The following is a 115,343-nucleotide window of genomic DNA, read 5'->3' on the forward strand; positions in this document are numbered from 1 at the left end:
AGGACCCGGGCGTGCGGTTCGTGCGCGGGGTGTACGCCGAGTTCAAGCGCCGCGGTTCGCCGACGGTGGTGATGGGCGCCTCGTTCCGCTCGACCGCGCAGATCGAGGCGCTGGCCGGCTGCGACCGCCTGACCATCTCGCCGGACCTGCTGGAAAAGCTCGACGCCGACCTGGGCGAGCTGCCGCGCAAGCTGGTGCCGGGCGCCGCCGAAGCGGTGGACGTCGCGCCGATCGACCAGGCGAAGTTCGACGCGGACATGGCCGCCGACCCGATGGCCACCGAGAAGCTGGCCACCGGCATCGACGCTTTCGCCAAGGACCTGCAGGCGCTGCGCGAGCGCATCGCCGCGCGGTTGGGCTGAGGCCGGCATGCGCACGCTGCGCAATCCGTTTCCGCTCCTGATCGCCACCGGCTTGTGCCTGCTGGCCAGCGCCTGCGCCATGCCCGCCGCGCGCCCCGCGGTGCCCGAGATCCGTCCGGGCGTCGCCCGTGGCTATCTGGAGACGGAGCAGCTGCCGGACAGCATCGCCCTGCTGCCGCCGCCGCCCGCGCCGGGCTCGGCCGCGTTCGCGCTGGACGAGCAGGTCAACCAGGCCCGTACCCTGCGCGGCACGCCGCGCTGGCAGCAGGCCATCGCCGACGCCAACCTGCAGTTCCCCGAGGCCGCGTCGATCTTCGCCTGCGCCATCGGCACCCGCATCGACGCAGCCGGCACGCCGCGCCTGTACGGCCTGCTGCGCCGCACCGGCACCGACGCGGCGGTGGTCAGCGACGCCGCCAAGCACCGCTACAACCGCACGCGGCCGTTCATGGTCAACGGCGAGCCTACCTGCACGCCGGACAAGGAGGCCGGGCTGGCGGAGAACGGCTCGTATCCGTCGGGCCACCCGTCCATCGGCTGGGCCTGGGCGCTGATCCTGGCCGAGCTGGCGCCGGACCGCAGCGACGCCATCCTCGCCCGTGGCCGCAGCTATGGCGAAAGCCGGCTGGTGTGCAACGTGCACTGGCACAGCGACGTGCTCTCCGGGCGGTTCATGGGATCGGCGGTGGTCGCACGCTTGCACGCCGACCCACAGTTCCGCCGCGACATGGACGCGGCGCGCGTGGAACTGGCCATGGCACGCCGGCGCGGCACCGCGCCAGTGGCCGGATGCGAGGCCACCGCGGCAGCTTTGGCGCAGCCGCTGCCAACCGCGGCTTACTGATCACTGCAGATTACGTTACCGGTCGCTCTCTCCCTCCCTCCGGTATCGCCACGACCGTGCCGCCATGGCACGGTCGTTTTTTTTCTCGCCCCCGCGCCGATGCCCGCGATCGTTGTGCGGAGTTCCGCATCAGGGCTCCGTGTTTCGTGCTATCGGCGGGCACGCCGCACTCAAGACCATGGCAGAGGCGCCATTGCGTCTTTTTCTGCCGTGGCATGCAACGCATGCGCGGCCGACACATTTCGGGGAGGGGATATGAGGATTTCACTGAAACGCAGCAGCATCGCCTGTGCCGTCACCGCGGCGTTGCTGCCATCGCTGGCGGTCGCGCAGGAAGCAATCGGCAGCACCACCACGTCGCTGGACAAGGTGGAAGTCACGGGTTCGCGCATCAAGCGCACCGAGATCGAGGGCATCGACCCGGTGCTGGTTGTCACCGCGCAGGATCTCGAGCACCAGGGATTCGCCAACGTCTACGACGCGCTGTCGAACCTGTCGATGAACACCGGCATCTTCGTCGGCGAGGAAAGCACCAACAATTTCAACGCCAACGCGCAGGCGCTGAACCTGCGCGGCTTCGGGCCAGGCTACACGCTGGTGCTGCTCAACGGCCGCCGCATCCCGGTGCTGCCCAAGCCGTCGGGGGGCGTGAGCGGCAACGTCACCAACCTGGCGATGATCCCGACCTCGGCGGTGGACCGTGTCGAGATCCTGACCAGCGGCGCGTCGGCCATCTACGGGTCGGACGCGGTGGCCGGCGTGGTCAACGTCATCCTCAAGGACCGGATCGAAGGCACCACCGTGTCCTGGCGGCACGGCGACACCGTGCATGGCGGTGGCCGCTCCGAGCGCGCCACGCTCACCACCGGCTTCGAGTTCGGCGACACCCGCGTCAGCGCCGGGCTGGAATGGGACAAGCGCTGGCCGATCCGCGGCAACCAGCGCAGCTGGTTCGCCTCGCCCGAGCGCTCGCCCGACCCCGCGTACCGTGAGCCGACCCAGGTGATGTCGTTCTGGGACCGCGACACCGGCTGGGACCTGCTGGACATCGGCAACCGCTGCGGCGCGCTGGGCTACGAGGCGGTGCGCCCGGGCTGGGCCGGCGACGGCAGCGAGAAGTACTGCGGCGACAACGATTTCGACAGCTACACCGTGCGCAACGGCCGCAAGCGCCTGTTCGGTTTCCTCAATCTCAGCCACCGCCTCGGCGACCACGAGCTGTATGCCACCGCGCTGTCGACCCGCTCGCGCGCCGACGCCGGTTTGTACCGCTATGGCTTCGCGGTGGACTACGAAGTGGTCGAGGACATGCAGGCGCCGGTGCCCGACGCGACGGCGTGGCGGCATGTCTACCGCACCTTCCGCAACTCCGAGTTCAGCGGCAGCAACCAGTCGTTCAAGGAAGACAACGACGTGCTGATCGCCGGCATCCGCGGCACCGTGGGTTCGCTGGACTACAGCCTCAACTACAACTATGGCCGCTACCGTTACCGCGACAGCGTGGACCGCTTCAATGACCAGGCCATGCTTTCGCTGCTGTTCGGGCAGCAGGGCCGCGACTGGTCGTTCCCCTGGGCCGGCAGCCGCTGGGTACGGGTCGGCAAGGACCGGCTCGACGGCAACCTGCTGCCCAACGGCGCGCTGGACTTCTTCGGCACGCTCACCCCGGAACAGTTCCGCGACGCGATGTACACCTCGGTCGGCGATGGCCGCTCCACCTCGCAGGCGTTCACCGCCGACCTGTCCGGCGCGCTGTTCGAACTGCCGGCCGGGCCGCTGGCGTTCGCCGCGGTGGCCGAGGCCAATCGCGACACCTACCGTTTCATCACCGACCAGCCCACCGTCGATGGCGAGATCTACGGCTGGAGCGGCATCCGCGGCCAGGGCAAGCGCAACCACTACGCATTGGGCACCGAGTTCTCGGTGCCGCTGCTGGCCGCCGGCTCCGGTTTCGGCCAGTGGGACGCCAAGCTGGCCGCGCGCTACGACTACTACGACGATGCGTCCGACGTCGGCGGTGCCTTCACCTGGCAGGCGGGCCTGAGCTGGCGGCCGTCGGACTGGCTGCTGCTGCGCGCCTCCCGCGCCACCTCGTTCCGCGCCCCGGACATGCACGTGATGTTCGCCGAGCGCAGTTCGTCCTATACCAGCGGCGTGGATTACCTCAGCTGCGTGAAGGGCGAGGGCCTGGCGCGCGGCGCGAGCTGGCAGGGCTGCGGCGAGAAGTACGGCACCGGGTCGATCCGCCAGTACTCCGAAGGCGACCCGGCACTGCGCGAGGAGAAGGGCTCCAGCGACACCATCGGGCTGGTGGCCCAGCTTGGCGCCAACCACTCCTTCAGCCTGGACTGGTACAGCGTCGAACTGAACGACCAGGTCGGGGTCATCGGTGCCGACGCCGTGCTGCGCTATGCCGCCGAATGCACGCTGGGTTACGACATCCAGGGCCGCGACGTGGACCCCGGCTCGCCCAAGTGCCAGACCATGCTGGCGCGCGTGCAGCGCGGTGGCCGCGGCGACGGCGTGCAGTCGGTCATCACCAGCCCGTTCAACACCGGCATGTACCGCCAGGACGGCGTGGACATGACCTGGAACTCGAGCCTGCCGACCGAGCGCTGGGGCCGCTTCTCGGCGCGCATCGGCTATACCCACATCCTCAAGACGCTCAGCCGCTACCTGCCCGAGGACGCAGTCGAGAACATCCGCGACCGACAGTGGAACAACGAATTCCGTACCCGCTCCAACATGACCGTGGGCTGGGACTACGGGCGCGTGTCCAGCTACGTGCACATCAACCGGCTCGGTTCCTCGCCGGTACGCTGGGCCGACGCGTATGAGCGCTTCAAGCCATGGACCACGGTGAACCTGTCGCTGGGCTACCGTGCCACCGAAGCGCTCTCCCTCAACCTGGCCGTGGTCAACGTGCTGGACAAGAAGCCCTGGCGCCATGCGTCGGAGAAATGGTGGCCGTACGCGGACATCAGCAAGTACAACCCGGCCGGCACCGAGTACTTCATGACCATCGAATACCGGCTCTGAACTTCCATCCGGGCATGCCCGGCACCACGGCCACCGTGACACGACAAGGTCACGGTGGCCGTTGCCGTTCAGGCAGGGCCACGGCGCGGCCTTCGGTGCAGATCATCGGGCTGCGCGGTGCCGGCCGGCGCCAGCGCGCGTCGCTGGTCAGATCCACGCCGGGCCGTCGTTCCCGCCGGACATCGGCATGCGTGCGCCCCGCGCGCCGCAGCGCACCTGCAGCCCGATGCTGTCGCCGCGCATCGCGTTGCGGCCCTGCTCGTGGCACAGCCGCCGCGGGAACGGCCCGCCGCCGGCGCCGCCATGTCCGCATTGCGGCTGCGCATGGCCGACAGGTGGTCCACGTCCTGCCGGCGCCACAGGGGGTTCAGCGCCACGCCGCCGCGGCTCCAGCGCGCGCCGCGCGGTCAACGCACCAATGCGCCGATGCGCCAATGCCGGCGCCCCTCCCGCGCAGGGACAGGGATTGCGGGCGCGTGCCGGTGGTGGCGACTGCCACCGCGGGAAAGCGCAATCGTATTCAGTCGCGGGCGTTCCAGTCCGGCGTCGGCCGCTTCAGCAGGTGGCGCACGAAGAAGTCGAACTTGCGGCGCTGGATGTAGTCGATGGGCTCCTGCGAGCGGCCCACGCCGTGGCCGGTGCCGGGCACGGTGAGCAGGTCGAAGTCCTTGCCGGCACGGATCAGCGCATCGGCCACCTGGTAGGTCGAGGCCGGGTCGACGTTCTCGTCCTGCTCGCCGACGATCAGCAGCAGCTGGCCGCGCAGCCGGTGCGCGTTGTCCACGCCCGAGGCGCGCGCGTAGCTGTCGTCCACCGGCCAGCCCATCCACTGCTCGTTCCAGCTGAGCTTGTCCATGCGGTTGTCATAGCAGCCGTTGTAGGCCACCGCCACGGTGTAGAAGTCCGGGTGGAATTCCAGCGCGTTGAGCGCGTTCTGGCCGCCCGCCGAGGCGCCGTAGATGCCCACGCCGCCGCTGATGTCGTAGGACGGGTCGCGCGCGGCCAGTGCCCGGTGCCAGGCGATGCGGTCGGCGAAGCCGGCATCGCCCAGGTTCTTCCAGGCCACGTCGTGGAAGGCCTTGGAGCGGTTCATCGTGCCCATGCCGTCGATCTGCACGACGATGAAGCCCAGGTCGGCCAGCGCCTGCGCGCCGATCAGGCGCTCGTTGCTGGACTGGCTGTCGAATGGCCAGAACTTCTTCTGCACGTGCGAATCGTGCGGGCCGGCGTAGATGCTCTCGATCACCGGATAGCGGCGCGACGGGTCGTAGTGCGTGGGCCGCACGACCAGTCCCCAGATCGGCGTCCGCCCGTCGCGTCCCGGCGCGCTGAAGGTTTCCGGCGGTCTGTAGCCGGCGGCGAACAGCGCGCCGGCGTCGCCGCGTTCGAGCGTGTCCAGCAGGCGCCCGTCGCGTGCATCACGCAACTCGGTGACGTTGGGCCGGTCCAGCCGCGAATACGTATCGACGTAGTGGTTCATGTCCGGCGACAGGCTCAGTTCGTGCCAGCCATCGCCCGGGGTCATGTGGCGCAGGTTGCCGCCGTCGAAGTCGACGCGGTAGAAGTGCTGCAGGTAGGGGTCGCCCGGCTCGCGGCCGTTGCCGGCGAACCAGATCTGGCCGCGCTGCTCGTCCACCTTGACGACCTGCCGCACCACCCACGGGCCGCGGGTGAGCTGGCGCAGGCGGCCGCTGCGGCCGTCCACCATGTACAGGTGGTTCCAGCCGTCGCGCTCGGACATCCACACGATGCGCTCACCGCGCCCGCCCACGTCGTGGAAGTCGGCACGGTGCCACCAGCTGTTGACGAAAGTGTCGCTGCGTTCTTCCACCACGCTGCGCGCGGCGCCGGTATGCGCGTCCACCTCGATCAGGCGCACGCGCTGGAAGCCGCGCTCGGTGTAGCGGAACGCCAGCGTGCGGCCATCGGCGCGGAACTGCGGCGCGCTGATCTCGTAGGGGTTGGGAAACAGCGTGGTCGGCACGTCGATGCGGCGGCCGCTGGCGACCTCGAAGATCACCGGGCGGTCGCTGTCCACCGCATCGCCTGGCTTGGGGTACAGCTGGGTGCGCACGCGCGGCTGCACCTGGTGGCGCGGCGCGGTTTCCACCCGCGTCACCCGGCGCGCGTCGCCGGGCCTTACCCGCAGCACCATGAAGCGGCTGGAGTCGGGCGACCAGGTGATGCTCTCCGGGTCGTAGAAATCGTTGTCGGTGCCGTCGCGCGCCAGCACCTTGCTGCTGCCATCGGTCAGCGTGCGCAGCAGCACGCTGCCGTCGCGCACGAAGGCCTCCATGCGCCCGTCGGGCGAGCGCCGCGGCGTAGCGTCGGCCGCCATCGAAAGATCGCGTACCACGCCCCAGGCGCGCGGCCGCGGCGCCGGGCCCGGTTCGCTCCAGCGCGCGCAGCGGTATTCGCCGCCCAGTTCGCAGCGCACCCAGCCGTCGTCCATCCAGGCGCGCAGCGCCTGGCCGTCCTTGTCCATCTCGTAGTCGGCGAACGGCAGGCGCCGGCCGTCCACCGCGCGGCCGAGCAGCGGCGCCAGCGCGGTGGCCAGCCGTGCCTGATCGAACGCGGCCTGTGCCTGCGCCTGCCCCAGCCGGCGCACCACGAATTCAAAACCGCCCGGCGTGGTGCGCCGGTAGCGGTAGCGCTCGCCGTCGATCCAGGTGGCCGGGCCGGCCAGGCCGGTGGTCAGGTACATCCACTGCTCGCGCAGCTGCAGCGAACGCCGGTAGGCGGCCTCATCCGGCGCGTCGGGCGCAGAGGCCTGCGCCGAGGGCGGCATGGCGGCGCAGGACAGTGCCAGCAGGCAGGCGAAGGCGTGGCGGCGAAGATCTGCGAAATGAAGCATGCGTCGTTTCCCTTGGTGTGCTGCGCTGTCCTTGTCGGGGGAAGGCGCCCTACCCCGCTACGCGCCCCGGTCCGCGCCCGCGGCGCGCACCCCCCGCGGTTCGCGTTGGGGAAGCGGCGCTCCCACCTGGCGTCAATCGGCGAACGGCTGGTCGATGGCCACCGACGGCGGCGTGAACCACTGCGCGCCGTCGGCGGTGACATGGAAGTGGTCTTCCAGGCGCACGCCGAACCGGCCCGGCACCACGATCATCGGTTCGTTGCTGCAGCACATGCCCGGTGCCAGCGGCAGGCGATTGCCGCGCACCAGGTACGGCGCCTCGTGGATCGCCAGCCCGCAGCCGTGGCCGGTGCGGTGCGGCAGGCCGGGCAGGCGGTAGTCCGGCCCGAGCCCGGCCGCTTCCAGCACGTCGCGCGCGGCCTGGTCCACCGCCTCGCAGGTCACGCCGGGACGCACCGCGTCGAACGCGGCCTGCTGCGCGGCGCGCTCCAGGTCCCAGATGCGCCGTTGCTCGGCATCGGCCTGGCCGAAGATCCAGGTGCGGGTGACGTCGGAGTTGTAGCCCTGCACGCTGCAGCCGGTGTCGATCAGCACTAGCTCGCCGCGGCGCAGGTGCTGCACGCCGGGAATGCCGTGCGGGAAGGCGGTGGCATGGCCGAACTGCACGATGCAGAAGGTCGAGCCGCCATCGGCGCCGAGCGCGCGATGGGCCTCGTCGATGAAGCGCACCAGTTCGTCGGTGCCGATGCCCTCGCGGGCGATGCCGGCGGCCAGCCGCTGCACCTGCAGGGTCATGTCGCAGGCCTGCTGCATCAGCGCCAGTTCGGCCGGGGACTTGCACATGCGGCAGCCGTCGATGATCGCCGCGGCCGAGGTGATGGCAGCCGCGCCGAGATGCGCGGCCAGGCCCACCTGCACGCGGTACGGCGCTTCCGGGTCCAGCGCCAGCGTGCGCGCGCCGCGCTCGGCCATGGCCTGGGCCACCCATGCATGCGGGTCCTCGTGTTCTTCCCACAGGCGCTTGCCGGCGGGGATGCGCAGCACCGCGTCCAGCGAGCCTTCCTCGAACACCGGGCAGACCATCAATGGCTCGCCTTGCAGGGTAAGCAGCATCGCCACCAGCCGCTCGCTGGCGCCCCACGGCACGCCGGCGAACCAGCGCAGCGAGGTGCCGGCGGTGACCAGCAGCGCGTCCACGCCCTGCGAGCGCATCAGCCCGCGCGCGCGTTCCAGCCGCTGCGCGTGCTCGGCGTCGCTGATGGGCGCGGCGCGGTGCGGCCACGGCGCCAGCTGCGCGCGCGCCTGTTCCAAGGTGAGGTGTCCGATCTGCGTGCTCATGGCGTGGCTCCGATATCCGTGGTGGTGCAGTGCTGGTCGATCCAGCGCGGCAGGCCACCCGGGTTGCGGTCGCGCAGTTCGGGCGGCAGCAGCGCATCGGGCACATTGTCGTATGCCTGCAGCGCGGTGAAACGCAGGATCGCCGCCGGCAGGCCGACCGCGGTGAAGCCGGGCTGGGTCGAAGCCGGGAACGGACCGCCGTGCTGCTGCGCCGGGCTGACCCGCACGCCGGTTGGCATGCGGTCGGCGATCAGCCGGCCCACGCGCGGCCGCAGCGTGGCGGCGAGCGGCTGCCACGCGGCATCGTCGCGGCCATCGGTGGCGCGGTACAGCGTGGCGGTGAGCTGGCCCTCCAGGGTCGCGGCGATGGCCTGCATCTGCGCGGCACCGGCCACGCGCACCAGCAGGCTGCACGGCCCGAAGGCCTCGGACTGGAAACGCCGTGGATCGGCGAGGAACTGCTCGGCGCGTACCGTCAACAGCGTGGGTGCATGGCGGAATCCGGCATCGCCCGCCTCGCCACCGCACAGCAGCCGCGCGCCCGCGTCGCGCAGCACGGCGATCGCCTGCCGCAGCGAGGCCAGCACGCCGTGCGACAGCAGCAGCAGCGGTGCGGTAGCGGCGAAGCGCGCCTGCACGTCGGCGACGAAGGCATCGCCGGCCGCGCCTTCCGGCACGATCACCAGCCCCGGGTTGGTACAGAACTGGCCGCTGCCAAGCAGGCACGAGCTACTGAACTCCTCGGCCAGTGCCGGCCCGCGCTCGGCCAGCGCACCGGGCAGCAGGAACACCGGATTGAGGCTGGACAACTCGCCGAAGAAAGGAATGCCAGCGGCGTCGGCGGCCTGCTTCAGGGCCAGGCCCGCCGTGCGGCTGCCGGTGAAGGCGACCGCGCCCAGCCGCGCGTCGCCGGCCAGCGCCAGGCCCAGCGCCGGCTCGACGTCGTACAGCAACTGCACCGTGGCCGGCGGCAGGCCGGCGGCCTCGGCGGCGCGCTGCGCGTGGCCGGCCAGGCACTGACTGGTGGCCGGATGCGCGGGATGCGCCTTGGCGATCACCGGATTGCGCGCGGCGATGGCCGCGGCGAAGTCGCCGCCGGACACGGCATTGAAGGCGAACGGAAAGTTGTTCGGCCCGAACACCAGCACCGGCTTGCCCAGTGGCGCGTGGTGCGCGCGCAGGCCGGCGGCGGTGTCGATCACCGGCTGCGTCCAGCTGCGGCCGCGGGCGGCGGCGGCGGCCTGGCGCAGCTGGTTGCAGGTGCGCGGCAGTTCGTTGCCGCGCAGCCGCGGCACGGCCGGCAGCCCGGTTTCCGCCTGCGCCAGCTGCACCAGCCTGTCGGCGTCGGCCTCCAGCGCAGCGGCGTAGGCGTCGAGAAAGGCGGCGATGCGTTCCGGGTCGGTGGCGGCCAGCACCGGCGCGGCGGCGCTGGCCGCGGCCAGCGCCTGTTCCACGTCGGCCGCGCCGCTGCGCGGGAATGCCGGCCCGATGGCCTGTCCGCTGGCCGGATCGAACGCGTGGAAGCTGCCGGTGCAGTCCCCCGCGCTCCGCCAGCGGCCGCCGATGAACACGGGCGCGAGCGTCTCCACTTCAGCGCTTCCGGGTGGCGATGGCGTGGTCGATCAGCGCCAGCGCCTGTTCGCGCTCCACGCCCTCCACCACCCGCCGCGGTCCGCGCACGCGCTCGCTGCCCAGGCCGACGCGGGCCTGCATCAGCTTGATCAACTGCACGAACTTGGGAACCGTATCCATGCGCAGCAGCGGCAGCGACCATTCGTACAGCTCGCGTGCGGCCGCGTAGCCGCCGCTGCGTGCCTGCTCGAACAGCCGCACCGCTTCTTCCGGGAAGGCGTTGACGGTGCCGGCGATCCAGCCTTCGGCGCCCATCGCGATACCCTCCACGATCAGATCGTCGACGCCGACCAGCAGCACCAGGCGGTCGCCGATCAGCTCGCGGATCGCGGCCAGGCGGCGCACGTCGCCGGAGGATTCCTTGACCGCCTGCACGTGCGGGAACTCGGCGGCGAACTGCGCGATCTGCGCCGGGCTGAAGTCGGTGCGGTAGGCGATGGGGTTGTTGTACAACAGCACCGGCAGGTCGGTGGCGGCGAGGATGGTGCGGATGTAGGTACCCATCTCGTGCGCGTCGCTGGAGTACACGTAGGGCGGCAGCACCATCACGCCGCCGGCGCCCGCGGCCTTGACCGCCTGCACCAGCGCCACGCCCTCGTCGGTGGACAGCGCGGCGATGCCGGCCACCACCGGCACGCGCCCTTCCACGGCCGCGACCAGGGTGCGCACGATGGCGATCTTCTCCTCGAAGCTGAGCGTGGCGCTCTCGCCCAGCGAGCCCAGCGGCACGATGCCGCTGCAGCCGGCGGCGAGCATGCGTTTGGCGTGCTCGGCCAGGAAGGCGTGGTCGACCGCGCCGCTGGCGGTGAAGGGCGTGGTGATGGCCGGCAGCACGCCGCGCCAGAAACCTGCATTGCTCATCTTTCTTTACCTTGTTCGGGTTCGTCGGAAGGAACATCGGCCAGTGCGGCCAGCGCGACCGGAGTCAGCGGCGGCCGCACGGCAGTGGGGGAGAACGAGGGCGAGGCCAGCCGCAGTTCGCGCAGCGCGGCACCGCAGACGCGGCCCTGGCAGGCGCCCATGCCGCAACGCGTGACCAGCCGCAGCTGGCGCGGATCGGCATGCGCGGCCACCGCGGACATCGATACGTCCTCGCAGCGGCAGGCCAGCGTGTCCGGCGTCGCCAGCGCGCGGGCGCGCGCATCGGGCGCGAAATGTTCGTGCAGCAATGCCGCATAAGCGCGCTCGCGGTCGCGGCGCGCGCGCAGCGCTTCGCCGCCGGATTCGTCGCCGAGCGCGAAGCAGGCCGCCATCGCGCCCTCGACGCGCGCGCAGGCGCGCCCGCCGACGCCCAGGGCCTCGCCGGCGGCGTGGATGTCGGCCTGGCTGCTGCGCAGGCGCGCATCGGCACGCACGGCCGGATGCACGGCCGCGCTGTCCAGCTCGCAGCCCAGCAGCCGTGCCAGTTCGACGTTCGGCACCAGCCCCCAGCCGACCGCCAACTGTTCGCATTCGATCCATTCGCGGCCGTGGCCGCGGTCCACCTCGACCGCACGCAGCCGGTCATCGCCCTGCGCGGCCAGCACCGTGCTGCCGGCGTGCCACGGCACGCCGGCCAGGCGCGCGCGCAGCTCCACCGCCTGCGCCAGCCGCGCCGGCCAGCGCCACAGCCGCCGCGCGAACGCATACAGCATGCTCCTGCGCGCCTGTTCGTGAATGCCGAGCACGCGCGCGCCATGGCGGCGCAGCGTCACTGCGGCCGCCAGCAGCAGCGGGCCGGTACCGGCCACCACAACGCGCTTGCCGGCCAGCGGCCAGCCCTGCTTGGCCAGCGCCTGCAGGCCGCCGGCACCGGTCACGCCGGGCAGCGTCCAGCCGGGGAACGGCAACATCAGTTCGCGCGCGCCGGTGGCGATCACCAGCTTGCGCCAGTGCAGCGCCACCGCACCGTCGGCATGGTCGGCGACCACGGCATGGTCGTCGGCCAGGACCACTTCATGCCCGGGCAGCCATTCGATGCCGGCAGCGCCGAGACGCTCGATCTGCGCGCGCGCCACCGCCGGCGCGCCGAAGCGCAGGTCGTGCCGCCAGACCTGGCCGCCGGCGCGCGGCTGCGCGTCCACCAGCCCGACCTTCGCCCCGCGCCGGGCGGCGGCATGCGCGGCGGCCAGGCCGGCCGGCCCCGCGCCCACCACCAGCAGATCGAAACGCCGCTGCTTCATGGCTGCGTCTCCACGCGCATGCCCGCGCGCGCCAGCACCATGCAGGCGCGCAGCTGGGCCATGCCGTCGATGCGGACCCGGCATTCGAAACACACGCCCATGCCGCACAGCGGCGCGCGCGGCTGGCCACTGGGCGAACGGCGGAAGATCGGCCCGCGATGCGCGACCGCGGCGGCCACGCTGGCGCCATCGGGCACTTCCACCGGCACGCCATCGACGCTCAGGATGATGCTGTTCATGTGTTGCCCCGCAGCGCGCGTTCCGGCAGGTACGGCGCCAGCGCCAGGGCCGGCGCGCGCCCGAGCAGGGCGTCGACCACCAGCCGCGCGCTGCCCGGCGCCGCGGTGATGCCCAGGCCCTCATGGCCCGCGGCCACCCACACGTCGCGGCGGCCCGGCACCGGGCCAAGATACGGCAGGCCATCAGCGGTGGCCGGGCGGAAGCCGCACCAGCTGCGCAGCGCGCGCACCTCGCGCAGCGCAGGCACGAAGCCGATGGCCCGCTGCAGCATGCGCCGCAGCAGCGGCAGCGAGATCTCCGTGCCGGTGGCGTCGTACTCGCGCGAGGAACCGATCAGCAGCTGGCCGTTGGGCCGCGGCTGCACGTTGAACGACACGCTGGCCGCGTCCGCAGCATGCGCGGCGGCGGCGTAGCCCATTTCGATCAGCTGGTGGCGCAGCAGCGGCCGATGGCGCTCGGTGATCACCAGCTGGCCCTTGCGCGGGCGCATCGGCAGTTCCGGCAGCAGTTCCGGCACGGCCACGCCGGTGGCCACCAGCACCGGCCCCCGCAACTCGCGGCCGTCGGCCAGGCGCACGCCGCCGTCGACCAGGCGTTCGGCGCGCGCGCCGATGAACAGCTGCGCGCCGGCGCCGCGAGCCTCCTCGATCAGGCGCCAGGCTACGCGCGGCGGGTACACCACCGCGTCGTCGGCCACGCGCATGCCGCCTTTCATGCCGGCGGCGAGCGCCGGTTCCAACGCCTGCACGCCGCGCGCGTCGAGTGCCTCCGCGCGTACCCCCGCAGCCGCCAACGCTTCCACGCGCGCGGCGACGCCTTCCAATTCCGCTTCCTCGCGCGCCACCCACAGCGTGCCGCAGCGCTGGTGTTCGCTCTCGGGCCACGATGCCCAGCGCTGCCACAGCCCCAGCGAGTACACGCACAGCGCCAGTTCGTGCGGGTCGCCATCCATCGCCACCAGGTGGCCCATCGCCGCGGCACTGGCGCCGCCGCCGATGGCGCCGCTTTCGACCACCGCCACGCGCAGCCCCGCGGCGACCGCGGCTTCGGCGCAGGCGGCACCGACGATGCCGGCGCCGATGACGATCAGATCGTGGCGGCTGATTCCGCTCACGGCGCCTGGCTGCCGATGCCCCAGGCGAACGGATCGGCATCATCGATCAGCAGGGTCGCGCGCGCGGTGATCCAGGCCTGGCCGATGATCCGCGGCAGGATGCCGCGCGCGCCCCGCCGGTACGACGCCTCGAACGCGCTGCCGAGGATGCCCTGCTGCACCCAGCTCGCGCCTTCGGCCAGCTTTCCGTCGGCGGCCAGGCAGGCCAGCTTGGCGCTGGTGCCGGTGCCGCAGGGCGAACGGTCGTAGGCCAGGCCCGGGCACAGCACGAAGTTGCGCGCGGCGCCGCTGCCGTCGGGCGCGGCCGCGTTGACCTCGACATGGTCGATGGCGCCATCGGCGCCGGTGATGCCGTCGCGCTCCAGCGCCAGGCGGATCGCTTCGGTATAGGCGGACAGCTCGCGCTGGTTGGCCAGGGTCAGCGCGCACGGCGCCTGCGTGGTGATGAAGAACCAGTTGCCGCCCCAGGCCACGTCGCCGCGCACCACGCCGTGGCCGGGCACGTCCACCGCCACATCGTGCAGGTGGCGCCAGCTCTCCACGTTGTCCACCGCCACGCGGCCATCGTCGAACAGTTCCACGCCGACCATGCCCACCGGTGTCTCGATGCGGTGCCGTCCGGGCTGGATACGGCCCAGCTCGGCCAGGGTGCGCACCACGCCGATGGTGCCGTGGCCGCACATGCCCAGGCAGCCGACGTTGTTGAAGAAGATCACCCCGGTGCACGCCGACGGATCTTCCGGTGGCAGCAGCAGCGCGCCCACCATGGTGTCCGAGCCGCGCGGCTCGCAGGCCAGCGCCGCGCGCCAATGGTCGAATTCCCTGGCCAGGCGCTCGCGGCGCTGGCGCAGGCTGCCGCCGCCGAGGTCGGGAAAGCCACCGAGCACGACCCGGGTGGGCTCGCCGGCGGTATGGGAATCGATGATGTCTATCCGGTGCATGCGGACATGCTCCCACCGCGGCCGCAGGGCCGAATAGCAGTGCATTCGGCGCCCTCATGCGGAATTCGGCACAACCCCATGAACGCCGCGCCACGGCGTGGAAGCATGCGCTAGCATCGGCCGCACGCCACGCCGACGACCGCCAACGCGAAGACGACGCCCATGGACGCCCAGCATTCCTCAAGCGAAGTACAGCACCTGTTCGATGCGCTGCCGGATACCGTGTTCTTCGTGAAGGACCGCGAGGGGCGCTACACGCACTGCAACCTCACCTTGGTGCAGCGGCTGGGCCGCAGGAAGCGCGGCGAGGTCATCGGCCGCTCGCCGCTGGAAGTGTTCCCAGCGCCGCTGGGCAACCGCTACCTGCTGCAGGACCGGCAGGTGCTGGCCGGCGATCCCATCGCCGACCGCCTGGAAGTGCACCTGTATCCGAACCGTCGCCCCGGCTGGTGCCTGACCGTCAAGCGGCCGCTGTTCCGCGATGGCGTGATCTGCGGGCTGATGGGCGTTTCCCGCGATCTCGGCCGGCCCAACAGCCGCCACTCGGCCTTCGCCCAGCTCGACCGGGTGGTGGCGCACATGCAGGAACATTTCGAATCCAATCTGCGCGCGCCGCAGCTGGCGGAGCTGGCCGGCATGTCGCTGGCACAGCTGGAACGGCATTTCCGCCACGTGTTCCAGCTCACCCCGCAGCAGTACCTGATCAAGCTGCGCATCGAGATGGCCATGCGCCTGCTGCGCGAGCCCGGCAGCATCGCCGGCATCGGCCAGCGCTGCGGCTTCAGCGACCAGAGCGCGTTCGCGCGCCAGTTCAAGGCCACCGTCGGCATGACGCCCAGCGAGTACCGCAACCTGGAGGACGTGTTCGACGGCGGCGAGGCGGCTGACGCGGTCGAGCCGCTGCGCGGGCGCGGCTAGCGCGGACCGCCGCTCAGGGCACGAACAGGAAGTAGTCGTGCGCGGCGCGCGCCAGCTGCGCGATGGCGGCGTCGCGGGCTTCGGTGGAGGCGCGCGAACGGATGAACACCGCGGCCACCACCTGGCCGCGGCCGTTCGGCAGCTCGATCACGCCGACGTCGTTGATCACATCGCCGACGGTGCCGGTCTTGTGCGCCACCGGCGTGCCGCTGGGCAGCATGCCGCGCAGGCGCGCGCTGCCGGTGCGGGTGTCGAGCATGATCTGCTGCAGCACCCGGGTCGATTGCGGCGACAGGACCTCGCCCTTCCAGGTGCGCTGCAGCAGCTGCGCCATGGCGCGGGCACTGCTGGTGTCGCGCGGGTCGGCGTTCCAGGCGTCCATGTTGGTTCGCCGCTGCGCCTCGCTGCGTTCGCTGCGCGACAGCTCGCCATAGGCGGCCGGGCCCAGCGGCTGCGCGTGCGAGGCGGCGTCGCCGTAGTAGTTGGCCAGCAGTTCCCAGATGTAGCGGTCCACGCGCAGGCCCTCGACGCCCAGCGCGCGCATGCGCTGCTGCACTGCCTCGGGGCCGCCGCCGGTGCGGACCAGGATGTCGGTGGCGTTGTTGTCGCTGACCGTGATCATCATGTGCAGCAGGTCGCGGATGGTGAGGGCCGAACCGGCGCTGAGATGGGTGTCCATCGGCCCGCCCATGTCGGGGTAGATGTCGTCAGGGCCCAGCAGTACCTGCTGCTGCAGGCCCAGCTTGCCCTCGTCGACCAGCTTGAGGATGTGCACGGCCACCGGCACCTTCATGGTGCTGGCCATCGGCAGCGGCTGGTCGGCGTTGAGATAGACCGCGCGACCACTTTGCAGATGCACCAGCGCCACGCCGACGTCGCCCGGCAGCTGCGCCGCCAGGCGCTCGGCCTCGGCCTGCAGCGCGAGCGGCTGCGGCGGCGCCTGCCGTGCCATGGCTACCGTCGGCAGGGCGCACAGGCTGCCCAGCAGCAGGGCAGAGGCCAGCAGGGACGCCTGCAGGCGCGGGGGCGGGGAACGACGGACGCGGACGGTCATGGAAGATCCTCTGGCATGGAACGGATGCGGGAGTGCGACCAGCATGGTAACGGCACGGCCGATCCGGGTGGCACCCCCGCAAACGGCGAAGGCCGCCCGTCGCCGGGCGGCCTTCGTCAGGGTTGCTGCCAGGCCGCGATCAGTGATCGGCGGCCCGGCTGGCGCCCACACCGGTCTCGGCACGCACCTGCTGCGCCGGGTATGCGGCGCGTTCGGCCTTGGCCCGCGCACTGTTGTCCAGCACCGAGAACAGCCAGATGCCGACGAAGGCGATGGTCATCGAGAACAGCGCCGGGCTGGTGTACGGGAACGGCGCGCTGCCGGCCGGGTTGCCGAGCGTGTCGACCCACACCGACGGCGACAGCAGGGTCAGCAGCAGCGACGAGGCCAGACCGAGGAAGCCACCGATCACCGCACCGCGGGTGGTGCAGTCCTTCCACAGCAGCGACAGGATCAGCACCGGGAAGTTGGCCGAGGCGGCGATGGCGAACGCCAGCGACACCATGAAGGCCACGTTCTGCTTCTCGAAGGCGATGCCCAGCAGTACCGCGACCACGCCCAGCACCAGGGTGGTGGCGCGCGACACGCGCAGTTCGGTGCCGGCCGGCGGCCTGCCCTTCATGATCACCGTGGCGTACAGGTCGTGCGACACCGCCGAGGCACCGGACAGCGTCAACCCGGCCACCACCGCCAGGATGGTGGCGAACGCGACCGCCGAGATGAAGCCCATGAACAGGTTGCCGCCCACCGCCTTGCCGACCAGCACCGCGGCCATGTTCGGCCCGCCCTGGATGGTGCCGGTGACCGGGTCGGCGTAGGCCGGGTTGGTCAGCACCAGGGCGATGGCGCCGAAGCCGATGATGAAGATCAGGATGTAGAAGTAGCCGATCCAGGTGGTGGCCCAGAACACCGACTTGCGCGCCTGCTTCGCATCGGGAACGGTGAAGAAGCGCATCAGGATGTGCGGCAGGCCGGCGGTGCCGAACATCAGCGCCATGCCGAAGGAAATGGCCGAGATCGGATCCTTGACGAACCCGCCCGGGCCCATGATCGACAGGCCGGCCGCGGCGGCCTCTTCCGCGCTCTTGCCGCCATTGGCCGCGATCTGGGTCTTGACCTGCACCGCGGTGGCGAACAGCTTCTCGAAGCTGAAGCCGAACTGCCACATCACCATCAGCGCCATGAAGGTCACCCCGGACAGCAGCAGGCAGGCCTTGATGATCTGCACCCAGGTGGTGGCGGTCATGCCGCCGAACAGCACGTAGACCATCATCAGCACGCCCACCAGCACCACCGCGATCCAGTAGTCCAGGCCGAACAGCAGCTTGATCAGCGCGCCGGCGCCGACCATCTGCGCGATCAGGTAGAACAGCACCACCACCAGCGTGCCGGAGGCGGCGAACAGCCGGATCGGCTTCTGCGCGAAGCGGTAGCCGGCGACGTCGGCGAAGGTGAAGCGGCCGAGGTTGCGCAGCCGTTCGGCCATCAGGAAGGTCAGGATCGGCCAGCCGACCAGGAAGCCGATGGCGTAGATCAGGCCGTCGTAGCCGTTGGCCATCACCGCCGCGGTGATGCCCAGGAACGAGGCCGCCGACATGTAGTCGCCGGCGATCGCCAGGCCGTTCTGGAAGCCGGTGATGCCGCCGCCGGCGGTGTAGAAATCGGACGCCGAGCGGGTGCGCGCGGCGGCCCACTTGGTGATGCCCAGGGTCGCCAGCACGAACGCGGCGAACATCACGATCGCCGTCCAGTTGGTGGGCTGGCGCACGGTCTGGCCGATGTCGCCACCGGCCGCCAGGGCCGCGCCACTGGCGGCCAGCAGGGCGATGAGCGCGGCCGGGCGCAGGAACGGACGGGTCATTGCGCGTCCTCCACGATCTGCTGGGTCAACTGGTCGAACTCCTTGTTGGCGCGGCGTACGTAGAAGCCGGTGATGAGGATGGTGAACACCATCAGCCCCAACGCGATCGGGATGCCGATGGTGGTGATGCGGCCCGCACCCAGCGGGGTGGCGAGGAACGCCTTGTCGAAGGCGATCAGGCCGATGTAGCCGTAGTAGGCCAGCAGCATCAGCACGGTGAGGATCCAGCCCAGGCGATTGCGCGACTGTCGCAGCCGCCGGTAGGCCGGGTGGGAGGCGATCCGCTCAACACGGGGATCGACGGAAGCATTCATCGGGATTCTCCAGATTTCGGGAATACGGGCCCCGGCGTGCGCTGCGCGCCGGTGCGGGCATGAGTGCTCCCCGTGGGGGTAGGGAGAAGGGGACTGCGTTTACCGCGGTGGCAGCGGCGCCGTGGCGACGCCGCTGCCGGGACTCAGAAGCTGTACTTGGTGGTGAACTGCACGCGGCTGATGTCGCCCTTGCGGCCGTTCTCGATCTCGCGCACGCCGTACATCAGCTCGGCGCCGATATCGACCTTGGGCATGGGCGTGTAGAACACGTTGCCGCGGATCGACTGCACGCTCTTGGTCACCAGCGCGCCGGTGATCGAGGCATCGTTGTCGTAGTCGCTGCGCGCGTAGATCAGGTTGGTGCGCAGCTTCGGGGTGAAGGCGTGGCGCCAGCCGACGTAGCCGGCGATCACCCCGGTCGGGTCGAGTTCGTCGCGCACCGCGTCCCAGGCGCTGTCGCCGGTGATGCCCAGGCCGATGTAGCGGGCGATGCCCTGGCCGCCGGTGAGCTGGTAGTGCAGCGAATCGCTGCCGCCCATCACCCATTTGCCGCCCACGGTCAGGCCGCCGCCGGTGGCGGTGGCGTGGGCGCCGGTGGCCTGGTTGTCCACCTTCAGCTGGCGCAGCAGGCCGGCCACGCCGAAGGTGCCCCAGTCGCCCTTCCAGCCGTAGCGCACGGTCAGGTCGGGCAGCGAGCCGCGGTCGGAGCTGGTGGCGCCGACCAGCGTGGTTTCCGGGTTCTCCAGCGCGGCGCTGAAGCCGCCCCGGGTGTAGCGCACCTGTGCCTGGCGCACGAAGATCACGCCGTCGGTCGGGCCGACGAAGTCCACCGCCTCGGGAATGGAGGCCGCGTCCATGAAGTTGGACCAGGTCTGGCCGGCCAGCCAGTTGTTCCAGTACATGTAGGCATGGCGCAGGGTGACGCCGTAGGTGTTGGTCGCGGTCTGGTTGCCCAGCGCGTTGCCGAAGAAGTCCATCTCCACCAGCGCGCCGGCCTTGTCGCCGTTCTCGGCGACGTGGTCCACGCCCAGGTTGAAGCGCGAGAACTTGGCGTGGGCGTTGTAGTCCACGCCCGAGGCCTTGCCCGAACCGCCGGCGCCATGCACCGGGGTCTGCCCCGGCAGGTACAGCGAACGGCCGGTGGCGTCGTCGGCAAGCTGGCCGTCGCCGGTGCGGGTGGCCAGGAAGTCGGCCTTGATGAAGCCGCCGAACTTGAAGGTGGTGCCCGGCGTGGCGCCCGGGGTGATGCTGGTCACCTGGATCGGCTGCTTGCCGGCCGGCACCGCGGGCCTGGCCGGCGCGGCGGCGGCCGCCGCCTGTTCGGCGCGCACCTGCTGCACATCGCCCTGGGCCTGGGCGATCGCGCCCTGCTGTTGCTGCTGGGTGGAGAGCAGCAGCTGCACCTGGCGCTCGAGTTCGGCGACGCGCGCTTCCAGCGCCTTCTCCTTCGCCGTGCCGGCCAGGGCCATGCCCGGCGCCAGCAGCGCCACGAACAACGCGGCGGCAAGTGGCCGGCGCACCATCGTCGTGGCGGGGAACGCGCGGTCCGCGCGTTTCAACACGTGTCTGTTCATCAGGTCTGCCTCTCTCCGGCTGGCGTTGACGGCCGCGTCGGTCGCACGGTCCACGGCAGGGTGCGCGGCGTTCACCGCGGGCGGCTATTCGCCATTAGTCGAAAGCGCGCGGGTATTCGACCATCGTCTAAGCCGGGGGGCAGCGCGCGACTGGGGTGATGCGGCACACTTGGGAGGTCGCGGCCGCGTCGCAGATGCGGCTCCCCCATTGGTTACAAGTGCAAAGGTGAGGGTATTGCCATGGCTGATCTCTATCCCGTCGATCCCGCGTTCGCCGCCCGGGCGCGGATCGACAAGACCACGTACCAGCAGCAGTACCGCGAATCGGTGGAAAACCCCGATGCGTTCTGGGCCAGGGCCGCCGAGCGCCTGGACTGGTTCACCAAGCCCACCCGGATCAAGAACGTCAGCTACCAGCTGGATGATTTCCGCATCAAGTGGTTCGAGGACGGCGAGCTCAACGTCAGCGTGAACTGCCTGGACCGCCAGCTGGCCACCCGCGGCGACAAGACCGCGCTTCTGTTCGAGCCGGACAGCCCGGACATGCCGGCGCAGAAGGTCACCTACCGCGAGCTGCACGAACGCGTGTGCAGGCTCGGCAACGCGCTGCGCAACCTCGGCGTCGGCAAGGGCGACCGCGTCACCATCTACCTGCCGATGATCGTCGACGCCGCGGTGGCGATGCTGGCCTGCGCGCGCATCGGCGCGATCCACTCGGTGGTGTTCGGCGGCTTCGCCGCCAATTCCATCGCCGACCGCGTCGGCGACTGCGGCAGCAAGCTGATCATCACCGCCGACGAAGGCCTGCGCGGCGGCCGCAAGGTGCCGCTGAAGGCCAACGTCGACGCGGCGCTGAAGCTGCCCGGCACCCACACCGTGGAAACCGTGCTGGTGGTGCGCCATACCGGTGCGGCGGTGGACATGCAGGCGCCGCGCGACCGCTGGTTCCATGACGTGGTGGACACCCAACCGGCGCAGTGCGAGCCGGAACGCATGAACGCCGAGGACCCGCTGTTCATCCTCTACACCTCCGGTTCCACCGGCAAGCCGAAGGGCGTGCTGCATACCAGCGGCGGTTACCTGCTGTTCGCCGCCTACACCCACGAGGCGGTGTTCGACCTGCGCGAGGACGACGTCTACTGGTGCACCGCCGACGTCGGCTGGGTCACCGGCCACAGCTACATCGTCTACGGCCCGCTGGCCAACGGCGCCACCTCGGTGATGTTCGAGGGCGTGCCGAACTACCCCGACACCTCGCGCTTCTGGCAGGTGATCGACAAGCACCAGGTCACGATCTTCTACACCGCGCCCACCGCGATCCGCGCGCTGATGCGCGACGGCGAGGCGCCGGTCAAGCGCACCTCGCGCAAGAGCCTGCGCCTGCTCGGCAGCGTCGGCGAGCCGATCAACCCCGAAGCCTGGCGCTGGTACCACGACGTGGTGGGCGACGCGCGCTGCCCGATCGTGGACACCTGGTGGCAGACCGAGACCGGCGGCATCCTGATTGCGCCGCTGCCCGGCGCGGTGGACCTCAAGCCCGGCTCGGCGACCCTGCCGTTCTTCGGCGTGCAGCCGGCGCTGGTCAACGCCGACGGCGAGATCCAGGAAGGCGCCACCGAAGGCAACCTGATCATCCGCGACTCGTGGCCGGGGCAGATGCGCACCGTCTACGGCGACCACCAGCGCTTCATCGACACCTATTTCCGCACCTACCCGGGCAGCTACTTCACCGGCGATGGCTGCCGCCGCGACGAGGACGGCTATTACTGGATCACCGGCCGCGTCGACGACGTGATCAACGTCTCCGGCCACCGCATCGGCACCGCCGAAGTGGAAAGCGCGCTGGTCAGCCACCCGAAGGTGGCCGAGGCCGCGGTGGTCGGCTTCCCGCACGACATCAAGGGCCAGGGCATCTACGCCTACGTCACCCTGGTGGCCGGCGAGGCGCAGACCGACGAGCTGCTCAAGGAACTGGTGGCGTGGGTGCGCAAGGAGATCGGCCCGATCGCCGCACCGGACCACCTGCAGTGGGCGCCGGGGCTGCCCAAGACCCGCTCGGGCAAGATCATGCGCCGCATCCTGCGCAAGATCGCCGAAAATGCACCGGACCAGCTCGGCGACACCTCGACCCTGGCCGACCCCTCGGTGGTGGCGTCGCTGGTGGAAGAGCGCAAGGTTCGGTGAAGCCAGGAGATGAGTGAAGAGGAGTGAGGAGTGAGAGAAAGCAACAGTGGTTTGATTGCCCGCTTCTCACTCCGCCCTTTTCCCAACCTCTCCCCGCAAGCAGACCGGCTTTTGTTTTTGCCTTCTCTCACTCCTCACTCCTCTTCAGCCACTCCTGCTCCAATGCCTACCCTGCTGATCGCCGATGACCACCCGCTGTTCCGCGAAGCGCTGCGCGGCGCGGTGCAGCGGGTCATTCCCGGGGTGCAGCTGCTGGAGGCCGACAGCGTCGAGGCGCTGTATGCGCTGGCCGAGCAGCATCCCGATGCCGATCTGGTGCTGATGGACCTGAACATGCCCGGCGCGCAGGGGTTCAACGCGCTGGTGCACCTGCGCTCGCTGCACCCGCAGTTACCGATCGTGGTGGTGTCCGCGCGCGAGGAACCGACGGTGATGCGCCGCGCGCTCGACCATGGCGCGTTCGGCTTCATCCCCAAGTCGGCCGATTCGGACACCATCGGCCATGCCCTGGGCACCATCCTCGACGGCGAGCGCTGGGCACCGGCCGAGGCGCACAACGTGCCGCCCACCGACCACGAGGAACGCGAGGTCGGCCAGCGCCTGCGCGAACTCACCCCGCAGCAGTTCCGGGTGCTGCAGATGCTCGGCGCCGGGCGCCTCAACAAGCAGATCGCCTACGACCTGAACGTGTCCGAGGCCACGATCAAGGCGCACGTCACCGCGATCCTGCGCAAGCTCGGCGTCACCAACCGCACCCAGGCGGTGCTGATGGCCGGCAAGCTGGCCATCGACGACGACAGCATCGTGCTGCCGCCGGAAGAAGACTGAGCCACGCCATGCCGGGGCGGCACGCCGCCGCCCCGCCGTCGCGTCCACGGTCAGGCCGCCGGCGAAAGCCGCGGCGCGGCGGCGCCGTCCACCACGAAGGTTTCCGCCGCCGCCGCCAGCTCCTGCGCCTGCTCGTGCATGGCCAGCGCCGCCTGCGAGGACGCGCGGGCGACGTTGCCGCTCTGGCGGGTGCCGTCGCCGATGCGCCGCAGCAGCCGCTCGACGTCGTCCACCGCGCTGACCTGGCGCGCCGACGCCGCGTCGATGCGCGCCATCGCCACCACCACCTGCTGCACGCGGCCGCCGATGTCCTGCATCGCCTCGCCGCTGCTGTCGACCAGATGGGCGCCGGCCTCGACCTGCTGCAGCGAGGCATCCACCAGCGCGCGGATCTGCTGCGACGCCGCGGCCGAGCGCTGCGCCAGCTGCCGCACTTCGCCGGCGACCACCGCGAAGCCGCGGCCATGGCTGCCGGCGCGCGCGGCTTCCACCGCCGCGTTGAGGGCCAGCAGGTTGGTCTGGAACGACAGGCTGTCGACCGTGGCGACGATCTCGCGGATATGGCGCGAGGACGCGCGCAGCCGCTCCATGCCGGCCACCGCGGCGGTGGTGGCCTCGCGCCCGCGTTCGGCGGCCACGCTCGCGGCTTCGGAGATCTCGGCGCTGTGGCGCGCGCTGTCGGCGTTCTCGCGCGCCTCCCCGGCCACCGAGCGTACGCGCTGCAGCGCGTCGTGCACGTCGTCGACCTGCTGCTGGACCTGCGCGGACAGTTCGCGGGTGCCGCTGGCCATGTCGGCCACCGCCGACTGCACGCTGCCGGCCGACTGCTGGATGCTGGAGACAATGGCCCCGACCTGGCGCATCGCCACCTCCAGCCCCTGCCGCAGCCGCGCGTAGATGCCGTCGCCATCGTCGCGCATGCGCGCGCTCAGGTCGCCACGGGCGAAGTGGCCGATCACCCGCGTGGCATCGCCGACCTGGGTCTGCACGCTGTCCAGCAGCGCGTTGATGCGCCCGGCCAGCTCGCGCACGAAGCCCTGCTTGTCGGCCAGTTCGATGCGCCCTTGCAGGTCGCCGGCCGCGGCCGCGGCCACGACCGCCGCGACTTCGTGGGCGATTACCCGCTCCAGGCGCCGGTCCTGCCATTCCATCACCAGCCCCAGCACCCGCGCCTGTTCCAGCACCGGGCTGGCGCGCAGCAGGAAGCCGGTGTTGCCCAGCTCGACTTCGGCATCGACCGTAGCGCCCTCCCCGCGGGCCCGCGCCAGCACCGCGGCCACCTCGGTGCCGAGTGCAGCCACGTCTGCGCCGGTATCCACCGCGGCATCGACGCCCGCCTCGGCGAAGGTCTGGCGCAGGGCATCGTTGGCGTACACCACGCGTCCGTCGCCATCGGTGACCAGTACCGCGGCACGCGCCACGTCCAGCGCCTGGCGCACGCGCTGGTTGGCCAGCGCGGCCACGCGCTCGCTGGCGATGCGTTCGCGCAGGCTGGCCTGCATCTGCATCAGCGCGGTGGCGAGGCGGCCGATCTCGTCATGCCGGTTGCGCACCACCAGGGTGCCGTCCAGGTGGTCGTCGGCGATCGCCCCGGCGAACGCCGCGGCCGCGGCCAGCGGCCGGTCGATGGCACGCAGCAGCAGCACCAGCAGGGTCACCAGCAGCGCGCCGACGATCAGCACGGTGGCGGCGAAGGCGGCGTTCATCCAGTTGCGCGCGGCGGCCTGCCCGGCCTGCTGCGTCTGCAGCGCGCTGCGCTGGTCGCGCTGCAGGCGCAGGATCACCGGGTCCACCTGCGCGGCATAGTCGTCCAGCGCCTGGGTCTCGCTGTCCACGCCGAAGCGCGCCGCCGCATAGGACAGGAACGCCCCCTGGTAGCGCTGCATCGCCTCGCGCACCTGCGCGCGCACCGGCTCGGGCATGCGCGCGCGCTGCAGCAGCAGTTCGAACGGCATCGCTTCGGCGCCCAGTTCGTCGGCGTACTTCTGGTCGCGGCGCAGGATGAAGTCCTTCTCGTGGCGGCGCATGCTCAGCATCGACACCTGCAGCTCCGGTTCGCGGTATTCGCCGATCAGGTTCTCCACGGTGTGCACCGCGGCGCGCAGTTCGCCCTGCATGCCGCTGTCGGCATCGTGGCCGAGCTCGCCGATGCGCTCGTCCAGCAGCCGCGCCGATTCCAGGTAGGCCTGCAGCGCGGTGGCCAGCCCGGGCGGCCACGGTTCGGCGCCAGGCACCGGCGCCAATGCCTGGCCCAGCTGCGCACGCGCCTTGCCGAACGCCTGCCCGGCGGTGGTCGAGAACGACATGGCATACTCGGCCTGCGCGCGCCGCGCTTCGGCGAAGGCACGCGCCAGGTTCTCCAGCCGCGCCGCGTCCTGCTGGTAGCGTTGCAGGCGCTGGTCGGCGGCACGGGTGCCGGCGCTGAGCCAGGCATAGGCCGAACCGATCACGGCCAGGCCGACCACCAGGGCCAACAGGCTCAACCGCAGCTTCTGGGCGATTCCAAGCGGGAACTTCATTGCACGACTCCGGGCGTGGGGACGCCTCTGGATCGGCCGCTGCCGCGCTTTCTTTAGGACGTCCGGCGAACGCAGGCGCGCCGCGGGCGGCGCGCGGCGCAATGAGGCCAGCGCCTGATGACAGGCGCATGTCAGCGGCCGCAGGCGAGGGCCGCGGGCGCCACGGCGGCGTGCTAGAATCCGCGCTCCCTTGGGGAGTAGCCTGCTTCCAGCGTCTGGAAGCGCACGCGTCAACACACTCGACCATTGCGTCGTGGCGCGTGCGACCGGTTCCACGGTTGGCGAGACCAACGGCATGCGAGCGCAACGTCAGGTCGGGCGCGCCGCGTGCCGTCCGTGTCCGCCCGGCCAGGAAAACCCGATGTCCCCACTTTCCATCCTCCTGATCGGCTTCGCCATGTCCACCGACGCCTTCGCCGCCGCGATCGGCAAGGGGGCGGCGATGCGCCGGCCGCGCCTGCCCGACGCACTGCGCGCCGGCCTGATCTTCGGCGTGATCGAAGCCATCACCCCGCTGCTGGGCTGGTTGCTGGGCCGCGCCACCTCGCAGTACGTGGAAGCGTTCGACCACTGGATCGCCTTCGTCCTGCTCGGCGCGCTGGGCGTGCACATGATCGTGGCCGGGCTGCGCCCGGATGCCGAGGAGGAAACCCAGGACGCCGGCGACAACCGCCACCACCGCTTCTGGACGCTGGCCGCCACCGGCCTGGCCACCAGCATCGACGCGGCCGCGGTCGGCGTGAGCCTGGCCTTCCTGGACGTGCATATCGGCGTGGTGGCACTGGTCATCGGCCTGTGCACGCTGGTCATGGTGACCCTGGGCATCATGCTCGGGCGCGTGCTCGGCGCGCTGGTCGGCAAGCGCGCCGAGATCGTCGGCGGCGTGATCCTGATCGTCATCGGCGCCAGCATCCTGTACGAACACCTGCACGGCGCGGCCTGACACGCAGGTTCGGGGCTCGCCCCGCACGGCTTTCCCGGTGAAGCCCCATGCGCGGCAAGCAGCGCATCTACGCCGAGCGGCCGGCAATCACCGGTTCGCCCGGCGCCGACGAGGTTCTACCGCCGGGCAACGAGGAACCCCGTAGGTGCGGGGCTCGCCCCGCACGGGCTTTCCCGGTGAGACCCCATGCGCGGCAAGCGGCGCATCTACGCAAGCGGCACGGCCGGCAATCACCGGTGCGTCCGGCGCCGACGAGGTTCTACCGCCGGGCAACGACGAAGCTCCACGTAGGTGCGGGGCTCGCCCCGTACGGGCTTTCCCGGTGAGGCCCCATGCGCGGCAAGCGGCGCATCTACGCAAGCGGCACGGCCGGCAATCACCGGTGCGCCCGGCGCCGACGAGGTTCTACCGCCGGGCAGCGAGGAGCCACGTAGGTGCGGGGCTCGCCCCGCACGGGGTTTCCCGGTGAGACCCCATGCGCGGCAAGCGGCGCATCTACGCGGAGCGGTGCGGCCGGCAATCGCCGGCGCAACCGGCTTCCACGAGGCCCTACCGCCAGGCGGTCAGGAAGGCGCGCAGCGAGGCCGGCTTCACCGGCTTGGTCAACACCCGGTAGCCGCGCTCGCGCGCCATCCGCTTCAACTCGTCGCGGCCGTCGGCGGTGAGCAGCGCGCCGGGCAGCGGCCGGCCGGCGGCGGCGCGCAGTGCGACCAGCGCGTCGAGCCCGTCCATGCGGTCGTGCAGGTGGTAGTCCACCAGCATCACGTCGGGGTGCTCGGCGATCTTCCGCAGCGCGATGTCCACGGTGCTGGCGGCGATCACTTCCACCTTCCAGCGGCCGAGCAGCGCGCGCATGCCGTCGAGGATTTCCTGGTCGTTGTCCACGCACAGCACACGCAGGCCGGCCAGCGCCTCGTCGCCGCCGAAGCCCGGCATGGCGCGCGGCGGCGGCGCCACCGCCGGGGTCGGTACCCGCGGCAGGGTGATGGAGAACATGCTGCCGCGGCCGGGCTGGCTGCGCGCATCCAGGCCATGGCCCAGCAGGCGCGAAATGCGCTGGCAGATCGACAGGCCCAGGCCCAGCCCCTGCTCGCCCCAGTCAAACGGCTGCTGGTAGCGGTGGAACTCGTTGAAGATCTGCTGCATGTGGTGCTCGGGAATGCCCGGGCCGGTATCCCACACCTGCAGTTCGACCTGGCCACCGCGCACCCGCAGCGCCAGCACGATGCGCCCGCTGCGGGTGTAGCGCAGCGCGTTGGCCATGAAGTTCTGCAGCACCCGGCGCAGCAGCCGGCGGTCGCTGCGCACCCACGCCGGGCGCGCGAACACATGCAGCCGCAGCCCGCGCCCGGCCGCCACCGGGGTGTACTGCGCGGCCAGCTCGCGCACCAGCACCGCGGCATCGAAATCGCTGAGGGTCGGGCGCAGCCCGCCGGCATCCAGCCGCGACACGTCGAGCAGGCCGTCGAGCAGCTCCTCGGCCGCGCGCAGCGAGGCGTCCACGCGCTCGGCGAGATGGCGTTGTTCGTCGTTCTCGTGCAGGCCGTCGCGCAGCGCCGAGGCGAACAGTCGCGCGGCGTTCAGTGGCTGCAGCACGTCGTGGCTGATCGCGGCCAGGAAGCGGGTCTTGGACTGCTGCGCCGCCTCGGCCGCCTGCGAACGCTCGGCCACGCGCTGCTCCAGGGTCTCGTTGGCCTCCAGCAGCGCCTGCTCGGCGCGCTTGAAGTCGCTGATGTCGTTGTAGCTGGTGACGTAGCCGCCGCCGGGCAGGGCCTGGCCGCGCAGTTCGATCACCTTGCCGTCGGCGCCGGTGCGCTCGAACACGTGCGGCGTGCCGGCGCGCATGTGGCCGATGCGGCGGTTGATCTGCACCTCGATGTCGCCTTCGCCCAGTTCGCCGCGCTCGGCGTTGTAGCGGATCAGGTCGGCGACCGGGCGGCCCACGTAGAGCATGCCGTCGGGGTAGCCGAACATCTGCTGGTAGCGGCGGTTCCACGCAGTCAGGCGCATGTCCGGATCGACCACGCTGACCCCGGCGCTGATGTTCTCCAGGGTGGTCGACAGGATCTCGCGGTTGAAGCGCAGCTCCTGCCCGGCCTCGTCCAGCACCGCGACCACTTCGCCCAGGTCCATGCCCGAGCCGCGCAGCAGGCTGGTCAGCAGCAGGCGCGCGGAGGCGGCGCCGATCGACGCGGCCAGCAGGCGTTCGGTGAACTGCACCCAGGCGCGGTCGGCGGCGGCGGCCGGCTGGAACTCGCGCTGCAGCGCCTGCGCCTGCTCGACGAAGGCGCGCCGCGCGCGCACGTCGCCGACCACCCGCGTGGCCAGCGCCAGCAGGTCGCGCACCTTGACGTGCGCCGGCCAGTCGCCGGCCACCGCCGGGCGCCGCGCATACGGCTCCAGGAACGGCGCCACGCGCAGCCGTTCGGCCACCCCGGGGCGCCAGCGCATCGACACCAGCAGCATGGTCGCGGCATTGAGCAGCAGCGACCAGAAGGTGCCATGGGTCAGCGGGTCCCAGCCGCGCAGGCCGAACAGCTGTTCCGGGCGCAGCCAGTCGATGCCGAACGGGCCGTGCTCGACCAGCGCCACGTCGAGCCAGCCACCGTGGCTGAGCGCCGGCAGCAGCAGCGTGTAGACCCACAGCGCGAAGCCCACCGCCATGCCGGCGCCGACGCCGCGGCGGCTGGCGCCGCGCCAGTACAGCCCGCCGATCAGGCCCGGCGCGAACTGCGCCACCGCGGCGAAGGCCATCAGCCCGTAAGTGGCGAGCATGGTGTCGTTGTTGCTGCCGCGGTAATAGCCGTACGCCACCAGCGCCAGCAGCAGGATCGCCAGGCGGCGGATCCACAGCACCCGCGAGGCGACGTCGGCGGCCTCGCGGTGGTCGCCGCTGCGGCGCAGCAGCAGCGGCATCACCAGGTCGTTGCTGATCATCGTCGCCAGCGCGATCGAGGACACGATCACCATGCCGGTGGCTGCCGAGAAGCCACCGACATAGGCCACCAGCGCCAGCGCGGTGTTGCCGGTGCTCATCGGCAGCGCCAGCACCAGCGCGTCGTCGACCACCCCGCCGCTGCCGAGCAGCGCGTTGCCGGCCACCGCGATCGGCACGATCATCAGCGAGATCAGCACCAGGTAGCCGCCGAACAGCCAGCGCGCGCGGCGCACGTCGCCGACGTCGCCGCACTCCACCACCGCCACGTGGAACTGGCGTGGCAGGCAGATCAACGCCAGGAAGCTGAGCAGGGTCTGCGAGACGAAACCGACCGGCGGCGTGCCTTCGAACAGGGTCCGCGCCGAGGCCACCACCGCGGTGCCGCGGTCGGACAGCCAGACGTAGGCGAACACCCCGACCGCCACCATCGCCAGCAGCTTGATCATCGACTCCAGCGCGATGGCCAGCATCATGCCGTGGTGGTGTTCGGTGGCGTCCACCTGGCGGGTGCCGAACAGGGTGGCGAACAGTGCCATCAGCAGCGCCACGTACAGCGCCGGGTCGGTGAGCGCGCCGCCACCGCCGCTGTCGCCGGTGAGCACCTGCAGGCTCATCGCCACCGCCTTGTACTGCAGCGCCAGGTACGGCACCACGCCGATCAGCGCGATCACCGCCACCAGCGCGGCCAGGCGCCGCGAACGGCCATAGCGGGAGGAAATGAAATCGGCGATGGAGACCACGTTCTCGCTGCGCGCGATCAGCGCCAGCCGCTCGATGATGCGCCAGCCGAACAGCAGCAGCAGCAGCGGCCCCAGGTAGATCGGCAGGTAGCCGATGCCATAGCGCACCGCGGTGCCGACCGCGCCGTAGAAGGTCCACGACGAGCAGTACACCGCCAGTGCCAGGCTGTAGACCACCGGCCGCAGCCATGGCCGGTCCGGATACATGGGCCGATGGTCGCCCCACCACGCCACGCCGAACAGCAGCGCGGCATAGCCGAGCGAGACCAGCAGCAGGATCCAGCTTGAGACCAAGGACGAGTTTCCGGACGGGCCGTGCCGCAGTGTAGCCGCTGCCAGGCCTGCGCCGCGGTGGCCACCCGGCGCCGGTCAGCAGGGCAGCGCTTCGCCGCCCCCGGCCGCGGGCACCGGCCCGGCGGGCAGCGGCCGCGCCGGCAGGTACAGGTGGAACCGGGTGCCTTCGCCCGGGGCACTGTCCACTTCGATGCGGCCGTCGGCCGCGGCGACCAGGTTGCCCGCCACCGCCAGGCCCAGGCCGGTGCCCTGGCCGCTGGGCTTGGTGGTGAAGAACGGCTCCATGCAGCGCTGCCGCACTTCCTCGCTCATGCCATGGCCGCTGTCGCTCACCTCGATGCGCAGTTCGTTGCCCGGCTCCGGGCAGCACAGCGCCAGCCGGAAGGTGCCGCCGTCGGGCATCGCCTGCTGGGCATTGGCGGCCAGGCTCAACAGCACCAGTTCCAGCTGCGCCGGATCGAAATGGATCTGGCACTGCACTTGGCCGACGTCCAGTTCGAACACCGTGCGCGCGTCGAACAACTGGCGCAGCATCGGCTCCATCGTGACGATGGTCGGGGCCGCGTCCAGCAGCTGCGGCCGGGCCACGTCCTGGCGGCTGAAGTCCAGCAGCCGGCGGGTCACCGCGCCGGCGCGCCGCGCCGCCGACTCCACGCCCTGCAGCGCCGCCTTCAGCTCGGCCGGATCGTCGCTGCGGCGGCCCTTGCCGGCGTAGCCCATGATCAGCGCCAGCAGATGGTTGAAATCATGCGCCACGCCGCTGGCCAGCCGGCCCACGTTCTCGATCTTCAGCGCATGCACCAGCTGCTCGCGCGAGCGTTCCTTTTCCTGCATCTCCAGCTGCAGCGCGTCGCGCTTGCGCGCCAGGTCGGCGCCGCGGCGCTGGGCGATGCGCAGGTTGTGGCGCAGCGCGGACAGCGACTGGTCCAGGACGAACGCGACCGCCACCGTGCCGAAGCCGGACAGCGCCAGGTCGCGCAGCACCAGCTCCACGCGCGAGGGCAGGTAGAAGCCGGCGGCCGCGTCCTGCCACGCACCCAGCGCCAGCAGCGCGCCCAGCCAGGTGGTCGCCAGCCACAGCGCGCGACGCCCCAGCAGCGCACCGGCCAGCAGTACCGGCAGCAGCTGCAGCAGTTGCCCGTGCATCTGCGCGCGCAGGCCCCAGTAACCGTAGGCCACCGAGGTCAGCACCAGGTTGAGCACCACGAAGGCCATTGCCGACAGGTGCAGGCGCCGGCGCCGCAGCAGTTCCAGCGAAACCAGGCAGGTGAGCATGCCGGCCACGCCCAGCACCCGCGGCAGTGCGCCGGCCGCCGGTCCCTCCCACAGCAGGAGCAGCAACTGGTAGCCGGCCACGGCCAGCAGCAGGCGCAGCAGCATGGCCATGGCGCGTGCCTCGGTGGCGTCGACCACCGCCGGCGCGCGCGGCGCGTCGCTGGCACGCGTGCGCCGGGATGACTCGGCCGGATCCCCGGGCCGGGTAGTGCGGGAAAGCATCGGGCGGAATCCCCGGCGCGGCGGGCGGCCACGCGGCAAATGGATGGGTCGCCGCCATATTACGGGCCCGCCGGCGGCAATGGGCTGGCGCGGCGCGGACGCGGCGCCAGATGGCCACCCGGCGGCGCCCGGCATGCGGGCAGTACGGCTATATTACCGGCGTCCGTCGCGCGATCTGCCGCGCCGCCAGCCGGCCGGACGCTCCCCCGCCTGGAACCACCGGACGCCATGCCCCGACCGCTTCGTGCCACCCGATTCCGCCGCCTGATGCCATGGGCGGTGCTGGCGACGGTCGTGGCCGGCCCCGCAGGCGCCCAGACCGCGGAAGCCGATGCACGGCTGATGGACCAGGTGGCACGCTGCCACGCGACGGTGCACGGCGCCCCGCGCGAGGCGCTGGCAATCGCCACCCGGCTGCTGGCCACGCCGGCGCTGCCCGTGGTGGTCGAAATCGGCGCCGAAGGGTGCCGCGGCTTCGCCAGCCAACTGCTGGGCCAGGGCGACGCCAGCCTGGAATCGGCCGCGCGCCTGCAGGCACTGCTGCGGACACCGGGGCTACCGGCCTTCGAACGCGGCCGTGCGCTGCAGATGGCCGCCACCCTGCTGCAGCGCAATGGCCAGACCACGGAAGGCCTGCAGCTGCTCGAATCGATGCTCGAGCGCGGCATCGCCGAGGGCGACGTGGGCAGCCAGATCACCGCGCTGACCGGCATCGCCCTGATCCGCGGCGAGCAGATGGACGACCCCGAAGGCGCGCTGCACTACCTGCAGCAGGCGCTGGCGCTGTCCGACCACCTGCGCCGGCCGCCGCTGGCGCAGGACGTGATGCTGCACTACAACCATGGCTACACGCTGCTGCGGCTCAAGCGCCATGACGAGGCGGAGCGGGCGTTCGCCCGCGCCGAATCCATCGCCGGGCGCGTGTCCAGCCAGGACGTGATGCTGCACCGGATCCGCGGCCACCGGGCCGAAATCCAGCATGCCCGCGGCCGCCTGGAGGCGGCCAGGGCGCAGTTCCTCGCGATCCTGCCGTGGCAGGCGAAGAACGACCCGCTCGGGCAGATCGTCACCCTGCAGCGGCTGGCACGGATCGCGCTCGAGCAGCAGCAGCCGCGGCAGGCGCGGGAGCTGGGCGAACAGGCGCTGGCGCTGGCCGAAACCGGCAAGTTCCCCGAAGCAACCCGCGACAGCCTGGACATTCTGGCCGAAACCAGCGTGGCACTCGGCGATACCGCCGAGGCGCGCGACTACCTGCGCCAGGCCAGGCAGATCGACCAGGCACGGATGAAGGGCGACGACCTCAACCGGCTGGCGAGGCTGCAGGCCACCGCCGAGAAGGCGCTGGACCCGGCCCGCATCAACGCCGTCCAGGAAGCCAGCCGCGACCGCCTGCTGCGCAATGCCGCACTGGCGGCGGTGCTGATCCTGCTGCTGGGCGGCGGCGCCCTGTACCTGCGCATGCGCCGCCAGCAGCGGCAGCTGCGCAGGCTCGGCACCATCGACGCGCTCACCGGGCTGCCGAACCGGCGCGAGGCGCAGCGCCTGCTGGACGCCGCCATGTCAGCGCGCACCGGCGAGTTGCGCAGCGCCGTGCTGTTGCTGGAAATCGACGGCTTCAAGGCGCTCAACGACCTGCACGGCCATGCCGCCGGCGACCTGCTGCTGCGCGCGGTGGCCGAGGAACTGGTCCGCGGCAGCGACCAGCACGACCACGTGGCGCGCTGGGGCGGGGCCACGTTCGTGGTGATCCGCGCCAACACGTCGCAGGCCGCGGCGTTCGCACTGGCCGCGCACCTGTGCCGCCGCATCGAACGGCTGCAGGTGGATGTCGCCCCGGGCCAGTGCCTGACCCCCAGCCTGTCCGCCGGCGTGGCCCCGCATCCGCTGTTCCCGGGGGCCACCGCGAACCAGACCGACACCCTGCGCGCGGTCAGCCGGGCGCTGCAGGTGGCGCGCCGCAGCGGCGTCGGCACCTGGGCCGGGTTGTGGGGCCTGGCCGACGGTCGCACGGTCGACCTCTACAGCATCCTGCGCGATCCCGAGCACGCGCTGGCGCAGGGCTGGATCGCGATCGGCGGCGGCCAGCCGATGTCGTGGGCGCCACCGCGCGAGGTCGCCGCCGCGCCGGCGCGCGACGAAAACCGCGGCCCCAACCGGATGTCCCATCTGCCCTGAACCCGGTATCCGCCGGCCACGCGCACCCGGCAACCGATGCAGACCGCGACCTTTCACCTGGCGCGTGCGCTCACCGGGCCAGTTCGAAGCGCACTTCGACCCGGCGGTTGGGCAGCAGGCATTCCAGCAGCGCGGCACGCGGCGTGACGCCGTCGCACTGCTGCACCTGCTGGGTATCGCCGCGGTATTCGTAGCGGATCGCATCCGGGTCGATGCCGCGGCCGATCAGCAGCTCGCGCACCGTCTGCGCGCGCCGCTGCGACAGGCCCTGGTTGTAGTCGAAGCCCCTGCCCTGCATGCGGTCGGCGTGCCCGACCAGGGTGACCCCGGCCAGTTCGCGCTTCTCACCGGCGAGGGTGGCCAGCGCGCGGTCGATGCTCTCCAGCGAGTAGCCGCGGATGTCCTTGCGGCCGTCGCGGTCGAACTCGAACAGCACGTTGGCGATCAGCGGGCCCGGCGTGGCCGCCGGCGCGGCGGCCGGCGCCACGCCGCACTGGCGCGCCAGCGCCTCGGCATCGTTCACCAGGTCCTCGGCGATCTGGATGTACGGCTTGGAGTGGCGCCATTGCTGCTGGTTGAACTCGTTGCCGGCGTGCACCAGCTCGACCTCGCCGCAGGCCACGGCCTGCTGTGCGCAGCTGAAGCCCGGGGTGCCGTGGATCGCCTTCAGGCGCTGCCACAGGTCGTCGCGCAGGTACCGGGCGTTGTTGACCAGGGGCGTGTCGGTGGGAAGCGGCGCGACGCCGTTCTCCATGGCCACGATCAGCTTCTCCGACTCGGTCAGCGCGTCCTGCGGGAACGCGCTGCGGTCGTTGCGGGTGTATTCGTGGAACGACACGTCCAGCCAGCACTGCGCCTTGGCCATGCCGTAGTCGCGCACCGGGCGACCGGCGTCGTTGAGCGCCTGGATGCGGCCCTGGGTGGCTTCGTAGCCCTGCAGGTCGGCATGGATGGCTTCGTCGGTGATGCGCTTTTCCTGCGGGTTGAGCCGGGTCTGCTGGGCACCGGCGCTGCCGGCCACGATGGACAGGAGGGCGGCGGACAGCAGCGCGCGGGACAGGGTGGAACGGGTATGCGGAGATTTCATCGGGTCGTCCTCAGCGGGCCGGGTCGCGGTAGCGCACCGGGTCACGGCGGAAAAGGTCTTCATCGAACTTGAAGCGCAGGCGCAGGAACGCGCCCTGCTGGGTGTACTCGTAGCCGTTGAGGTCGCGGTCGCCCTCGAAGCCGGTCCAGTTGTAACCGGCCGACAGCCACAGGTTCTGCCGCAGCAGGCGGCCCACTTCCACGCCATAGGCGTACTGGTTGCTGCCGGATTGGCCACGGAAGGTGGAGCCAAGCACGCCGATGTCCCAGTTCTCGGTAATGTCGTAGACGATGCGGCCGGACAGCAGCAGCGCACGGAAGCTGCTGTCGACGCGGGCGCCGTCACCCAGGGCGAACTGGTCGCGCTGCCACTTGCCGGCCACGCGCCCGGTGAGCCACCACGGCCGCGACGGATGCCAGTCGGCATGCGAGGAGACGATGTGGGCGCGGGTGCGCACGTCCTGGCTGGTGCCATTGACCGCCTGGCCGTCGAGCAGGGTCAGCCCGCTTTCGTCGCGCTCGAGCTTGTACTCGTAGCGCATCAGCGCGTTGACCCGGTTGCGGTCGGTGTCGCGGTAGGCCAGGCCCAGCTGGAAGCGGTCCTGCAGGACGTCGCCGCGTTCCTTGTAGTTGGTCGCCAGCAGGTAGTTGCGGCCCAGCAGGGTCCAGTCGCGGCTGAGCTTGCGCGCCAGCATGAACTGCAGCAGCGTGGTGTCGAACGCCTCGTTGGCCTCGGTGTGCGCCACGTCCTCGGAGATGCGGTGCTCCACGCGCACCGCGCCGCGCCACAGCGGGTTGGCGCTGTAGTCCAGCGCCAGCGCCAGGCCGGTGCTGTCGCCGGTGTCGCCGGCGATCACGTTGACCCGCTCGGCCGAACTGCTCAGGCGCAGGCCCTGGCGGATGTCCCAGTTGTTGCGGATGCCCGACGCGGCCTGCACGTCGCGGCCGCTGATCGCATCACGCAGCCGGTACTCGCTGAACGCCTGCGTGTCGCGCAGGTAGCTGCTGTCCACGCCGAACACCAGCGCATCGGCCTGGCGGTCGGTGGTAGTGATGCCATAGGCACTGGTCAGGCCGGTCTGCTTCTCATAGCGGCCATACAGGCGGCTGCGCTCGAACACCTGGTAATCGACGCCGGCGGCGACGCGGTGGCGGTCCTCGCCGCTGACGCTCTGTTCGACCTCGGCGCCACCGCTGAATTTGTCGCTGAAGCGGTAGCCCAGGCCGACCCGGGCACTGTCCGATTCCAGCTTCGTGCCGACCGGCAGGTCACTGGTGATCGGGCTGCCCGAGGACGAGCCGTTGATGACCATCAGCCCGGTGGCCGGGTCCAGCGCCTGCTGGCCATAGCCCAGTGCGCCACCGCCGGCACCGGTGGCGAAACCGCCGGTCAGGCCGCCGGCCTGGCCGAACGGCGCGCCCATCGACCACGGCGAGGTCACCCCGATGGTCTCGCGGATGCTGCGCAGGCCGACGTCCAGGGTCAGCCGTTCGGTGGCGCCCACGCGCACGCCGGCGCCGCCGGCATCGCGCTTGCCGCCATCGGGATTGCGGTCCTCGCTGCGCAGGCCTTCGACATACAGCTCCAGGCGCGGTCCGACCGCGTAGCCCAGCCACGCGTTGTACTCGCCGCGGCCGCCATACAGCGGCGACGCCGGGTTGTTGAACGCCGGGTCGGTGCGGGCGGCGAACAGGCGCGCATCGAACCTGTCGCCGTCATGCGCGAACTCCACGCGCCAGGCATCGCCTTCGACCTCGCCGACCACGTCCTTCAGGCCCTGCGAGGTGATCTGGTTGAGCGAACTGGTGTTGACCTCGCTGCGGGTGCGCGCGAACTCGGCCACCAGCATCGTGTTCTCGCCGAAGCGGTAGGCGGCGTTGGCGCTGCCCAGGCGGAACTCGGCGTACGGGTTGCGGTCTTCCACCGCCGAGGCGCCCACTTCCAGCCGGTCGGTCAGTTTGAACTGGCCGTCGGCGCCGAACACCCAGAACTTCTCGGTCTGCTGGTCCAGCTCGTAGGTGATGCGCAGCGACACCGGGTTGAGGTCGCTGTCGAAGGACGGCATGAACTGGTTGAGCAGGATGCGCCCGGAGAACGGCTCGAAGCTGTAGTCGACGAGCCTGGCCAAGGGGCGGACCGAGACGATGCGGGTGGGCTGGTCGCGGTCGCGCACGATCACTTCCACCCGCTCGCTGCCTTCCAGCACCGCGTTGTTGCGCAGCGCGTACGGGCCACTGCCCTGGCTGCGGAACTCCTCGATGACCTGGCGCAGCGAGTCCTCGATGGCGAACACGTTGCCGCGCGCGCGCGCGCTTTCGAAATGCCAGCCCAGGCCGGTGGCGGTGCGGTTGTAGGTGCCCAGGCTGCGCTGCGGGATCGGCCCGCTGCCGCCGATGCCGGTACTCGTGGCCAGCGTGTCGCCGGTCTGGAAATCGCCGTACAGCAGGTAGCTGCGCTTGTTGTCGATGCGCACGTACAGGCGCTCGGCCGAGCGCGCGTCGAAGCCGCGCAGCGACGCATCGCCATACACCGGGTAGAACTCTTCGGGCTGGATGTCGCGCAGCAGGCGGCCGCGCACGTCCTTGTCCGAGTCGTAGGCGGCGGTGAGCAGGTACTCGCCCTTGATCCGGCCCTTGACGAAGAACGCGGTGCGCGCGGCGGCGTTGGCCTTGCCGTTGTTGAACTGCTTCTCCCAGCGGCGGATGTCGCGGTCGAAGGCGTCGTGGTGCTGCACCGGCGAGATCAGCCCGGCGTTGGATTTGTTGCGGAAGTTGACGATGCCTTCGATCAGGCCGGTGGCCAGCAGCTCGCGCATTTCCGGCAGGAAGCCGATCACGCCCTCGGCGGCCTGGCCGCCGGCGGTGATGCGCAGCACCACGTCCTGCGGCTCGTGCGGGGCCAGCAGGTCGAACTCGGCCACGCCGTCGCGCACCACCAGCTGCACGCCGGGGGTGACCTTGTCGGCATCGGCGGCGCCGGGGCCGAACTCGTCGGTGCGCGAGCCCGGCAGGCGGATGCGGCCGCCACTGTGCTCGATGGTGGCGTAGGCGGTACCGGACAGCGGCCTGCCCTGCCCGTCGAGCAGCTGCACGCGCACATGCACCGGCGTCTGCCCGTCGGCGGGCACGCCGTCACGATCGACCTCGACGCGGACCCGATCCACGCCGCCGTTGCGGCTGTAGTCCAGCGCGCCCGGACGGGCGGCGACCACTTCCGGCGCCGCGTCCACGCTCGCCGGCGAGCGCGGGTACAGGGTCGAGGCATCGCCCAGCACCGGGGTGAAACGGGTGCTGCTGCCCACGTTCTGGGCCAGGGCCGGGGTTGCGGCCGTGGCCAGCGCGCAGGCCAGCAGGCTCAGGCGCGGCATCGCGCGCACGCAACGGCGGCTCATGGCTGCACCTCCTGCGAAGCCGATGCGGCGGGCGGGTTGGGTCTGGGTTCCACGATCGGTCTCTGGTTGGTCGAATCCGTGGCCTGCTGCGGCGCACGGACGGGTTTGCTTTCGAAACGCAGCGGCGACTGGCCCGGCTCGCTCTCCGGTGCGCGCACTTCGCCCTGGGTACGGCGCGCCTTGACCTGCTCCAGCAGCGGGTTGGCGCAGCTGCCCTCGATGAAGTCGGCGCGGTGCAGCTCACCGTTCTTCAGGTCCAGGAACAGGCTGTCGGCGTCGCCCAGGTTGCGGTTGCTGCTGGTGGTCAGGCGTGCGCCGACCGGCAGGGTCGACGGATCGACCTTCAGCGTGTGGCTGTTCGGCGGCAGCCCGCAGTAGCTGTACTTGCCCTCCGAGTCGGAGACCAGCCAGGTGCCGTCGGAGAAGTACAGGCGCACCCCGGGGATGCCCAGTTCTTCCTGGTCCTGCACGTGGTTGTTGTTGCAGTCCACGAACACCTTGCCCAGCACGCAGGCCTCGTCGGTGAACACGCCGCCGGTGACGCGCACGCGGTACTGGGCGTGGTTGGACGGGGTCGAGCCCGGCAGCGGGTTCAGGCCCACCGGGTCGATGCAGCCGCCGGCAATGGAGCAGCCGTGCGCCTGCGCGCGGTTGATGCCGTCGCCCTGCAGCGCGCCCACGCCGATGCGCGCGCGGTAGGTCAGCAGCAGCTGGCCGCCGGCGGCGATCGGGCCCAGGTCGAAGCCCAGGCGCGGCCCCGGCCTGCCCAGCGGTTCGTCCAGCACGCGGCCGTCGACGCGGGCGCTGCCGTCGAGGTAGGTGAAGCCGCGCGGCGGCACGTCGACGATGTTCACCGTGCGCGCGGCGCTGCCGGACACGTGGCGCACCTCGATGGTGTACTGCACGGTGTCGCCGATCTCGGCCATGGCGCGGTCGCCGCGCTTGCTGATCACCAGCTGCGTGTCTTCCGGCGCGTCCTGCACCTCGTTCGGCACCCGGCACAGGTTCTGGCTGATCTGCGGGTCACACAGGTCGAGCTGGCCGGGGGTTTCCTCGAACTGCTTCCACTGCTCGTCGGAGGGCTTGCGCTGCGGATCCTCGCCGCCGCCGGACACGATCACCGCATTGTTCACGGTGCCCTGGCCCACGGCTTGCGGCAGCACGTCCACCGGCACCTTGATCGCGCCCGGATGGGTCGCGCCGGCGGCCAGTTCACGCGCGCTGGCGCAGGCGAAGCGGCGCTCGCCCACGCTGCCGGTACAGGCCCAGCCGTCACCGGCGGGCAGGCCCGACAGCACGATGCCGGCCGGCAGGTGTTCGCTGACCACGTACTCGGCGTCGGTGGCGCGCTCGCCGATGTTGCGCACCCGGATCAGGTAGCTGGCCGGCTGGCCAACGGTGAACACGGCGCTGTCGGCGGCCTTGCTGACCACCACGTCCGGCCACGCCTTCACCAGTTCGCTCGGCAGGCGGCAGGCGTTGTGCACCACCTCGGCCTCGCACACCGGCAGGATGCCGACGTCGCCGTCTTCCAGCGCCTGCGCTTCTTCCGGCGTCGGGCGGCGCGATTCCGGCTCGCCGCCGCCGGCGACCAGCACCGCATTGTTGACGGTGCCGGCGCTGGCATCGGCGCCCACCCGCACCGGCGCGCTGAGGGTCGCGGCCGAGGTCTGCCCGGCGGCCAGCACGGTGCTGCTGCGGCAGCTGAAGCGGGTGTCGCCGGCGCTGCCGGTGCAGCTCCAGCCGTCGCCCGTCGGGACAGCGGCCAGGGTCACGCCCTGCGGCAGGCGGTCGACCACCTCGTACTCGCCGCTGGTCGCGGCCAGGCCGGCATTGCGCACCACGAGGCGGTAGCTCGCGGCGCTGCCGGTGACCAGGGTCGCCGGCTCCACCGACTTGCTGACCCGCAGGTCGGGCACGTCGGTGTTGAGCTCGCCGAAGTTGTTGGACTGCGAGTGGATGCCCGGCTCCAGCGTCAGCCAGCTGATCACCGAGACCGGCTCGCTCTTCGGGGTGCCGTCGCCACCGGTGGTTCCCGGCACCGTCTGCCCGCTCTGCGTCTGCGGCGGCTGGTTGGGCTGGGTCAGCTTGTAGCGGCCCGGGCGCAGGTCGGGGAAGTGGTAGCGGCCGTCACCGTCGGTGACCGCGGTCACGCGGACCGGGTTGCCGAGGTCGTCCACGCCTTCCAGCACGATCTCCTGGCCGGGGATGCCGGTTTCACCGGCGTCGACGCGCCCGTTGTCGTTGTCGTCGTACCAGACCTGGCCGGCGATGGATGCCGGCGGGATCTCGCCGAAGTTGTTGGCCACCGAGTTCTCGTTGGCGCCCAGCACGATGCCGCTGATCGCCGACGGCGTGGTCGCCACCGCGGTGGCGTCGCCGCCATGGCTGCCGGCGCGGGTACGGCCATTGAAGGTGCCGGCCGGCTGTTCCGGCTCGGTCACGGTGTAGGTGCCCGGCGCCAGCCCGTCGAACAGGTAGTCGCCGTTCGCGTCGGTCTGCACCTCGGCCACCACCGGCATGCCCTGGGCGTCGGTGCCGGTCAGGCGCACGGTGACGCCGGCAATGCCGGTCTCGCCGACGGAGATGACGCCATCGTTGTTGCGGTCCAGCCACACCCGCCCGGCGATCGAGCCGCTCATCGGGATCTCGCCGAAGTTGTTCTGCACCGCGTGCTGGTTCTCGCCCAGCACGATGTTGCCGATCGCCGACGGCGTGGTGGCCTTGCCGGTCGCGGTGGCGCCGGCCAGCGGCACGCCGCCGATGTTGCCCGCCACGGTCTTGCCATTGAGCGTCAGCGGCGGCTGGTTCGGCTCGGTGAGCGCATAGGTGCCCGCCGGCAGGTCGGCGAACAGGTAGCTGCCGTCGGTGCCGGTGGTGGTGGTCCGGGTGATCGCGTTGCCGTTGACGTCGGTACCGGTCAGCTCGACCGTGACTCCGGCGATGCCCTGCTCGCCCACGTCGATGACGCCATTGTCGTTGCCGTCCAGCCATACCCGGCCGGCGACGGTGCTGCGGGTCGGGATCTCGGCGAACAGGTTCTCCAGCGACTTCTGGCCCGGGGCCACGGTGATGGCGGCGATCTGCGACGGGGTGGTGTTCACCCCGGTCGCGGTGCCGGTGGTGATGCCGCCGACGGTGCCGGCGGTGGTGATGCCGTTGGCGGTGCCGGCCGGCTGGTTCGGCTGGTGCAGGGTGTAGGTGCCCGGCAGCAGCTGGGTGAACGAGAACGTGCCGTCGTTGGCGGTGGTCGTGGTGGCGACCACGGTACCGCCGGCATCGCGCAGCTCGATGGTCTGGCCACCGATGCCGCCGTCGCTGCCGTTCTGCACGCCGTCGTTGTCGTAATCCATGAACACGCGGCCGTGGATCTCGGCGCCTTCCTGCTCGCCGAAGTCGTAGTTCTCGCCGTTGCCGGTGAGCCGGATGCCGCTGATGCGGTCGGTGGTGGGCGCGTCGCCGGCCACGCCGGTCTGCGCGCTGCCGGCGCTGCAGCCGGCGCCACCGCAGGTGCCGGGCTTGACCGCGCTGGGGCGGTTGAGATGGCCGGCCGGCAGTACTTCGCGCACGGCATAGGTCCTGGCCGGGTCCAGGCCCACGAACTTGTAGAAGCCGTTGGCATCGGTCAGCGCGGTGCCGGTCGGGCCGCCGACGGGCACGTAGTCGCCGCCGACCAGCTCCAGCAGTTCCAGGGTGGCGCCGGCGATGGGCTCGTCGGTACCCGGGTCGCGCACGTCGTTGACGTTCTTGTCCAGGAACACGTGGCCGGACAGCGTGTACAGCGTGACTTCGGGGAAGTCGAACTGCACGCCCTGGCCGCCGCTGCCCAGCACCACGCCGCTGATGACGCCACCGCTGGCGACGATGCCGGCGCTGCCCTTGTCGGTCACGCCGGTGCTGGCGCCATTGCGCACGCTGCGCGCGCTGTTGGGCTGCGGCATGCCGTTGTTGTAGCCGCCGGACACGGTGCTCTGGTCCTGGCTGAGGGTGTAACCGGCGGCGTCGGACGGCGCCAGGCCGTTGAACGCATAGTCGCCGTTGGCGTCGGTGGTGACGGTCACGTCGATCGCGTTGCCGTACACGTCGGTGCCGGTCAGTCGCACGCTGACATTGGCCAGGCCGGTGTCGCCGGCGTCGGTGTCGCCGTTGTTGTTCTGGTCCAGGAATACGCGGCCGGCGATGCTGGCGTTGCGCACCTGCACCGGGCCGTCCTGCTCGTTGTTGTTGGGGTTGCTGTCCTTGGCCAGGTCCTCGTTGGCCGCGTCCTTGCCCGGCTGCACGGCCGCGTGATTGTCCACGTCGGTCAGCCACGGCCCGGCGTACACGCCCGCCTTGGGACGCGCATGCAGGGTCAGGGTGTAGCCGCTGCCCGCCGGGAAGTTGCCGTTGACGTGGCAGGTCACCTGCTGCACCGGGGTCGCGCTGGTGACGCTGGCCACGCCGTTGGAGACGTAGCAGACGTCGGCCGCGTCCGGCGCCGGCGGGCCGGGCTGCACGGCCAAGGTGCCGCCGGCCGCGGCCAGCGTGGCGCCGCCGGTGGCGCTGCCCACGCCCGGGGCGGTGCCGGGAATCCACTCGAAGCCGGACGGCAGCGTATCCACCACGCGCATCTGGGTGGAGGTGGAAATGCCGTTGTTGCGCAGCACGATCTGCCACGGCACGGCCTGGCCGACGTCGGCCGGCGAGACCATGGCGGTCTTGCTCACCACTTCCAGGTCGGTGCTCGGGAACAGCACGTTGTTGATCGCGGCCAGGTTGTTGCCGGCCTGCAGCGGATCGGCGGTGCACTTGCCGGAGGATTCGTAGCTGTTGGTCTCGTCCGCACAGACGTGCACGGCATTGCCGAAGATCACCGGCGCGGTGGACACGCCGGTGGGCCGGAACACCAGCTCGAAGTTGACTTCCTCGTTCACGTCCAGGGTGCCGAACGTACACACCGTCGCGGCGTTCGGCGCCGCCTGGGTGCAGGCAACGGTCTTGCTGGCCAGACTGTAGCCGGCGCTTGCTGCGCCCGCGTTCAGGTTCTGCGGCGTGCCCTGCAGCGCCAGGGTGAACCCGGACGGCACGGTCAGGGTGTCGGTCATTTCGATGTTTTCGGCGATCGACGGGCCGGCGTTGCGGATGCTGAAGCGGTAGCGCAGGTCATCGCCGGCGCGGAACTCGCTCTGCCCGGCCGGGAACACCGGCACCTTGCCCTGCTGCAGGTCGAACGACGGCACGGTGACGTCGAACACGGCCGAGGCGGTGTTGTTCGCCAGCGCGTTGGCGTCACCGCAGCTGCTCGAGTTCGCCGCGCCATCGGCGCGGTATTCGCACATGTTGTCCAGGTGGACCTGGGCGGTGTTGGTGACGTTCTCGTACAGCTTGTCGCCCAGCGCACCGGTGTAGCTCGGCGGCTTCTTGACGCGCGCGCGCACGGTGACCGTCTGCACCTCATGGCGGGAGATGGTCGTGACGTTGACGCAGGAGATGGAACCGCTGGCCAGGTTGCTGGCCGCGCAGCTCATCTTGGCCACGTCGGCCGGCTTGACTTCCAGCACCTCGAAGGCCGGGGTGGACAACGTCGCCGCGCCGGTGAACAGGCTGTCGGTGATGCGGAAATTGCCGGCGGCGATGTGGTCCTGGCCCTGGTTGCGGGCGACCAGGGTGAACAGCACGGTCTCGCCCACCGATGCCATCGGGTTGTTGCCGCCGCTGGCCGGGATGCTGGTCGTCACCGTCTTGCTGGCCATGGCCACGTCGGCCCGCGGCAGCACCCGCACCCGCGCGGTATCGCTCATCACGTTGCCGCCGGACAGGTCCTTCAGGAACGCATTGGGCGAATCCAGCGTGGCGGTGTTGTCCAGCTGGCCGGTGGGCGCACCCAACGGGCGCGACAGCGTGGCGGTGACCACGATGGTGGCGCCGGCCGGCACGTTGTTGAAACTGCAGACCTGCTCGGTGGTATTGCCGGATTCAATGGTACTGCCGCCCTGGCCGTACGAGTTCGGATTGCCGGGGATACTGGCGAGGCAGCTGTGCGTCGCGCCCGCGGCCTGGCTCAGGTCGTAGTTGAAGCTGATGTTCGGCGTGACATAGGTCGGTGCCGCGGCGGCGGCACGCATCAGGCCGCGATAGATGTCCTTCACCTGCAGGGTCGGGATCGTCGCCTGCGCTGCGGCGGTGGTGATGGTCATCCGCCAGTGCATGTCGTTGTCGGCGGCGGCCAGGGTCGGCGCGTCGGCGACGTCGTCGTGCCAGGTGGTGCCGTCCACCGAGGATTCCTTGCGGATGCCCACCCGCACGTCTTCCAGGGTGGTGCCGATACCGTTGGCGGACTGGCAGTCCTGGCCGTTGGTGCCGTTCTCGGCGATGCCGCCGGTCGCGCCGGCCTCGTCGGGGTCGGCCGGCTGCGGGCCGTTGCCCGCGTTCAGCCCCAGCAGGCGCAGCACCTCGCTGCCGGTGCAGGCGATGTTGGTCAGCGTCACCGGGTTCGGCCCCAGGGTCGCGGCGTCGGCGATGGTGTGGGCGAAGCTGAAGGAACGCGCCTGGCCGACGCTCATGGTGCCGGGGCCGGGCAGCTCGCACGAAACCTGCGTCGTCTGCGCGGGGTTGGCGCCATCGGCGCGCGGCGAAGCCGGGGTGACGGTGCACACCCAGCCGTTGGTGGCGGTGACCGAGGCATTGGTGATTTCGCGCGGATCCAGCCAGTCCACCACGCGCAGCGGCTGCGACGGGCTCCAGCTGACCGTTTCCGGACCCCGGTTGGTGACGGTCAGGGTGGTGTTGATGGTCTGTCCCGGCGCCACCTTGGCCGGCTTGTTCTTGGTCAGCCCCAGGTCGGCCGCCGACGGCGCCATCCAGTAACGGACGGTGGCGCTGTTGTTGTTCGGCTGGCCGTCGTCCTGGCCGGGCGGCAGGGTCAGCACGGCGGGCAGGTACTCGCCGGTGCGGCGCACGTTGTCCAGGGTCACCGGGATCACGAACGGTGCGGACTGCCCCACGTTCAACGTGCCCGCGGTGCAGCTGACCTTGGTGCCGTTCCAGGTCCCGGTCTGGGTCCCGCCGCTCACCGGCGGGCCGATGGTCAGGCTGCTGGCCGGCGTGGATGTACAACCGGCGGGCAGCGTGCCGAGGGTGAAGCCGGCCGGAACGATGGTCTCCACCACGGCACCGGCGGCCGACACCATGGGCCCGTTGTTGGTCACACCCAGGGTGATGGTCTGGTTGCTCAGGCCCGCCGAGGGCGAGGCCGAGCTGTTGCTGAGCGTGGTGGCGATGGTCGCCACCAGGTCGGTGGCCGGCTCGGTGTTGTAGTTGAGGCTGGCGCTGTTGTTGCCCGCGGCCAGGTCGATGTAGAGCGTATTGGCGGAGCTGATCGAGGCCGTGTTGACGAAGCTGCCGTAGCTGCGGGTGGTGCCACTGACATCGATCCAGCTGCTGTTGAGCTGCGCGGCGCTGATCGCCGAGCCGCCGGCGGTATAGGTACAGGTCAGTACGCGGCTGCTGTTGGCCGTGGCCACCGCGGTGCACGCCGGCGTCAGCGGACCGCCGAAGGTGATTCCCGTGACCACGAAACCGGTGGCCGCGCTGCCGGGCAGGTTGTCGGTGATGACGATGCTGCCGCCCACCGGCACGTTGTTGCCGCCGGCGGCGATGTTCGGCGTCAGCCGGAAGGTGCTGTTGCCACCGGTCAGCGGGCTGCCGCTCGCCGGCACGGTCATGGCCTTGCCGACGGTGAGGTCGCCGGCGTTGCGCACGTTGCCGGAGAACGCGGCGGACGGGCCCGAGGTGCCGGTGGCGGTCAGGTTGAAGCCACCGGCGGTCACGCCACGCACCGGGAAGCTCACCGTGCCGCTGCTGCCGGCGGTGGTCGAACACACCATGTTCGGCGCGGTGTAGGTGCAGCCGGCCGGGGGCGCGGGCGGGTTGGCGCCGAGCTGGGCGGGGATGACGACGGTGACGGTGTCGCCGCCCGCGCTGGTACGCGTCCAGTCGACGGTGACGTTCACGTCCTGGCCGATGCCGATGTCCGCGGCCGTGGTCACCTGGGTCGCGGTAACGGCGGCGTTGGCCGCCGGCGCCATGAAGCCGACCGCGGCCAACAGGCCGGCGAGCTTCATCGCGCGGACGGCAGATCCATTTGCGTGCGCGCGCAAAGACGTCGCGCGAGCGGCCTGTTCGTGAGATTGGTACACGGGTGTTCCCCTGCGTCTGCAGCTGTTGCGCCCCACCCGGCTGACGACGTGCCGGGCCTTGCGTGTTGTCGGTGCCTGCCATTGCGGGCAGGCGCGGGACACCCGGTCAGGGCATCCGGGCGGCATTCTCTGCAGCGGGCGCAGCCAAGGCAGTAGCAGTTCCTGACGCTCGCTCACACTCGCTCTCAGCGGCGCCGCGCAGCGTCATGCAGCGGGAGCCGGGGATCACGAATGCGTGGGCACCCACAGGTATCCCTGGCCGCGCAGTGCGCGCACCGGCAGGGCCAGGCCGGTGGCGTCGCGGACGCGCGCGCGCAGGCGGTGCAGCAGCACTTCCAGGCGGTGCGGATCGAAATCCCGGGGCGTGGGCGTCAGTGCGGCGATCAGCCGCTCGCGGCCGACCGGCGTGCCGGGGCTGGCGATCAGTGCGTGCAGCAGCGCGCGCTCGGCGCTGGACAGGGCCACGGCGTGGCCGCCGGGCGACCCCAGTTCCCAGCCACCTGCCCGCAGGCTCCAGCCATCGCCTGGAGGCGGCGCGGGCTCCGGCGCCGGGCAGGGCGATGCAGCGGTGCGCGCGGCCATGCGCCGGGCCAGGCTGTGCAATGCCGCCACCAGCACCGGCAGCTCCAGTGGCTTGGGCAGGTAGACATCGGCGCCCACGGACAGCCCATGGGCCATGTCGGCGGCGGCGCCACGCCCGGTCACCAGCACGATGCCCATGTCGCCGGTGCGGCGCAGGTGGCGGGTCGCGCTGAATCCATCCTCGCCCGGCAGCATGACGTCGAGCACGACGATGTCGCACGCGTCCACCGCCAGCTCGCGGTACAGGGCTTCGACACTGCCCAGGCCACGCACCGCCGCGCCCTGCCGCGCGAGTTCGTCGACCACCAGCGCGCACCACTCCGGATCATCCTGCACCACCCGGATGCGGATGCCCTGCAGCGGGCGCGGCGCGGTTGGCGGCGGCCCTTCCTGTGTCGTTTCCAATGCCGCTCCCCATGCACACCGGCCACGCGATGCGCGGCTCCGGCGTCGGGGTGGGATTCTCGGCAGCAGCCGGCGCAGCGGCAGTATCAGAGAATCTCCGTCGCTCTCCGGCGTTCACCCACAGCGGCAGCTGGAAAGCGGAACCGGAGTCAGGCGGCGGGTTCGGACGCCAGCAGGTAGCCGACGCCGCGCAGCGCGCGTACCGGCAGCATGGCGCCGGTAGCGTTGCGTACCCGGGTGCGCAGGCGGTGCACCAGTACCTCGAGCCGGTGCGGGTCGAAATCCCAGGGCTGGTCGGTCACCGCGGCGATCAGCCGCTCGCGTTCGACCGCCTCGCCGTGGGCGGCGAACAGTTCGCGCAGGAAGCCGCGTTCGGCCACGGTCAGGGTGAGTACCTTGCCGTTGGGGGCCTGCAGATCCCATCCGTCCGAGCGCAGGCTCCACGCGGCGACGGTTTCGCCGGCGGCGGCCAGCGCCGGCGCGGACTGCGACATGCGCCGGTGCAGGCTGTGCAGCGCGGCCACCAGCACCGGCAGTTCCAGCGGCTTGGGCAGGTAGACATCGGCGCCCACGGACAGCCCGTGGGCCATGTCGGCGGTGCCGCTGCGGCCGGTGACCAGCACGATGCCCATGCCATCCATCCGCCGCAGGTGGCCGGTGGCGCTCAAGCCATCCTCGCCGGGCAGGCCGACGTCCAGCACCAGGATGTCGCAGCGGTCCACCGCCAGTTCGCGGTAGAGCGCCTCGACGCTGTCGATGCCGCGCACCTCGGCGCCGTGGTACTCGAGCTCGTCGACCACCATGCCGCGCCACTCGGGGTCGTCTTCGACGACCCAGATCCGTATGCCATCCAGCCTGGCGCCGGCCTCGGCCGCCGCCAGTTCACGATCCACCTGCATCAGTGCTTCCCCACGACCTGTCCCGCCCTGTTCGCCCGGCCATTCTAGGCCAGCGGTGTCCCACTACGGCCCGGCCGCGCTGGCCGGACGGGGCGGCGCCAAGGCCCGGCCGGCATCCGGCCGGGCCCGGCGTCGCGCAGGCACCTACTCCCGCGGCAGGCCCATCTCGGCCAGCAGCGCCGGCGCCGGGTAGACCTTGGCCAGCAGCCAGCGCAGGTAGCGCATGTCCACGTGCACGGCACGCTTGTAGCGCGGGTCGAACCACCAGCTGGCGCTGACCGACTCCCAGTTGGAATCGAAGTTCAGGCCGATCAGCTCGCCCCGCGCATTGAGCACCGGCGAACCGGAGTTGCCGCCGGTGGTGTCCAGGTTGGTCAGGAAGTTGACCGTCTGGGTCTTCAGCGCCGGATCGGCGGTGCTGCCGAAATCACCCTTGGCGATGGCCGCCAGCAGTGGCCTGGGTGCGTCGAACGGCACCGCGTTGGTGTTCTTTTCGACGATGCCGGCCACGGTCGTCACCGGCGAGTAGCTGACCGCGTCGCGCGGATGCAGCGCCTCGACCTTGCCGTAGCTGATGCGCAGCGTGCTGTTGGCGTCCGGGTACACGGCGCGGCCCTGGCTGGCGCGCCAGGCGAACAGCGCCTGCATGTAGGACGGGCGCAGGCGCAGCTGTTCGCCCTCGCGTTGCTTGCTTTCGCGCTCGGCGTCCAGCTGCGCCGCCACCAGGGTGGCGGCCGCCGCCAGCAGCGGGTCGGCCTCGAGTGCGCCGCCCTTGCGCGCCGCCTCGAAGCGCGACAGCCGCTGCGCCTCGTCGCCCAGCCGGGTATCGGCGTACAGGGTGTCCAGCGCCTTGCGCAGCTGTTCCGGGGTGCGCCCGAACAACGCGTCGTAGCGGGCATCGCGGCGGGCGTCCGGCAACTGCTGGTAACGGGTGAGCAGCGCGGTGAGCAGCGCCTTCTCCACGGCCGGGTCGTAGCGGCGCTGCACCTGCCTGAGCACGCCTTCGATCAGCGCCTGGTCGCGCTGCTGGTAACCGCTCTCACGCGCGGCGTCGGGCTTGGCCGATTCGATGCGCAGGCGCTCCAGCAGCATGGCCGAGCGCAGCAGCTGGGTCTGGCTGGACATCAGCGTCACCAGGAAGTCGCCGGCGCCGGCGTCGCGCTCGGCGGCCAGCGAGGCGGACAACGCATCGATGTCGGCCTTGTAGCGGGCGTCGGTCGCGGCCAGCATCGCCTGCTCGTCCTGTGCGCGCTGGGCCTTGGCATCGCTGCGCAGCAGGCCCTCCAGCTCGCCGGCGGCACGCTTGCGGTTGTTCTTCAGCGACTGCAGCTGCGAGGCGTAGCGGGTGCGCGCATCGGCGTTGCCCTTGCCCTGCGCCTCGATCACGTCGATCAGCTGCTGGAACACCTCCACGCGGCGCGGCAGCACGGTGTCGATCTGGTTGGCGAACTCGGCGGCGGTGCGCAGCCGGTAGGTGGTGCCCGGGTAACCGGCCAGCATCGCGTAGTCGCCTTCCCTGGGGCCGTCCAGCGATATCTTCAGGTGTGCCGGCGGGTGGTACGGCACATTGTCCTTGCTGTAGGGCGCCGGCTTGCCGTCCTTGCCGACGTAGGCGCGCAGCAGGGTGAAGTCGCCGGTGTGGCGCGGCCACATGAAGTTGTCGATCTCGTCGCCGTAATTGCCGATCGCGCGCGGCGGTGCGTAGACCAGGCGGATGTCGGTCAGCTCCAGCTGGCGGATGCGGTAGAAATCGCTGCCGTAGTACATGTTGGCCACCGAGCAGCGCACCCCGCCCTCGGCCTCGCAGTCGGCGACGATGCGCTTGCGCGCGTTCTCCACCGCGTCGTAGTAGGCGCGGCCGGTCTTGCCGCGCGCCTCCTGCAGCACCTCGTCGGTGACCTTGTCGAAGCCCACCGTCACCAGCACCCGGTAGTCCGGGTTGGCGGCCCGCTCGTCATCGCGACTCTGGGCGATGAAGCCGTCGTTGATGGTGTCGTGCTCCTTGCTGGCGTTGTACTGGATCACCCCGTAGGCAACGTGGTGGTTGGTCAGCAGCAGGCCATCGCCGGAGACGAACGCGCCGGTGCCGCCGCCCACCCGCACCACCGCGCTCAGCGGCGGTGCGGTGACGTCGGCCAGCGTCGACGGGTCACCCTTGAAACCGGCCTCCTTCAACGTCTTCGCCAGTGCCGGCAACTGGGTGGGCATCCACATGCCCTCGTTGGCGTTGGCGGCGGCAGCCAGGCTCATGCCCAGCGCCAGGGCGGCGGCAAGCGGTGTGCGCTTCATCGGAACTCCAGCAGGTACAGAACAGGCGGCGACAGTAGCCGGGCCCCGGTGGGCGGGCAACCGCCAACGGTCACGATGCCGCTATCCTGCGCACATGCGCATCTTCCCCGCTTCCCTCGCGCTGGCGTGCGCGCTGCTCGGTGCATGTTCCGGCGATGTGCCGGCGCCCACGGCGCCGGCCGCCGGCCCGGCCCTGCGGCTGCACGCCGAACCGTGGCCGTTGCCGGCCGATGCGAGCGCCGCGCAGCCGGACCTGGTGGCCGCACCCGACGGCAGCCTGCTGCTGTCGTGGCTGGCGCCGGACGCGCGCGGCCACCAGCTGCGCTACGCGCGCTTTTCCGCTGGCCGCTGGCAGCCTGCGCGGCAGATCGCACGCGGCGACGACTGGTTCGTGAACTGGGCCGACACCCCGCACCTGCGCGCCAGTGCCGATGGCGCGCTGTGGGCGCAATGGCTGCGCCGGTCCGCCGGCAACCCGCATGCCTACGACGTGCTGCTGGCGCGCTCAGCCGATGGCCGGCAGTGGTCGGCACCGGTCACCGTGCACGATGACCGGACGGCCACCGAGCACGGCTTCGTCTCGTTGTGGCCCGAAGGCGCCGATGGCATGGGCATCGCCTGGCTGGATGGACGTCGCACCGCAGGCACCGGGCACGGCAACGGCCACGGTCAAGGCCATGGCCAAGGCGCGATGACCCTGCGCAGTGCGCGCTTCGATGCCCGGCTGCGCAAGCACGACGAGCAGGAGCTGGACGCGATGACCTGCGACTGTTGCCAGACCGGCGCCCACGCCGGCGCCAGCGGCATCCTGCTGGTGTATCGCGGTCGCGACACCGGCGAGGTCCGCGACATCCACCTGCGCCGCCGCGTCGCCGGCGGCTGGCAGCCGTCACGGCGGGTGCATGCCGACGACTGGGTCATGCCGGCGTGCCCGGTGAACGGCCCCGCGGTCACCGCTTACGGGGACGAGGCCTGGGTGGCGTGGTACACCGCGCCGCAGGGCGAACCGCTGCTGCGCCTGGCCCACAGCGGCGACGGCGGCGCCACTTTCGGCGCGCCGTGGGTGCCGGACCGCGGCACCGCGGTGCAGGGACGGGTGCAGGTAGCAGCCGACGCCGATGGCCTGTGGCTGGCGTGGCTGCGCGAGGATGCGCGCGGGCAATCGCTGTGGCTTGCCCGCTACAGCCCCTCGCTGGAGCGCGAGCTCGGCCGCCTGCGGGTTGCGCTCCTGCAGGGCCGCGGGCGCGGCACCGGCTTCCCGCGCCTGCTCGCCGACCGCGGCAGCGCGCGCCTGGTATGGACCGACGTGGTCGCCGGCAGACCGGTGCTGCGCGGGGCGGTCGTCTCCCCCGTCGCCGCCACGTCCGCGCCGTGAACCGGGCGGCGCGGCGGCGTGGTGTTGCCCGCCGCGCATGCGCCTGGCCATGCCGCGCCCGGTCGATGGACCGGTAGCCCGGGAGACCGCGGACACGGTACGCGGGCCCGGCTACTTCTCCTTGCGCCAGTTCACCGAGCCGCGGTTCTCCACCGTGCTCGATTCGACCTCGATGTCGAAGCCGCGGCGCAGCAGGTACTTGAGGGTCAGCACCGAGCCGCTGCCGATCAGCGATACGCCATAGCCGATGTACAGCTTGGGGGTGATGAACTTGCCCACGCCGATCACCGCGCCACCCAGCGCGCGCGACTGGCTGACCCCGGCGTCGTCCAGGCCGAGCCGGGCGCCGACCTGCGCGGCGAGCAGGCCGCTGCCGGCCGACAGCGCCGCGGAAGCGGCATTGACCTGCTGCGCCTGGTCGCTGCTGGCCATGCTCAGGCTGCGGCCGAGTACCAGGTAGGACAGTGCCTCGGACTGCGACATCGCCGGATCGGACCACACGTCCACGCGCGGCTGCTGCGCGCGGCCGGTGACGACGATGCCGGCGGTGACCTCGCCGATGCCGCGCTGGGCGCGGATGTTGATGCGCGGGTCGGAGACGATGCCGTGGTTCCACAGCAGCTGGCCCTGGGTGATGGTCAGGTCCTGGCCGTAGGCCTTGTAGCGGCCGCTGACTTCCAGCCCGCCGTTGGCGGTCATCTCGCGGCCGGGGCGGGCGCGCACCTGCATCTTGCCGGTGAGCGCGCCCTTCAGGCCGAAGCCGCTCATCTTCACCTTGTCGCCGAGGCTGACCGCCAGGTCCATGTCCAGCGGCGAGGCACGCGATTCCTCCGGATCGACCGGGTCGAGCACCACCACGTCCTCGGACACCGAAGTGCCACGGTCCAGGCGCTCCAGGTCGATCGCCGCCTCGGGCACGTGCACGCTGCCGCGCAGCTCCATGGCGGTGCCGGCCAGGGTGAAATCGAGGTCGGGGTTGGCGACCACGCGCAGTTCGCTGGTGTTGGACACCAGCACCCTGTCGCCACCGATGTGCAGCTGCAGCGGCTGCGCGTCACCGAACCAGGACAGGCCGCCCTGCACCTTCAGCGCGCCTTCGCCGCCGGTCTTCACCTCCGCGGCGATGCGCGCCGAGCCATCCGGCTGCGCGGTGAAGCTGCCCTTGCCTTCGCTCAGGGCCAGGCCCAGCGCCGGGAACTCGCCGCTGAAATCGCTGAGCCTGGCCTCGCCGCCAAGCGAGGGCTGGGCACGCGTGCCGCGCAGGCTGACATGGCCTTCGACCAGGCCCTTGGGCCGTACCAGGTCGGGCGAGAACAGCTCCATCCAGTACAGCCGCGACATGTTCAGGTACAGCTCGCCGTTGAGCGCGGCGTTCGGCTCCCAGCCGGTCCGCACCTTGGCATCGACGAAGCCGTCGCCCTGGAAACCGACGCCGAGGTAGCCGTTGATGCCGCCGGGCTGCATGTCCACGTTGATGGAGAAGTGGTCGTAGCGCACCAGTTCGCCGCGGGCGTTGTCGCCCAGGCGGATGCCGCCTTCGGCCGAGGCGACCTTGAAGCTGCCTTCCCAGGCCTTGCCGCGCGGGCGCAGCTGGCCATCGAGGGTGACCTCGCCGCGCAGGTAGATGCGCCGGCCCGCGTTCGGCGGCAGCCACGGCTGCACCAGCGCCAGCGGCAATGCATCGCCACGCAGGTGGACGCCTTCGCGCGGCCAGTTGGCGCCCACGCACAGCGCGCCGCCGGTGTCCGAACCCAGGCAGGTATCGCCCAGGGCGATGTTGCCGCCCTGCACGCTGAAGGCCGCGGCCTGGCGCAACTGCCAGGGTGCGCCCTTGGCCGGGGCCACCCGCAGCGCCGCCAGTTCGCCGCGCCATGCCGGCCCGGCCTGGCGCACGCTGCCGCCCAGGGCGAGTGCCGCCAGGTCGTTGCGGACATCGGCGTCGAGCCGCAGGTTCTGCACGCTGCCGCGCGCATCCAGGCGCACGCTGTCCAGCAGCAGGCCCGCCTCCACCGCGCTGCCCTGCACCTGCAGTGCACCGTTGTCGCCCTTCCATGGCAGGTGGCCGGTGATGCTGACGTGGCCGGCCTTCCAGTCGTCCCAGCGCAGCCCGTCGCCGCGCAGGTCGGCGGTGACGTCCGGCTGGGCCGGCGTGCCCCGCAGCTGCAGGGTCCCGGCCAGGCTGCCGCTGGCGCCGGGCAGCAGGTCGGACAGGTGCAGCGGCTGCAGCCGCGCATCCACGGCGAGGCGCTCGCCCACCTTGCCCTTGGCCTCGATGCGGCTGTCGCCCATCACCAGCCGCACCTCGCCTTCGCCCTGGGTGCCCTGCAGGGCCAGCCGGGCACGCGCGTCGACGCTGCGGCCACGCAGCCGGCCCTTGAGCTGCGGCACGTCCAGGGTGGCCTCGAACCGCATGTCCGCGGCGCCGGCCGGCGACGGCAGCTGCTTGCCGCGCGAGGCCAGCGTGCCGGACAGCTTGCCTTCCCACCCGGGCACGAAATAGCCGGGGTCGAAGCTGGCCAGGCGCGCATCCACGTCCCACGACAGCGCCGGCTGCCAGGCCGCCGAACCGGTCAGGCCGAGCGAGCCGCCGGGCGTGGTCGCCTCGAGCTTCTCGATGCGCGCCTGCTGGTCGCTGCCGCGCAGGTCGAAGTCGAGGCGGGCGTCCTGGTTCTCGCGCGCCACCTCGGCCTTGCCGATCGCCGCCCAGTTCTTCAGGGTGCCAGCCACGCCCAGGCGCGCCTCCTTCAGGTGCATCGGCACCGGCGTGATGCCGGGCGCCGACGGATCGGGCGCGGGGGTCCAGGTCAGCTGGCTGGCGACCACCGCGAAGCGGAAGCCGGGGTTCTGCGTGTCGCTGAAGTCGGCGCTGCCCTGCAGGCGCAGCTCGCCACCGAAGGCCTCGGCCACCAACGGCGAGACGGTCAACACCTGGTTGTCGATGACGATGCTGGACGGCGCCAGCACCAGTTCCTGGTCGCCCTGGCGCACGCGGCCCTGCAGCCGCGCGCTGCCGCCACGCCCGCGCGCGTTGAAATCCAGCGCCAGTGGCACGGGCGCCTGCGCCAGATACTGCGCCGGCACCAGCTGGCCCAGGTCCAGTTCCTCGCTGCGCGCGGCCACGCTCCACACCGGGTCGTCGCGGCCGTCCAGCACCAGGCTGGCATGCAGCGGCCGCGGGGCGTAACCGGCCAGCGCCACCTCCATGTGCGCCAGGTCGCCGCGCGCGACCAGCCCCAACCGCGCCCGCGGCTGGCCCGGCCGCGCCGGCATCAGCGCGCGCACGGTGAGATCGGTGCGGTAGTCCTGGCGCGGCAGGTAGTGGCCGTCGATGCGGAAATCGCCCAGGTTGCCGTCCACCCGCAGGCCGATGGCGCGGAACTCGCCGTCGGCCGCTTCCAGGCCACCGCGGAGGCGGATGATGTCGATCGGCGGCGCATCCTGCTGGACGATGCGCAGGCCATCGATCTCGATGGTGTCGGCCTGCAACGCCAGCGGCAGGGTGATGGCCGGCAGCACGTCCGGCCAGCGCGGCAGCTCGAACGGCTTCTCCTCCGGCGGCCCCAGTTCCAGCTGCGCGTCGGTGATGCGCAGCAGGTCCAGGCGCAGCTTGCGCCCCAGCAGCGGGCGGATGTCCGGGTCCAGGTAGGCCTGGGCGGCGCTGAAGTGGATGTCCTGGTAGCGGAAGTCCAGGTCGTGCAGCACCAGCGGCCCGGCCAGCGGGCCTTCGACCTTGCTCCAGGTCAGCGACGAATCGGCCGGCAGCCGCGCCACCACCTGCGCCAGCAGCACGTCGCGGCCGGCCACGGTCTGCAGCAGCCAGTACAGCGCCAGCGACGCCAGCACCACCAGCACGCCGATGCCGATGCCGCTGCGGATCGCCAGCGTGCGCATCCGCGCGCGGCGCCGCGCGCGCAGTTCGGCGATGCGCGCCTCGCGTTCCTCGGGGGTGATGTCGGCAGGCGCGGCGGACGCGGGACGGCGGCTCACAGGTCGGCTCCGATGTTCAGGTACAGCTGGAACTGCGAGTCGGGGTGGTTCAGGCCATGGGCGATGTCGATGCGCACCGGCCCGACCGGCGATTTCCAGCGCACGCCAAGGCCCACGCCGGTATGCAGGTCGATGGTGTTGTCGAAGGCGCTGCCGGTATCGACGAACACCGCCGCGCCCCACGGACCGCCACCGAAGTAATGCTCGTACTCGGCCGAGCCGACCACCAGGTGCTTGGCGCCGAGCGCGTACTTGTCCGGGGCGGGCGTGCGCGGCCCCACTTCACGCCATGCGTAGCCGCGGATCGAACGGTCGCCACCGGCGAAGTAGCGCAGGCTCGGCGGCATCGCCACCAGGTCGCTGGTCCAGGTGGTGCCGGCCTGGCCGCGCAGGATCAGGCGGTCGCTGTCGCCCAGCGGCACATACCAACGCAGCGTGGCATCGGCCTGGATGAAGCTGGTATCCGAACCGGCGCCCTCGATGCCGCCGCGCAGGGTGGCGTTGCCGCTGAAGCCGTGGCGCGGGAACGCCTTGTCGTCCACGTCCACGTAGTCGGCGGTCAACTGCGGGTACACCAGCGTCGAGTACTGGTAGACCGCGTCGGTGAACTGGTCGCCGGAGCTGTAGCGCCAGCGCTCGCGCAGTGCGTTGACCGAGGCGATGGCGGTCCAGTACTCGTTGATCTCGCCGCTGCGGCTGCCGATCAGCTTGAAATTGCGCATGTCGATGTAGCGGGTCTGCTCGTCGTAGGCGCTGACCGCGAAGGTGTACCAGCCGTCGAGCCAGCGGAACGCGGGTATCCGGTAGCTGGTGACCAGGCTCTTGCGCTTCTGCGCGTAGTCCAGCTGCGTATTGAGCTTGTGCCCGCGGCTGTTGACGTAGCGCCGCTCCACCCCGCCGCGCACACCCGGGCCGCTCTCGCTGCCGTAGCTGAGGCCGGCGGTGTAGATGGTGCGCTTGGCCAGGGTCAGGTTCACGTCCACCGGCACCTCGCCGTCGCCATAGGCGTCTTCCGGGCGCGGCTGGATGTCGATCGTGCTGAAGTAGTCCAGCTTGGTCAGCGATTCGCGCAGCCGGTCGAGCTTGCCCTCGTGCCAGTAGCTGCCCTGCTCCCAGTACACCAGCGGGTCGAACAGGCCGGGGCGGAAGTAGTCCTGGTTGAAGGTGATCCGGCCCATGTTGTAGCGGCGGCCGCTGTCCCAGCTCAGGAAGATGTCGGCCGCGTTCTGCGCGCGGGTGATCTCGACCTTGCGCTGGGTGAAGTCCGAGTCGAAGTAGCCGCGCTCGGACAGGCGCCGGGTGATGACCACCTTGCTTGCCTCGTAGGTACTGTGGTCGAACGGCTCGCCCTCGCGCGGCTGGAAGTCCTCCAGGTCCCGCTGCAGGTAGCGGTCGCGCGCGGCCGGGCCGGTGATGACCACCTCCGACTGCCGTACCCGCACCGGCTCGCCCTTGTCGACCTCGATCACCACCCGCACGGTGTCGCCCTCGCGCGGGGCGTCCACGGTGATGGTCGGGTTGTAGTAGTCGAACGGCTCCAGCGCCTGCCGGGTCTGCCGCTCGGCCTGCGACAGCAGGTATTCCAGGCGCGACTCGCCCTGCACCTTGCCGATGGTGTCGTACAGCGACAGCGACACCTCGATGTTCTCGATGATCGCCGCGTCGTCGCCCTTGTCCAGCCCCTTGATCTGGACCTTCTCGATCGTGCCGCGGGCATGGGCGGAGAAGGCTGCCAGCAGGGCAACGGCAAGGAGGGGACGAGTGATTCGGGCAGGCAGCATCGCGGCAGCATACCGGGCCGAACGTGACCGGAGAATCACGGCACAGAAGATGAAGGGCGAGCAGACACGCCACCACGGCTTCGCGCGCGGAAGGCGTGCCGGGTCGCGTCCTGATCTCGACGAAGCGCAACGATGCGACATGCAGGGAGTCAGTGTCCCGTCCCCCATTCCGACCGGGTACGCCCATGACCGGTCGTGGCCATGAAGACAGACGCCGGCCCTGCATGCCTTTCTGCCCGGCCAGGACGGGACCGTTGCGACGATACCTTGCTCCATTCCTTTCACGACCCACGTCTTACGGAATTGCGTTGTCGCGGGGCAGCGGCTGGCGGCTGCGGACGATCCGCCGGGTCCCAATAATCACAGTTACTATCCGCTGGAGCGGTTCTGACGGGTTACCGCTTCGATCAATGCCGCCGCATGCCGCCGAGCCTCGATGATCATCGCCTCCCCGACCAGATCGCCGCTGTAACCGATCACGTTGCGCTGTTTGCGCAGTGCGTCGAGCTGGATGACCACCCTCTTGACCAGGCCCAGGGTCAACGGCAGGGCCTGGATCCTCGTCTGATGATGGCCGGGCTTGCTGGTCAGGGTGCAATAGCCGCTGGACCGCAGGGCAGCCTTGGCCGCCTGCATGATGGCGCGATGGGCGATGTCGAAACGGCTTTCGTGGCTCAGGCCAGGCGTGCCGGCGTCCCGCAGCGCGCGTTGCGCCGCCTCCAGCAGGCGCTGCCGTCACCCGGTTGCGCCGCGACCTGCTCCAACTGGCCGATCCTGACCCGCTATCCAAGTTCCTCCTCGCCTCCTATCAGGAACAGCTTGGGCCTGGCCATCACGTCGCGGTAGAACGCGCCATCGCCCGTGGCAAGTTTCCGCCATTCCGTCGCTGAATACAGCTTCGGGTTGATCTCCCGACCCAGGGTTTCCTGCGCTGGATACAGCGCCGAGACCACTTCGGCGTACCCCGATCCCCGCCGATCAACAGCACGTCCACATCACTGCCTGGGCGGGTCTTGCCGCTGGCGCTGGAGCCGAACACGAAAGCTGCGCGGACCTGCCCCGCCAGCGGCGCAAGCGCCTGCGCCAGCCCCTCGGCCAGCCCGTAGTCTTGCGCAGGATGGAGGCCAGTTCCTCAAACACCTCGGGGTATTGGCGGCGTAGAGCACCTGGCTACCCTGCGGACTGCGGGTCAGCAGACCCGCTTCCACCAGTTTGGAAAGTTCGCGGGCCAGAGTTCCGGGTGTAGTGGCGGTCAGGCGGGCGATTTCGCGCACGTGATAGCTGTTCTCCGGATGCAGCAACAGCAGGCCCAATACGCCGCGTCGGCATCCAGGAAACAGGATGTTGGCCAGTGCCGAGTTCATCGAACCAAGTGTTGCCTTATTGGCATCGATTGCAGCCTTTCAGGCCACACCAGCAAGACCCTTCCCCCGCCGTGCGGGGGAAGGGTGCGGTCTCAGCCGGACAGGTGCTCGATCGCCGCGACGCTGCCCAGGCGGTCGCCCAGGGTGCGCAGCAGCGCCAGGCGGTTGCCACGCAGCGCCGGGTCCTCGGCGTTGACCATGACCCCGTCGAAGAACGCATCGACCTGCGGCCGCAGCCGCGCCAGCCGGCCCAGCACGCTGACGTAGTCCTTCTGCGCAAGCGCCGCGCCGGTGTCGTCGATTGCGGCGGCCACCGCCTCGGCCAGTTCGCTCTCGGCCGGCTCGCGCAGCAGCGCCGGGTCGATCGTGCCGGGGATGTCGCCCTCGGCCTTGCGCAGGATGTTGCGGATGCGCTTGTTGGCCGCGGCCAGCGCCTCGGCTTCCGGCAGCTGGGCGAAGGTGCCGATGGCGTCGATGCGGCGGTCGAAGTCGTACAGCGAGGCCGGCTTCAGCTCGGCCACGGCGTTGAAGTGCGTGGCCGGCACGCCCCTGTCGGCGTAGTAGCCGCGCAGGCGGTCGAGGATGAAGTCGTAGAGCTCATCTAGCCTTTCGGGCGCAACAACACCAGGATCCAGCTTGTCTTCTTCATCCCAATCTTGATATTGGACATCCATCGGATTCTGTAGATGAGCCAGCAGTACGGTCCGTTCTAGCTCATTCATCTGGCCAATTTTTGCCAGTTTCTCCCGTCGTTGAACAACAAGCTGACACCTTCCGGCGCCCCAGAACGCTTTCACCAGCAGCGCCGGCAGGTCCAGGTCGAAGCCCGACTCGATGATCGTGCGCGCCAGGCCCAGCGCATTGCGGCGCAGCGCGAACGGGTCCTTGTTGCCGGTCGGCTTCAGCCCCGCGGCGAAGCCACCGGCCAGGGTGTCCAGGCGCTCGGCGATCGCCAGCACCTTGCCCAGCGGCGAGGCGGCGATGTCGTCGGCGGCGAAGCGCGGCTGGTAGGCCTCGTCGATGGCCAGTGCGACCGCGGGCGATTCGCCACCGGCCACGGCGTAGTGGCGGCCGGCGATGCCCTGCAGTTCCGGGAACTCGCCCACCATGCGCGACTGCAGGTCGTTCTTGGCCAGCTCGGCGGCACGCCTGGCCTGCACCGGGTCGGCGCCCACCTGCGGCGCGATCACCTGCGCCAGCGCGCCGACCCGCTGCACCTTGTCGGCCACCGTGCCCAGCTTGGCCTGGTAGGTGACGCTCTTCAGGCCTTCGCCCATCGCCGCCAGGCCCTGCTTGAGGTCCTCGTCGAAGAAGAACTTGGCGTCGGAGAAGCGCGGGCGGATCACCCGCTCGTAGCCCTTGGCCACCTCGGCCACGTCCTTCGATTCGATGTTGGCGATGCCGATGAACTTCTCGGTCAGCCTGCCGGCGGCATCCAGCACCGGGAAGAACTTCTGGTTGATCTCCATCGTTTCGATCAGCGCTTCCTGCGGCACCGCCAGGAACTCGCGCTCGAAGCTGCACAGCACCGCCGACGGCCATTCGACCAGGTTGACCACCTGCTCCAGGTTGTCGTCGGTGATGCGCGCCACGCCGCCGGCCTGCGCCGCGGCGGCGTTGACCTCGTGCACGATGCGCTCGCGGCGCGCGTCGGCGTCGACCAGCACGCAGGCCGCCTTCAGCGATTCGATGTAATCGGACGGGTGGCTCAGCCACACCTGCTTGTCGGCCATGAAGCGGTGGCCGCGGCTGAAGCGGTCGGACTTCAGGCCGAGCAGCTCGGCGTCGACCACGTCGTTGCCGTGCAGCAGCACCAGCCAGTGCACCGGGCGGGCGAAGGCGTATTCGTGCGCGCCCCAGCGCATCGGCTTGGGGATCGGCATCGCGGCGATGGCCTCGCGCACGATCTCCGGCAGCAGCGTGGCGGTCTTCGCGCCCGGCGTCACCGAGCGCAGCACGAAGCGCTCGCCCTTGGCGTCGGTGGTGCGCTCCAGCGCGGTCCAGTCGATGCCGGCCTTGGCGGCGAAGCCCTGCAGCGCCTTGGTCGGTTCGCCATTGGCGTCCAGCGCGATGTTCAGGTACGGGCCGAACACTTCCGAGTGCTGCTCGGGCTGTTCGGTTTCCACGCCCGGCAGCAGCACCGCCAGGCGGCGCGGGGTGGACAGCGGCTTGGCGTCGTCGCGCTCGAAGGCGATGCCGCGCCGGGCCAGCCCGTCGATCACGCCGTCGAAGAACGCCTGCGCCAGGCCCGGCAGCGCCTTGACCGGCAGCTCCTCCACGCCCAGTTCGATCAGCAGCGGCTGCATGCTCATGCCTGCACCTCCTTGGCCGCCACCGCTTCCAGGCGCTTGGCCTCGTACAGTTTGGCCACCGCCTGGGCCAGCGCGCGCACGCGCAGGATGTAGCGCTGGCGTTCGGTCACCGAGATGGCGCGGCGCGCGTCCAGCAGGTTGAACGAATGGCTGGCCTTGCACACCTGTTCATAGGCCGGCAGCGGCAGCCCGGCCTCGACCAGCTTCTGCGCTTCCTGCTCGCAGGCGTCGAAGCGGTGGAACATTTCGGCCACGTCGGCATGCTCGAAATTGTAGGTGCTCTGCTCCACCTCGTTCTGGTGGTAGACGTCGCCGTAGCTGACCGGGGTGCCATCCGGACCGTAGGTCCACACCAGGTCGTAGACGTTGTCGCAGTTCTGCAGGTACATGCACAGCCGCTCCAGGCCGTAGGTGATCTCGCCCAGCACCGGCTTGCACTCCAGGCCGCCGGCCTGCTGGAAGTAGGTGAACTGGGTGACCTCCATGCCGTTGAGCCACACTTCCCAGCCCAGGCCCCAGGCGCCGAGGGTCGGCGATTCCCAGTTGTCCTCGACGAAGCGCAGGTCGTGCACCAGCGGGTCGATGCCCAGCGCCTTGAGCGAATCCAGGTACAGCTGCTGGATGTTGTCCGGGCTCGGCTTCATCGCCACCTGGTACTGGTAATAGCGCTGCAGGCGGTTGGGGTTCTCGCCGTAGCGGCCGTCGGTGGGGCGGCGGCTGGGCTGCACGTAGGCGGCGTTCCAGCTTTCCGGGCCGATCGAGCGCAGGAAGGTGGCCGGGTGGAAGGTGCCGGCACCCACTTCCAGGTCCAGCGGCTGGATCAGCACGCAGCCCTGCTTCGCCCAGTAGTCGTTGAGGGTCTGGATCAGGCCCTGGAAAGTGATGGGAACGGTGGGAGTCGCGGACATGCTGCCTGGGCCGTACGGATGGGTGCGCTAGTATAGCGAGCGACCGCGCGGCGGCCGCGCCAGCAAGGAGTTTCAGGTGGAACACACGGCCGCATCGAGCGTCCCGACCCCGCCATCCCCGGTGGCCATCGCCCCCGGCCGGCTGCAGTTCGCCAACATCGCCGCGGCGGTGCTGGGCGACGGCCTGGTGGCCGCGCACGACCAGGAGCGCATCCGCTTCTCCGCGCAGGGCGCGCGCAACGCCAGCGAGGTGCACCCGCTGGTGCTGCTGGCCAACCTCAAGCTGGCCGCCGCGCCCCCGGCTTCCGGCGAACTCGGGCTGGAGCGGCTGACCGAGTGGCTGGCCGGCCGCACCGGGGTCCGCTACCTGCGCATCGACCCGACCCGGGTGGACGTGGCCAACGCCACCGCCGTGGTCTCGCACGCCTATGCCCGGCGCCACCGGATCCTGCCGCTGGCGATGGACGCCGAACGGGTGCTGGTGGCCACCAGCGAGCCGATGGCGCGCGACTGGATACCCGACCTGCAGCACCTGACCCGGCGCCGGATCGAGATCGTGCTGGTCAACCCGCTGGACCTGCACCGCTACTCGATGGAGTTCTTCGGCGTCACCCGCTCGGTGCGCAGTGCCCGCAGCGACGCGCGCGGCGACGGCAGCAGCCTGCCCAGCTTCGAGCAGCTGGTGGAACTGGGCCGCGCCGGCGACGTCAACGCCGACGACCACCACGTGGTCAGCATCGTCGACTGGCTGCTGCAGTACGCCTACGAGCAGCGCGCCAGCGACATCCACCTGGAACCGCGCCGCGACATGGGCCGGGTGCGGTTCCGCATCGACGGCGTGCTGCACAAGGTGTTCGAGCTGCCGCCGGCGGTGATGACCGCCGTGGTCAGCCGCATCAAGGTGCTCGGGCGCATGGACCTGGCCGAGCGCCGGCGCCCGCAGGACGGCCGCATCAAGACCCGCTCCCCGGGCGGGCGCGAGGTCGAGATGCGCCTGTCGACCATGCCCACCGCGTTCGGCGAGAAGTGCGTGATGCGCATCTTCGACCCGGACGCGGCGTTCAAGAGCATCGAGCAGCTGGGCTTCAGCCCGGAGGAGGCCGCCGGCTGGAACGAACTGGTCGCGCGCCCGCACGGCATCGTGCTGGTCACCGGCCCCACCGGCTCGGGCAAGACCACCACCCTGTACTCCACGCTCAAGCGGCTGGCCACGCCGGACGTCAACGTGTGCACGGTGGAGGACCCGATCGAGATGATCGCGCCCGAGTTCAACCAGATGCAGGTGCAGACCAACATCGACCTGGACTTCGCCAGCGGCGTGCGCACCCTGCTGCGCCAGGACCCGGACATCATCATGATCGGCGAGATCCGCGACCTGGAGACCGCGCAGATGGCGGTGCAGGCCTCGCTGACCGGCCACCTGGTGCTGTCCACCCTGCACACCAACGACGCCCCCTCGGCCATCACCCGCCTGCTCGACCTGGGCGTACCGCACTACCTGATCGCCTCCACCGTCAACGGTGTGCTGGCGCAGCGGCTGGTGCGCACGCTGTGCCCGCACTGCAAGCGCGCCGACGTGCTCGACGACGAGGACTGGGCGCCGCTGCGTGATGGCAATGAGGCATTACCTGATGCCATCCACGCCTGTGCGCCGGTGGGTTGCCTGGAGTGCCGGCGCACCGGCTACCTGGGCCGGATCGGCCTGTATGAGCTGCTGCCACTGGGCCCGCGGCTGCGTTCGCTGATCCGCGCGGACATGGACCTGGCCGGTTTCAGCCACGCCGCACGCGCCGAGGGGCTGCGCACGCTGCGCCGGACCGGGCTTGAAAAGGTGGCGCAGGGGCTGACTACAATCGAGGAAGTCCTGTCGGTCCTGCCCCCAGCGGAATGAAACCCCCGCCGTTCCTCATCATCGAAACCGGGCAGCCGTTCCCGAGCTTGCGCCGTTACGGCCGTTTCCCGCACTGGATCCGCGTCGCCGCGGGCCTGGAACAGGCCGAGACCGTGGTGGTCAACGTCGAACAGGGTCAACGCCTGCCCGCGCGCCAGGGTTTCGCCGCCACCATCGTCACCGGCTCGGCCGCGTTCGTCACCGACCGCGCCGAGTGGAGCGAGCGCAGCGCCGACTGGCTGCGCGACGCCGCCCACGCCGGGATGCCGCTGCTGGGCATCTGCTACGGCCACCAGCTGCTGGCGCATGCGCTCGGCGGGCAGGTGGACTACAACCCGGCCGGGCGCGAATCGGGCACCATCCGCCTGGAACTGGACCCGGCCGCCGCCGCCGACCCGCTGTTCGCCGGCCTGCCCCCCAGCTTCCCGGCCCAGGCCACCCACCTGCAGACCGTGCTCCAGGCGCCGGCCGGCGCCACCGTGCTGGCGCGTTCGGCGCAGGACGGCTGCCACGCCTTCCGCTGGGGCGAGCACGCCTGGGGCCTGCAGTTCCACCCGGAATTCGCCACCCACCACATGCGCGGCTACGTGCGCGCCCGCGCCGACTGCATTGCCCGCCACGGCGGCTGCGCGCGCGCCGTGGCGCGCCAGGTCAGCGCCGCGCCGCAGGCACGCCAGCTGCTGCGCCGTTTCGTGCGCCACGCCCGCGCGGTGTGATGCCCGCGCCGGCGCGCGCACCGGCTCCGCGCCGCTGGCGGAATGCGGGGTTCCGCGGCGCGACTCGCCCGTCAGCCGGGTTCGGGCGATAATCCGCCCACGCCGGCGTGGTGCCGGCGCTCCCCCTTTTCGGAACTGCAATGGGCGATATTCGCAAGGTGCCGGCCTCCGCCGGCGCGGAATGGCTGCTGGCCGGCTTCGGCCTGCTCAGGCGCGCGCCGCTGGCGCTGGGTTCGCTGGGCATCCTCTGGGGCGTGGGCGCTTCGCTGGTGCTGTCGCTGTCGCTGCTGGTGCCGGCGCTGGGCACCCTGGTGCAGTTCCTGCTGCTGCTGGCCGGGCCGCTGTTCATGGGCGGCCTGCTGTGGGCCGTGCGCGAAGTGGACCAGAACCGGCCGGCGCGGCCGGCGCACCTGCTCGAGGGCGTGCGCGAAGGCCGCGCCCCGCACCTGCTGGTGGCGCTGCTGCCGCAGCTGGTGGCCGCGCTGCTGCTGGGCACGCTGCTGCTGGTGCTGGTCGGCAGCGACGGCCTGCAGCGGCTGTCGGAGGTGATGCTGCGGATCAACGAACTGAGCCAGTCCGGCGCGCAGCCGGACCCGGCGCAGATCGAGGCGCTGGTGGCGACGCTGCCGGCCGGGCGCATCCTGCTGTGGCTGCTGCTGATGCTGGCCACCTTCGCCGCACTGACCCTGGCGCTGTTCGTGATGCCGCCGCAGGTGATGTTCCAGCGCATCGGCGGCTGGCACGCGCTGCGCCGCAGCCTGCGCTCGAGCCTGCGCAACCTGCCGGCGATGTTGGTGTTCTTCGTGCTGGCCTTCGTCGCCATCTTCGCGATCTATTTCGCGGTGATGATCCTGGCGATCATCGTCGGCCTGGTGGCCGGCCAGACCGTGGCCATGGCGTTGGCGCAGCTGCTGCTGATGGCCGTGCTGATGCCGGTGTTCGCCGGCGCGGTGTACGCGGCCTGGAAGCAGATGCTCGGCCCGTCCGCGGACAAGACGGCAGCGGCGCCGGACATGCACGTCATCGAAGCCTGAGCCGCGCCACGGTGGCGGAGCGGTACGCAACCGCGCCGGCCAGGCTGTCGTGCCTGGCGATCATCGTCGGCCTGGTGGCCGGCCAGACCGTGGCCATGGCGTTGGCACAGTGGCCGTGCTGATGCCGGTTGTTCGCCGGCGCGGCGTATGCGGCCTGGAAACAGATGCTCGGCCCGGCCGCGGCCAGGACGGCAGCGGCGCCGGACATGCACGTCATCAAAGCCTGAGCCGCGCCACGGCGGCGGTGCGGTACGCAACCGCGCCGGCCAGGCGGTGGCATGGCGTCGTGCGCGGCCGCGCGCCTGCCTATGGTTCGGAAACCGGCTGCTTGCGCGGTTGCAGCCAGCGCGCGGCGTGGATGCCCAGCTCGTAGAGCACGCACATCGGGATGGCCAGCATCAGCTGCGAAACCACGTCCGGCGGGGTCAGCACCGCGGCCAGCACGAAAATGCCGACGATGGCGTAGCCGCGCCCCTCGCGCAGCTGCTGCGGCGTGACCCAGCCCAGCAGCACCAGGATCACCATCGCCACCGGCAGCTCAAAGCTCGCACCGAAAGCGAAGAAGATCGCCAGCACGAAATCCAAATACGCATTGGCGTCCGGGGTGATGGCGATCACCTCCGGGCGGAAGGTGGTCAGGAAATGGAACACCGCCGGCAGCACCAGGAAATAGGCGAACGCGCAGCCGATGTAGAACAGCGCCACCGCCGAGGCGAGCAGCGGCACCGCCAGGCGCTTCTCGCGCGCATACAGGCCCGGCGCGACGAATGCCCAGGCCTGGTACAGCAGCCACGGCACGGCAATGAACACGGCGGTGAAGAAGGTCAGCTTGAGCGGCGCGAAGAACGCCCCGGCCGGATTGGTGGCGATCATCGACTGCCCGGCCGGCAGCTGCGACACCAGCGGCGTGGCCAGGTGGTTGTAGAGCGTGCGCGCGAACGGCAACAGCGCCAGCAGCACCACGCCCAGCCCCAGCAGCCCGCGCACCAGGCGCGCGCGCAGTTCCACCAGGTGCTCGATCAGCGGGCTTTCGTTGAAGTTCTCGCTCATGGGGCGCGCTCCGGCGGCAGCGCTGCGCCCGTCGTTCCGGTCATGTCCGCTGCCGGGGTCTGCACGGCGTCAGGCGCCGGCAGCGCCTGCGCCGCCGGGTCCGCGGCTGCATCGGCGGCGGGCGGCGCGGGCGCGGCAACGGCATCGACTTCATCGCGCAGCGCATCGACGTCGCCGCGCAGCCGGGTGGCACCCTCGTGCAGGTCGCGCTCGGCCTGCTGCACCGACTGGCGCACGCTGCGCAGGTTGCGCTGCAGCTCCTCTGCCTGCAGTTCGCGCTCGAGCTCCTGCTTGACCGAATCCCACTGGTTGCGCGCACGGCGCACCCACAACCCGGCAAAGCGCGCCGCCTTGGGCAGCCGTTCGGGGCCCAGAACCACCAGCGCCACCACCGCGATCAGCAGCAGTTCGCTGAAGCCGATATCGAACACGCGGGGAACCTTCGGTTCAGCGCGTCTCGCGGTCGCGCTCGGCCTGCGTATCGCGGCTGGATTCGCGCTCGCGCGATTCGTCGTTCAGGCGCGCTGGCGGGGTGTCGTCATCGCGCATGCCCTTCTTGAATTCCTTGACCGCGCTGCCCAGATCCTTGGCGCCGCTCGTCAGCCGCTTGGTGCCGAACACCAGCACGACGATGACCAGCACGATCAACCAATGCCAGATGCTGAAACTGCCCATGATCCGCTCGCGTTATTCGGTGTGGAGGCCAGTGAGCATAGCGCACCCGGCCCCGCCGGACGCCCGTGCCGAAGGTCAGTTGCCGCCGTCCAGCGATTCGGTGCGGATTTCGCCTTCGGACACCGGCTGGAAACCCTGCTGCGGCGCGGGCTCGGCGGTGGCCGGCTGCAGCGGCTGGGTGGTCGCCTCGCTGCCCTGCTGCGGGGCGTTGCCGGACACGGCGACCGGCTGGGTGCGCGGCGCCGACGACGCCACCGGCGCGGCGGTGCCCTGGGTACCGCGCTTCTCGCGCGCGGCGTAGGTGGACTCCTCCAGGCGGTCGCGGAAGGCGACCACGTCGGCCGAAGGCGCCGCATTCAGGCGCCCCTCCAGGATCATCCGCGGGGTGGTGCCCTGGCCGTAGGCGTCGAGGTTGGCGGCATCGTCGATGGACAGCACCGCGCCATCCAGCGCCACCCCGGCGAACAGCCCGCGGGCGCGCGACCACGACCAGATCTCGGCCTTGAGCTGGCCATCGGTGGCGGCGGCGGCGCTGCGGCCGACCGGGCCGGCGGCCACGCCGGCGTCGGCGCCCAGGGTGAACTTGCCGTTGACGATGTTGTCCAGGCTGCGGTTGTTGCGGAACACCAGGATCACGTCGGAGGACTGCACCCCGGCCTGGAAGCCGATGCTGCCACCGGTGAGCTTGACGAACACCGGGTTGGACCAGCTGCCATCGGGGTTCTTGACCGACATCAGGCCATGCCCGCGGCGGCCGCCGAGGACCAGCCCGGCCTTGATCGTGTCGGGGATGACGATGATCGCGCGGCCCTCGTCGAGCAGCTTGTCGGGAATGGCCTGCTCCGGGATCTCCTGGATCTCGCCGAGCACGCGCACGGCGTTGCGGGCGCGCTGGTCCTCCTGCGGCCCGGCCAGGGCGGTGGCGGACAACAGGCTCGCGGACAACAGCAGGGCGATGTACGGCAGGCGGCGCATGGCGGACTCCACAGGTCGATGCACGGAAAGATACGGCAAGGTGTCGAGATTGGAAGCGGGGCGATGAACGGGCGAGGAATGGACGAGGGCGAGTGAAGAGAAGTGAGGAGTGAGAAAAGGCAGAGCAGGAGCGATTCCCGCCTGCACGGCGGATGACGACTCTACCTTTTGTCATGGATGACAGCCTTGGTTTTGGGCTTTGCCGTTGCTTCTCTCTCACTCCTGCCTCCCCACTCCCCTTCCCCTACTCTGCCCTCTCGTCCCTCTCCACTCGTTCCCGGCTTTCAGCCACAATGCGCGCATGTCCGACGCACCCACCACCGCGCTGCTCGCGGTCAACCTAGGCACGCCCGAGACACCCACCGCCCCGGCGGTACGTCGCTACCTGGCCGAGTTCCTCGGCGACCGGCGCGTGGTCTCGATTCCCCCCCTGCTGTGGAAGCCGCTGCTGTATGGATTGATCCTGCCGCTGCGCGGCGGCCGCTCGGCGCACAAGTACGCACAGGTGTGGATGGCGGAGGGCTCGCCGCTGGCGGTGCATACCCGCCGCCTGGTGGCCAACATCGCCCGCGAACTGCCGCACTGGCAGGTACGCGAGGCCATGCGCTACGGCCAGCCGGCGCTGCAGCCGGCGCTGGACGCGCTGGCCGCGGCCGGTGCCACGCGCATCGTGGTGCTGCCGCTGTACCCGCAGTATTCGACCACCACCACGGCCTCGGTCGAGGACAAGGTGCAGGAGTGGCAGGCCCGCCACCGCGACGTACAGGTCCACACCATCCGCGACTATGCCGACGACCCGCAATGGGTGGCGGCGGTGGCCGCCTCGATCCGCGACTACTGGCAGGCGCACGGCCGCGGCGACCGCCTGGTGTTCTCCTTCCATGGCATCCCGCAGCGGCTGGCGGACGCTGGCGACCCGTATCCGCAGCGCTGCGAAGCCAGCGCGCGGGCGATCGCCGCGGCGCTGGAACTGGGCGACGGCGACTGGCAGCTGGCCTACCAGTCGCGCTTCGGCCGCGAGCGCTGGCTGCAGCCCTATGCCGAACCCACGCTGTGGGCGCTGGCCGAGGGCGGCGCGCGGACGCTGGACGTGGTCTGCCCGGGCTTCGCCACCGACTGTCTGGAAACGCTGGAGGAAGTGGCGATGGGTTTCACCGCCACCGTCGCCGAGCGCGGCGCCACCATGCGCTACATCCCCTGCCTGAACGACGCTCCCGCACATGCCCGCGCGCTGGCCGCGCTGGCCGTCGCCCAAGGCGCATGACCACGCCGTTCGAACTGGACGCCGGCGGCCTGCGCGTGGCCGGGCTCCGCGCCGGCACCCGCGGCGGCACGCCGGTGCTGGCACTGCACGGCTGGCTCGACAACGCCGCCAGCTTCGTCCCGCTGGCGGCGCGGCTGCCGGCGCTGGACTGGGCGCTGGTGGACCTGCCCGGCCACGGCCTGAGCGACCCTCTGCCTGCCGACGCGGCGTACACCACGCCGCAGGCGATCGTGCAGGTACTGGCGATCATGGACGCGCTGGGCTGGGAGCGCTGCGTGCTGCTGGGCCACTCGATGGGTGCGGCGATCGCCAGCCTGGTGGCGGCGGTGGCGCCACGGCGGACGCAGGCGCTGGTCGCCATCGAGGCGCTGGGCGGCCTTGCCGCACCCGCCTCGCAGACCGTCGAACGCCTGCGCGCGCACGTGGCGGCACTGGCCGCGTTCAGCGACAAGCAGTTGCGCGTGTTTGCCGATATCGCCGCGCCGGTGCGCGCGCGCATGCTGGCCAACCAGCTGGACGAGGCCTCGGCGCGGCTGCTGGTTGAACGCGGCGTGCGCCCGGTCGCCGGGGGCTGGAGCTGGCGCAGCGACCCGCGGCTGATGCTGCCCACCGCGGTGCGCATGACAGAAGAGCAGGTGCGCGACGTGCTGGGCGCGATCCAATGCCCGGCGCAGGTGATCTATGCCACGCCGGCGCAACCCTACTTTCCCGAGCCCGAGCGCAGCCAGCGCGCGGCGTTGCTGGCGCATGGCCGCCTGCACACGCTGCCCGGGCACCACCACCTGCACATGGACCAGCCCGAAGCGGTGGCGGTGGTGATCCGCGATTTCCTCGGGACGATTCCCGGCGGCTGAGGCCGCGGCGACCGCGCGCGGATGCGCGCCAGGCGGCTGCGTCAGGCGCCGCGCAGCAACTGCCGCAGGGTCGCCTTGAGCCGGCGGCCTTCCTCGCGCAGGTAGTCGCGTTCGTGCCGCCAGTGCGGGAAACGCGCCTCCACCTCGGCCCAGAAGGCCGGCGAATGGTTGGCCTGCAGCAGGTGGCACAGCTCGTGGACCAGCACGTACTCGAACGCCGCCGGCCGCGCCAGCGCCAGCGCCAGGTCCAGCGCCATCGAACCGTCCGGCGCCAGCGAGCCCCACTGCGAGGACATCACCTTCAGCCGCACCCGCGCGGGCGCGCGTGGCAGCCCCGGCAGGTAAGCGGGCAGCCAGTGCCCGACATCGGCGCGCATCCGCGCCTCGTAGAACTCGCGCAGCACGCGCCGCAGCGAAGCGTCGCCGGCCCGCGCCGGCAGCTGGATGCAGGCGCCTCCGGCATCCACCTCGATCCGGGTGAAACGGCCTTCCTGCCAGCGCACCGGCAGCAACGACCCGCGCAGCGGCAGCACGCCGGGTTCGCGCAATGCCAGCGGCGGCGCCAGCAGGCCCTCGCCATCGAACCGCGCCAGCTGCTGCTGCAGCCACTGCCGGTTGGCCTGCAGGAAGCGCTCGCCGGACGCCAGGCTGGCGCGCAGCGGCAGGGTCAGCCGCGCGCCGCGTTCATCGACGCTGAGCTTGAGCCGCCGCGCACGCGGGTCGCGCACGCGCAGCACGTCGATCTCGGCATCGTCCAGGCGCAGCCGCACGGTGTCGCGCTGGATGACGGGCGCGGCGACGGAGGCCAGGCGGCGGAACAGGGTGGTCATTGCTCCAGCATAGTCCCTGGGCGGCCGCCGGGACGGTCGGCGGATCGCCTGTTCAGCTGTCGGCCTTGCTCAGCTTGAACGCCTGCTCCAGCAGCAGGAACAGGCGCCGGATCTCGCCGCTCTGCAGTGCGAACCGGGCGTCGAGTTCGGCGCGGCGGCCTTCCTCGTCGATGTGTTCGAGCTGGTCCAGGGCGCCGTCGAGGAACTTGAGCTTGCGCACGATCAGGTCGTCGCCGAGCACGAAGGACAGGTTGTCCTCGAACACCAGCGCCAGCTTGGTGACCTGCTTGCCGGCGTCCAGGTGCTTGTCGATCTCGTCGCAGCGCAGTTCCTGGTGCTGGCACTTGACCACCGCGCCGCCCTCGACCGGGTCCTTCATCTCGCACTCTTCGCCCAGGCTCAGGCCGTCGGGCAGGGGCTCGCCGGCGATCCACGCGGTCAGGATCGCGCGCGGCGCGACCTCGGCGTTCAGCGGCATCGCCGGGAAACTGCCGAGCATGCCGCGGATGTCGCTCATCACGTTCTCGCCGGTCTTGCGGCTGGAGCTGTCCACCGCGACGTAACCGTGCTGCAGGTCGAGGAAGGCGTCGGTGCGCGAGCTCTTGACGAAGGCGCGCGGCAGCAGCTCGTGCAGCAGGTCATCCTTGAGCCGCTTGCGCTCGCGGCCGCCGGGCTTGCGCCCTTCCTTCTCCTCGATCTCCTCCAGCTTCCGCGCCAGCAGGTCGTTGACCACCGCGCCGGGCAGGATCTTCTCCTCGCCGCCGACGGTGAGCCACAGCGCATCGCCGATGCGGTGCGAGAACTGCTCCTTCTCTTCGCGCCCGAACGGCGAGATGAAGCCGCGCGAACTCATTTCCAGCGCACCGACCGGCTTGAGCGCGACGTGCGGCAGCAGGGTGTCGACCTCGGAGAAATCAACCGAGGTGGGAAAGCGGAACAGGGTGAGATTCTTGAAGAACATGGATGTCCTGCGAAATGCGTGATCGGCGGAAGGAATCCTCCCGCCCGGAAAAAGCGCCGCGACGCGGCGCATGAATCATGACGGCCGCGCCGCCTCAGTCCTCTTCCTGCGGAAGCGCGGCCTGCTTGTCGCCGCCGGCCAGCCATGCGTGCGCATCGGGCAGCGGCGCGTCGTCGCGGCGGCCCAGCGCCATGAAATCGAACAGGTTGGGATCGGCCATCTGCGAGGGGCGGATGTCGCCCAGCGCGCGTGCGATCTGCTCGATGCGGCCGGGGTGGTCCTTCTCCCACTGCTGCATCATCAGCCCGACCTGCTTGCGCTGCAGGTTCTCCTGGCTGCCGCACAGGTTGCACGGGATGATCGGGAACCGGCGCGCCGCCGCGTAATCGATGATGTCGCTCTCGCGCACGTAGGCCAGCGGGCGGATCACCACATGCTTGCCGTCGTCGCTGCGCAGCTTGGGCGGCATGCCGGAGATCTTGGCGTGGTGGAACAGGTTCATGAAGAACGTGGCCACCATGTCGTCGCGGTGGTGGCCCAGCGCGATCTTGGTGAAACCGTTGGCCTCGGCGTAGCTGTACAGCGAGCCGCGTCGCATGCGCGAGCACAGCGAACACATGGTCTTGCCTTCCGGGATCACCCGGCTGACCACCGAATAGGTGTCCTGCTCGATGATGTGGTACGGCACGCCGATGCCGGCCAGGTACTCCGGCAGCACGTGCTCGGGGAATCCCGGCTGCTTCTGGTCCAGGTTCACCGCGACCAGCTCGAACGGCACCGGCGCCTTCTTCTGCAGCTGCAGCAGGATGTCCAGCAGGGTGTAGCTGTCCTTGCCGCCTGACAGGCAGACCATGACCTTGTCGCCGGCCTCGATCATGCCGAAGTCGGCGATGGCCTGGCCGACCTGGCGGCGCAGGCGCTTGCCGAGCTTGTGGTGTTCGCGTTCGGCCACGCGTGGATCGCGGGCGCGCGGGGCGGGATCGGGAAGGGGAATGACGGCACTCATCGCATGCATTCTACCGGCTGGCCCACCGCTCCACAGCGGCGGGTGACACGGGCTGGCACAAAAGCGTCATGGCGACGTCACGCCGCGCTGACAGCATCCCGGGCTCCCCCGTCCAGCCCCTGGGTCCATCGTGCTCGATAACCGTCTTGCTTCCGCTGTCTGCCGTGCGCTGCTGCTGTCCTCCGCCCTTGCTCCGGCTTCCGTGCTCGCCCAGGAGGCCGCCAGCGCCTCCCGCTCCTCCGCCAAGGACCTGGATACGGTGATCGTCACCGGCCGCAGCGGCACCGGCGTGCGCACCAAGGCCGAGACCAGCTACTCGATCACCAACATCGAGGAAGAGCAGCTGCGCATGCAGGCACCGACCAGCGTGACCGAAGCGCTCAAGTCGGTGCCCGGGTTCTGGGTGGAAGCCTCCGGCGGCGAGGCCAGCGGCAACATCCGCGCGCGCGGCATCCCGGTCGACGGCTTCGGCTCGGTCACCCTGCTGGAAGACGGCATCCCGGTGGTGCATGACCCGGCGCTGGGCTACCTCAACGGCGACCAGGCGTTCCGCCTGGACGAGACCATCGAACGCATCGAGGTGGTCCGCGGCGGCCCGGCGTCGGTGATGTATTCCAACGCGCCGGCCGGTGCGATCAACTTCATCCCGCGCCAGGTCGGCGAGGACGCCAGCGGCGTGTTCAAGTACACCGCCGGCGACAGCGGCCTGAACCGCCTGGACTTCGCCTACGGCAGCCCGCTGGCCAATGGCTGGAAGCTGTTGCTGGGAGGCTTCTACCGGGTCGAGGACGGCGTGCGCGACCCGGGCTTCAACAGCAACGACGGCGGCCAGTTCCGGCTGAACCTGGCCCGGGAATTCGAGGGCGGGCGCTTCAGCATCGACGCCAAGCGCATGGATGACCGCGTTGCCCTGTACCTGGGCATCCCGATGTACACCAACGGCAACGGCGACATCCGCGCGGTGCCCGGCTTCGATGGCAACCATGGCACGCTGGCCGGCCCGGAAACGCGCTACCTGTCGATGAAGACCGCCGATGGCCGCGGCTGGGACTTCGACAACAGCGAAGGCACCCATGTGAAACGCGACCAGCTCACGTTCAAGCTGGAGACCGCACTGGGCGGCGACTGGGAACTGGCGCAATCGGCGCGCTTCAGCCGCACTGACACCATCCGCAACGGCGTGTTCCCCAACTCGCTGACGCCGGCGGCCACGTTCCTCGCCGGGCAGAAACAGCTGCTGGCGTCGGTGCCGGGCGCCACCGCGCTGGGCCTGCGCTACGTGAATGGAAGCGGCGGCTTCGACACCGCCAGCCAGAATGGCAACGGCCTGCTGGTGGTCGGCGGCCTGCGCGGGCTGGACATCCCGGTGCGCGAGTTCGTCAGCGACACGCGGCTGATGCGCAGCTTCGCGCTCGGTGGCCAGCAGCACGACCTCACCGTGGGCTACTACCTGGCCTCCACCCGCGAGGACTACACCCGCTATTCGTCCTCGGTGCTGATGGATGCGGCCAACAACGCCCGCCTGCTCGACCTGGTCGCGCTGGATGCCAACGGCAACGTGGTGCGCACGCTCAGCGACAACGGCGTGTGGCGCTACGGCTACGAGTGGAACAACGCCTCCGGCGAACAGAAGACCCAGGCCTTCTATGTCAGCGACGAGTGGCAGGTGAACGACAGGCTGCGCATCGACAGCGGCCTGCGCTGGGAGAAGGCCAGCAGCAGCGGCTGGAACGAGGTGCGCCGCAGCGTCAACGGCGGCACCCTGGCGACCTCGCAGATGCTCACCGGCTCGGGCCTGTACGTGAACCACGACCTGGCGTCACACGACCTGGGCTGGTCGGTCGGCGCCAACTGGCAGTTCAACGACGGCATGGGCGTGTTCGGCCGCTGGACCTCGGCGTTCCGCCTGCCCAGCCTGGGCAACTACCTCACCCGCAACGACAACTGCGACCCGACCTCGGCGGCGACCGTCGCCGCCTGCGCAGCGGCCAACGGCAAGGCAGCCGACACCCAGACGATGGACCTGGCCGAAGTCGGCTTCAAGTTCGCCAACCCGCTGTTCAGCGCCTACGCCACGGCGTTCTACACCAAGTACGACAACGTCGGCTTCAGCAACTACCGCTTCAACCCGGACACCGGCGTGTCCACCCGCGAAGCCGGCTATGCCAGCACCCGCACGTTCGGCCTGGAACTGGAGACGGCGTGGTATCCCAGCGACTGGTTCGACCTGCGCGTCAACGCCACCTGGCAGGATGCGCAGTACCGCGACCTGCGCTACAGCGAACTGGTCAATGGCGCGCCGGTGCTGCGCGATTTCGTCGGCAACCAGCTGATCCGGGTACCGGAGCTGGGCGCGCGCGTGGTCGCCGGCCTCAACCTGCTCGACCAGCGCCTGCGCCTGCAGGCCGCCGCCGAGCACCAGGGCGAGCGCTACGTGGACACCGCCAACTCGGTGCGGCTGCCGTCCTACCGGCTGCTCAACCTCAGCGCGCGTTACGAGCTGACCGACCGCGTGTCGATGTACGGCTACATCGACAACGTCAGCAACTCGCTGGGCCTGACCGAGGGCAATCCGCGCGCCGGCGAGCTGGCCAGCAGCGACGCGGGTGCCAGCGCCTTCATCGCGCGGCCACTGCTGGGCCGCAACTACCGCCTGGCCCTGATGTACCGGTTCTGATGCGCGCCCTGTCCGCGATGATGCTGGCGGCACTTGCCGCCAGCCCCGGCGCCCACGCCGCGCAGACCCTGCAACTGCAGGGCACGCTCAGCGGCAAGGACCATCAACGTTACCTGGAGCTGCCGTTCGGCGTGCCCGAGGGCACCGGCAGGGTGGACATCACCCTGCATCATGACGGCGCCGGCGAGCGCACCGTCATCGACCTCGGGCTGCTGGACGCACAGGGCTTCCGCGGCTGGAGCGGCGGTTCGCGGCGCGCGGTCACGGTTTCCCGCTACGACGCCACGGGTGGCTACCTGCCCGGCGCATTGCCGGCAGGCCAGTGGAAGGTGCTGCTCGGCATTCCCAACATCCGTGCCACGGCACGCACGCCCTACACCGTCAGCGTGACGCTGTGGGACGAGGGCGAAGTGCAGGCCGGCAGGGACCGCGTGCCGCAGGTGCTGCGCGAGGAACCGGCCTGGTACCGCGGCGACCTGCACATGCACAGCACCCACAGCGACGGCAGCTGCGCCAGCCAGCAGGGCAACAAGGTGCCCTGCCCGCTGTTCCTGAGCCTGCAGGCGGCGGCGCGGCAGGGCCTGGATTTCGTCGCGGTCACCGAGCACAACACGGCTTCGCACCTGGAGGAGCTCGCCCGCCACCAGCCATGGTTCGACCGCCTGCTGCTGATTCCGGGCATGGAGGTCACCACCTTCCAGGGCCACGCCAACGTGTTCGGCGTCAACGGGCCGCTGCCGTTCCGGCTCGGCGACACCCTGCCCGACTGGAACCCGCTGCTGCGCCAGGTCAACGACAGCGGTGCGCTGCTGTCGATCAACCACCCGGCGCTGGCCTCGGGCGAGGCGTGCATGGGCTGCGGCTGGACCCCCGCCAGACCGGTGGACATGGACGCGGTCGCCGCGGTGGAGGTGGTCAATGCCAGCCAGGCCGATGGCCCGCGCGCGGGCGTCGGCTTCTGGGAGCAACAGCTGCAGCAGGGCCGGCGCATGACCGCCATCGGCGGCAGCGACAGCCATGATCCGGGCGCGGCCGATGGCCCCTCGCCGATCGGCCGGCCCGCCACCCTGGTGCATGCGCCGGCGCTGTCGCGCGACGCGATCCTCGCCGCGCTGAGGCAGGGGCGGGTGGTGGTGGACGTGCGCAACGTCGCCGGCAGCCGGTTGGACCTGTGGCTGCGTGGCGCGGACGGCCAGCGCACCGGGATGGGCCAGCAACGGGACCTGGCCGCCGGACAGTGGGCCACCGTGCACGCCGAGCTGGACTATCCCCGCCCGCTGCGCGTCGAGTTCGTCATCGACGGCCAGCGCCACCCCGCCACGGTGGAAACCGGCGCGGACGGCAGCCAGCGGGCCAGCCTGCGCTGGCGCTCGGATGGCAAGCGGCACTGGTTGCGCGTGGATGCGCGCGATGCCGACGGCAGCCTGTTGATGCTGGGCAATCCGGTGTACGTGAACTGGCCCCGCTGACCGGCTAAGCTGGCGGCATGTCCGAGCTGCCGTCCCTCGCCGAGATCAGCCAGCGCATCGCCGAACTGCGGGCCGAGCACCGCAGCCTGGACGAACGCATCGGCAGGCTCGCCGCCAACCCGGATGACGAACTGGACGCGAAGCGGCTGAAGAAGCGCAGGCTGCAGCTCAAGGACTGCATCGCCCGCCTGGAAAGCATGCTGATTCCCGACGAGCCGGCCTGAACCGCAGCGCCGCCACGCCCGCCACTCAGGCCGCGTGGCGGGCGATGACCCGGTTCGCTTCCAGCAGCGATGCACCGCGTTGCCGGCGGTAGGCCCGGATCGCGGCGACCCTGTTCCCGCTGCGCAGCAGCGCCTTCACCGCGTCCGACGGGTCGGGCAAGGCGGAAACATCACGCGGCGCGCGCAGGGCGTGCAGCGCGGCGAACACGCTGGCGATCGCCACCCCCCCAAAAAAATCCGATGGCCGCATTGCCGTCTCCTTTCGTTGTCCGGTGCAGGGGAGTCCTCAGCCCGCCGCCGGTTCCTCCGGCTTCACCGCCTCCGGGCTCACCCGCTCGATGGTGTGGCGCAGTTCGCGGCCGAGGATGAACTTGGCGTCCTTGGCCCAGGCGTCCAGGCGCTCGTCGAACAGCAGCTTGCTGTTCTCGTCCGGCCACACCAGGCGCAGCTCGCGCATCTTCTGGATGAAGCCGCGGAACAGGGTCTTGTCGAAGAACTCCGGCGCGGCCGGGGCGTAGAGCAGGCTCAGGCGCTGCGCGGCCTGCTGGCACAGGCTCTCCAGTTCGGCCGCGCCGAGCACCCCGGGGCCGTTCTTCACCAGCACCGAGATGGCGATGTAATAGCGCTCGAACGCCTGCTGCAGCGAATGGCCGATGGCGCGCAGGCGGAATACTTCATCGGTCTGGCCGGTGCTGCGCGCGAGCATGCCGCCCTCGTCCTCGCCCACCTGCTGCAGCAGGCCTTCGCGCACGAACACGTTGATGGTCTGCTCGATGCGCGCGGCGAATTCGTCCTCGGTCCACGGCAGGAACAGCTCCTGCTGCAGGAACGGGTACAGCCCGCGGCCCAGCCGCAGCAGGCCGGCGCGGCTCATGCGGCGGTTGTTCTGGAAACAGCAGGCCACCCACGAGGACGCGGTGAACAGGTGCAGCACGTTGTTGCGGAAATAGCTCAGCAGCACCGCGGTATCGCCGCTGACGCTGAGCACGTCGCCCAGCGGGTGCTTGACCCGGGTGAGCACGTTGATCTCCTCGGCGTGGGCGATGATGCGCTCGGGCGAATGCGGGGTGACCGTCACCCGGTCCGAATAAGGCAGCTCCACCAGCAGCTTCTTGCACAGCTCGATCTGCGCGATCAGGTCGGCCTCGCCCATGGCGTGCTTGGGCGTGGACAGCAGCGCCAGCGCCAGCAGGTTGATCGGGTTGACGTCGGCGGCACCGTTGATGCGCACCTGGATCTGCTCGGCCAGGGTATCGACCGTGCTCGACAGCCACGACGGCTTCTCGTCCTCGGACACCGGCTGGCCATCCCATTCCGGCGCCTTCTCGGCCAGCACGTCGTTCAGCGCGATCGGCTCACCGAAGTTGACCACCACCTGGCCGTAATTCTGTTTGAGCACCTTGGGGATGCCCCACAGCAGCGCCCAGATCGACTCCTTTTCCTTCGGCCGCCCGGACAGCTCGTCCAGGTAGCTGTTGCCCTCCATCAGCTTCTCGTAGCCGATGTAGATGGGCTGGAACAGCACCGGCTTGCGCGGCTGCCGCAGGAACGCGCGCAGGGTCATCGAGATCATGCCGCCCTTGGGCTGCAGCAGGCGCCCGGTACGCGAGCGCCCGCCCTCGACGAAGTACTCGATCGAATAGCCACCGGCCACCAGCTGCGCCACGTATTCGCTCAGCACCGCCGAGTACAGCGCGTTGCCGCGGATGCTGCGGCGGATGAAGAACGCGCCGCCCTTGCGCAGCAGCGTGCCGACCACCGGCAGGTTGAGGTTGATGCCGGCCACGATGTGCGGCGGCACGATGCCGCGGTCGTACAGCAGGTAGCTCAGCAGCAGGTAGTCCATGTGGCTGCGGTGGCTGGGCACGTAGATCACTTCGTGCCCGGGCGCGGCTTCCTTGAACTTGTCCAGGTGGTGGACCAGCACGCCGGCGTAGATGCGGTTCCAGACGTGGGTCAGCATGAAACTGGCCGAGCGCACCACCGGGCTGGAATAGTCGGCGGCGATCTCCCAGGCATAGCCCTGCGCTTTCTTCCAGGCATCGGCCGGCCGGGAGTTGTCGCGCTTGGCCTGGGCGGCGATGGCCTCGCGCACCGGCTCGGCTTCCAGCACCTTGTCCACCAGCAGGCGGCGGGTGGACAGGTCCGGGCCGATGATCGATTCACGGATGCGGCGGAAGTGCGCGCGCAGCACGCGCTGCAGCTTGCGCACGGTGCGTTCGGGCTCCAGCCCCTCTTCCACGGTCTCGCGCAGCGAAATCGGCGCGGCGAAGCGCACGATGCTGTCGCGGCCGTTGAGCAGCACCGCCAGCAGGCGGCGGAAGCGGCCGACCAGCGCCCAGTTTTCCGAGAACAGCACCGCGAACCAGCCGCTCTGCTTGTCCGGCGCGCGGCCGACGAAGATCGACACCGGCACCAGCTGCACGTCCAGCGCCGGGTTGGCGCGGTGCGCCTGCAGCAGCCGCGCCAGCGAGTCGGAATGGGTGCGGGCGCCGCGCTGCTCGGGGATCAGCGCGTTGTTGCTGGAGCGCCGCGACAGCGCGACATAGGCGCGCTTGCGCCCGGTCGGGTCGCCGGCCAGCGGCACCAGCGGCGACGGCAGCCCGGCGTCGCGGCAGGCCTTGTCCAGGATCAGCGCGTTGGACAGGCCGTAGTCCTCCAGCACGTAGACCACCGGCTGCGCCGGGTCGTGCTGCAGTTGCTCGGGCTCGATCTTCAGGCCGAGCCACGGCTCGATCAGGCGGCCCAGCAGGCGCGCCCACAGCGGACGCCGGCCCGGGCGTACGGGCGGTCGGCCGGCCGTGGCCGGCAGGGGGGAGGCGGCCGCGGCGCTGGTGTCGCCCGGCGGCAGGAGTTCGCCCTGGTCGGGCCTTGGATTCTGTTTCGACATCGGCGACATTATGGCGTAGCTGCCGCCGCCCGGCTGTTCCCGGCGTGGGCATCCGCGTCGGCGGCGGTGCCGGCCCCGGGGGACACGGTGTCCGCCGGTGGCGGCGCGGCGGCACGCGCGGCCGCCAGTACCGCGTCCACTTCGGCCAGGGTGCGGGCCAGGTACCAGTGGCCCTCCCGGCGCTGCAGCGCCACCTGCAGGTCGATGTCATGGCCGGCCAGCGGGTACTGCACGTGGACCACGGCATGGTCGCCGTCCTGGCTGGCCAGGCCGGTACGCATCTGCGCGACGCTGTCGTCCAGCGACAACCCGTAACTGGCCAGCACCTGTTTGCTGGCCGCGGCGAACGGTGACAGCCGCTGCAGGCTGCCGGTCATGCCCGCCGCCTGCAGCGCGGCGTCGCTGTCCAGGCCGGTGGCGCGCGCGGCGGTGGTCAGGGTGGCGATGGTGGAGCGGGCCAGCTTGGGATCGGACAGCGGCGCGGCCTGGGCCCAGGCGCTGAGTGCCTTGACCAGCTGCACGTAGTGGGCGCGTTCGTCGTCGCTGTAGTCGCCCTGGTGGCTGATGTACTGCTCGCCGAACAGGCCCAGCGAGTGCGCGGCCTGGCGCACGCCGGCGGCCTGCCCGGCGATCTGCGCCTTGAACGCGCGCTGCAGCCGGGTTTCGGCATCGGCGGCCGACAGCGTGGCCAGCAGCGCCGGCAGTTTGTCGTGCAGGGGCAACTGGTCCAGCGGCCAGCGGCTGTGGCCCTGGGCCCAGGCCGCCTCCAGCTCCGCGTACTGCGCCGGCGGCACCGCCGCGCGGGCATAGCCGGCCAGGTCGTTGTCGTGCAGGTGCTGGACCAGCTGGCGCACGGCCGCTGCCGGCTCGGTGGCCGCACCCGGCAAGGGCTCGGGCGTGCGCCGGCACCCGGCGGCGAGGACCGCCACGGCGCACAGGGAGAGCAGGACCAGACGCGAACGGCTGCGAGATGAACGGCGTGGCATGGCGTCGTTGGTCCTCCCCCGGGGCCGTCGCATCTTGCGGCCTGTACGGTGACAGCGGCAAGCGCGGACGCGAAACCGGCGCCGCCCGGGTTGCAGGCAAAAAAAAGAGGCCGCCCCGTTGCCGGTGGCGAACCTCCTCAAGCCGGCGGAGCCGGGGACATGTGACACATCACCGGCAGGGCCGGGACGGGGCACAGCCTACGCGCCCGCTTCAGTTAATGCAACACTTCATAAATAAATGCCTAAGTCATTGATTTTCAATTAAAGAAATCCGAAATCTCGCGCTGCATGGCCTGGGCTGCGGCGCGCGGATCCGGCGCCAGCCGGATCGGCCGGCCGACGACGATGGCGTCGGCGCCATCGGCGAACGCCTGGTCCACGCCGACGGTGCGCTGCTGGTCGTCACCCACCGGGCCGCCGGGACGGATGCCCGGGCAGACGATGGAGAAACCACGGCCGGTGGCGGCGCGGATCGGCGCGGCCTCCTGGCCGGAGGCGATCACGCCGTCGATGCCGGCGCGCTGCGCGGCCAGCGCGCGTTCGACCACCACGTCCACCGGTTCGCGGTCGATGCCCATCTGCGCCAGGTCAGGGCGTCCCATCGAGGTCAGCACGGTCACCGCCAGCAGGCGCATGTCCGAGGTGTTGGCCGCGACGGCGGCCTGCATCATCGCCGGATGCCAGCCGTGGATCGTGCAGTAGCTCACCGGCCACTGCGACAGCCGCCGGATGACGCCGGCGACGGTGGCCGGGATATCGAAGAACTTCAGGTCCACGAACACGCGCTTGTCGCGCCTGGCCAGTTCGTCCAGCACGGCGAAGTACTCGCCCGAAGCCAGCAGTTCCATGCCGATCTTGTAGAACGACACCGCATCGCCCAGCCGCTCGACCCAGTCGATGGCCTCGGCGCGCCCAGGCACGTCCAGCGCGAAGATCAGGCGCTCGTCGGTGCGCAGCGGCAGCGGCCCGCGGCTCATTGGGCCAGCTCCAGCGCGGCGCGCTTGGCGGCGCGGCGCTCGGCTTCGGGCAACGACCAGGCATTGTTGAACTGCGCCGGCTCCCAGCCGCCATAGGTGGGATTGGACAGCATCCACCAGCGCTGCCCGAACCAGCCCTGGTGGGCCTGCAGCAGCGCATCGCGGCCGGCCTGGGTGTTGACCCCGATCGCGGCGAAGTCGCTGAGCTGGTCGCCGAACTGCATCAGCACCCGGTACTGCCGCGCCACCAGCTGACGGCGGCAGGCCTTCTCGCTGCCTTCCTGCTCGCAGCCGGGCACGTACTTGTCCAGGCCCAGGTAGACGTCGTCGCCGGCCACCGGGAAGCCCAGCCGGCGCAGGTTGGCCAGGGTGACGTCCTTCATGTGCTCGGTGCGGTTGGTGACGTAGATCATGGTCACGCCCTTGGCCACCGCGGCCTGCGCGAACTCGACCGCGCCCGGCACCGCGCCGGCCTTGCCTTCGGACACCCAGGCGTCCCAGCTGACGTCGTCGTAGCTGCCGCCGTTGCGCACCAGCCGCGCCTGGTAGGGCGAGTTGTCCAGCACGGTTTCGTCCACGTCCACCACCACCGCCGGCTTCAGCCCGGGCGACTGCTGGCTGCCGCCTTCCTGCGGCAGCAGCGCGGTCCAGGACGGGTCGGCGAGCGCGCGGTCCAGCTGCGCGGCGGCGGCGCGCCAGGTCTGCAGGGCGTTGGCGCGGTATTCCTGCGAGCGCTGCACCCACAGCACCGCGTTCAGGTTGTCATTGGGGCCGTCATTGGCGGCCGCCAGCGGCGCCGGGACGGCGGGCTCGCCGTGGACCAGGGGCCGGGACGTGCTGCACGCGGCCAGCGACAGCAGCGCACCGGCGAGCAGGAGGGAGTGGCGGATTCGGGACATGGGCACGGCTACCGGACAGAACGAAAACCCGGCAAGTTTACCGGCTCGCCACCCGCCCGGCGTCGGCGACGCGCCCTCGGCTATGCTTGCGCCCCCTCGCGCGACCGGATGCCGACACGATGACCGACACCCCTGCCCCCTTGCCCGTACCCGTGCTCGACGCCGCGCAGATGCGCGTGCTCGGCTGCCTGGTCGAGAAGGAAGCGACCACGCCCGAGACCTACCCGCTGACGGTCAACGCCGCGCAGACCGCCGCCAACCAGAAGACCGCGCGCGACCCGGTGATGAACCTGGATGCGGGTACCGTGCAGCACGCCCTGCGCCAGCTGGAAGCGATGGGTCTGGCGCGCCAGCATTTCTCCGCGCGCGCCGAACGCTATGAACACCTGCTTGGCGGCAAGCTGGACCTGCCACGGCAGCAGGTCGCGCTGCTGGGCCTGCTGTTGCTGCGCGGCCCGCAGACCGCCGGCGAGCTGGCCACGCGCAGCGAGCGGATGGCCAAGTTCGCCGACGCCGAGGACCTGCGCCACCAGCTCGGGCGCCTGATCCAGCGGGGGCTGGCGGTGCAGCTGCCACGCGCGGCCGGCCAGCGCGAGGACCGCTACATGCACCTGCTCGGCGGCCCGGTGGACGTGGACGCGCTGGCGGCGCAGTTCCGCGCACCCGCGGGCGCGGCCGCGGACAACGGCGCGCTGGAAGACCGCGTGGCGCAGCTCGAAGCCACCGTGGCGGCGCTGCAGGAACAGCTGGCGCAGCTGCAGTCCCGGCTGGACGATTGAACCAAGGTAGCTGCGGGGCTTGCTCCGCAGGCGGCATCACCGTGAACACCCCGCCAGCGGCCAAGGCCCACCGCCGCGCCGCGATGCATGGCGCGGCCATGCCTCCGGCAGGCGCGCCCCGCCGCCCGGCCACGTCCCAGGTGTGGCCCGGGCTACCCTGTCGCTGAGCCAACGTAGCTGCGGGGCTTGCCCCGCAGGCGGCATCACCGTGGACACCCCGCCAGCGGCCAAGGCCCACCGCCGCGCCGCGATGCATGGCGCGGCCATGCCTCCGGCAGGCGCGCCCCACCGCCCGGCCACGTCCCAGGTGCGGCCCGGGCTACCCCGTCGCTGAGCCAACGTAGCTGCGGGGCTTGCCCCGCAGGCGGCGTCACCGTGGACGCCCCGCCAGCGGCCAAGGCCCATCGCCGCGCCGCGATGCATGTCGCGGCCATGCCTCCGGCAGGCGCGCCCGCCGCCCGGGCACGTCCCAGGTGTGGCCCGGGCTAACCCGCCGCCGAGCCAACGTAGCTGCGGGGCTTGCCCCGCAGGGGCATCACCGTAGACGCCCCGCCAGCGGACAAGGCCCACCGCCGCGCCGCGATGCATGGCGCGGCCATGCCCTCCGGCATGGTGCGCCCCGCCGTCCGGGCGCATCCCAGGTGTGGCCCGGGCTACCCCGTCGCCGGCGTGTTGAGGAACAGCAGCAGGTCCTCGTCCTTGCCGGGCAGGCGCACGCTGCCGTTGGCCTGGAATCCAAGCTTTTCCAGCAATGCGACCGACCGCGCGTTGCCCGGCGTCACGATCGCGCACAGCGCCCCCAGCCGCAGCGCAGCGCGTGCATGGCCCAGCACCGCACGCGCCGCCTCCAGCGCATAGCCCTGGCCGGTGTGGCGCGCGAGCAGGGCGTAGCCGAGATCGGCATGCGGCAGCGCGGCGCGGTGCACCAGCCCGGCATTGCCCAGCCAGGCGCCGTCGCTGCGCCGCTCGACCGCGTACATGCCGTAGCCATGCCGTTCGTAGCTCACCATCGGCCCGTTGCGGATGCAGTCCCGCGCCTGTTCCAGGGTCCGCACCCCGCGGTCGCCGATGTAGCGGTGGAAGCCCGGCTCGTTAAGCAGCTCCAGCATCGCCGCGGCATCGCCGTCGTCGTCGCGCAGCAGGCGCAGGCGCAGTCGTTCGGTTTCTATCAGCATTGCCTGGCCCGCCGCGGTCGTTGCATGCAGGGTCGCTCCACGCAGGCGTGGGCGCAAGCGTCCGCCGGCGGCTAGTCGAACAGCGCCTGGATCGCCGCCAACCCGGCCTGCGCGCGTTCCTTCTTGTGCGCGGCGTCGGCCACCGGGTCGGCGCCGTCGCGCTGGATCTCGGCCGCCGGCAGCTCGTCGAAGAAGCGGCTGGGCTTGAGCCGCACGTGCTCGCCGAACTTGCGGGTCAGGCGGCTGTAGCTCATCCACAGCTGGATCTTGGCGCGGGTGATGCCCACGTACAGCAGGCGCCGCTCTTCCTGCAGGTTGCCCTCGTCGAGGCTGACCTGATGCGGCAGCACGCCGTCCTCGCAGCCGACGATGAACACATACGGGAACTCCAGGCCCTTGGAGGCGTGCAGGGTCATCATCCGCACCTGGTTGCCGCCATCGTCCTTGTCGCTGCGCGAGATCAGCGCCAGCTGCGCGGCCATGTCCGCGGCACTGGCGCCACGCGGGCCGTTCTCGAACCACGAGGCCAGCTCCTCGAGGTTGGCGGCGCGGCGCTCGTAGCCGGCGGTGTCCTTGGCCTGGTGGCGCAGCTCGGCCAGCAGGCCCGAATCCTTGGCCACGCGCCGCACCAGGTCGCCGGAGGACATCTGCCGCATGTCCATGCGCAGCGCGCGCAGGATGTCGGTGAAGCGGCTCAGGCTGTTGGCCGCGCGCGGCGGCAACTGCGCCAGCGCGCCCATCGCCTCGGCGGCCTGCGCCATCGACATGCCCTTGTCCGATGCCAGCTCCGCCAGCTTGGCCAGGGTACCGGCGCCGACGTCGCGCTTGGGCGCCTGTACCGCGCGCATGAACGCGGTGTCGTCGTCGGGGTTCACCAGCAGCCGCAGCCAGGCCAGGGTGTCCTTCACTTCCTGCCGTTCTAGGAACACGGTGCCGCCGGTCAGGTGGTAGGGCACCCCGACCATCTGCAGCGCCTTTTCCAGTGGCCGGCTCTGGAAGTTGCCGCGGAACAGGATGCAGAAATCGCTCCAAGGCACGCGCCGGCTGGTGGCGATGAACTGGATCTCGGCGGCCACTTTTTCCGCTTCGTGCTCGCTGTTGCGGCATTCCCACACGCGGATGCGCTCGCCGTCGGCCTGGTCGGACCACAGCGTCTTCAGGTGCTCGTGCGGGTTGTGCGCGATCAGCGCGTTGGCCGCGCGCAGCACGCGGTTGGAACAACGGTAGTTCTGTTCGAGCTTGATGATCTGCAGCGACGGGTATTCCACCGCCATGTTCTGCAGGTTCTCGGGGTTGGCGCCACGCCAGGCGTAGATCGACTGATCGTCGTCGCCCACGCAGGTGAAGTTGCCGGCCGGGCCGGCCAGCTGCTTGAGCAGCCGGTACTGGGCATCGTTGGTGTCCTGGCACTCGTCCACCAGCAGGTAGCCGATGCGTTCGCGCCAGGCCAGGGCGATGTCCGGGTTCTCTTCCAGCACCTGCACCGGCAACCGGATCAGGTCGTCGAAATCAACCGCGTTGAAGGCGGTCAGCCGCGCCTGGTACAGCGCGTAGACCATCGCCGCGTCCTTCTCGCGGTTGCTGCGCGCGGCGGCCATCGCCTGTTCCGGCGACAGGCCGCTGTTCTTGGCCCGCGAAATCAGGTTCTTCATGTCCTCGATGTCGTCGGGCTTGGCGTTGCCGCCGCCGAGCAGGTCCTTGACCTGGGCGGCCGCATCGTCGGCATCGAAGATCGAGAACCCGCGCTTCAGCCCCACCGCGGCGTGTTCGATCTGCAGGAACTTCAGCCCCAGCGCGTGGAACGTGCAGATGGTCACGTCCTCGGCCTGCCCACCGTGCAGGCGCTTGGCCACGCGCTCGCGCATTTCCTTGGCCGACTTGTTGGTGAAGGTGATCGCGGCGATGCGGCGGGCGCTGTAGCGGCCACTGCCGATCAGGTGGGCGATCTTCTCCACGATCACCCGGGTCTTGCCGCTGCCGGCGCCGGCCAGCACCAACAGGGGGCCTTGGGTGTGCAGCACCGCCGCGCGTTGGGGGGGATTGAGGGAGTCCAGCATGGAGGAGTGAGTGAAGAGGAGTCAGTAGTGAGAAAAAGCAGGGGCGCCTCCGCGGCGGGTATTCTGTCATCCTGCGGGGCTGGCTGTTGCCTTTACTCACTCCTCACTCCTCTTCACTCACTTCTGCTTCATGGCCAAGCTCTACTTCTACTACTCGGCGATGAACGCCGGGAAGACCACCACTTTGCTGCAATCGGCGCACAACTACCGCGAACGCGGCATGCGCGTGGCGATCCTGACCCCGCGCCTGGACCACCGCGCCGGCCACGGCGTGGTCGCCTCGCGGATCGGCCTGCAGGCCGAGGCCACCGCTTTCGACCACGACACCGACCTGCAGCGCCTGGTCGAAGGCGACATCGCCGCGCACGGGCGACTGGGCTGCGTGCTGGTGGACGAGGCGCAGTTCCTGACCAAGGCGCAGGTGTGGCAGCTGAGCGAGGTGGTGGACCAGCTGCGCATCCCGGTGCTGTGCTACGGCCTGCGCACCGATTTCCGCGGCGAGCTGTTCGAGGGCAGCCAGTACCTGCTGGCGTGGGCCGACGAGATGCAGGAGATCAAGACCATCTGCCACAGCGGCAAAAAGGCGACCATGACCGTGCGCGTGGACGGGAACGGCTTCGCGGTGCAGGACGGGCCGCAGGTGGAGATCGGTGGCAACGACCGCTACGTGTCGGTCAGCCGCGCCGAGTTCAAGAAGATCACCCGCGGCGAGGGCCGGATCGAACCGATGCAGGCGCCGCTGCCCCTGTGACGGCACGGCCGTGGCGCCGGCATCCGCGGCCGGCGCGGCGGCTGGCCAGCGGCGGGCTCAATGCCCGCCTTCGGCGGCCAGCCGGTCCAGGTCGATGCCCTGGCGGCGCAGGATCGCGGCCGAGCGCAGCGCGTAGAACGCCAGGTAGGCGAAGCACGCCACGCCCACCCAGAAGCTCATGTGGATGCCGGCGGTGTCGGCCAGCACGCCCTGCAGCAGCGGCACCAGCGCGCCGCCCATGATCATCATCACCAGCAGGCTGCTGCCCTGGTTGGTATGGCGGCCGAGCCCGGCGATGGCCAGTGCGAACACGCACGGCCACATGGTGCTGCAGAACAGGCCCGAGCTGATGAAGGCCATGGCGCTGGTGCGGCCGTCGCTGGCCATGCCCACCAGCAGCGCGGCGATGCCGCACAAGGCGAAGTACAGCAGCATCCGCGCCGGGTTGCCGCGGCTGAGCAGGGTGGCGGCGATCATCACCACGATCACCCCGGCATAGCCGTAGAACTGCGCCACCTCGTGGCGCAGCGCCGCGTTCACCGCCAGGAACACGCCGAAGGCGACGAACGGCAGGACCAGGGTCAGCATGCGCCTGGCGCCGCCGGCAATCTCGAACGCGCCGGCGGCGCCGGTCCAGCGGCCGATCATCAGGCTGGCCCAGTACAGCGACACGTAGGGCGCGACCGCGGCCGTGTCCACGCCCAGGTGCTCGCGCATGTAGGCCGGCAGGTGCGCGCCGGTGGACACTTCCACCCCGACGTAGAGGAAGATCGCGAGCATGCCCAGCAGCAGCTGCGGGTAGGCGAACGCCGAGGACCGGTGCGCCAGGCTGGCGGTGTCCTGCGCCTCGCTGCGGGCGACGCCCTCCAGGTCGATATGGTTGGGCACCGAGGAGAATTTCAGGAACAGCGCCACCAGCACGAAGGCCGCGCCCAGCACCAGGTAGGGCATCTTGACGCTCTCGATGCTGGCTTCGGTGTTGCCGCTGGCCACGCTGCCGAAGATCGCCACGCTGACCAGCAGCGGGCCGATGGTGGTGCCGAAGTTGTTGACCCCACCGGCCAGGGTCAGGCGCTGCGCGCCGGTGGCCGGATTGCCCATCACGATGGCCAGCGGGTTGGCCGCGATCTGCTGCAGCGAGAACCCCAGGCCGACGATGAACAGGCCCGACAGCATCAGCACGAACGAGCCGCTGTTGGCCGCCGGATAGAACAGCAGCGTGCCCAGTGCCGACACCAGCAGGCCCAGGCAGATGCCGTTGCGGTAGCCGATGCGGTTGAGCAGGTCCTGGCCCGCGAGCCGGGAGACGCCGAAATAGGCCAGCGAGCCGACCGTGTAGGCGATGTAGAACGCGAACGACACCAGCTGGCTCTGCGCGTGGCTGAGGTTGAAGGCCTTCTGGAAGACCGGGATCAGGATGTCGTTGCTGGCGGCGACGAAGCCCCAGAAAAAAAACACCGTGATGAGCACACCGAACTGCGACCAGCGGGTTTTCTGCGTCATGGCATCCCGATCTCGTTGTCGTCGTCACCGCGGGCGCGCCAGGTCCGCCCTTGCGGCGCCGTGGAGGGCCCTTGCGCTACGGTCGCCTCGCGCCATGCGCCTTCCCCGGGCGGCGACGGACCGTCGGCCGTTTTAGGCGCGATCCGGCGATGCTGTCAACGGATGCCTGCCGATGCACCGGTCAGCGCGCGTGCACGGTGCCGGCCGACGGCCCGGCCGTTGCGCCGCAGCCCCCGGCCGCACACTGCCGGACATGCCGGGACGCGGCGGCTCAGTACAGCGTGCGCTGGTCCGCCGGCGGCGGGTTGTACTGGTACAGCCAGGTCTCGGTAAGGGCCCTGCCGCCGCTGCGCAGGTACAGTCGGATGTCGATCTGCCCGGTCCCGTTGTCGGGCGGCACCAGGTCGAACATGGCGCGGTAGCCGTTGATCTCGCGCAGCGGCCGGGCCGACACCACTTCCACCCGGCCACTGCTGGCTTGCACCACCGCCTCGACCTCGGCCTTGTCGATCAGGCTGGCCAGGTCGCCGCCCTCGAAGTCCACCGCGAAGCGCCAGGAGAAGTACTCGCGCTTCTTGCCGATCACCCCGCCCAGCCCGGTGCGGCTGGCCACGCAGTAGCCCAGCGGCGGCCGCGCCGGCGGTTGCGCGCCCCAGTACAGCCGGTAGCCGACCAGCAGTTCCTGCCCCGGCTGCGGCTTCTGCTTCGGGTTCCAGAACGCGACGATGTTGTCGAAGGTCTCGTCGACGGTGGGAATCTCCACCAGCTGCACCGAGCCCTCGCCCCATTGCCCCTTCGGCTCGACCCACAGGCACGGGCGCTTCTCGTAGAACACGCCGTCGTCCTGGTAATGGTCGAAATCGCGGTCGCGCTGCAGCAGGCCGAAGCCGCGCGGGTTGTTGTCCACGAACATGTTGAAGCGCAGCTGCGCCGGGTTGCACAGCGGGCGCCAGATCCACTCGCCGGCGCCGCTCCACATCGACAGGCCGTCGGTATCGTGGATCTCCGGGCGCCAGTCCCAGGCCATGCGGCGGTCGTTCTCGCCCACCTGGTACATGCTGGTGCACGGGGCGATGCCCAGCCGCTCGATCTCGCGGCGCGGGTACAGCGCGCTGTCGATGTCCATCAGCAGCACGTCGCCGTTGGTGATGGCGAAGCGGTAGGCGCCGGCCACGCTCGGCGAATCCAGCAGGCCATAGACGACCACGGTGTCCGAATCGCGCGCGGGCTGTTCCAGGTAGTAGGCGATGAAATCGGGGAATTCCTCCGGCCTGCCGGTACCGGTGTCGATCGCCAGTCCGCGCGCGGACTGGCCGTACTGGCCCTCCTTGCCCACCGCGCGGAAGTAGCTGGCGCCCAGGAACGCGGCGAAGTCGCGCTCGGTGTCGCTGCGGGTGTTGAGGCGGAAGCCGGCGAAGCCCAGGTCTGGCGGCAGCCGCCCGCCGTGGATGCCGCTGTTGCCGTAATCGAACGCGGCGCCGTCGTAGGCCATCTCCTGCGCCTGGCCGTCGACCACGTCGAACATGCGCACCGGCGAATGGAAGTACAGGCCCAGGTGGAAGAACCTGGCCTGGAACCTGCCGGGCTGGTCGGCCCACAGCGCGTGGTCCTGGCGGTAGCGGATGGACTGGTACTGGTCCCAGTCAAGCGCCTCCACTTCCGGCGGCAGGGTGCGCTTGTGGCTGCGGTACGGTGCCTGCGACAGCGCGCGCGCCTGGCCCTTGAGCGCGGCGAAGTCGAACGGCTGCGGCTGGCCGATGCGACGCAGGCCCACCTGCCGTTCGGCGGCGGCGCAGGCCGGCAGCGCCGGCAGTCCGAAAGCGGCCAGGGCCAGCGAGGCGCGCTGGAGGAAGTCGCGTCGATCCATGCGGTCGTCCGGTAAGGGGTGGGCGGATGATAGGCAGCGGCGGGTGAACGAAGGTAAGCCGCGGGTGAAGGCGGGCCCGGCCGCGCGCCGGCCCGCCGCGGCCGCTCAGCGCTGGCAGTGGCCGCACCACACGCTGGCGCGCTGGCCGATGCTGGCATGGCGCAGCGGGCGCCCGCAGCGCACGCAGGCCTGGCCCTCGCGTCCGTACACCGACAACTCCTGCTCGAAGTAGCCGGGGGCGCCGTCGGGACTGATGAAATCGCGCAGGGTGGTGCCGCCGCGGGTGATGGCATGGCCGAGGATGTCCTTCACCGCGGTGGCCAGGCGCTGGTAGCGCTCGCGCGACACCTTGCCGGCCTCGCGCAGCGGATTGATCCCGGCCATGAACAGACTTTCGGCGGCATAGATGTTGCCGACGCCGACGACGATGCGCTGGTCCATCAGGAAGGTCTTGACCGGTGCGCTGCGGCCGCGGCTGCGCGCGAACAGGTAGTCGCCGTCGAACGCCGCGTCCAGCGGCTCGGGGCCGAGCCCGCGCAGCAGTTCGTGGGTCTGGCCCGGCGGCTGCCACAGCAGGCAGCCAAACCGGCGCGGGTCGTTGAAACGCAGCAGGCGCCCGTCCTCGAGGCTGATGTCGACGTGGTCGTGCGCGCGCACCGGGGTGTCGCCGGGCAGCACGCGCAGGCTGCCGGACATGCCCAGGTGCAGCAGCGCGCTGCCGGCATCGGTATCGAGCAGCAGGTACTTGGCGCGGCGGCGGATCGCGGCGATGCGCTGGCCGGGCAACGCCCGCTCGATGTCCGGTGGAATCGGCCAGCGCAGGTCCGGCCGGCGCAGGATCACGCCATGGATGCGGCGCCCCTGCAGGTGCGGTTCCAGGCCGCGGCGGGTGGTTTCTACTTCGGGCAGTTCGGGCATGGCGGCCATTGTAGGCGTGGGACCACGCCACCGCGCCGCGCTGTCGCTCCGGGCAGGCGGCAGGCCACCGGCAGAGGCGGGCTTGCCGCGGGTGCGGCTTCACCGGGAATGCTGCATGCGCGGCAAGCCCCGCATCTACGACGCAGGCCACTGCAAACAGCGCGGGTGCGGGGCTGGCCCCGCCAGGCCGGGAGAGCCACGGTCAACGCGGCGGCGCCATCAGCTCGCGTGCATCCAGGAAGCCATCGCCGTTGGCATCCTGCCGGTGGAATCGGGCGAGGATCGCCTGCTCGTGCTGGTCGCGGGTGATCGGCCGGCCGCGGCCGCCGGGCTGTTCCGCCGGCTCCAGCACGCCGTTGCCGTCGCGGTCCATGCGCTCGAAGGCGTAGCGCATCCATCGCAGGTATTCGTCCGGCGCGACCCGGCCGTCGCCATCCAGATCCATGCGCCGCAGGTAGTCGCCGGCGTCCTGCACCTGTGCCGGTGCGGCCCAGGGCAGCAGCGCCGCCAGCAGGGCCGGCAGGCGCCGCGCGGGGCGGCGCCCATGGCCCGGTGCGGCGGCGCGGGTGGTCATGCCGCGTTGAGCGAGTAACCCTTCAGCCGCGCCGCATAGGCCTGCAGCGCGGCCACGCCGCTGGCCTCGGCCTCGTGGCACCACTGCTGCAGGTGGCGCAGGCGCTCGGCGGCGTCATGGGTGCGCGCCTCCAGCAGTGCCGACAGGCGCGCACGGTGCTCCACCAGCAGCTGGATGCGCGGGCGCTGGCTCACCCACTGCTGCAGCTGCTCGCGGCAGGCCGGCTTGAGCCAGCGGCCGTCATTGACCAGGCCCTTGCGCATGCGCCGCGGCAGCATCTTGCGCAGCTTGGCGCCGGCGGCGGCCGCCTCTTCACGCAGGGCCGGGGCGAACACGTTGCGCTGGTAATCGGTCATCGCCTGGAAGCGGTGCGACAGCAGTGCCTTGAGGGTGTCGGTATCGGGCACGGCGATGTTCGGGCGGATGTCCATGGTCGGCGCCACGCGCAGCACCTTGGCCAGGCCCAGCGCCTGCAGCAGGCGGATCGCCTGCCAGCCGATGTCGAACTCCCAGCGGCGCATCGAGAAGCGCGCCGAACTGGGGAAGGCGTGGTGGTTGTTGTGCAGCTCCTCGCCGCCGATCCAGAACGCCCACGGCGTCAGGTTGGTCGAGGTGTCGGCCGATTCGAAGTTGCGGTAACCCCACCAGTGGCCCAGGCCGTTGACCACGCCGGCGGCCCAGAACGGGATCCATGCCATCTGGATCGCCCACAGGGCGATGCCCGGCAGGCCGAACAGCACGAAGTTCAGCGCGAACAGCACCACCGGGCCGAGGTTGGCGTGCGGGGTGTAGAGCCGGCGTTCGATCCAGTCCTCGGGCGCGCCGCGGCCGTACTGCTCGATGTCGGCGCGCATCGTGCGGGCCTCGCGGTACAGCTCGACGCCGCGCCAGAACACGCGGCCGATGCCCTTGGTCACCGGGCTGTGCGGGTCCTCGTCGGTTTCCACCTTGGCGTGGTGCTTGCGATGGATGGCCACCCACTCGCGGGTGATCATCGAGGTGGTCAGCCAGGTCCAGAAGCGGAAGAAGTGCGCGACCAGCGGGTGGAAGTCCACGCCGCGGTGGGCCTGGCTGCGGTGCAGGTACAGGGTGACCGCGAAGATGGTGAGCTGGGTGAACACCAGCAGCACTGCCAGCATGCCCCACCAGCCCAGGCCGGCGACGCCGCCGGTGAGGAAGTCGAGGAGGGTATCGGGCATCGCGGAACTCCAGGCCGTTCGGTGGCGGATGAAACTGTGGATACACATGATGGGGCCTGCGGCGGCAAACTTCATCCACCCGGCGCCCGACTTTGGTCCAATCCTTCAGCTGCGCCGCCCCCCGCCCACTCCCGCCTGAACGATGTCCACCGCCACCGCCGCCACCGCGGCCCCCCTGATCGAGCTCGACCACGCCTGCGTCGTCCGCGGCCAGGTCCGGGTCCTGCACGACCTGGCCCTGCGCATCGAGCAGGGCCAGCACACCGCCATCCTCGGCCCCAACGGCTGCGGAAAGTCCTCCTTCATCAAGCTGATCACCCGCGAGCTGTACCCGCTGGCGCGCGCCGACGGCCATGTGCCGGTCAAGGTGCTGGGCCAGACCCGCTGGCAGGTGGACCGGCTGCGCGCGCAGCTGGGCATCGTCAGCGGCGACCTGTCCGGCAACCTGGCCGACATGCCCGGGCTGGGGGTGGAGGAGGCGGTGATCTCCGGCTTCTTCGCCAGTTACGTGGTGCCGGCGCACCGCGACGTCACCGACAGCATGCGCGAGCGCGCGCGCCAGGCGCTCGCACTGGCGCGCGCCCTGCCGCTGCTCGGCCGCAGCTACGCCGAACTTTCCGCCGGCGAGACCCGCCGCGTGCTGATCGCCCGCGCATTGGTCAACCAGCCGCGTGCACTGCTGCTCGACGAGCCGTCCACCGGCCTGGACCTGGTATCGCGCCAGCACCTGATCGACAGCCTCCGCCACCTCGCCGGGCAGGGCATCACCCTGGTGCTGGTCACCCACCACATCGAGGAGGTGATCCCCGAGATCCAGCGGGTGGTACTGATGAAGGGCGGGCGCATTTTCGCCGACGGCACGCGCGGCGAGCTGCTGCGCGCGGGCCCGCTGTCGGAGGTGTTCGGCGGCCCGATCGAGGTGCAGGAGGAAGACGGCCGGCTGAGCGCGTGGGCCCGCGCCATCTAGGTCGGCGGGGGCATCGGTGCGATGATGCCGGTCCGTTCCGCCGACCATGCCCGCGTTGATGTCACGTTCCCCGTTTGCGCTGCGCCTGGGCGCGGTCACCGTCCTGGCCGTCGCGCTCGCCGGCTGCGCCGGTACGCCTGCCCGGCACGCCCCCGGCCACGACGCGCCGGCTGCACCGGCGCCCACCGGTTACCTGCAGGCGGACGCGATTCCCGACAGCCTGGCACTGAGCCCGCCACCGCCCGCGCCGGGCTCGGCCTGGGCGGCGCTGGACGATGCCGTCGCCGGCGAGGCCATCGCACTGCGCGGCAGCGCGCGCTTCACCCAGGCCGGCGCCGACGCCGACCTGCGCTTTCCCGCCGGCGCCGGGCAGTTCAGCTGCGCGCTGGGGTTGGCGGTCGACGACACGCACACGCCGGCCCTGTACCGCCTGCTGCAGCGCAGCCTGATCGACGCCAGCGCGGCCACCCGTGCGGCCAAGAACCGGTACCAGCGGCCACGCCCGTTCATGGTCAACGGCCAGCCGACCTGTACCCCGGACGACGAACCGCACCTGCGCGGCAGCGGCTCCTACCCGTCGGGGCACACCGCCATCGGCTGGGCCTGGGCGTTGATCCTGTCGGAGATCGCCCCCGGGCAAGCCACCGCGCTGCTCGAGCGCGGCCGCAACTACGGCCACAGCCGGCTGGTGTGCAACGTGCACTGGTACAGCGACGTGCAGCAGGGCCAGGCGTTGGGCGCGGCCACGGTCGCGCGCCTGCACGACAACGCGGCGTTCCGCGCCGACCTGGACGCGGCGAAGCGCGAAATCGCCGCCGCGCGCAGGCACCCGCAACCGCTGCCACGCGACTGTGCCGCCGAAGCCGCGGCGCTGGCGACCGGTCTGCGCGAAGCGCGCTGACCCGGGCGCGGCTGGGCAGGGCCGGCGGCGTGCGCCCGCCCCGCCGCGCTTCACACGGTTTCAGGCGTTACCGCACGCGGCGGCGTCCGCCGTTGCGGCTAGAGTGGGGCGCTGATCCATGCCGGGGCCTTCCATGTCCGCACCCCATCGCCGCCTGCGTGCCCTGCTGGCGACCGCGCTGCTCGCATTCGCCGCCACCGCACTGGCGCAGCCCTTCCGCCTGATCGGCTACGTGACCGACGGTCCGACGCCGCCGCGGCTGCCGGCCGCGCAGCTGGACGTGGTCAACTTCGCCTTCGCCAAAGTCGCACCCGATGGCAGCGTGTACCTGCCCGACAAGGTCGACCCGGCGCACGTGCACGCGCTCGTCGCGCATCGCGCCGACAACCCTGCGCTGAAGATCGTGCTGTCCATCGGCGGCTGGGGCGCCGGCAACTTCTCCGAGGCCGCGGCCACCGAAGCGGCGCGTGCGCGCTTCATCGACAGCGGCGTCGCCCTGCTGCGCCGCTTCGACCTGGACGGCCTGGACATCGACTGGGAGTACCCGACCCTGGGCGACGCCGACATCAGCCACAGCCCGGACGACCGCCGCAATTTCACCGTGCTGCTGGAAGCGCTGCGCGCGCGCCTGGACCGCGAAGGCGGCGGCAGGCGCCATTACCTGTTGACCATCGCCGCCGCCGAGGGCCGCTTCGCCGACGGCCTGGAACTGCCGCGCATCGCCCGCTCGCTGGACTGGATCAACCTGATGACCTACGACTTCCACGGCAGCCTGACCCCGACCACCGGCCACCACAGCGGGCTGGCCCGTTCGGCGCGGGCGCCGGCGGGCGCGCGTACCACCGAAGGCGCGGTGCGCTACTTCCTGGAGGCCGGCGTGCCGGCGGACAAGATCAATGTCGGCGTGCCGTTCTATGGCCGCCGCTTCGGCGACGTGGAGCCGGTCGACGCCGGGCTGTACCGGAAGTACGGCAGCGAAGGCGGCTTCATCGACTGGCGCGAGATCGTGCGCGGCCGCCTCGGCGCGCCGGGCTGGGAGCGCCACTGGGATCCCCAGGCGCAGGCGCCGTGGCTGTGGAACCCCGCCACCCGCCAGCTGATCACCTACGACGACCCGCAGTCGCTGGCGATCAAGGCCGCGTACGTCAGGCGCAACCGGCTCGGCGGCATCATGTACTGGGAACAGCGGCTGGACGACGGCCAGTTGCTGGACGTATTGCACAAGGCGCTGCACGCGCGCTGACCGGCCGGCGGCCGGTGGAGCGATCGCAGGTGCCTGCCCACGCCACCGCGTCATAGACTGGCGGTCTTCTTCCCGCCAGGCACGCCCATGAGCCAGTGGTACTTCCACACCCCCGGACACTCCGACCGTATCGGCCCGCTCGACGACGAGGCCGCCCGCCGCCACGCCCAGCTGCACCGTGACGCCCTGGCCTGGCGCGAGGGGCTGCAGGGCTGGCAGCCGGCCGGGTCGCTGCCCGAGCTCGGCGGGCAGGCCTCGCCACCGCCGATGCCGCCGCCGGTCGGCGGGCGCCGCAACCGCGCCGATGACATCGACTTCCGCATCGTCGGCCACGAGATGCAGTTCGTGGAGATCGAGCTGGACCCGGGCGAAAGCGCCATCGCCGAGGCCGGCGCGCTGATGTACAAGGACGCGGCGGTGCGCATGGATACCGTGTTCGGTGACGGCCGCCACGAAAGCGAGGGCGCCGGGCTCATGGACAAGCTGCTGTCGGCGGGCAAGCGCGTGATCACCGGCGAGAGCCTGTTCGCCACGCTCTACACGCACGGCGGCCAGGGCAAGGCCAGGGTCGCCTTCGCCGCGCCCTACCCGGGTACCGTGCTGCCGATGAAGCTCGACGAGCACGGCGGCAAGCTGATCTGCCAGAAGGACAGCTTCCTGGCCGGGGCGCGCGGGGTGCAGGTCGGGGTGCACCTGCAGCGCAAGGTGATGACCGGCCTGTTCGGCGGCGAGGGGTTCATCATGCAGAAGCTGGAGGGCGACGGCTGGGTGTTCGTGCACGCCGGCGGCTGCGTGGTCGAACGCGAGCTGGCCGCCGGCGAGCGCATCGACGTGGATACCGGCTGCGTGGTCGCCTACCACGCCGGGGTGGACATGGACGTGCGCCGCGTGGCCGGCCTGAAGAGCATGTTCTTCGGCGGCGAAGGCGTATTCCTGGCCACCCTCACCGGACCGGGCAAGGTGTGGCTGCAGTCGCTGCCGTTCTCGCGCCTGGCCGGGCGCATGTACGCGGCCGCACCGCAGGGCGGCGGCCAGAGCCGCGGCGAAGGCTCGGTGCTGGGCGGGCTGGGGCGCATCCTGGACGGCGACAACCGGTTCTGAGCCACCGCGGCCGGACAGGCCGGCGCGCGGGCCGGCGCCGCTTGTCGGCGTGCGCGGGCCCTCGCATACTCGCCGCAATCACCTGCAGGGATGGATGGGTGGCATGGACGCGCAGGACGATGTCTACGCGGCACCACGGGCGGCGCTGGTCGCCGCTCCCACGGAACGGCCGCGCCTGCCGCCGTTCTACGTGGTGTCCGTGACCAAGCTGGTACTGCTCTCGTTCGCCACCCTGGGGCTGTATTCGCTGTACTGGTTCTGGCGTCACTGGAAGCTGCACAAGCTCGACGGGAAGCTCGACATCTGGCCGGTCCCGCGCGCCCTCTTCTCGATCTTCTTCGCCCACGGCCTGAACCGCGAAATCGACCAGCGGCTGCAACGCTCCGGCAGCCGCCATGCCTGGTCACCCGGCGCCTGGGCCACGTTGTTCGTGGTCTCGGCGATCAGCGGCCGCATCATCAGCCGCCTCCCCGATTCGGTGCTGCCATTCGGGCCGGGTTTCGGGCTGATCGTACTGAGCCTGGCTGGCGGCACCCTGGCGATGGTCCACGCGCAGCGCGCGGCCAACCTGGCCAGCGGCGACCCCGCGGGCGCGGCGAATGCGCGGCTGACGCTGGCCAACTGGCTCTGGCTGGTGCCGGGCGGCCTGTTCTGGCTGATGTCGCTGGCCAGCCTGGTGCTGCTGACCGGCGACGTCTGACCGCCACTACGCGGCGGCAACGAAGTGGCGCCTAAACGGCCGCGCGGCCGGCGCGGCCCGTGCCCGGCGCAAAGCGCTATGCTGGCGCCCTTTTCAACGCCCCCCGCCCGTTCATCATGAAGCCGCGCACCGTCCGCCTGCTGCTGTCCCTTTCGCTGTCCGGCCTGCTGGCCGCGTGCGGCGGCGAGAACGTGAAGCCCGCGGCGCCGGCCGCGGGCCGGCCGGTCACCGCGGCCAAGCCGGTGAAGATCGGCGTGGCGCTGGGCGGCGGCGCGGCCAAGGGCTTCGCCCATATCGGCGTGATCAAGATGCTGGAAGCCAACGGTTTCGAGCCGGTGGTGGTGTCGGGGACCAGTGCCGGCAGCGTGGTCGGCGCGCTGTACGCCAGTGGCATGAATGCCTTCGACATGCAGCAGAAGGCGGTATCGCTGGACCAGGCCAGCATCCGCGACGTGCGCCTGTTCTCCGGCGGCCTGATCCAGGGCCAGAAGCTGCAGGACTACGTCAACGCACAGGTCGCCAACAAGCCCGCCGAGCAGCTGAAGAAGCCGTTCGCGGCGGTGGCCACGCAGCTGGAGACCGGCGAGCGCGCGGTGTTCGTGCGCGGCAACGTCGGCCAGGCGGTGCGCGCGTCCAGCGCGGTCCCGGGGGTGTTCGAACCGGTCACCATCGGCGGCAAGACGTTCGTCGATGGCGGCGTGGTCAGCCCGGTGCCGGTGGATGCCGCACGCCAGCTCGGCGCCGAGTTCGTCATCGCCGTGGACATTTCCAGCAAGGCCAGCGGGCAGCGCCCGAGCGGCCTGCTGGGCACGGTCAACCAGTCCATCGCGATCATGGGCCAGCGCCTGGGCGAGCAGGAGCTGGCGCGTGCCGACGTGGTGATCCTGCCGCAGGTGCTGGACATCGGCGCGGCCGATTTCGAACAGCGTGGGCGCGCCATCCTCGAGGGCGAGAAAGCGGCGATGGCGGCGATGCCGCAGATCCGCGCCGGCGTCGCCCGCCTGCAGCAGGCGCACGCGGCCAGCGCGCGCAACGCCGATGCGCGGGCCAGCGCCGCCGCGGCCGAGGCCTACCAGCGCTGCCTGGACGGGCGTTCGCGGCTGGACAAGCTGCGCGGCAAGGAAGGCAGCTGCACCGCGCCGTCGCGCTGAGCGCGGCACGCCGCGGCTAGGACCGCGTGTACTGCAGCTGCACCCAGAGTTTGTCGGCATCGCGGGTACGCACGGCGTCGGCGCTGCGGTAGCGCGCGGCCTTGAGCAGCACGCTCAGGCCCTTGAGCTGCGGCACCGCGCGCTCCCACGACAGGTTGAGTTCGTGCCCGTAGCGGTAGCTGCCGCGATCGCTGCGGAAATCGTGGTACCACGCCTGCGCCTTGCCGCCGGCCAACGGCACCACCACGCCCGCATACGCATCGCGCAGGCCATCGGCGGGCGTGGTCAGGAACTGGTCGGCCCACCCCTGGAAGGCGTGCTTGGTCGCCAGCGGCGTCTGGAACGCGCGATTGCCGGGGCCACCGGCACCGGCGCCGAGCACTTCATAGCCGAGCGTGGTTTTCACCTCGCCGGCGGCATGGCTGGCCTCGCCCAGCCAGTAGCGGCTGTCCAGCGACCACGGGTTGCCGTGGCCATCGACCTGGCGCGCATGTTCCAGCACGTAGCCAAAGGCGCCGTGGCTGCCCTGCACGCGCAGGCCGGTGGTGTCGGCCGACAGCGTGCCGCGCGGCGCGCCCGCGGCCACCGCCACGTTCTCCAGGTCCAGGCGGTAGTGGTAGCCGGTGAACGCCAGTTGCGTGCCGGGCGCGAACCGCGCCTGCAGCAGGTGGCTGTCGCCGTGGATGTTGGCCGGCGCGGTGAGGCTGGGGGCCGGCGGTTGGTCCGGGCCGAACACGGTGTTGATGTTGGTCACGTAGGCGTAGGTCAGCTTCCAGCGCGCGGCCGGCGCCAGTTCCATCATCGCGCCGTCATAGGTCTGCTCGTTCTGGCGCCAGCCCACGCCGCCGACGAAACGCTGGTTGCCCAGGTTGATGCGCTGGCGGCCCAGCTGCACGTTGCCGTGGCCGCCGTCGTAGCGCAGCAGCGCCTGGTTGAGTTCGACGTAGTCCGGGTCGGCCACGGTCGGGTAGCGGGTGCGGCCGTTGCGGGTGTCGTTGAAGCGTTCGCCGCCCAGGTGGGCCACGCCATCCACCTCGCCCAGCGCCGACCAGCCATGCCAGCGCGCGGTGCGATAACCCAGCCGCAGCCGGGCGCTGTGGGCGTCGGCGTCGCGGGCGATGCCGTCCTGCGCGACATGCTCGTAGCGGTAGCGCAGGTCCAGCAACGGCGCTCCGCCGGCATCGGCCGCCAGCGCCGGGGCGGCGACCAGCAGGAGAGGCAGGGCAGCAGCAAGGCGGATCGACATGGAGGTGCTCCGGGTGGGGATGGCGCCATCGTCGGCGCCGGCCCCCGCGACCACCATGACGCCGATCAAGCCAACGGCGATCACCGGTGGATCCGGCGCCCGGCCGCAGTGCGTCGGGCAGCGCCGGCCGGCGTCAACCGCGACCGAGCTGCGACAACGGCAGCGCGCGGAACTCCTTGACGGTACGCAGCACGAAGCTGGAATTGACGTCGGCCACGCCGGTGGCGTCCAGCAGCTTGTCGAGCAGGAACGCCGAGAAGTGGTCCAGGTCGCGCACGTAGATGTGCAGCAGGTAATCCATGTCGCCGGTGAGCGCATGGCAGGCCACGACTTCGTCCCACAACTGCACCGCCTCGACGAAATGGCCGATCGCCGCCTGCCCGTGCTTGGACAACTGCACGCGCACGAACGCCTGCAGGCCCAGGCCGATGGCGCGCGGCTCCAGGCGCGCGCCGTAGCCGGCGATCACCCCGTCCGCTTCCAGCCGCTGCACCCGGCGCAGGCAGGCCGACGGCGAGAGGTTCACCCGCGTGGCCAGTTCGGCATTGGTGGCGCGACCCTGCTGCTGGATCTCCGCCAGCAGGCGCAGATCGGTGCGGTCTAGGGAGATGGCGTTCATTTTGTTGCCCCGCAACATTGAATCGACGCAACAATCTTGCGCCATGCCGCTTGCCAAGCGCAATTTCGCACACCTGTTGCGCGTCCGGATTTCTACCATCAGGGCGATCCACTTTCCGGAATGCCGCCATGGACACGTCCCCGCGCCGCGTAGAACACCAGCAGACCGACAAGGGCTATGTGCCGGTCTACACCACCGCCGTGGTGGAGCAGCCGTGGGACGGCTACAGCGCCGACGACCACGCCACCTGGAGCACGCTGTACCGGCGCCAGCGCGAACTGCTGGTCGGCCGGGCCTGCCGCGAATTCCTCGATGCCCAGGACGAGATGGGCATGAGCGAGCACATGATCCCGCGCTTCGACCAGCTCAACGAGGTACTGGGCGCGGCCACCGGCTGGACCCTGGTGGGCGTGGAGGGACTGCTGCCGGAGCTCGACTTCTTCGAGCACCTGGCCAACCGCCGGTTCCCGGTGACGTGGTGGATCCGCCGCCCCGACCAGATCGACTACATCGCCGAGCCGGACCTGTTCCACGACCTGTTCGGCCACGTGCCGCTGTTGATGAACCCGGTATTCGCCGACTACATGGCCGCCTACGGCCGCGGCGGCGTCAAGGCGCACGCCATCGGTGCGGACGCGCTGCAGAACCTCACCCGCCTGTACTGGTACACGGTGGAGTTCGGCCTGATCGACACCGCCGACGGCCTGCGCATCTACGGCGCCGGCATCGTCTCGTCCAAGGGCGAGTCGCTGTATTCGCTGGAGTCGGCGGCGCCCAACCGCATCGGTTTCGATCTGGAGCGGATCATGCGTACCCGCTACCGCATCGACACCTTCCAGAAGACCTACTTCGTGATCGACAGCTTCGAGCAGCTGATGGCGGCGACCGAGCCGGATTTCACCCCGCTCTACGCACGGCTCGCCGACCAGCCGCACCTGCCGGCCGGCGACGTGCAGGACGGCGACCGGGTGTTGCAGCGCGGCAGCGGCGAAGGCTGGGCCGACGGCGGCGACGTCTGAGCGGCGCATCGCGGGACATGCACACCAAAGCGCCGCCCACGGGCGGCGTTTTCGTTGGCAGCTGGCGCCCGCCGCGGCTCACCGCGCGGGCATGGTCCGGCGGCCGTACCTGCGGTCCAGGCGGAGGCCGATGACCACCGCCACCACCACCGGCGCCATCCACGGGAACAGCTCGACCAGCAGCGGCGGCACCGCGGCGTGCGCCTGCAGCCACTGCCACAGCGGGCGCATGCCGATGCCGAGGAACGCCACGTGGGTGGCGATGCCCGCGCCCAGCATGGACTGGTAGTGCTGGCGCAGTGCCCAGTCCAGGCGCGACGGGCCGCGACGGGCGAATTTCCACATGCGCCCACCCACCCACAGGCCGATCGTGGAGAAGCCCAGGAACAGCAGCTGGCCATGGCGGACACCGACCACCAGCGTGGCCAGCGCCAGCAGCAGCACCGGCCACAGCGCCAGTTTCCAGCCGACGCGCGCCACCAGCCGCTTCCAGTCGCGCTTGTCGGTGACCGCGCGCCACGCCAGCCAGGCGGCGTTGCCGGTGAGGGCCATCAGGTAGGCCAGGAACAGTGCCGACAGCGGCTGCTTGCGGAACCAGGCGTACTCCACGGTGATCGGCAGCGCGGTGGCGACGATCGCCGCCATCGCCAGCAGGTACACCTTGCCCAGCGCACGATGCCGCGGCGAGCCCTTCTTCATCAGCGCCGCCGACCAGAAGCCGACCAGCGCGACCACCCCGGCCAGCACATGCAGCGCGACGAACAACGAATACCCAGGCATGACATCCTCCGATGGCGGCCGGCGGAATGCGGCGGCTGGTGCACAGATTCGTCGCACGGCGTCGGCCACGGCAGTCGCCGTGGTCACCTCCGGACCCTGCCGGAAGTCACTTTCTGCAGCGTCCCCCTTGCCGCCGGCCGGCGCGCCCACCAGCATGCATGCATGGAACTCGGCTCGCAGTCGCGCTGGCGCGGACTTCTCCACCCCCTCAATCTGGCCGGACTGCTCACCTGGTGTGCGGTGGCCTTCACCCTGTCCTATGGCGACACCGCGCTGCTGCCCTGGCGCTGGGGCTGTGCCCTGCTGTTCCTGGCCGCCTTCCTGGTGGCCACGGCGCTGCCGCGGGCGTCCTGGCAACGCGCCGCGCTGCTGCTGGTGGAAGCCGTCGCGGCGCTGGCGCTGGTACGGCTGGCGCATTACAGCGGGGTGGCGCCGGCGCTGCTGGTGATGCTGGCGGCGCAGGTCGCCGCCACCTGGCCGCTGCGCATCGCCCTGCTGGCGGTCGCCGCGCTGGACCTGGGCATGTACGCCGTGCTGCACGGGGTCAACGCGCACGCCGGGGTGGTGGTGATGATCTTCGCCGGCTTCCAGGCGTTCGCCATGCTGACCACGCACTACGCGCGCAGCGCCGAGCTGGCCCGCGACCGCCTGGCGCTGGTCAACGCCGACCTGCTCGCCACCCGTGCGCTGCTGGCCGAAAGCTCGCGCGACGCCGAGCGCCTGCGGCTGTCGCGCGACCTGCACGATGTCGCCGGGCACACGCTCACCGCGCTGCGCCTGCAGCTGCGCGCGCTGGCCGCGCAGCCGGGCGCACCGGCTGGGCTGGCGTCGTGCGAACGGCTTTCCGCCGAACTGCTGGGCGACATCCGCGCCGTGGTGCAGTCACTGCGCGACGGCGGCGGGCTGGACATCGCCACCGCCCTGCACGCGCTGGCCGCGCCGCTGCCGCGGCCACGCCTGCACCTGCAGCTGGACGACAACGTGCGGGTGCGCGACACCGCGCTGGCCGAGGCGCTGCTGCGCTGTGTGCAGGAAGCGCTGACCAACAGCGCGCGCCACGGCGACGCGCAGGTGCTGCACGTCGCCCTGCGGCAGCACGACGGGCGCCTGCTGCTGGACATGCACGACGACGGGCGCCTGCGCGGCGAACTGCGCGAGGGCAACGGCCTGACCGGCATGCGCGAACGCGTCGCCGAGCACGGCGGCAGGCTGCAGCTGCGGCGCAAGCCGGACGGCGCGCTGCACATCCAGGCGGAGTTCGCGGCATGAGCAGCGCCCCGCGCATCGCCCTGGTCGACGACCAGGCCCTGATCCGCGCCGGCCTGCGCGCGTTGCTGCAGCAACAGGGCATCGACATCGCCTTCGAGGCCGACAGCGGCGAGGCGCTGCTGGCACGCCTGGCGCAGCAGCCGGTGCAGCTGATCGTCTCCGACATCCGCATGCCGGGCATGGATGGCATCCAGGCGTTGCAGGCGCTGCGCGCGCGCGGGGACCTGACGCCCTGCCTGTTCCTGACCACCTTCGACGAGAGCGACCTGCTGCTGCGTGCCACCGCGGCCGGCGCGCAGGGTTTCCTGCTCAAGGACGCCGCGCCGGAAGACCTGCGCGACGCCATCGTGCGCATCGTCGCCGGGCAGACCCTGCTGCAACCGGTCAGCACCGACCCGGTACGCCAGCGCTATCGCTACCACGCCGACGATGCGCCGCGCGAGCTGTTCAGCCAGAAGGAAGTGGCGGTGCTGCGGCTGATGGCCGGCGGCTACAGCAACCGCGAGATCGCCGCCAGCCTGTTCCTGGCCGAGGGCACGGTGAAGAACTACGTCTCGGCCATCCTGGACAAGCTCGACACCCGCGACCGTACCCGCGCGGTGCTCAAGGCGATCACGCTGCGGGTCATCTGAGCGCCGCCGTGCTCAGGGCGCGGCGCTACGCACTTCCACGGTGACGTGCACGATCTCCTCGTGCACCGACAGCGCGCGGTGGAACAGCTCGGCGTCGACACCCGGCACGGTCGCCACTTCCATCGCGCAGGCGAAGCGGCCGCGGCCGACCTGCCAGACATGCAGGTCGCTGATATGGGCCGGCACCGGCCCCTGTTCCACCGCCTCGCGGATCTCGGCCACCACCGGCGCGTCCATCTCCGCGTCGAGCAGCACCCACCCGGTCTGCCGGATCAGGCCCCAGGCCCACACCGATACCAGCACCGCGCCGACGATACCCATCAGCGGGTCCAGCCACGACGCATTGAAGTACAGCCCGCCGAGCAGCGCGATGATCGCCAGCACCGAGGTGGCGGCATCGGCCAGCACGTGCAGGTAGGCCGAACGCTGGTTGAGGTCGTGCTCATGGTGGCCGTGGGGTTCGTGGCCATGGTGGTGGTGAGGGGGGTGGTGCCCATGGTCGTGGTGGTGGTGGTCGTGCTGGTCGCGCAGCCACCACGCGCACAACAGGTTCACCGCCAACCCCACCACGGCAATGGCGATGGCCTGCTGGTAGTGGATCGGGCTGGGCTTGAACACCCGCGCGATCGACTCGAAGGCCATCAGCCCGGCCACGCCCAGCAGCAGGATCGCGCTGGTGTAGCCGGCCAGGATCTCGATCTTCCAGGTGCCGAAGGCGAAGCGCGGGTCGTCGCGGTAGCGCCGCGCGCAGGCGTAGGCGAACGCGGCCAGGCCCAATGCCAGCGCATGCGAGCTCATGTGCCAGCCGTCGGCCAGCACCGCCATGGAGTTGAACCACCAGCCGCCGGCGATCTCCACCACCATCATCATCAGGGTCAGCGCCATGGCGCGGCGGGTATTCTTTTCGGCCATCGGGTTGCCATGGCTGAACGCGTGGCTGTGCTGGCGGGAGCGGGCAAGGGTTTCGGGATTCATGGCGTGACACCTTCTCAGATACCCCCATAGGGTATACGATCCGGCCATGGCCCATATCCAGCGCGACAGGAAGAAGCTGCTCACCCGGGTGCGTCGCATCGCCGGCCAGGTGGCCGCGCTGCAGCAGGCGCTGGAAGCCGGCGACGACTGCGACGCGGTCCTGGTGCAGATCGCCGCCGCCAAGGGCGCCATGCACGGGCTGATGCTGGAGGTGATGGCCGGCCACCTCAGCGACCATGTCGTGGCCGAGGCCGATCCGGCGCGGCGCGCGGACGAGGCCGGGGTGCTGCTGGAACTGCTCAGGCGGCACGCGCGGTGACGCCGCCCGGGCCCGCCGGCCAGGCATGAATGCGGGCTGCCGGGGCACCCCCTGGCGGGCCATGTAAAATGCCCGATTTTTCGGTCAGGACCATGGCGAAAGCTTCCACACGGGCGCCCGTGCTGGGCCCGGCGTTCATTCGCCTGCTGGCCCGCTTCGGCGACGCCGACCTCCCGCGCACGCCGCCGGTACTGACCGAGCGGCTGGCGCAATGGTTCGACTGGAACCGCGCCATCACCCTGTCGCGCGCGCTGGACAACCGGCTGCCGGCCGCCGCCGACGGTCCCGCCTTCGACACCGCCCAGGAAGCCGAATGCGCGCGCCTGCGGCGTTCGCTGCTGGATACCATCGACGCCGACGTCGACCTGTCCGCGCCACGCCGCAAGGACGCCAGCGCCGCCAACGTCGACCCCGGCTACCTGCCCTACCGGCAGCACTGCCTGGCCGCGCAGCGCGCGATGCAGGCGGCCACCGGCCTGCTGCGCGGCCGCCTGCGCGACATGCTGGCACTGCAGTCGCCGGCCAAGGCACGCCTGGCCGAGGTAGACGCGGTGATGGAAGCCACGCTCAGCCCGCGCGAACAGGCGCTGCTGGCGATCGTCCCCGGCCTGCTCGGCCTGCACTTCCAGCGGCTGCGCGATGCCGGCGCCCCGGACACCCCCGATACCGCCGCCGCCGACGCGGCGGACGACACTCCCGCTGCTCCCGCCGCCGGCCCCTGGCTGGCACGGTTCCGCCAGGACATGCGCACCGCGCTGCTGGCCGAACTGGACGTCCGCTTCCACCCCATCGACGGCCTGCTCGCCGCGTTGCGCACCCGGTAACCGCCTCTCCATGTCCAGAAATCCCATCGTTCCCGTCGTGTTCCTGGCCGGCCTGCTGGCCGTGTGCTGGATCGGCATCGGCTACCTCGGCAGCCATCCGCTGGCCGCCGCGGTGGCCGCGCTGATCGCCGCGTGCTACCTGGCCGGCGGCTTCGAACTGCTGCGCTACCGGCAGGCCACCGCCACCCTGGTGCAGGCGCTGCCATCGCTGGGCGAGGCCGCCGGCGACCTCGACGGCTGGCTGTCGCGGCTGCAGCCGGGCCTGCGCCACGGCGTGCGGCTGCGCATCCAGGGCGACCGCGTCGGCCTGCCGGCACCGGCGTTGACCCCCTACCTGGTTGGCCTGCTGGTGCTGCTGGGCATGCTCGGCACCCTGCTGGGCATGATGGCGACCCTGCGCGGCACCGGGCTGGCGCTGGAGAGCGCCACCGACCTGGACGCCATCCGCAGTTCGCTGGCCGCGCCGGTCAAGGGCCTGGGTTTCGCGTTCGGCACCTCCATCGCCGGCGTCGCCAGCTCGGCCGCGCTGGGCCTGCTGTCGGCGCTGCTGCGGCGCGAACGCGCGCAGGCGGTACAGCAGCTCGACGCGGGCATCGCCACGCACCTGGGGCACCTGTCGCACGCGGTACAGCGCCGCGAGACCTTCCGCCTGCTGCAGGAACAGAACGCGCTGATGCCGGCGCTGGTCGAGCGCCTGCAGGCCCTGGCCGACACCCTGGAGCGGCAGCAGCACGACGCCGGGCAACGCCTGCAGGCCAGCCAGCAGGCATTCCACCAGCACAGCGAGGCGGCATGGACGCAGCTGGCCGGTTCGCTGCAGCAGGCGCTGCGCGACGGCATCGCCCAGCAGGCCAACGCCGTCGGTGCCGCGCTGCAGCCGGTGGTGGACACCACCATGGCCGCGCTGGCGCAGAAGTCCGACCGCCTGCAGGCGGCCATCGAACAGGCCGTGCACCGCCAGCTCGACGGCCTGGACAGTGCCGTGCAGGGCGCGGCCAGCGCCGCGCGCGAGAGCTGGAGCGCCGCCGTCGCCGAGCAGCAGCGCGGCAACGCGGCACTGGCCGATGGCCTGCAGCAGGCGCTGCAGCAATTCGCCGCCACCTTCGAGCAGCGCTCGGCCGCGCTGGTCGACGGCGTGGCGGCGCGGCTGGAAGACAGCAGCAGCCGGACCGCCGACGCCTGGAACAGCGCACTGGCGCGCCAGCACGACGCCCACGTGGCGCTGGCCGAGCGCAACGAGCAGGCGCTGGTGGCCGCCGCCGAACACCTCGACCGGCATGCACGCGCGCTGGTCGACACGCTGGGACAGGCGCACGGCGAACTGCAGGCGGCACTGGCCGCGCGCGACGAACAGCGGCTGGCGCACTGGTCGCAGTCGCTGGCGGCGATGCTCGCCACGCTGGAGGAGAACTGGCAGCGCAACGGCGCGCAGGTCGCGCAGCAGCAGCAGCAGGTGTGCGACGCGCTGGCACGCACCGCGGGCGAGGTCTCGGCCCAGCTGCAGGCCGCGGCCGGCGGCGCGCTGGAGGGCATCGCCGGCAACGCGCAGGCGCTGACCGACGCCGCCGCCGACTTCGCCCGGCGCAGCGACGCCATGATCGACGCCCTGCAGCGTTCGCATGGCGAACTGCAGGGCGCCCTGCAGGCGCGCGACGCCGAGCGCCTGGCGCAATGGCGCGATGCCTTCGCCCAGCTGACCGGCGAATTCGGCCAGCGCTGGGAACACAGCAGCGCCCAGGTCGCCGCGCAGCAGCAGCAGGTCTGCGACACCCTGGTACAGACCACCCAGGCGATCCACGCACAGGCGCAGGCACAGGCGCGCGATACCCTGGCCGAGATCGGGCGGCTGGTCGCCACCGCGTCCGAGGCGCCGCGCGCGGCCGCCGAAGTGGTCGCCGAGCTGCGCCAGAAGCTGTCCGACAGCATGGTCCGCGACACCGCCATGCTGGAAGAGCGCGGGCGCCTGCTGGAGACCCTGCAGACCCTGCTCGACGCGGTCAACCATGCATCGCACGAACAACGCGGCGCCATCGACGCGCTGGTCTCGACCTCGGCCGAGCTGCTGGAGCGCGTGGGCAGCCGCTTCAGCGCGCAGGTCGAAGGCGAGGCCGGGCGGCTCGACGCCGCCGCCGCGCACGTCACCGGCAGCGCGCTGGAAGTGGCGAGCCTGGGCGAAGCATTCGGCGGCGCGGTGCAGGCGTTCGGCGACGCCACCGGCAGCCTCAATGAACGCCTGCAGGCCATCGAATCGGCGCTGGAGAAATCGCTGGCGCGCAGCGACGAGCAGCTCGCCTACTACGTGGCGCAGGCACGCGAAGTGATCGAGCTGAGCATGCTGTCGCAGAAGCAGATCATCGGCCAGCTGCAGCAACTGGCCGGCACCGGCGACGGGGCCGCCGGCGCATGAGCGACGAGATCGAGTTCGACGCCGAATCCAGCGCCACCACCTGGGCCGCGTTCGGCGACCTGATGTCGGTGCTGCTGGGCGCGTTCGTGCTGATCCTGGCCAGCGTCATCGGCATCCAGCTGCTGCTGCACAACCGCCTGGACGAGGAAGTGAAGCAGCGCCAGGCCGAGGCCGCGCGGCTGAAGACCCTGGAGCAGGCACTGGCCGCGCCGCTGGCGGCCGGCCGGGTGACCGTGATCGACGGCCGCATCGGCATCAGCGGCAGCGTGCTGTTCGCGCTCAACTCCGACCAGCTGCAGCCCGAGGGCCGCGAGCTGCTGCAGAGCATCGCCGGGCCGCTGCGCGACTACCTGTCCGCGCGCGACGAGATCCTGATGGTCAGCGGCTTCACCGACAACCAGCCGGTGCGCGCGGCCAACGCCCGCTTCGCCGACAACCTGGAACTGTCGGCGGCGCGCGCGCTCACCGTCACCCGCACCCTGATCACCGACGGCGTGCCGTCGTCGTCGGTGTTCGCCGCCGCGTTCGGCGCCGAGCAGCCGGTCAGCTCCAACGACGACGAGGCCGGCCGCGCGAAGAACCGGCGCGTGGAGATCGCGCCGATCCCGCGCCACGCGCCCGATGGCAAGGCCGATGGCCGCTGAGGCCGGCGATGTCCACGCGCGGCTGGAAGCCTGGCAGCAGCAGGGCGCCGACCGCATCGATCCGCTGCGCTTCGCGCTGATGCGCGCGCTGGCGCGGCACGCGGCGCGCCACGACGGCGCGCTGCGGCAGCGCCTGGACGCCCGCCTGCGGGAGCTGGCCGATGCCTATGCCGCACTGCCACCGCCCACCGGGCTGCCGCGATCGACGCACGCCGCCGGCGCCAGCCCACTGCGACAGCTGCTGGACCGGTTCGGCCATGCGCGGCCGGCGGCGGCACCGGCGCAGGCCGCCGCCCCGGCTGCACCCGGTGCAGCGGGCGACGCCAGCGACGCCGTGCCGGTCGTCGATCTGGCCGCGCCGATGCCGGTACTGGACGAGTTCCAGCAGCTGTGGACCCGCATCCGCATCGACGGCCTGCTGCGACACTGCCTCGACGGCCTGCCCGAGGACGCCGGCCCGCTGCATTCCAGCGTGCTCACCTACCGCGCCATGGCGCTGATGCGCGAGGTCTGCCCCGATTACCTGCAGCATTTCGTCGCCTACACCGACGCGTTGTCGTGGCTGGAGCAGCTCGGCGGCGGTACCGCCGGTGGCAATGATGGCGATGGCGCCGCGGCCGCCCGCAGGCCCACGCGCAGCCAGCGGCGCAAAAAGCCGCAATGACCCACGCACCCGCAGGAGCGCACTTCAATGCGCGACGGGGCCTGACAGGAAGAACTTCATCGCGCACCGCAGCACGCTCCTGCAGACGCGCTCCTGGGCGGACGCGGGCGGCCCGGCTTTCGCCTCAGGGATCGCGGAAGCCGTAATCGAAGGTGTAGTGGTGCCTGCCGTCGACGATGTCGATGGCGATGCGGCCGTGCAGGCCGGCCAGCTCGCCGGTGCCGCTGTCGGGTACCACGGTGAGGTCGAGCCGGGGCGCGCCGCGGTCCATGACACCGTTGTGCTGGGCATGGAAGCTGCCGCGGCGGCCGTCGAGGGTGCCTTCGATGCGTTCCAGGGCGACGTAGGCGCCGGAGCCGGATACAGGCGACATCATCGCCAGCATGTGCACCACGCTGCTGGCGTCCAACGGGCCATGGAAGCGCTTGTCGAAACGCACATGGCCGACGACCGCGCCGCCGCCGATGTCCAGCGATTCCTGCGGGACGCGCGTGATGTCGAACTCGCCCTTGGCCTGCATGACGGGATTCCCGGGTTGGCAAGGAAAGCAGTCTAGGCGGGGACCGCGCATGCCGCCATTGCCGGCGCCGGCGCTACCCGCAAAGCCCACGGTGGACCATCAGCGGAACCAGATCTTCAGCGTCACGTACATTCCATAACCCAGCGCCAGCACCAGCCACACCAGAAACAGAACGTTGGCCCAGTACGCGCCCGCATGCGCGACCAGCGTATACACCTGCCCGGCGCAGCCCTTGCCGAGGCAAGGTATCTGGCCCCGCGCCAGCGCGCGCATGATGGCGAACAGCGCATAGCCCGCCACGCCGGCGGTCATCAGGAAGCCCACCGGCCCCACCAGCCCCTGGGTCGGCGCGCCGTTCTCGTCGAAGGGCGCTTTCTGGAGCTGCTTCTGCCCGAACCGGTACCAGACCCATCCCAGCAGGAGCAGGGAAGAGTAGTAGAGGAAGTCACGCATGTCGTCGCGGTACCGTGGCCGGCCAATCCGCAGTATGGCGGCAAGCGCAACCGCTGCCTGTGGCACCATGCACGGATTGGCAGACAAGGTGCCTGCTTCCTGCGGCTCCCGGGCCCGGCGCTGTCCGCGCATGCGCAGGCCGGTCGCCTCCGACCCGCCGTCGCGAAGCGATGCGCTGACCCACCCCCGTTCGTACGCCATGCCGGGGAGAACCCGCGCGGCGCCGGGAATGTCGCGGCGAATCCGCAGCGGCAGTGGCGCCCGGGTTCTAGCGGAAGGCACGGGTGTCTGCGTCGCTCCCGCATCCGGCTTGCCTTCGCGGACGACGGCAAGGGCGCGGTCGCCCGCGCACCTGCGTCTATCACCAGGCGGTCCCGCCGCTCAGGAGGCGGTATCCACCAGCACCAGTTCGGCGTCTTCCAGCGCGCGCACGGTGATGCTGCCCTCACCGGCAATGGCGGCGCCGTCGCGGGCTTCGAGCGGCACGCCGTTCACTTCCACCTTGCCGGTGTTGGGCACCAGGTAGCCGTGGCGGGTGGCGTCGCGGAAGTGGTACGTGGTGCTCTCGCCGGCCTTCAGCGACGCGCCCAGTACGCGGGCGTCGGCGCGGATCGGCAGGGCCTCCTCGTCACCCTGCATGCCACTGGCCAGGGCGATGAAGCGACCGGAGCGCCCACCCTTGGGAAAGGGCTTGGTACCCCACGCCGGGGCGCCGCCGCGCGCATCCGGGATGATCCAGATCTGGAAGATGCGGGTCACCCCCGGCTCCAGGTTGTACTCGGCATGGCGGATGCCGGTGCCGGCACTCATCACCTGCACGTCGCCGGCCTCGGTACGGCCCTTGTTGCCCTGGTCGTCCTGGTGGCTGATGGCGCCCTCGCGCACATAGGTGACGATCTCCATGTCCGCGTGCGGATGCGGCGGGAAGCCGGTGCCGGGCTGGATGGTGTCGTCGTTCCACACCCGCAGGGCGCCCCAGTGGACGCGCGCCGGGTCATGGTAGCCGGCAAAGGAAAAGTGGTGCCTGGCATCCAGCCAACCGTGGTTGGCTCCGCCAAGGGTGGCAAACGGGCGACGCTCGATCATGATCGTGTCCTGCAGGGTGGTTGCGATGGGGGCCAGTCTAGGCACGCGCGTTTGCTTCCGGAATGGAAGGAATGAAAAGACATTCTTTCCGTTTGTGCCATGATCCAATCTCCTCCTCCCACAGCGTCCGCCATGAGCCAACTGCCCGACCTAGAAGCCTGGGCCATCTTCGCCAGGGTCGCCGAGGCCGGCTCCTTCGCCCGTGCGGCCGAAGCGCTGGGGCTGTCGCAGGCCACCGTGTCCAAGGCCATCACCCGGCTCGAAGCACGCATCGGCACCACCCTGTTCCACCGCACCTCGCGGCGCATGTCGCTGACCGACGCCGGCGCCGCGGCACTGGAGCGCGCCGTGCGCATCCTCGACGAGGGCGAGGCGGTGGAGGCCGAGGTCGCCGACCGTTCGGCCACGCTGCGCGGGCTGGTGCGGGTGGCCGCGCCGATGTCCTTCGGTGTGGCGCAGCTGGCGCCGCTGCTGCCGGCGTTCATGCGCGCGCACCCGGACGTGGAGCTGGATATCCAGCTCAGCGACGCGCAGGTGGACCTGGTGGCCGAGCGCTTCGACCTGGCGTTGCGCATCTCCACCCTGGCCGACTCCAGCCTGCGCGCGCGGCGGCTGTGCCAGGTGCGGATCCTGCTGGTCGGCGCGCCGGCCTATTTCGCCGAGCACGGCAGGCCGCAGCACCCGCGCGACCTCGCCGGCC

General features: G+C 71.0%; 88 protein-coding genes and 1 riboswitch (1 of these 89 running past the window's edge). Of the genes, 34 read left to right on the top strand and 54 right to left on the bottom strand.

Annotation, left to right across the window (positions count from 1 at the left end):
- The 3 genes from AC06E6_RS10765 to AC06E6_RS10775 form a co-directional block, all read left to right on the top strand.
- Positions 1–362, top strand: a 362-nt coding sequence (locus AC06E6_RS10765; RefSeq protein WP_478061281.1) for a transaldolase family protein, incomplete at its 5' end; no start/stop codon positions are given.
- 7 nt (positions 363–369) lie between these two features.
- On the top strand, positions 370–1,206 hold the full coding sequence (locus tag AC06E6_RS10770; RefSeq protein ID WP_240213105.1) for an acid phosphatase: 837 nt from the start codon (positions 370–372) through the stop codon (positions 1,204–1,206).
- A 255-nt stretch (positions 1,207–1,461) separates the two neighbouring features.
- Positions 1,462–4,245, top strand: a complete 2,784-nt coding sequence (locus AC06E6_RS10775) for a TonB-dependent receptor domain-containing protein (protein ID WP_240213104.1) — start codon at positions 1,462–1,464, stop codon at positions 4,243–4,245.
- 520 nt (positions 4,246–4,765) lie between these two features.
- Here AC06E6_RS10775 and AC06E6_RS10780 read toward each other — a convergent pair.
- From AC06E6_RS10780 to AC06E6_RS10815, 8 genes are all read right to left on the bottom strand, one after another.
- Positions 4,766–7,099, bottom strand: a complete 2,334-nt coding sequence (locus AC06E6_RS10780) for a S9 family peptidase (RefSeq protein ID WP_478061284.1) — start codon at positions 7,097–7,099, stop codon at positions 4,766–4,768.
- Positions 7,100–7,231: 132 nt separating this feature from the next.
- Entirely contained in the window at positions 7,232–8,437 is a 1,206-nt protein-coding gene (locus AC06E6_RS10785) for a M24 family metallopeptidase (RefSeq protein WP_240213103.1), read from the bottom strand.
- The gene (locus tag AC06E6_RS10790) at positions 8,434–10,026 is read right to left on the bottom strand and encodes an aldehyde dehydrogenase family protein (protein WP_240213102.1); all 1,593 of its coding nucleotides are present in this window, start codon (positions 10,024–10,026) and stop codon (positions 8,434–8,436) included. Before AC06E6_RS10790 ends, AC06E6_RS10785 begins: the two co-directional genes overlap by 4 nt.
- A 1-nt stretch (position 10,027) precedes the next feature.
- On the bottom strand, positions 10,028–10,930 hold the full coding sequence (locus tag AC06E6_RS10795) for a dihydrodipicolinate synthase family protein (RefSeq protein WP_240213101.1): 903 nt from the start codon (positions 10,928–10,930) through the stop codon (positions 10,028–10,030).
- Positions 10,927–12,231: an NAD(P)/FAD-dependent oxidoreductase gene (locus AC06E6_RS10800; protein WP_240213100.1), complete on the bottom strand. Its 1,305-nt coding sequence runs from the start codon at positions 12,229–12,231 to the stop codon at positions 10,927–10,929. Before AC06E6_RS10800 ends, AC06E6_RS10795 begins: the two co-directional genes overlap by 4 nt.
- Entirely contained in the window at positions 12,228–12,470 is a 243-nt protein-coding gene (locus tag AC06E6_RS10805; protein ID WP_161614526.1) for a (2Fe-2S)-binding protein, read from the bottom strand. Before AC06E6_RS10805 ends, AC06E6_RS10800 begins: the two co-directional genes overlap by 4 nt.
- Positions 12,467–13,576, bottom strand: a complete 1,110-nt coding sequence (locus tag AC06E6_RS10810; protein WP_240213111.1) for an NAD(P)/FAD-dependent oxidoreductase — start codon at positions 13,574–13,576, stop codon at positions 12,467–12,469. The genes AC06E6_RS10805 and AC06E6_RS10810 overlap by 4 nt, the downstream gene beginning before the upstream one ends.
- A gap of 5 nt (positions 13,577–13,581) precedes the next feature.
- On the bottom strand, positions 13,582–14,526 hold the full coding sequence (locus AC06E6_RS10815; protein ID WP_104940324.1) for a proline racemase family protein: 945 nt from the start codon (positions 14,524–14,526) through the stop codon (positions 13,582–13,584).
- Between the two features lie 162 nt (positions 14,527–14,688).
- On the opposite strand from AC06E6_RS10815, the gene AC06E6_RS10820 reads away from it, so the two are divergent.
- Entirely contained in the window at positions 14,689–15,444 is a 756-nt protein-coding gene (locus tag AC06E6_RS10820) for an AraC family transcriptional regulator (RefSeq protein WP_240213099.1), read from the top strand.
- A 13-nt stretch (positions 15,445–15,457) separates the two neighbouring features.
- On the opposite strand, the gene bla is transcribed toward AC06E6_RS10820, so the two are convergent.
- From bla to AC06E6_RS10840, 4 genes are all read right to left on the bottom strand, one after another.
- Positions 15,458–16,498 (bottom strand): class A beta-lactamase, encoded by a 1,041-nt coding sequence (gene bla, locus AC06E6_RS10825; RefSeq protein WP_478061288.1) that lies wholly within the window; start codon positions 16,496–16,498, stop codon positions 15,458–15,460.
- 139 nt (positions 16,499–16,637) lie between these two features.
- Positions 16,638–18,359 carry a cation acetate symporter gene (locus tag AC06E6_RS10830; protein ID WP_313255917.1) on the bottom strand — a complete coding sequence of 574 codons (1,722 nt, stop codon included), beginning with the start codon at positions 18,357–18,359 and terminating at the stop codon, positions 16,638–16,640.
- Positions 18,356–18,673 (bottom strand): DUF485 domain-containing protein, encoded by a 318-nt coding sequence (locus AC06E6_RS10835; RefSeq protein WP_104939961.1) that lies wholly within the window; start codon positions 18,671–18,673, stop codon positions 18,356–18,358. The genes AC06E6_RS10830 and AC06E6_RS10835 overlap by 4 nt, the downstream gene beginning before the upstream one ends.
- Before the next feature lie 143 nt (positions 18,674–18,816).
- Entirely contained in the window at positions 18,817–20,247 is a 1,431-nt protein-coding gene (locus AC06E6_RS10840; RefSeq protein WP_233996255.1) for a DcaP family trimeric outer membrane transporter, read from the bottom strand.
- 240 nt (positions 20,248–20,487) lie between these two features.
- Between AC06E6_RS10840 and acs the strand changes: the two genes are divergently transcribed.
- The gene (acs, locus tag AC06E6_RS10845) at positions 20,488–22,431 is read left to right on the top strand and encodes an acetate--CoA ligase (protein ID WP_104939963.1); all 1,944 of its coding nucleotides are present in this window, start codon (positions 20,488–20,490) and stop codon (positions 22,429–22,431) included.
- A 162-nt stretch (positions 22,432–22,593) separates the two neighbouring features.
- Entirely contained in the window at positions 22,594–23,259 is a 666-nt protein-coding gene (locus AC06E6_RS10850) for a response regulator transcription factor (RefSeq protein WP_054668422.1), read from the top strand.
- 50 nt (positions 23,260–23,309) lie between these two features.
- Here the strand turns inward: AC06E6_RS10850 and AC06E6_RS10855 are convergent, their stop codons facing one another.
- Positions 23,310–25,778 carry a methyl-accepting chemotaxis protein gene (locus tag AC06E6_RS10855; protein WP_478061290.1) on the bottom strand — a complete coding sequence of 823 codons (2,469 nt, stop codon included), beginning with the start codon at positions 25,776–25,778 and terminating at the stop codon, positions 23,310–23,312.
- A 190-nt stretch (positions 25,779–25,968) separates the two neighbouring features.
- A riboswitch (yybP-ykoY riboswitch) is annotated at positions 25,969–26,131 on the top strand.
- 8 nt (positions 26,132–26,139) lie between these two features.
- On the opposite strand from AC06E6_RS10855, the gene AC06E6_RS10860 reads away from it, so the two are divergent.
- Entirely contained in the window at positions 26,140–26,721 is a 582-nt protein-coding gene (locus AC06E6_RS10860) for a manganese efflux pump MntP (RefSeq protein WP_104939965.1), read from the top strand.
- A gap of 549 nt (positions 26,722–27,270) precedes the next feature.
- Here the strand turns inward: AC06E6_RS10860 and AC06E6_RS10865 are convergent.
- Together AC06E6_RS10865 and AC06E6_RS10870 are read right to left on the bottom strand one after the other, a co-directional pair.
- Positions 27,271–30,693 (bottom strand): hybrid sensor histidine kinase/response regulator, encoded by a 3,423-nt coding sequence (locus AC06E6_RS10865; protein WP_478061293.1) that lies wholly within the window; start codon positions 30,691–30,693, stop codon positions 27,271–27,273.
- 75 nt (positions 30,694–30,768) lie between these two features.
- Positions 30,769–32,190 (bottom strand): sensor histidine kinase, encoded by a 1,422-nt coding sequence (locus tag AC06E6_RS10870; RefSeq protein WP_313248015.1) that lies wholly within the window; start codon positions 32,188–32,190, stop codon positions 30,769–30,771.
- A gap of 228 nt (positions 32,191–32,418) precedes the next feature.
- Here AC06E6_RS10870 and AC06E6_RS10875 point away from each other — a divergent pair, with 228 nt between their 5' ends.
- The gene (locus AC06E6_RS10875; RefSeq protein ID WP_478061295.1) at positions 32,419–34,365 is read left to right on the top strand and encodes a GGDEF domain-containing protein; all 1,947 of its coding nucleotides are present in this window, start codon (positions 32,419–32,421) and stop codon (positions 34,363–34,365) included.
- Positions 34,366–34,435: 70 nt separating this feature from the next.
- On the opposite strand, the gene AC06E6_RS10880 is transcribed toward AC06E6_RS10875, so the two are convergent.
- The 6 genes from AC06E6_RS10880 to AC06E6_RS10905 form a co-directional block, all read right to left on the bottom strand.
- Entirely contained in the window at positions 34,436–35,452 is a 1,017-nt protein-coding gene (locus tag AC06E6_RS10880; RefSeq protein ID WP_478061297.1) for an OmpA family protein, read from the bottom strand.
- A 10-nt stretch (positions 35,453–35,462) separates the two neighbouring features.
- The gene (locus tag AC06E6_RS10885) at positions 35,463–38,843 is read right to left on the bottom strand and encodes a hypothetical protein (protein ID WP_478061298.1); all 3,381 of its coding nucleotides are present in this window, start codon (positions 38,841–38,843) and stop codon (positions 35,463–35,465) included.
- Complete coding sequence (locus AC06E6_RS10890; protein ID WP_478061300.1) at positions 38,840–46,945, bottom strand: SdrD B-like domain-containing protein; 8,106 nt, start codon at positions 46,943–46,945, stop codon at positions 38,840–38,842. Before AC06E6_RS10890 ends, AC06E6_RS10885 begins: the two co-directional genes overlap by 4 nt.
- Positions 46,946–47,245: 300 nt before the next feature.
- Entirely contained in the window at positions 47,246–48,007 is a 762-nt protein-coding gene (locus AC06E6_RS10895) for a response regulator transcription factor (protein ID WP_478061302.1), read from the bottom strand.
- A 149-nt stretch (positions 48,008–48,156) separates the two neighbouring features.
- Positions 48,157–48,906, bottom strand: a complete 750-nt coding sequence (locus AC06E6_RS10900; RefSeq protein ID WP_161614539.1) for a response regulator transcription factor — start codon at positions 48,904–48,906, stop codon at positions 48,157–48,159.
- A gap of 144 nt (positions 48,907–49,050) precedes the next feature.
- Positions 49,051–51,195: a S46 family peptidase gene (locus AC06E6_RS10905; RefSeq protein WP_478061304.1), complete on the bottom strand. Its 2,145-nt coding sequence runs from the start codon at positions 51,193–51,195 to the stop codon at positions 49,051–49,053.
- A gap of 94 nt (positions 51,196–51,289) precedes the next feature.
- Here AC06E6_RS10905 and AC06E6_RS10910 point away from each other — a divergent pair, with 94 nt between their 5' ends.
- Positions 51,290–52,570 (top strand): hypothetical protein, encoded by a 1,281-nt coding sequence (locus AC06E6_RS10910; protein ID WP_478061306.1) that lies wholly within the window; start codon positions 51,290–51,292, stop codon positions 52,568–52,570.
- A 111-nt stretch (positions 52,571–52,681) separates the two neighbouring features.
- Here the strand turns inward: AC06E6_RS10910 and AC06E6_RS10915 are convergent, their stop codons facing one another.
- The 6 genes from AC06E6_RS10915 to glyQ form a co-directional block, all read right to left on the bottom strand.
- Positions 52,682–56,461, bottom strand: a complete 3,780-nt coding sequence (locus tag AC06E6_RS10915) for a translocation/assembly module TamB domain-containing protein (protein ID WP_478061429.1) — start codon at positions 56,459–56,461, stop codon at positions 52,682–52,684.
- A gap of 92 nt (positions 56,462–56,553) precedes the next feature.
- Positions 56,554–58,338 (bottom strand): autotransporter assembly complex protein TamA, encoded by a 1,785-nt coding sequence (locus tag AC06E6_RS10920; RefSeq protein ID WP_478061308.1) that lies wholly within the window; start codon positions 58,336–58,338, stop codon positions 56,554–56,556.
- A 369-nt stretch (positions 58,339–58,707) separates the two neighbouring features.
- Positions 58,708–58,974 carry a hypothetical protein gene (locus AC06E6_RS10925; protein WP_240213082.1) on the bottom strand — a complete coding sequence of 89 codons (267 nt, stop codon included), beginning with the start codon at positions 58,972–58,974 and terminating at the stop codon, positions 58,708–58,710.
- Between the two features lie 196 nt (positions 58,975–59,170).
- Entirely contained in the window at positions 59,171–59,377 is a 207-nt protein-coding gene (locus AC06E6_RS10930) for a nucleotidyltransferase domain-containing protein (RefSeq protein WP_478061310.1), read from the bottom strand.
- Between the two features lie 417 nt (positions 59,378–59,794).
- Positions 59,795–62,014: a glycine--tRNA ligase subunit beta gene (gene glyS, locus AC06E6_RS10935; protein WP_240213081.1), complete on the bottom strand. Its 2,220-nt coding sequence runs from the start codon at positions 62,012–62,014 to the stop codon at positions 59,795–59,797.
- Positions 62,011–62,922: a glycine--tRNA ligase subunit alpha gene (gene glyQ / locus AC06E6_RS10940; RefSeq protein WP_104939982.1), complete on the bottom strand. Its 912-nt coding sequence runs from the start codon at positions 62,920–62,922 to the stop codon at positions 62,011–62,013. The genes glyS and glyQ overlap by 4 nt, the downstream gene beginning before the upstream one ends.
- Before the next feature lie 121 nt (positions 62,923–63,043).
- Here glyQ and AC06E6_RS10945 point away from each other — a divergent pair, with 121 nt between their 5' ends.
- The 3 genes from AC06E6_RS10945 (at position 63,044) to AC06E6_RS10955 (ending at position 66,563) form a co-directional block, all read left to right on the top strand.
- A complete protein-coding gene (locus AC06E6_RS10945) occupies positions 63,044–64,813 on the top strand; it encodes a GspE/PulE family protein (protein ID WP_104939983.1) in 1,770 nt (589 codons plus the stop codon).
- Entirely contained in the window at positions 64,810–65,529 is a 720-nt protein-coding gene (locus tag AC06E6_RS10950; protein WP_240213080.1) for a glutamine amidotransferase, read from the top strand. Before AC06E6_RS10945 ends, AC06E6_RS10950 begins: the two co-directional genes overlap by 4 nt.
- Before the next feature lie 140 nt (positions 65,530–65,669).
- Entirely contained in the window at positions 65,670–66,563 is an 894-nt protein-coding gene (locus AC06E6_RS10955; protein WP_240213079.1) for a BPSS1780 family membrane protein, read from the top strand.
- Here the strand turns inward: AC06E6_RS10955 and AC06E6_RS10960 are convergent.
- The 5 genes from AC06E6_RS10960 to AC06E6_RS10980 all read right to left on the bottom strand — a co-directional run bounded on the left by AC06E6_RS10960 (position 66,550) and on the right by AC06E6_RS10980 (position 69,263).
- Complete coding sequence (locus AC06E6_RS10960; RefSeq protein WP_240213078.1) at positions 66,550–66,771, bottom strand: hypothetical protein; 222 nt, start codon at positions 66,769–66,771, stop codon at positions 66,550–66,552. The genes AC06E6_RS10955 and AC06E6_RS10960 overlap by 14 nt on opposite strands.
- A 98-nt stretch (positions 66,772–66,869) precedes the next feature.
- The gene (tatC, locus tag AC06E6_RS10965) at positions 66,870–67,613 is read right to left on the bottom strand and encodes a twin-arginine translocase subunit TatC (protein ID WP_240213077.1); all 744 of its coding nucleotides are present in this window, start codon (positions 67,611–67,613) and stop codon (positions 66,870–66,872) included.
- A complete protein-coding gene (tatB, locus tag AC06E6_RS10970; RefSeq protein ID WP_240213076.1) occupies positions 67,610–68,044 on the bottom strand; it encodes a Sec-independent protein translocase protein TatB in 435 nt (144 codons plus the stop codon). The genes tatC and tatB overlap by 4 nt, the downstream gene beginning before the upstream one ends.
- Before the next feature lie 16 nt (positions 68,045–68,060).
- Positions 68,061–68,288: a Sec-independent protein translocase subunit TatA gene (tatA, locus tag AC06E6_RS10975; RefSeq protein ID WP_104939991.1), complete on the bottom strand. Its 228-nt coding sequence runs from the start codon at positions 68,286–68,288 to the stop codon at positions 68,061–68,063.
- A gap of 75 nt (positions 68,289–68,363) precedes the next feature.
- Positions 68,364–69,263, bottom strand: a complete 900-nt coding sequence (locus AC06E6_RS10980) for a lipid-binding SYLF domain-containing protein (RefSeq protein ID WP_240213075.1) — start codon at positions 69,261–69,263, stop codon at positions 68,364–68,366.
- A 301-nt stretch (positions 69,264–69,564) separates the two neighbouring features.
- Here AC06E6_RS10980 and hemH point away from each other — a divergent pair, with 301 nt between their 5' ends.
- Positions 69,565–70,527 carry a ferrochelatase gene (hemH, locus tag AC06E6_RS10985; RefSeq protein WP_104939992.1) on the top strand — a complete coding sequence of 321 codons (963 nt, stop codon included), beginning with the start codon at positions 69,565–69,567 and terminating at the stop codon, positions 70,525–70,527.
- The gene (locus AC06E6_RS10990; protein WP_478061314.1) at positions 70,524–71,381 is read left to right on the top strand and encodes an alpha/beta fold hydrolase; all 858 of its coding nucleotides are present in this window, start codon (positions 70,524–70,526) and stop codon (positions 71,379–71,381) included. Before hemH ends, AC06E6_RS10990 begins: the two co-directional genes overlap by 4 nt.
- Positions 71,382–71,422: 41 nt before the next feature.
- On the opposite strand, the gene AC06E6_RS10995 is transcribed toward AC06E6_RS10990, so the two are convergent.
- The 3 genes from AC06E6_RS10995 to ttcA form a co-directional block, all read right to left on the bottom strand.
- A complete protein-coding gene (locus AC06E6_RS10995) occupies positions 71,423–72,211 on the bottom strand; it encodes a M48 family metallopeptidase (protein ID WP_240213073.1) in 789 nt (262 codons plus the stop codon).
- 52 nt (positions 72,212–72,263) lie between these two features.
- Entirely contained in the window at positions 72,264–73,172 is a 909-nt protein-coding gene (locus tag AC06E6_RS11000) for a recombination-associated protein RdgC (protein WP_104939995.1), read from the bottom strand.
- A 94-nt stretch (positions 73,173–73,266) separates the two neighbouring features.
- Positions 73,267–74,178 carry a tRNA 2-thiocytidine(32) synthetase TtcA gene (gene ttcA, locus AC06E6_RS11005; RefSeq protein WP_199776740.1) on the bottom strand — a complete coding sequence of 304 codons (912 nt, stop codon included), beginning with the start codon at positions 74,176–74,178 and terminating at the stop codon, positions 73,267–73,269.
- Between the two features lie 130 nt (positions 74,179–74,308).
- Between ttcA and AC06E6_RS11010 the strand changes: the two genes are divergently transcribed.
- From AC06E6_RS11010 to AC06E6_RS11020, 3 genes are read left to right on the top strand one after another with little or no spacing between them, the layout of a single operon-like run.
- Positions 74,309–76,855, top strand: coding sequence for a TonB-dependent receptor (locus tag AC06E6_RS11010; protein ID WP_240213072.1), 2,547 nt, complete (start codon positions 74,309–74,311; stop codon positions 76,853–76,855).
- Positions 76,855–78,324: a CehA/McbA family metallohydrolase gene (locus AC06E6_RS11015; protein WP_478061317.1), complete on the top strand. Its 1,470-nt coding sequence runs from the start codon at positions 76,855–76,857 to the stop codon at positions 78,322–78,324. Before AC06E6_RS11010 ends, AC06E6_RS11015 begins: the two co-directional genes overlap by 1 nt.
- Before the next feature lie 17 nt (positions 78,325–78,341).
- Positions 78,342–78,548: a YdcH family protein gene (locus AC06E6_RS11020; protein ID WP_240213070.1), complete on the top strand. Its 207-nt coding sequence runs from the start codon at positions 78,342–78,344 to the stop codon at positions 78,546–78,548.
- A gap of 25 nt (positions 78,549–78,573) precedes the next feature.
- Here the strand turns inward: AC06E6_RS11020 and AC06E6_RS11025 are convergent, their stop codons facing one another.
- From AC06E6_RS11025 to AC06E6_RS11045, 5 genes are all read right to left on the bottom strand, one after another.
- Positions 78,574–78,771 (bottom strand): hypothetical protein, encoded by a 198-nt coding sequence (locus tag AC06E6_RS11025; RefSeq protein WP_478061320.1) that lies wholly within the window; start codon positions 78,769–78,771, stop codon positions 78,574–78,576.
- A gap of 63 nt (positions 78,772–78,834) precedes the next feature.
- A complete protein-coding gene (gene plsB, locus AC06E6_RS11030; RefSeq protein ID WP_478061321.1) occupies positions 78,835–81,447 on the bottom strand; it encodes a glycerol-3-phosphate 1-O-acyltransferase PlsB in 2,613 nt (870 codons plus the stop codon).
- The gene (locus tag AC06E6_RS11035; protein WP_478061323.1) at positions 81,447–82,424 is read right to left on the bottom strand and encodes a hypothetical protein; all 978 of its coding nucleotides are present in this window, start codon (positions 82,422–82,424) and stop codon (positions 81,447–81,449) included. The genes plsB and AC06E6_RS11035 overlap by 1 nt, the downstream gene beginning before the upstream one ends.
- A gap of 257 nt (positions 82,425–82,681) precedes the next feature.
- Positions 82,682–83,401 carry an orotidine-5'-phosphate decarboxylase gene (pyrF, locus tag AC06E6_RS11040; RefSeq protein ID WP_478061325.1) on the bottom strand — a complete coding sequence of 240 codons (720 nt, stop codon included), beginning with the start codon at positions 83,399–83,401 and terminating at the stop codon, positions 82,682–82,684.
- Positions 83,398–84,300, bottom strand: a complete 903-nt coding sequence (locus AC06E6_RS11045; RefSeq protein ID WP_478061327.1) for a 5'-nucleotidase, lipoprotein e(P4) family — start codon at positions 84,298–84,300, stop codon at positions 83,398–83,400. The genes pyrF and AC06E6_RS11045 overlap by 4 nt, the downstream gene beginning before the upstream one ends.
- A gap of 119 nt (positions 84,301–84,419) precedes the next feature.
- Here AC06E6_RS11045 and AC06E6_RS11050 point away from each other — a divergent pair, with 119 nt between their 5' ends.
- On the top strand, positions 84,420–85,079 hold the full coding sequence (locus tag AC06E6_RS11050) for a YceH family protein (RefSeq protein ID WP_161614581.1): 660 nt from the start codon (positions 84,420–84,422) through the stop codon (positions 85,077–85,079).
- A 653-nt stretch (positions 85,080–85,732) separates the two neighbouring features.
- On the opposite strand, the gene AC06E6_RS11055 is transcribed toward AC06E6_RS11050, so the two are convergent.
- Both AC06E6_RS11055 and AC06E6_RS11060 read right to left on the bottom strand, forming a co-directional pair.
- Entirely contained in the window at positions 85,733–86,254 is a 522-nt protein-coding gene (locus AC06E6_RS11055) for a GNAT family N-acetyltransferase (RefSeq protein ID WP_161614580.1), read from the bottom strand.
- Between the two features lie 71 nt (positions 86,255–86,325).
- The gene (locus tag AC06E6_RS11060; protein WP_161614595.1) at positions 86,326–88,308 is read right to left on the bottom strand and encodes a UvrD-helicase domain-containing protein; all 1,983 of its coding nucleotides are present in this window, start codon (positions 88,306–88,308) and stop codon (positions 86,326–86,328) included.
- 133 nt (positions 88,309–88,441) lie between these two features.
- On the opposite strand from AC06E6_RS11060, the gene AC06E6_RS11065 reads away from it, so the two are divergent.
- Complete coding sequence (locus AC06E6_RS11065) at positions 88,442–89,062, top strand: thymidine kinase (RefSeq protein ID WP_104940008.1); 621 nt, start codon at positions 88,442–88,444, stop codon at positions 89,060–89,062.
- A 57-nt stretch (positions 89,063–89,119) separates the two neighbouring features.
- Here the strand turns inward: AC06E6_RS11065 and AC06E6_RS11070 are convergent, their stop codons facing one another.
- From AC06E6_RS11070 to AC06E6_RS11090, 5 genes are all read right to left on the bottom strand, one after another.
- Positions 89,120–90,565, bottom strand: a complete 1,446-nt coding sequence (locus AC06E6_RS11070; RefSeq protein WP_240213066.1) for an MFS transporter — start codon at positions 90,563–90,565, stop codon at positions 89,120–89,122.
- 271 nt (positions 90,566–90,836) lie between these two features.
- Entirely contained in the window at positions 90,837–92,432 is a 1,596-nt protein-coding gene (locus AC06E6_RS11075; RefSeq protein WP_478061329.1) for an OpgD/OpgG family glucan biosynthesis protein, read from the bottom strand.
- A 105-nt stretch (positions 92,433–92,537) separates the two neighbouring features.
- Positions 92,538–93,350, bottom strand: coding sequence for a bifunctional DNA-formamidopyrimidine glycosylase/DNA-(apurinic or apyrimidinic site) lyase (mutM, locus tag AC06E6_RS11080; protein ID WP_293758913.1), 813 nt, complete (start codon positions 93,348–93,350; stop codon positions 92,538–92,540).
- 202 nt (positions 93,351–93,552) lie between these two features.
- Positions 93,553–93,924 carry an EF-hand domain-containing protein gene (locus AC06E6_RS11085; protein ID WP_104940012.1) on the bottom strand — a complete coding sequence of 124 codons (372 nt, stop codon included), beginning with the start codon at positions 93,922–93,924 and terminating at the stop codon, positions 93,553–93,555.
- Entirely contained in the window at positions 93,921–95,123 is a 1,203-nt protein-coding gene (locus AC06E6_RS11090) for a DesA family fatty acid desaturase (RefSeq protein ID WP_104940013.1), read from the bottom strand. Before AC06E6_RS11090 ends, AC06E6_RS11085 begins: the two co-directional genes overlap by 4 nt.
- A gap of 142 nt (positions 95,124–95,265) precedes the next feature.
- Between AC06E6_RS11090 and AC06E6_RS11095 the strand changes: the two genes are divergently transcribed.
- From AC06E6_RS11095 to AC06E6_RS11120, 6 genes are all read left to right on the top strand, one after another.
- Positions 95,266–96,090: an ABC transporter ATP-binding protein gene (locus AC06E6_RS11095; RefSeq protein WP_313255958.1), complete on the top strand. Its 825-nt coding sequence runs from the start codon at positions 95,266–95,268 to the stop codon at positions 96,088–96,090.
- A gap of 58 nt (positions 96,091–96,148) precedes the next feature.
- Positions 96,149–96,991 (top strand): acid phosphatase, encoded by an 843-nt coding sequence (locus AC06E6_RS11100; RefSeq protein ID WP_240213062.1) that lies wholly within the window; start codon positions 96,149–96,151, stop codon positions 96,989–96,991.
- Positions 96,992–97,124: 133 nt separating this feature from the next.
- Positions 97,125–98,234: a glycoside hydrolase family 18 protein gene (locus AC06E6_RS11105; RefSeq protein ID WP_293758908.1), complete on the top strand. Its 1,110-nt coding sequence runs from the start codon at positions 97,125–97,127 to the stop codon at positions 98,232–98,234.
- Between the two features lie 87 nt (positions 98,235–98,321).
- Positions 98,322–99,335, top strand: coding sequence for a TIGR00266 family protein (locus AC06E6_RS11110; RefSeq protein ID WP_478061332.1), 1,014 nt, complete (start codon positions 98,322–98,324; stop codon positions 99,333–99,335).
- Positions 99,336–99,438: 103 nt separating this feature from the next.
- On the top strand, positions 99,439–100,035 hold the full coding sequence (locus tag AC06E6_RS11115; protein ID WP_478061334.1) for a hypothetical protein: 597 nt from the start codon (positions 99,439–99,441) through the stop codon (positions 100,033–100,035).
- Positions 100,036–100,151: 116 nt separating this feature from the next.
- Positions 100,152–101,186 (top strand): patatin-like phospholipase family protein, encoded by a 1,035-nt coding sequence (locus tag AC06E6_RS11120; RefSeq protein ID WP_240213056.1) that lies wholly within the window; start codon positions 100,152–100,154, stop codon positions 101,184–101,186.
- A 16-nt stretch (positions 101,187–101,202) separates the two neighbouring features.
- Here the strand turns inward: AC06E6_RS11120 and AC06E6_RS11125 are convergent, their stop codons facing one another.
- On the bottom strand, positions 101,203–102,432 hold the full coding sequence (locus AC06E6_RS11125; RefSeq protein ID WP_478061337.1) for an alginate export family protein: 1,230 nt from the start codon (positions 102,430–102,432) through the stop codon (positions 101,203–101,205).
- 133 nt (positions 102,433–102,565) lie between these two features.
- Positions 102,566–103,051, bottom strand: coding sequence for an Lrp/AsnC family transcriptional regulator (locus AC06E6_RS11130; RefSeq protein ID WP_161614570.1), 486 nt, complete (start codon positions 103,049–103,051; stop codon positions 102,566–102,568).
- Positions 103,052–103,179: 128 nt separating this feature from the next.
- Here AC06E6_RS11130 and phhA point away from each other — a divergent pair, with 128 nt between their 5' ends.
- Positions 103,180–104,070, top strand: coding sequence for a phenylalanine 4-monooxygenase (gene phhA, locus AC06E6_RS11135; RefSeq protein WP_312344805.1), 891 nt, complete (start codon positions 103,180–103,182; stop codon positions 104,068–104,070).
- A gap of 78 nt (positions 104,071–104,148) precedes the next feature.
- Here the strand turns inward: phhA and AC06E6_RS11140 are convergent, their stop codons facing one another.
- The gene (locus tag AC06E6_RS11140; RefSeq protein WP_478061339.1) at positions 104,149–104,850 is read right to left on the bottom strand and encodes a hypothetical protein; all 702 of its coding nucleotides are present in this window, start codon (positions 104,848–104,850) and stop codon (positions 104,149–104,151) included.
- A 162-nt stretch (positions 104,851–105,012) separates the two neighbouring features.
- Here AC06E6_RS11140 and AC06E6_RS11145 point away from each other — a divergent pair, with 162 nt between their 5' ends.
- Positions 105,013–106,119: a sensor histidine kinase gene (locus AC06E6_RS11145; RefSeq protein ID WP_478061341.1), complete on the top strand. Its 1,107-nt coding sequence runs from the start codon at positions 105,013–105,015 to the stop codon at positions 106,117–106,119.
- Positions 106,116–106,751, top strand: coding sequence for a response regulator transcription factor (locus tag AC06E6_RS11150; protein ID WP_293758892.1), 636 nt, complete (start codon positions 106,116–106,118; stop codon positions 106,749–106,751). Before AC06E6_RS11145 ends, AC06E6_RS11150 begins: the two co-directional genes overlap by 4 nt.
- 12 nt (positions 106,752–106,763) lie before the next feature.
- Here the strand turns inward: AC06E6_RS11150 and dmeF are convergent, their stop codons facing one another.
- Positions 106,764–107,726, bottom strand: a complete 963-nt coding sequence (dmeF, locus tag AC06E6_RS11155) for a CDF family Co(II)/Ni(II) efflux transporter DmeF (RefSeq protein ID WP_478061343.1) — start codon at positions 107,724–107,726, stop codon at positions 106,764–106,766.
- Positions 107,727–107,772: 46 nt separating this feature from the next.
- On the opposite strand from dmeF, the gene AC06E6_RS11160 reads away from it, so the two are divergent.
- The 5 genes from AC06E6_RS11160 (at position 107,773) to AC06E6_RS11180 (ending at position 112,584) form a co-directional block, all read left to right on the top strand.
- Entirely contained in the window at positions 107,773–108,045 is a 273-nt protein-coding gene (locus AC06E6_RS11160) for a metal/formaldehyde-sensitive transcriptional repressor (protein ID WP_104940024.1), read from the top strand.
- Between the two features lie 92 nt (positions 108,046–108,137).
- The gene (locus tag AC06E6_RS11165; RefSeq protein WP_478061345.1) at positions 108,138–108,869 is read left to right on the top strand and encodes a DUF3348 domain-containing protein; all 732 of its coding nucleotides are present in this window, start codon (positions 108,138–108,140) and stop codon (positions 108,867–108,869) included.
- A gap of 10 nt (positions 108,870–108,879) precedes the next feature.
- A complete protein-coding gene (locus AC06E6_RS11170; RefSeq protein ID WP_478061347.1) occupies positions 108,880–111,276 on the top strand; it encodes a DUF802 domain-containing protein in 2,397 nt (798 codons plus the stop codon).
- Entirely contained in the window at positions 111,273–111,920 is a 648-nt protein-coding gene (locus AC06E6_RS11175; RefSeq protein ID WP_104940027.1) for an OmpA family protein, read from the top strand. Before AC06E6_RS11170 ends, AC06E6_RS11175 begins: the two co-directional genes overlap by 4 nt.
- Positions 111,910–112,584 (top strand): DUF2894 domain-containing protein, encoded by a 675-nt coding sequence (locus AC06E6_RS11180; protein ID WP_478061349.1) that lies wholly within the window; start codon positions 111,910–111,912, stop codon positions 112,582–112,584. The genes AC06E6_RS11175 and AC06E6_RS11180 overlap by 11 nt, the downstream gene beginning before the upstream one ends.
- Positions 112,585–112,708: 124 nt before the next feature.
- On the opposite strand, the gene AC06E6_RS11185 is transcribed toward AC06E6_RS11180, so the two are convergent.
- From AC06E6_RS11185 to AC06E6_RS11195, 3 genes are all read right to left on the bottom strand, one after another.
- Complete coding sequence (locus tag AC06E6_RS11185) at positions 112,709–113,104, bottom strand: DUF3224 domain-containing protein (protein WP_313232033.1); 396 nt, start codon at positions 113,102–113,104, stop codon at positions 112,709–112,711.
- A 99-nt stretch (positions 113,105–113,203) separates the two neighbouring features.
- Entirely contained in the window at positions 113,204–113,758 is a 555-nt protein-coding gene (locus AC06E6_RS11190; protein WP_478061351.1) for a hypothetical protein, read from the bottom strand.
- A gap of 180 nt (positions 113,759–113,938) precedes the next feature.
- A complete protein-coding gene (locus AC06E6_RS11195) occupies positions 113,939–114,688 on the bottom strand; it encodes a pirin family protein (protein ID WP_478061353.1) in 750 nt (249 codons plus the stop codon).
- 87 nt (positions 114,689–114,775) lie between these two features.
- Here AC06E6_RS11195 and AC06E6_RS11200 point away from each other — a divergent pair, with 87 nt between their 5' ends.
- On the top strand, positions 114,776–115,343 hold the 5' portion of the coding sequence (locus tag AC06E6_RS11200) for a LysR family transcriptional regulator (protein WP_478061354.1). Its footprint extends 362 nt past the window's final position; 568 of the gene's 930 nt are visible here — the first part of the coding sequence; the start codon lies at positions 114,776–114,778; its stop codon lies beyond the right edge, outside the window.

It is taken from the genome of Stenotrophomonas sp. Steno-Z10-HUANG (assembly GCF_056393075.1).

What these genes read in the sequence shown, in the direction of transcription:
- phhA (WP_312344805.1), top strand. Translation starts at nt 103,180, where the DNA reads ATGGACACGTCCCCGCGCCGCGTAGAACACCAGCAGACCGACAAGGGC.
- AC06E6_RS11095 (WP_313255958.1), top strand. Translation starts at nt 95,266, where the DNA reads ATGTCCACCGCCACCGCCGCCACCGCGGCCCCCCTGATCGAGCTCGAC.
- AC06E6_RS11035 (WP_478061323.1), bottom strand. Translation starts at nt 82,424, where the DNA reads ATGCCACGCCGTTCATCTCGCAGCCGTTCGCGTCTGGTCCTGCTCTCC.
- AC06E6_RS11145 (WP_478061341.1), top strand. Translation starts at nt 105,013, where the DNA reads ATGGAACTCGGCTCGCAGTCGCGCTGGCGCGGACTTCTCCACCCCCTC.
- AC06E6_RS11055 (WP_161614580.1), bottom strand. Translation starts at nt 86,254, where the DNA reads ATGCTGATAGAAACCGAACGACTGCGCCTGCGCCTGCTGCGCGACGAC.
- AC06E6_RS10870 (WP_313248015.1), bottom strand. Translation starts at nt 32,190, where the DNA reads ATGCTTTCCCGCACTACCCGGCCCGGGGATCCGGCCGAGTCATCCCGG.
- AC06E6_RS10875 (WP_478061295.1), top strand. Translation starts at nt 32,419, where the DNA reads ATGCCCCGACCGCTTCGTGCCACCCGATTCCGCCGCCTGATGCCATGG.
- AC06E6_RS10840 (WP_233996255.1), bottom strand. Translation starts at nt 20,247, where the DNA reads ATGAACAGACACGTGTTGAAACGCGCGGACCGCGCGTTCCCCGCCACG.
- AC06E6_RS11115 (WP_478061334.1), top strand. Translation starts at nt 99,439, where the DNA reads ATGGACGCGCAGGACGATGTCTACGCGGCACCACGGGCGGCGCTGGTC.
- AC06E6_RS11150 (WP_293758892.1), top strand. Translation starts at nt 106,116, where the DNA reads ATGAGCAGCGCCCCGCGCATCGCCCTGGTCGACGACCAGGCCCTGATC.
- tatC (WP_240213077.1), bottom strand. Translation starts at nt 67,613, where the DNA reads ATGAGCGAGAACTTCAACGAAAGCCCGCTGATCGAGCACCTGGTGGAA.
- AC06E6_RS11160 (WP_104940024.1), top strand. Translation starts at nt 107,773, where the DNA reads ATGGCCCATATCCAGCGCGACAGGAAGAAGCTGCTCACCCGGGTGCGT.
- AC06E6_RS11085 (WP_104940012.1), bottom strand. Translation starts at nt 93,924, where the DNA reads ATGACCACCCGCGCCGCCGCACCGGGCCATGGGCGCCGCCCCGCGCGG.
- AC06E6_RS10770 (WP_240213105.1), top strand. Translation starts at nt 370, where the DNA reads ATGCGCACGCTGCGCAATCCGTTTCCGCTCCTGATCGCCACCGGCTTG.
- AC06E6_RS10860 (WP_104939965.1), top strand. Translation starts at nt 26,140, where the DNA reads ATGTCCCCACTTTCCATCCTCCTGATCGGCTTCGCCATGTCCACCGAC.
- AC06E6_RS10910 (WP_478061306.1), top strand. Translation starts at nt 51,290, where the DNA reads ATGCGCATCTTCCCCGCTTCCCTCGCGCTGGCGTGCGCGCTGCTCGGT.
- AC06E6_RS11120 (WP_240213056.1), top strand. Translation starts at nt 100,152, where the DNA reads ATGAAGCCGCGCACCGTCCGCCTGCTGCTGTCCCTTTCGCTGTCCGGC.
- AC06E6_RS10960 (WP_240213078.1), bottom strand. Translation starts at nt 66,771, where the DNA reads ATGTCCGGCGCCGCTGCCGTCCTGGCCGCGGCCGGGCCGAGCATCTGT.
- AC06E6_RS11070 (WP_240213066.1), bottom strand. Translation starts at nt 90,565, where the DNA reads ATGACGCAGAAAACCCGCTGGTCGCAGTTCGGTGTGCTCATCACGGTG.
- AC06E6_RS10835 (WP_104939961.1), bottom strand. Translation starts at nt 18,673, where the DNA reads ATGAATGCTTCCGTCGATCCCCGTGTTGAGCGGATCGCCTCCCACCCG.
- AC06E6_RS11125 (WP_478061337.1), bottom strand. Translation starts at nt 102,432, where the DNA reads ATGTCGATCCGCCTTGCTGCTGCCCTGCCTCTCCTGCTGGTCGCCGCC.
- AC06E6_RS11190 (WP_478061351.1), bottom strand. Translation starts at nt 113,758, where the DNA reads ATGGCGTACGAACGGGGGTGGGTCAGCGCATCGCTTCGCGACGGCGGG.
- AC06E6_RS11175 (WP_104940027.1), top strand. Translation starts at nt 111,273, where the DNA reads ATGAGCGACGAGATCGAGTTCGACGCCGAATCCAGCGCCACCACCTGG.
- plsB (WP_478061321.1), bottom strand. Translation starts at nt 81,447, where the DNA reads ATGTCGCCGATGTCGAAACAGAATCCAAGGCCCGACCAGGGCGAACTC.
- AC06E6_RS10855 (WP_478061290.1), bottom strand. Translation starts at nt 25,778, where the DNA reads ATGAAGTTCCCGCTTGGAATCGCCCAGAAGCTGCGGTTGAGCCTGTTG.
- AC06E6_RS11090 (WP_104940013.1), bottom strand. Translation starts at nt 95,123, where the DNA reads ATGCCCGATACCCTCCTCGACTTCCTCACCGGCGGCGTCGCCGGCCTG.
- glyS (WP_240213081.1), bottom strand. Translation starts at nt 62,014, where the DNA reads ATGAGCATGCAGCCGCTGCTGATCGAACTGGGCGTGGAGGAGCTGCCG.
- AC06E6_RS10905 (WP_478061304.1), bottom strand. Translation starts at nt 51,195, where the DNA reads ATGAAGCGCACACCGCTTGCCGCCGCCCTGGCGCTGGGCATGAGCCTG.
- AC06E6_RS10850 (WP_054668422.1), top strand. Translation starts at nt 22,594, where the DNA reads ATGCCTACCCTGCTGATCGCCGATGACCACCCGCTGTTCCGCGAAGCG.
- AC06E6_RS11000 (WP_104939995.1), bottom strand. Translation starts at nt 73,172, where the DNA reads ATGTTCTTCAAGAATCTCACCCTGTTCCGCTTTCCCACCTCGGTTGAT.
- AC06E6_RS11110 (WP_478061332.1), top strand. Translation starts at nt 98,322, where the DNA reads ATGAGCCAGTGGTACTTCCACACCCCCGGACACTCCGACCGTATCGGC.
- mutM (WP_293758913.1), bottom strand. Translation starts at nt 93,350, where the DNA reads ATGCCCGAACTGCCCGAAGTAGAAACCACCCGCCGCGGCCTGGAACCG.
- AC06E6_RS11170 (WP_478061347.1), top strand. Translation starts at nt 108,880, where the DNA reads ATGTCCAGAAATCCCATCGTTCCCGTCGTGTTCCTGGCCGGCCTGCTG.
- AC06E6_RS11075 (WP_478061329.1), bottom strand. Translation starts at nt 92,432, where the DNA reads ATGGATCGACGCGACTTCCTCCAGCGCGCCTCGCTGGCCCTGGCCGCT.
- dmeF (WP_478061343.1), bottom strand. Translation starts at nt 107,726, where the DNA reads ATGAATCCCGAAACCCTTGCCCGCTCCCGCCAGCACAGCCACGCGTTC.
- AC06E6_RS10950 (WP_240213080.1), top strand. Translation starts at nt 64,810, where the DNA reads ATGAAACCCCCGCCGTTCCTCATCATCGAAACCGGGCAGCCGTTCCCG.
- AC06E6_RS11165 (WP_478061345.1), top strand. Translation starts at nt 108,138, where the DNA reads ATGGCGAAAGCTTCCACACGGGCGCCCGTGCTGGGCCCGGCGTTCATT.
- AC06E6_RS10920 (WP_478061308.1), bottom strand. Translation starts at nt 58,338, where the DNA reads ATGCTGCCTGCCCGAATCACTCGTCCCCTCCTTGCCGTTGCCCTGCTG.
- AC06E6_RS11045 (WP_478061327.1), bottom strand. Translation starts at nt 84,300, where the DNA reads ATGTCCCGAATCCGCCACTCCCTCCTGCTCGCCGGTGCGCTGCTGTCG.
- hemH (WP_104939992.1), top strand. Translation starts at nt 69,565, where the DNA reads ATGTCCGACGCACCCACCACCGCGCTGCTCGCGGTCAACCTAGGCACG.
- AC06E6_RS10900 (WP_161614539.1), bottom strand. Translation starts at nt 48,906, where the DNA reads ATGCAGGTGGATCGTGAACTGGCGGCGGCCGAGGCCGGCGCCAGGCTG.
- ttcA (WP_199776740.1), bottom strand. Translation starts at nt 74,178, where the DNA reads ATGAGTGCCGTCATTCCCCTTCCCGATCCCGCCCCGCGCGCCCGCGAT.
- AC06E6_RS10955 (WP_240213079.1), top strand. Translation starts at nt 65,670, where the DNA reads ATGGGCGATATTCGCAAGGTGCCGGCCTCCGCCGGCGCGGAATGGCTG.
- AC06E6_RS10815 (WP_104940324.1), bottom strand. Translation starts at nt 14,526, where the DNA reads ATGCACCGGATAGACATCATCGATTCCCATACCGCCGGCGAGCCCACC.
- AC06E6_RS10890 (WP_478061300.1), bottom strand. Translation starts at nt 46,945, where the DNA reads ATGAAGCTCGCCGGCCTGTTGGCCGCGGTCGGCTTCATGGCGCCGGCG.
- AC06E6_RS10775 (WP_240213104.1), top strand. Translation starts at nt 1,462, where the DNA reads ATGAGGATTTCACTGAAACGCAGCAGCATCGCCTGTGCCGTCACCGCG.
- glyQ (WP_104939982.1), bottom strand. Translation starts at nt 62,922, where the DNA reads ATGTCCGCGACTCCCACCGTTCCCATCACTTTCCAGGGCCTGATCCAG.
- AC06E6_RS10925 (WP_240213082.1), bottom strand. Translation starts at nt 58,974, where the DNA reads ATGCAGGCGGCCAAGGCTGCCCTGCGGTCCAGCGGCTATTGCACCCTG.
- AC06E6_RS11100 (WP_240213062.1), top strand. Translation starts at nt 96,149, where the DNA reads ATGTCACGTTCCCCGTTTGCGCTGCGCCTGGGCGCGGTCACCGTCCTG.
- AC06E6_RS10990 (WP_478061314.1), top strand. Translation starts at nt 70,524, where the DNA reads ATGACCACGCCGTTCGAACTGGACGCCGGCGGCCTGCGCGTGGCCGGG.
- pyrF (WP_478061325.1), bottom strand. Translation starts at nt 83,401, where the DNA reads ATGAGCCGCGGGCCGCTGCCGCTGCGCACCGACGAGCGCCTGATCTTC.
- AC06E6_RS10915 (WP_478061429.1), bottom strand. Translation starts at nt 56,461, where the DNA reads ATGCGCACGCTGGCGATCCGCAGCGGCATCGGCATCGGCGTGCTGGTG.
- AC06E6_RS10830 (WP_313255917.1), bottom strand. Translation starts at nt 18,359, where the DNA reads ATGACCCGTCCGTTCCTGCGCCCGGCCGCGCTCATCGCCCTGCTGGCC.
- AC06E6_RS11140 (WP_478061339.1), bottom strand. Translation starts at nt 104,850, where the DNA reads ATGCCTGGGTATTCGTTGTTCGTCGCGCTGCATGTGCTGGCCGGGGTG.
- AC06E6_RS11130 (WP_161614570.1), bottom strand. Translation starts at nt 103,051, where the DNA reads ATGAACGCCATCTCCCTAGACCGCACCGATCTGCGCCTGCTGGCGGAG.
- AC06E6_RS10780 (WP_478061284.1), bottom strand. Translation starts at nt 7,099, where the DNA reads ATGCTTCATTTCGCAGATCTTCGCCGCCACGCCTTCGCCTGCCTGCTG.
- acs (WP_104939963.1), top strand. Translation starts at nt 20,488, where the DNA reads ATGGCTGATCTCTATCCCGTCGATCCCGCGTTCGCCGCCCGGGCGCGG.
- AC06E6_RS10800 (WP_240213100.1), bottom strand. Translation starts at nt 12,231, where the DNA reads ATGAAGCAGCGGCGTTTCGATCTGCTGGTGGTGGGCGCGGGGCCGGCC.
- AC06E6_RS11050 (WP_161614581.1), top strand. Translation starts at nt 84,420, where the DNA reads ATGACCGACACCCCTGCCCCCTTGCCCGTACCCGTGCTCGACGCCGCG.
- AC06E6_RS11065 (WP_104940008.1), top strand. Translation starts at nt 88,442, where the DNA reads ATGGCCAAGCTCTACTTCTACTACTCGGCGATGAACGCCGGGAAGACC.
- AC06E6_RS11180 (WP_478061349.1), top strand. Translation starts at nt 111,910, where the DNA reads ATGGCCGCTGAGGCCGGCGATGTCCACGCGCGGCTGGAAGCCTGGCAG.
- tatA (WP_104939991.1), bottom strand. Translation starts at nt 68,288, where the DNA reads ATGGGCAGTTTCAGCATCTGGCATTGGTTGATCGTGCTGGTCATCGTC.
- AC06E6_RS11105 (WP_293758908.1), top strand. Translation starts at nt 97,125, where the DNA reads ATGTCCGCACCCCATCGCCGCCTGCGTGCCCTGCTGGCGACCGCGCTG.
- AC06E6_RS11185 (WP_313232033.1), bottom strand. Translation starts at nt 113,104, where the DNA reads ATGCAGGCCAAGGGCGAGTTCGACATCACGCGCGTCCCGCAGGAATCG.
- AC06E6_RS10995 (WP_240213073.1), bottom strand. Translation starts at nt 72,211, where the DNA reads ATGACCACCCTGTTCCGCCGCCTGGCCTCCGTCGCCGCGCCCGTCATC.
- AC06E6_RS10885 (WP_478061298.1), bottom strand. Translation starts at nt 38,843, where the DNA reads ATGAGCCGCCGTTGCGTGCGCGCGATGCCGCGCCTGAGCCTGCTGGCC.
- bla (WP_478061288.1), bottom strand. Translation starts at nt 16,498, where the DNA reads ATGACCGTCCGCGTCCGTCGTTCCCCGCCCCCGCGCCTGCAGGCGTCC.
- AC06E6_RS10820 (WP_240213099.1), top strand. Translation starts at nt 14,689, where the DNA reads ATGGACGCCCAGCATTCCTCAAGCGAAGTACAGCACCTGTTCGATGCG.
- AC06E6_RS10880 (WP_478061297.1), bottom strand. Translation starts at nt 35,452, where the DNA reads ATGAAATCTCCGCATACCCGTTCCACCCTGTCCCGCGCGCTGCTGTCC.
- AC06E6_RS11020 (WP_240213070.1), top strand. Translation starts at nt 78,342, where the DNA reads ATGTCCGAGCTGCCGTCCCTCGCCGAGATCAGCCAGCGCATCGCCGAA.
- AC06E6_RS10785 (WP_240213103.1), bottom strand. Translation starts at nt 8,437, where the DNA reads ATGAGCACGCAGATCGGACACCTCACCTTGGAACAGGCGCGCGCGCAG.
- AC06E6_RS10980 (WP_240213075.1), bottom strand. Translation starts at nt 69,263, where the DNA reads ATGCGCCGCCTGCCGTACATCGCCCTGCTGTTGTCCGCGAGCCTGTTG.
- AC06E6_RS10805 (WP_161614526.1), bottom strand. Translation starts at nt 12,470, where the DNA reads ATGAACAGCATCATCCTGAGCGTCGATGGCGTGCCGGTGGAAGTGCCC.
- AC06E6_RS10795 (WP_240213101.1), bottom strand. Translation starts at nt 10,930, where the DNA reads ATGAGCAATGCAGGTTTCTGGCGCGGCGTGCTGCCGGCCATCACCACG.
- AC06E6_RS11015 (WP_478061317.1), top strand. Translation starts at nt 76,855, where the DNA reads ATGCGCGCCCTGTCCGCGATGATGCTGGCGGCACTTGCCGCCAGCCCC.